The organism is Nocardia sp. BSTN01, assembly GCF_015354405.1.
Taxonomy (GTDB): Bacteria; Actinomycetota; Actinomycetes; order Mycobacteriales; family Mycobacteriaceae; genus Nocardia.
In genome coordinates this window covers 57,672-151,616 of sequence record NZ_JADKYP010000011.1, presented here as the reverse complement: position 1 = coordinate 151,616, position 93,945 = coordinate 57,672, and the positions used below count along the sequence as shown (strand labels likewise).

Here is a 93,945-nt window from a genome sequence, read left to right as displayed (position 1 = left end):
CCGGCGCGGAACTTGTCGAACGATCCGAACTGGTCGTCGATCGCGGCGGCCAGGTCCCCGACCGGCTTGTCGCCACCGTTGGGGGACAGGTTCTTCCACCAGATGGAGTGGTTCACGTGACCACCGAGGTGGAAGGCCAGGTTCTTCTCGTGCAGGAAGATCGCACCGTGGTCGTCGGCCTCGCGCGCGGCTTCCAGCTTCTCGAGCGCGGTGTTGACGCCGGCGACGTATGCGGCGTGATGCTTCGAGTGGTGAATCTCGTTGATCTGCCCGGAGATGTGAGGCTCCAAGGCGCCGTAGTCGTAATCCAGATCTGGCAGCGTGTACTCAGCCACGATGTCCCTTCCTCATGATGTCGGCGCGTGTACCCGGTCATGTCGAGCACACCAACCTTCATTCGTACACCCGCTCGATGCAACCGGGTCCGGTCCACCCTAGATTCCCACGGCCCGAAATCGACGGCTCGGCCAGGATCGAGGGCGCACGCCCGTGGTATGCCCCGGGTCGGAGATTTATTCACGCTGAACGCATGTCGGCGCGGATTCCGCCCGGATCGCGGTACGGAGTTCCGCCACTTCGGTGGTGGGCTGCGCCTACATCGGCGGTGCGACGTCGGGCAGCATCGTGCGCGGATCGCACGAGTCGTGTGCCTTCCACCAGCGTCGCGCGCCGGCCACGAATTCGTCCAGGCCGACCAGACTTCCGTCGGCGGTCTCGACGGTCACGTCCTCGAACCAGACCCGCACATCCAGCTCGCGCGGATCGGTGCCCTCCTGCTGGGAGAACTCGAGGACGTGGGCCGGGCTCCGATCGCTGATCGTGGTGTCGAAACTCAGCAGCTCGCGCCACAGCGCCCAGCCACTGTCGTCGACGTCGATGAAATCCCAGCCGTGCAGGGCGCCGCCGCCGAATCCGGCGATGGCATCCCCGAGGGTGTCGAGGGTGAGCGGGAAGATGCGCGGTTCCAGATCGTCCCAGCGCTGCTGACGCAGGGATGCCGCGACCCGGCTGACCCCGGACAGTGTGAGCGTCACCCGGCCGTCGGCGGGCTGCCCGTCGCCGGGGAGGGTGAGTACCTCCAGTTCGATTCGAAGTCGTCCGTCCGCGGCGTCGACCACGAGTCCGAGACAGGTCGCCTCGGCGAGTGCGGTGTTGAGCCCGGTCGTATCCAATCCGTCGAGTAACGCCCTGCTCGCGTCCATAGCGTCAGGCTACCGATTCCCCGCCGTAGACCTCGGTATTTCGGTTTCTCGCTAGTGTTGTCGTTTTTTTGCCGAAGAGAGGGAACCGATCGGTCAGCCGCCCCGTCCAAGTATGTGTCGGGCTCTCGTGGCGGCCGGTGATACACCGTTGACCAGTACAGGAGACCCGCAGGCGGCGGCGGGGGCCGCTCCGGGACCGAGGAGGGGAGTCCCGGAGCGGCCCCCGTTCCGTTTTCCGGAATCGGTTGATACGAACCGACCGGTCTCGCAAGTCGCAACCTGTGGATGAGGTTGTGGATTATGTGGATAACTGGGGGTGAGATATACACAGGTCGGTGTGCCCGGGGTGTGCGGCACGGTATGGACGGCCGGAACAAACCTGGAGTTCACCCGGGCGATCGACTGCCGGGTCTCCCCGCCGATCCGGGGGACGTGGCAGGATCGTCCATTGTGACGAGCTCCGAAATCCCCTCGGTGCCGGTCCAGGATCTGCCTGCCGAATTCGACGCCGCACCGTCGGCGGGAGCCGGATCCGGAGACGGCGCCCCGCCCGCGATCCTGCTCGATGTCCGCGAGGACGACGAATGGCAGCTCGGCCACGCGCCGGGCGCGCTGCACATCCCGATGATCGACGTGCCCGCACGCCTGGACGAACTGGACTACGACGCCGACATCTACGTCGTCTGCCGCCAGGGCGGACGCTCGATCGAGGTCGCGAAATACCTCGCGTACGTGGGATTCGAGGTCTACCAGGTCGTCGGCGGCATGGTCGCCTGGCAGCAGGCCGGACGCCCACTGAGCGGCGCGGGCGACACCGAGGCGAAAATCTACTGACGAGCTGTCGAAGCACGAGCGCAACCGCACACCCGATGATGAAGGTCGACTGGATGGAAGGGGGAGCAGCCCGGTGAGTACGGTCGTGCAACCCTGCGCCCGGTGCGGCGCCCGCTGGGCGGTGCACGGCACCCCCATGCACTGGTGCCCGCGCTGCCGCGGTGTGCTGCTGTCACCGGCGCCTGTCGACGCCCCGCCGGAGCGGCGCAACTACCGCTGGGTGGCCCGCCCGCCGGGGCGCGGCCCGCGGGTCGAACGCCCGCGTCCGGCGCCCGCGATCGATCCGGCCACGCCGCGCTACGCCGAGATTCCGCGCTGGGGTCTCCAGGACCGGCCGCCCCGCGTCGCCGCCGCGCCGCAGAACCGGATCCAGGCCGTGCTGCACTGGCTGACCGAGCGGGTCGCCGGTCTGCTGCTGGCCACCGTCATCCTCTTCGGACTCTCGGCGGTCGCCGAATTCGGCCGCTATCTGATTCTGCTGCGCAACCGCACCCGGTTGATTCAGCCGCTGCTGCTGTTCTTCTCCGACCTCACCGTCTACGCGACCTCGGTCGCCGCGCTGATCTGCGCGTTGATCACCGCGGTCGGCCTGCTCGGCTGGCTGGTGCGCGCGCGCCGCGGCGCCTATGCCGGAAACGGCCGCCGCGATCCCCGCTCCCTGCGGGCGCTGCTGTGCGGCGGGCTCATCCCGGTGGTCAATCTGGTCTGGCCGGGTGTTTTCCTCACCGAACTGGTTCGCCAGCTCGGCGGTGACCCGCGCACGCTGCGCGCGGTGCGGATCTGGTGGGTTATCTGGGTTCTCAACGGTGTGATGGTCATTGCGTCGCTGTTCTGGCGCACGGCCGATACGCTGCAGGGCCAAGCCGACGGTGTGATCTTCACGGTCTACACCGATCTGGTCGCGGTCGCGGCGACGGTGCTGTCGCTGTGGGTGCTGCGGATGTGCGAGGGTCGTGATCTGCGCGGCCGGGTCCGGACGGCCAAGCGCTGGTTGCCCGCGGCCGGTCCGGCGGTCCCGGTGATCGAGCCCGTCCATCCGGTCGCCGCGGTGGAAACCGCGGACCGGGCGGCCGGAAACGCCGAAGCGCAGCACACCGAAGCCGAGAACACCGGCGCCGAGAACACCGAGGCGGAGCGCGTCGAACAGGAGGAGGTCATGGCCAAGTGAGCCAGGGCAATCGCGCACCGTTCGTGGTCGCGCACCGGGGTGCGTCGGGTACCCGTCCCGAACACACCCTCGCCGCCTACGAGCTGGCATTGGAGGAGGGCGCGGACGGTGTCGAATGCGATGTCCGGCTGACTCGTGACGGCCATCTGGTCTGTGTGCACGACCGCACGGTGGACCGCACCTCCTCCGGCACCGGCCTGGTCAGCGAGATGACCCTCGACGAACTGCGCGATCTCGACTTCGGCGGCAACGGCAGCCCCGCTCCGGTGCTGACGCTGAGCGAACTGATCACGCTGGTACTGGACTGGCGCAGCCGGCCGACCAAACTGTTCATCGAGACCAAGCATCCGGTCCGCTACGGCGCGCTGGTGGAGAACAAGGTGCTGGCCGAACTGCAGCGCTTCGGCATCGCCACACCGGCCTCCGCCGACCATTCCCGCGCGGTCGTGATGTCGTTCGCCGCCACCGCGGTGTGGCGCATCCGCCGGGCCGCGCCGCTGTTGCCGACCGTGCTGCTCGGCGAATCCTCGCGGTACCTGGGCGGAAGCGCCGCGACGACGGTCGGTGCCACCGCAGTCGGTCCGTCGGTGAAAACGCTGCGCGAACATCCCGAACTGGTCGACAAGGCCGCCGCCGCCGGACGCGCCACCTACTGCTGGACCGTCGACGATCCCCAGGACGTCGAACTGTGCGCGGAGCTGGGCGTCAGCTGGGTCGCGACCAACCATCCCGGCCGAACCAAGAACGTGCTGGACGGTATCTGATCCGATCGGAAAACCCCGGCGGCGGAATCGGTTCGCCCTGCGCGCCAGATTCTGTCCGCCCTGCGCGGCAATTCGGTGCGCCCCTGCGCGGCGGTGGCCGCGGGAACCTGTAGGTTCTGCGTTCGTGGGTAAGAGCAAGCGCAACAGTCCCAAGCCCGACAGTAATCGGGCTCAGCGCCTCGCCGAACGTCGTGCGGCGCAAGAGCAGGCCGCTTCGGCCGTGCCGCGCCCCTTCGCCGGGCTGGCCGCCGAATGCGACCTGGTCGCACTCCGCGAGTTCGTCCCGTCGGCGACCGCGACCCTCGAACTGGCCGCGGGCGTGTCCGCCGAGCGCCCGGTGACGCTGGCCACCGTGCTGCCCGGCGCCGTCGCCGCCCTGGTGCGCGCCGGTGACGAGCCGACCGGATTCGTCGGTGCGCAGGTGCAGGTCCAGTCGGGGAACCCGGCCGCCGATCTGGCCGCCGCCATTCTGTGGACGCAGGCCGCCGAACCCGGCGAATCGCTCACCGCGGCAAGCGAAGCCGCCCAGGACGCGGTGCCCCCGCTGTCCGAGGTCATCGATCCCAAGGCGAATCTGGATCTGACCGTCCACCAGAACTTCCAGTGGTGGGTCCCGGAGGGTGTCACGCCGGATCCGCAGGTCGCCGCGACCATCGACCAGGCCGATCAGGCGATCATGCCGTCGGACCGGCTGGCCCTCGGCGCCGAATCCGTGGGCGCGGCCTGGTGGGTCGACGCCGGCGAGAAGGCGCATCTGCGCTGGGTCCGGCCCGAGGACGAGGATGCCCTGATGCTGGCCCTCGCACGCGTGCACGCCGCGGGTGGGCTGCACCTGGGCGACGGCTCCCGATTCGCGGGTTCGTTCCGCACACACGGCCTGCTGGTGCCGGTCTTCGATCTGGATCGCGAACGGCACCCGAGCGAATGGGTCACCCCCGCAGAAGAATTCGGCGCCCGGTTGGCCGAGGCGCTGGCCTCCGACGCCCCGATGAGTTCGGAGGAGCGGCGCTCCCGCGACGGACTGCGCTCGCGCCAGGTGACGCTGCGCTGACGAAACGTACTGCGGGACAAGCGTTCCGCACCGGCTGAATGCGACGAACACGGCCCGCCGGACGGCAGGCCGAGTTCGTCGATTCGCGAGAACTCTCGCGTCAGATATTTCCGCCGGCCGCCGCCGGAGCTCCGGAAGTATCGCTCGGACCGCTCATCTCGCGGGAGACGAAATACTCGAGATCGAACAGATTCGATCCGGCCCGATCGGCGACGGTGAGCAGCGTGGTCATCCGCGCCACCTCTTCGACCTGTTCCTTCAGGAACCACTGCATGAACTGCTCGCCCAGATAATCGCCCTCCTCGCGGGCGGTGCTGGCCAATTGGATGATCTGCTCGGTGACGGTCTTTTCCTGCTGCAGCGCTAATTGGATCGGCTCGCGGGCATTATCGAATTGCGACCGCGCGGCGTCGACGCCGGAGAGTTCGACGCTCATGTCCCGATCGAGGAAATACCGCACGATCATCATCGCGTGATTGCGTTCCTCGATGGCCTGGGCATAGAAGTGCCTCGCCAGAACCGGCAGATCGGCATTGTCGAACCACACCGCGATCGCGATGTACTGATGCTCGGCATTGAATTCATGCCGGATCTGATCGTGGAGCAGGGCGTGGAATTTGCTGTACGAGGAATCGGCGTGGCTGGACATGGGCCCGACATTAGTGCTGGTCAAGTTGGGTTGTCATCCAAGTACACCCTTAATGAGGCAAGTATTGCCTTAGTTACCGGCGCCTTACCCGAGCGGCCCGGCCGCATTACGGAATTCGCCGGCTGCCTGCGTTTTCGGACCCTCTCGCATTTTCACCGCCGCGCGGTTCCCGCCGGTTTCGGAGCGGACGTGTCGGGCGCACGTGTGGCCGGGATCTCGCGCGCCACGAACTCCTCGATGTCGAACAGATTGCCCGCCGCTCGCTCGCACACCGCCGCCAGGGTGGTGAGCCGCGCGACCTCCGCGAGCTGATCCTCGAGGAACCAGCGAATGAACTGTTCGCCGAGATAATCCCCCGCGTCGCGGGCGGTGCGGGTCAGCGTGGTGATGTGATCGGTCAGTTCCCGTTCCCGAGTCAGCAGGAATTCCACGGTGGCCGAGGGCGATCCGAATTCCGAGCGCACTTCGTCGGTACCGGTGACCGCGACGGCGACATCCCGGTCGAGCAGATACTGCACCATCCGCAGGGCGTGGGCGCGTTTGTCCTCCGCGCCCAGATAGCAGATACGTGCCAGCTGCGGCAGCCGCTGCGCGTCGAAATGGACGGCCGCGGCGAGATATTGCTGCGAGGCGGTGAATTCGCGTCGAATCTGCGCGCGCAGCAGTTCGGGGAAGGGGCCGATACCGGACATACCCCCGACGCTACCGGGTGAGCAGATCGTCCGGGACCGCCTGGTCGTGTGCCAGCGCATCGAAGAAGCGGCTCGCCCGATCCTTGTCCCACAGCAGCACGTTGCCGGAACCCGATTCGTCGGTGAAGCCGCCGATCGGCACGGTGGTGGCGATCGTCTTACCGTGCAGCGCCCAGCCCAACCGGCCGAGGTCCCAGATGTGGTCGCCGTTGTCGACCTGCAGTGAAGCGGCCACATCGCGGGCCAGCGGCCACACCTTCAACGGGTTGGCGAGCGTGCCCGCGCTGGTCGCCTTCTCCAGCAGCGCGGACAGGAACAGCCGCTGATTGTTCATGCGGTCCAGATCCGCTCGCGGAGTGGCTCGGGTCCGCACGAACCCGAGCGCCTGAGAGCCGGACAGATGCTGACATCCGGCCGGAAGGTCGATACCGGCCTTCGGATCGTCGATCGCATCGGGCAGGCACATATCGATACCGCCGAGTGAATCGACCATGCCGGCGAAACCACCGAAGCCGATTTCGGCGAAATGGTCGATGCGCAGGCCGGTCGCGTTCTCGACCGTCTGCACCAGCAATTTCGGGCCACCGGCGGAAAACGCGGAATTGAGTTTGTCCTTGCCGACGCCCGGAATGCTCACATACGAATCGCGCGGCAGGCTCACCACGGTGGGCGCACCCGATTTCGGGATGTGCACGAGCATGATGGTGTCGCTGCGCTCACCACCCGCGTCGGCGCTGTCGCCGGTCGACAGTTCCTTCTCCTGTTCCGGCGTCAGACCGACGCGGGTATCGGATCCGGTGAGCAGCCAATTGGTACCGGCCGTCTGCGCGACGCGGTCCGGATAGGCGGCCAGCGCGTCGATGCGGTGGAGCGAGCGATCCAGATAGATCACCCCGGCGACCGGCAGCAGAATGACGATGAGCAGCAGAATCAGCAACCATCGGCCCCAATGCCGTTTCCGGCGGGCCCGCGGCGCACGGGGTTCGCGCGGCGGGCGTTCGGTGCGGCGGGGACGGGCCGGGGGCGGTGGCGGTGGTGCTTCCCGGTACGGCACCGGGCGCTGGGTCGGGGCGTGGGTGGGCGGTTCGCCGCCGTGCTCGACGCCGTGTTCGTAGGGCGGCGGATTGCCGCGCGGCCGCGCCGGGCTGCTCGGCACCTGCGACCAGGCCAGCGGCGGATTGTTGCCGTCGCGGCGAATGACCTGCGTCGGTTCGATGGGTGGACGTCCGGGCGGATGGCCCGATCCCGGCGGTAGCGGCCGTCCCGAACCGGGAGGGCGACCGGAATGCGGCGGGCGGCCGGAGCCCGGTGGCATCGGACGCCCGGAACCGGGCGGTACGCGCGGATCGTGCCGGTCCGGCGGCGGCATGCGTCGACCGTCCGGGCCCGCCGGCGGCGGCACCCGGCGGGTCCGCGGATACTGCTGGGGGTCGTCGCCGTTCACCACCGAGATGGTACTGACCGGGGCGTTGTGCCGGTCGGCACAATCCGTCCGGAGGGCTGAACGTGGCCGATTCCCGCAGGTCGGCGAGATCTCACGGCAGCCAGGAGACGTGGCCGTGCAGAGCGGTGTAACCGATGTAGGCCACCGAATCGATCGTCGCGTGTGCCAGGATCAGCGGCCACAGCCGTCCGGTCCGCTGCCAGTACCGCCCGAAGATCACCCCCATCACCAGGTTGCCGAGGCCTCCGCCCAGCCCCTGATACAGGTGATAACTGCCCCGCAGGAGCGCCGACGCGGCCAGTGATCGGTTCTCCGACCAGCCGAGCGTGCGCAGCCGGCTGATCAGATAGCCGACGACGATGATCTCCTCGGCCACGGCATTCGCCACGGCCGAGAGCACCAGCACCGGCAACCGCCACCAGTGGTCGTGCAGTGAACTGGGCACGATCGTCACGCTCACGCCCAGCGCGTGGGCGGCCAGGTACAGACCCAGTCCGGGCAGACCGATCACCGCGGCGAGGACGACGCCGGGGACCACATCGCCACGCCGGCGGATCCGCGCCAGCCCGACCAGTCGCGGCCCGATTCCGCTGCGCCACAACAGATACAGTCCCAGCGCACCCCAGCCGATCAGGCGGGCGACGCTCAACAGCTGAAACAGCAGATCAATCGTCGACTGTGCGGCCCGGGACGGATTCAGCGCGACCTGCTGACCTGCGATTCCGCCCGGTGCCAGCGCGCTCTCCAGCAGCGACAGTGCCGCACCGGCCCCGCTCGTTCCGAAGGTGACGACCAGGACGATCGCGATCTCCACCCGGATCGCGAACGGGTCGCGCTCCGCAGCGGGATCGGGCCAGGCAGCTGCGAAACGATCGGCCGGAACCATAGGAACAATCTAGGGGTGGTCCGCCGGCTGCCGCGTATCCGGCCGTGCTCTCAGGCGGAGCGATCGGAGCCGTGCATGCGATCGAAGAACGGGCAGCCGGCGAGGATGCGCACCGCGCGGCTCAACTGCTGCACATCGTCCACCGGCGCGTGGAAGGGCAGTCGGACGTCGTGATCGGTGTCGGGCCCCTCGACCCGCAGCGTGACGCCGTAGCGGTCGATGGCCAGCGGCCGCACCGAGCCGCCGCGCAGCCGGACCGGCAGATGGCGGGCCAGCCGGGCGATCACATCCGCGTGATCGGAGTCCATATGTTGCAACCAGGCCGCTTCCAGCTCCCAGAACGGATCGGCGTCGGCGCTGCGCAGATCGTGCGGGCAGACCGATTCGGCGCCGGCGGAGTCGGCGACGACGGCCGATTCCAGCACCACTCGCAACAGGGTGCTGGTGTGGCCGACATCGAGCAGGCCGGGATGCGGGTATTCGCCCGCGACCTGAGCGGCCAAGGCGCGCTGGGCATGTCCGGGTACCGCCCGCACCCGCCCGCGCAACCAGACCAGCGCACGCACGGGTTCGCGCAACGCCAAGGGGGCGTGGTCGGTCAGCTCCAGCACACCCGGCGAACCGACCTCGGCCGCGGCGGCGGCGACCGCCGCCGAATTGCGCGCGACGGCGACGACCACATCACCGCACGCCCGCAGGTGGTGCACGGTCGTGGGAATCGGATCGGTGCCGGGCAGGGCCAGGACGGCACTCTCGGCATGGGCGCAGGCACTGCGGATCCGCTCCGCGGCGGATGGAGCGGCGGACGTGATCGTGCGGCGCATACAGACCTCCAGTGACGAACCCGGGACGGATACCGATAATTAGGTAAACCTAAGCTAAGTCACGGCCCGTGGTTACGCAAGCATTGCGCTCGCTACGGTGGAAATGTGCCGCACGATTCGACGCCCGCCTCCGAACCCGTCCTGCTGTCGTTGAGCGTGCCCAGCACGGGCCCGTCCGATCTGGTGGACGGCCTGGTCCGGCCGCCGTCGGCGAATCCGCAGGCGCCGGTGCTCGACCTGAGCCTGCCCGATGAACGCATCGCCGAATTCCTGGTCGGCGTGGCACATTCCGATACCGGATTCGTCGCCGCGACCGGCTCGGGCGCGCGGGCGGTGGCGATCGTCGCGGCCACGGTGGCCGCGCTGTGTGGTGAGAATATCCGGACCGCGCTGACCAGCCCCGATATCGACTTCCTGCGTGGACTGTCCGCTCCGGCCGTCCAGGCGCTGCGCGAGGTGCTGCTGGCCGTCGAGACCGAACAGGTGGAGTCGGTGACGGCGGCGCTGCGGGTGCTGACCTCCTGATCGCGCCCGGCCGCGACCTGGGCTGTTACCGCTGGGTACGCACAAACGGCGAGCGCGCAGCCAACTGCCAGTAATGTCGTATCCGTGCCGCGTATCGCCTATTTCGGACCGTCGGGAACTTTTACCGAGATGGCCCTGGCCCGACTCGAATCGGACGGGGCCTTCGACGAGCCGGTGGAGCGGATCGCCGCACCCAGTCAGGGCGCGACACTCGAGATGGTCCGGTCCGGTGCGGCCGACGGCGCGGTGGTGCCGATCGAGAGCTCCGTCGAGGGTTCCATTTCGGCGACCCTGGACGCGCTCGCGGTGGGCCCGCGGCTGCAGATCATCGCCGAAACCGAGCTCGACGTGGCGTTCACGATCGTGGCGAAACCCGGAACGGTGCTGTCGCGAGTGCGCACCGTCGCGGCCTATCCCGTGGCGGCCGCGCAGGTGCGGTTGTGGCTGGCGGATCGGATGCCGCAGGCGACGCTGTACACCTCGGCCTCCAACGCGGCGGCAGCCGAGGATGTGGTGGCCGGCCATGCCGACGCGGCGGTTTCGACCGCCCTGGCCGGTCAGCGGCTGAACCTCATCGAACTGGCCACCGGCGTCGCCGACCACGACCAGGCCATCACCCGTTTCGTGCTGGTCACCCCGCCACGTGAGGCGCCGGCCCGCACGGGCGCCGACCGCACCTCGCTGGTGGTGCTCGAACTGGCGAACGAACCCGGTTCGCTGATGCGGGTGTTCGCCGAATTCGCCACGCGCGGTGTGGATCTGACCCGCATCGAATCCCGGCCGACGCGCACCGGGATGGGTACCTATCGCTTCTATCTGGACTGTGTCGGCCATATCGACGACACCGCCGTCGCCGAGGCCCTCAAGGCGCTGCACCGGACCGCCGGGCGGATCCGCTATCTGGGCTCCTGGCCGGCCAGTTCACCGAGTGGTTCGCCGCCGCCCGCCGACGAGCCGGCGGCGGTCTGGTTGGACGATGTGAAAAAGGGGGTGGACGCCTCATGAGTGAAACCGGTGCGAACCGCGATCCCGTCCGCGGTTCCGGCAGGTTGGTGCTGGTCCGTCACGGCGAGACCGAGGGCAACGTCGCGAAACTTCTGGATACCCGGGTTCCGGGTCTACCGCTGACCGAACGCGGTGTGGCGCAGGCGAAGTCGTTCGCGGCGCGGCTGGCCGTACCGCCGGTGCGGTTGTACTCCTCGGTGGCGCTGCGTGCCCAGCAGACCGCGGGCCATATCGAATCGGTGACCGGTGTGGCGGCCGAGGTGACCGACGGTGTGTACGAGGTACAGGTCGGCGAACTGGAGGGGCAGAATTCCGAAGCGGCGCATCGAGAATTCCAGCGGGTCTACCGTTCCTGGCATCTGGGTGAGCTACATACGCGGCTGCCCGGCGGCGAATCCGGCGAGGAGGTCCTCGAGCGGTATCTGCCCGTGCTGGAACAACTTCGGGACGACTACCTGCTCCCCGGCTCGGCATCGCGCGATGTGCTGCTGGTCAGCCACGGTGCCGCGATGCGACTGGCGGCCCGCGAACTCACCGGCGTCGCACCGCCGTTCACGACCAACAACCATCTGGACAACACCGAGACCATCGAGTTGGCGCCGACCGCCGACGGCGGTTGGACCTGTGTCCGCTGGGGCCGCTACACCCCGCCGTTCGGATACAAGGTCGAACCGAAGGCCGACGACCCGATGGGTTAGCCGATTCCGCGTGCCGCCGGCTTGAAATCCTCACGGAGCGGGAGCTTGTCGATGAGGTCCTTGATCGCGGTGCGCAGTCGGCCCGGTGTCCCGCTGGCCAGCGAGGTCCACATGACCTCGTCGTCGGAGCGGGTGGTGACCCCGATGAATCGCCCGTTGCGGGTGTTGTACACCGCGATCATCCCGTCGGAGATGTCGCGGCTGGCATCGTTGTACACCACGCCGACGATCGAGGCGTGCGAATGGATTTCGACCAGTGCCGACGCCAGCGCCTGCGCGTCGCGGGGCGGCCGCCCCACTCGCTCCAGGCGCCGCGCGGTGGTCGCGGCATCCCCGGCATCACCGAGAATCGGCTTGAGTTCCTCGGTGAGAACATTCATTCCGCTGAGCTCGAGTGCCTCCGCCGGACCCAGCGCCGCCATGATCGTGCCCGGCAGGTCGTGTCCCGCCTCGTCGATGCTGTAGGAATTCGGCCCGCGCAGGGCGACGACATCGAGATTGTCGCCCTTGGCGAGGCAGAATCGGTTCACTCGCTCGCCGACGTACCAGCGCATCGAGATCACCCAGTGCGGGCGGTACAGCCCGCGCAGCCGGTCTTCGAGGTCGTGATGTACGACTCCGTCGACGAGCAGCTCACGCGCGGTGAGTGATTCGGCGGCCGCGGTCATCGCCCGGTCGTGGTCCACGACGTTGTCGTAGCGGCCCCTCGCATCCAGTACGACAGGCACCTCGTCGATCTCCAGTTTCTCGAGCAGAAACTGCATCTCGTCGAGCGACAACACGACGGACTCGAGCATCGACGGCCCGCGGCCGGCGCCGAGCACGGTCACTTAGCGCGCTCCCGCGGCCGGGTCTGCTCCGATGACGCCGGGCGCGATGACCCGTCCGTCGGCGAAGTGCTCGCCACGCAGGTACTCGTTGCCCTGGTGCTCGCCCTCGTCGTCGTCGCTGTTCACCTGGCGGCCCAGCAGCGGGTTACCGGCGGCGTTGTTCGCGCGGGCCGGAGCCGGTGCGCCCATCTGCGCGACGGGTGCCGTCTCCGCCACCGGAGCGGTCGCGGCCGGAGCGCCGATCACATTGCCGGCACCCCAGCCCTCGGGGAGTTGCAGCATGCCTGCGCCGTTGCCGATCCCGACGGAGCTTCCACCGAAGGACACGGCACGCGTGGCGGCCGCGGCGCCACCGGCGGCGGCGACACCACCGATGCCGCCCATCATCATCGGCGACATGCTCGCGGCGGGCGCGGCATGGCTGGTCGCCGCGGCGATCGCGGTACCGGCCACATTGCCCACCGTGGATACGCCCGTCGTCGCCACCGATCCGGCGACATTGGCCGCCTGGGTGGCGGCGCTGATCACGCCCGGATCGGTCGCGAGCGCCTGCGCCACACCGATGGCCGTCTGCACCGGGTCGCTGCTGGTGTTCTGTGAAGCCGCCTCGGCGCCGCTGTCGGCCACCCCGGCGCCCGCCGCGATCGGCGGCGGCGTCAGGAACTCGGCCGGAGTCGCCGTCATGGCCTCGACGGTGGATTCGTAGGTGTCCATGACCAGTGCGGCCTGCACATCCAGGGCGGCCTTGGCGGCCTCCGCCACCTCGGCACTGCCGTCCAGATCGCCGCCGTGCGCATGTGCCGCGACGCGCGCGGCGTCCACAGCGGCGATCTCCGGCAGGCTCGGCATGGCAAGGGTGGCAACGGTATTGGCGGTGGCATGGGCGGACGCCTTGGCCGCCATCGCCGCCGCCTGCATGCCCTGCTGTTCGGCCCAGCCGGTGAAGCCGGCGAGTTTGGTCAGTGCGACGGCGCCGTTGAGACCGACCATGCCGACACCGAGTTCGGCCATCACCCGGGTGACGGTGGCGGTCGCGTCGACCCACGCCGCCGTGAGACCACCCCATGCCGTGGCCGCGGCAGCGGCCGGAACGGCGTGCGGACCCGCGGTCAGCAGACTCGAGTTGCCCTCGGCCAGCCGGGGCAGCCAATAGATTCCGGTGATCCCTGCAGTCATTGTCTCTCCCCTGAACGAATGGTGTGGTGAAGGATCGTGCCGGTCAGAACTGAATCGCGGCGGTGCCGGCCGCGTTGATCGCGTCCTCGGCGATGTACGACGCCAGCTGCTGACGCAGGATCGCGGCCGCGTGGTGCAATTCGAGGATGGCCTGCGCGGCCGCGCGGTCGTGGCTGAGCGCGCCCTCGTTCAGATGGGTCGCCGCGGCGACGGACACCTCTTCGGCGCCGGCGGGGACGACGTGGGTGGCCGGGCCGCTCAAAGCGGCGGCAGCCGTGAGACGTTCGGCGAGCAGATCGAGTTCCGCCGAGGCCGCGAGAACGACTTCGGGCTGTACACCGAGCAAACCAACCATGACTCGAACTCCTTCTTGTGGCGGCTGTGCAAGTGTCGAGACTGCCCGAGCCCAGTGCTGTTCCGGCACAGAGGATCCGGCAGACCCGTCGGTGGAACCACGAGAATTCCCCCTACGAGATGATTGGACGCGACGGCCCCCTGTTCGGTTCCCTCGAGTCACGAATCGATTCGACTTTACCCGCTACGCGCGGAAAGACTAGCCCCAACCGAGCTGATGCAGCCGTTCTTCGTCGATCCCGAAATAGTGAGCTATCTCATGGATCACCGTGATGGCCACTTCCTCGACGACCTGCCGTTCGTCGTCGCACATGTCCAGAATCGTGTCGCGATAGATGGTGACGGTGTCCGGGAGCGCGCCGCCGTACTGACTGTCCACCCGGTCGGTCAGGGCGATGCCGTGATACAGCCCGAGCAGATGCGGATCCTCGGGATTGCGGGCCTCGATCAGCACCACCACGTTCTCGATCGCCCCGGCGAGTGCGGGCGGAATCGTATCCAGCGCATCGCCGACCAGTTCCTCGAACCGGCTCTCCGACATCGACACCGGCATGGCGTCAGCGCTGCGGTGGAATCGGCGCGGGCGCCGCGCCCGGCAGCGGGGCCGGGGTGGAACGCCCGGAACTCGGCGGTGGCACCGGTGCCTGGCCGTCGATCAGCACATCGCCCTTGGCCGATCCGGTGATCGTCGCGAATCCGTCCTGAGAGCCCTTGCCCACCAGGCAATTCAGCTTGTGACTGCCGACCAGCCAGCTGCGGGCGTCGAGGTTGTCCCAGAAGATGGTCAGGGTCTTGTTGATCAGCGCGTCCTGACCGCCGAGGTAATCGCCTGCGGCGCGGGCGCATTCGTCCTGCATGAACTTGTCCTGATCGGCGTTCGCCGGCGGGCCACCGTTGAAGTGGGTGCCGAGATCCACCGTCGACATCACCTCGTAGGCGTGCGGCTGACCGCAGGGGACCGGTTCGTTGGTCGGCAGATTCTGATTGATGCCGATGCAGGTGCCCGGATCGAAGACACGGGACTGGTCGCTGTCGCGGACCCGGCCCACGGTCTGCTGCGTCGCGCTACCCGTGGCGCTCACCAACTGCAATCCGCACCGGATGGTCCGGTCGCCGTTGCGCCAGCCCGGTTCACCCGGGTTGACCATGCCGACCACGAACCGACCCCGCGGGTCGAGCCGGCCACCGAGGTAGGCGGCCGCGGCCGAGGCGCAGTGTTCGTCGCGCAGCTCGCCGAAGCGCAGCGAATCGGGGAAGGCCGAGCCCGGCCCGAATTCGCGGCCCGGATATTTGCTCAGGTCGATGTCGGCGGTCACCTCGAACAGATGTTTGTCGGCGCAGTTGACCTTGGTCAGATCCAGGGTTTTGGCGCTGGTCCAGGTGAGGCAGTCACCCGACTTGGCGGAGCCGAAGGCGGCGTCGGCGCGCCCGGCGGGCGCCTTGCCCGACCCGGGATCGTGCGCCTCCAACCCGTGCGAACTGCGAAATCCCGAGATGGACAGCGTCACCAGGGCCGCCACCACGGCGCCGACGGCGACCGCGAGCAATCCCCACCGCAGCCGATGCGGGTGCAGCGCCTTGCCGTCCCCGGAGCGTTTTCCGGCGCCCGGCAACGGGCGGCGACGGTTCGCCCCGGCACGCCTGCGGCGAGGCATGTCGGATTCTTCGTTTCCCGGTTCCGGCGCCGCTGGCGCCCCATCGTCGGAGGACATCGCCGTCCATCATGGCAGGCGCCGCGCGGGGCCTGCCACGATCGGTTCGGATTTCACCGGATCCACAGAAAATGCGGTGGACACCTCCCACTAGGCTGATTGCCCATGATCGACCTCCGATTCCTGCGCGAGAATCCCGAAGCGGTCCGTGCCTCGCAGCGCGCCCGCGGTGAGGACCCGGCGCTGGTGGATGCCCTGCTCGAGGCGGATGCCGCCCGCCGCGCCGCGGTCGCGACGGCGGACAACCTGCGCGCCGAGCAGAAGGCGCTGGGCAAGAAGGTCGGCAAGGCTTCCCCGGACGAGCGCGCGACGTTGCTCGCGCACGCGCAGGAGTTGTCGGCGAAGGTGAAGGAGGCCGAGGCCGCCGAGAACGCCGCCGACGCCGAACTCGACAGCGCCCACCGCGCGATCTCGAACGTCGTGCAGGAGGGCGCACCCGCGGGCGGCGAGGACGATTTCGTTCTGCTCGAAACCGTGGGCGCTCCCACCGAATTCGACTTTTCCCCGCGCGATCATCTCGACCTGGGCGAGGCGCTCGGACTGATCGACATGGAGCGTGGCGCCAAGGTCTCGGGCGCCCGGTTCTACTTCCTGACCGGCTACGGCGCCCTGCTGCAGCTCGGTCTGCTCCAGCTGGCCGCCCAGCGCGCGGTCGCCAACGGTTTCACCATGATGATCCCGCCGGTTCTCGTGCGCCCGGAGATCATGGCCGGAACGGGCTTCCTGGGGCAGCATTCGGCCGAGGTCTACCACCTCGACGACGACGATCTGTACCTGGTCGGCACATCGGAGGTCCCGCTGGCCGGCTACCACTCGGGCGAGATCCTCGATCTGAGCGGCGGCCCGAAGCGCTATGCCGGCTGGTCGTCGTGCTTCCGCCGCGAGGCCGGCAGCTACGGCAAGGACACCCGCGGCATCATCCGCGTACATCAGTTCGACAAGGTCGAGATGTTCGTCTACTGCCGTCCCGAGGACGCCGACGCCGAACACCGCCGCCTGCTGAACTGGGAGAAGGAGATGCTCGCCGCGATCGAGGTCCCGTACCGGGTCATCGACGTGGCCGGTGGCGATCTCGGCAGCTCGGCCGCCCGCAAATTCGACTGCGAGGCCTGGGTGCCGACCCAGCAGACCTATCGCGAACTCACCTCGACCTCGAATTGCACCACCTTCCAGGCCCGCCGCCTGTCGGTGCGCTATCGGGACGAGAGTGGCAAGCCGCAGATCGCCGCGACCCTCAACGGCACCCTCGCGACCACGCGGTGGATCGTCGCGTTGCTGGAAAATCACCAGCAGGCCGACGGCTCGGTCCGGGTGCCCGCCGCGCTGGTTCCGTTCGTGGGCCGCGAGGTGCTCGAGCCGCCGCGCTGACGGTGCGGCCTGTCGCGGTGATGTCCGCGGCTCGGCAGCGGTGACTTCGGCCTCGAATCCGGCGGTTGTCACTACTGCTATGCACCGCGTTGTCTAGGCTGGACAGCGTGCGAGGACTCGGGTCTCGCGGCGATACCCGCACGCAGGTTCGGGCGGCATCGGCGCTGGCGACGGCAATGGTCATGGCTCGGACCACCGGGGCGTTCTACGTCATGGGTGGGGTCCTGGGCCTGCTGATCACTGCCATCGCACCGGGAGACGAGGGCAACCGCCCGCTGGTCGGCTCCGCCGCCGCGGTCGCGCTGTTGCTCGGCGTGAGCCTGCTGATCTGGGGCCCGCGCCAGCCGCACTGGGTGCACCACGGGTATGTCGCGGTGGCGACCGTGCTGGTCACCATCGCCGTGCACTGGTTCCCGAACACCGTCGGCGCGATCACGCTCGCCGCCTTCTACGTCTTCGTCGCCGCCGATGCCGCGATCTTCTTCGCCTGGCGCCTGGCCGGGGCACACGTGGGCTTCGCGGTCGTGCTCTGTCTGTGGGTGGTGCCGTCCCGGGGTCTGCCCTGGTGGTCGGGCATCATTCCGGCCGGTATCACGGTCGGCGTCGGCATCGTGGTCGGCATCCTCACCCGGATGGCCTCGGACGCCGATATCGATACGCTCACCGGGTTGTTGAACCGCCGCGGTTTCGATCGCGCCCTCAACAGCGCCATCGGACATGCCGGGCGGACCGGGCAGGGCCTGGCGCTGGTCCTGGTCGACCTGGACCGGTTCCAGAAGATCAACGATCATCTCGGCCATCGCGCCGGCGATGCCGTGCTGCAGCGCGTCGGCGACACCTGGTCGAAACTGCTGGGCCCGGATCAGCTGCTGGCCCGATACGGCGGCGACGCGTTCGCGCTGTTGTTGCCCAATACCACGGAACAGGCCGCGATCCTGCTGACCGAACAGCTGCGGGCCGCGGTCACCACGGGATGTTCGGCGGGTGTCACCTCCTGGCAGCCCGGCGAATCCGGATCGCTGCTGGTCAGTCGCGCCGATGTGGGTCTGTACCGAGCCAAGCAGGCCGGGCGCAACCGCACGGTGCTGGAGTCGTCGCGGCAGCTGCCGCTGGCGGTAGAACTGCGCGAGGCCATCGATACCGGTGCGCTGGACGTGCACTATCAGCCCATCGTGAGCCTCGGTGAGGACGGCGCCCAGGCGGTCGGCGTGGAGGCGCTGCTGCGCTGGTCGTCCAGCGCCCAGCCCGATGTGACCACCGAGGGGCTGATCCGGGTCGCCGAGGAATACGACCTGATCTCCGACCTCGACGAGCTGGTCCTGCGGCGCGCGTGTGCCGATGCGGCCCGGCTGCAGCAGACCTTCACCCAGCTCGATCTGACCCTGAACGTCAACGTCAGCGGTCTCGAATTGGCCGAGAGCAACTATGCCGACCGGGTCTCGGGCATCCTCGCCGATACCGGCTGGCCGGCCGATCAACTCGTCCTGGAGGTCACCGAGAGTGAACTGGCCGCCGAATCCCAGACCGCCATCGCGAACCTGCACCAATTGCGCGACAGCGGCGTTCGGATCGCCATCGACGATTTCGGCACCGGCTACTCCTCGCTGAGCCGATTGGCCACCATCCCCAGCGATATTCTCAAGGTCGACCAGTCGTTCGTCGCCGCGATCCGGTCCGATTCGCCCGCTCCACCGCTGCTGGGAGTGATTGCGGCGCTGAGCAAGTCGCTGGATCTCCAGGTCATCGCCGAGGGTGTGGAAACCGAATACCAGGCGGCCGTGCTGACCGAACTCGGCTTCGCGCTCGCCCAGGGCTATCACTACAGCGATTCGCATCCGGTCTCCGAGCTGATCAGCGATATGAACTCCAACCGCGGGCTCGTCGGCGCCGGTGCGACCGATCGGGAGCTCGCCGCCAAGGGCTGGATCCCCTTGGACAACAATGGTTTCGATCCGGAGGGCTCCATCCGCCGGAGCTGACCCGATCAGGGGTGCGGCATCGGCCAGTTCGTACCACTACCGTGGCGGATATGACCGCAGCCCGTGAACGAACCGACGTGCGGCGCTGGATCGGTGTGCTGCTGGGCCTGTGCTGTGGCGCCGGTGTGGCGGTCCAGGCGCGAATCAACGGTGATCTCGGCGATCGGCTGAACGACGGAATCGCCGCGGCGGTCATCAGTTTCGGCTCCGGGCTGATCCTGCTGCTGATCGTCAGCGGTTTCAGCGGGCGGATGCGCACCGGTCTGGCCGCGATACGCCGCTCGGTGCGCGCCGGCCCACTGCGGTGGTGGCATCTGCTGGGTGGGTTGTGCGGCGCGTTCTTCGTTGCCTGTCAAGGGTTGTCGGTGGCCACGATCGGCGTCACCGCCTTCACGATCGCGGTGGTCGCCGGTCAGTTGACCAGCGGTCTCGTCGTGGACCGTCTGGGTGTGGGCCCGGCCGGAATCACGCCCGTGACGCCGGTGCGGCTCGGTGCGGCGGCACTCGCGGTCGCTGCGGTCGGTGTCGCGGCCCTGGGGCGCTCGGGCGGCGAATCCGGTTCCGGCGGGGGCGCGGCCTATCTGCTGATCGCGCTGCCCGCCCTGGCGGGACTCGGTTTGGCGTGGCAGCAGGCGGTCAACGGACGGCTGGCGACCGTCGGCGGGCCGGTGCCGGCCACCACGATCAATTTCGCGACCGGGACCGCGGGCCTGCTGCTGGTGGAGGCGGCGCAGCTCGCGCGGATCGGTTGGCCCACCGGCTTTCCCACCGAACCGTGGCTCTACCTCGGCGGCGCGATCGGGGTCTTCTTCATCGCGGTGGCGGCGCTGATCGTGCGCTGGATCGGGGTGTTGCTGTTCGGCCTGACCTCGGTGTCCGGCCAGCTCATCGGTTCGGTGGTACTGGATGTCGTCGCGCCGACGGGCACCCGCCTGTCGGTGCTGACCGTCGTCGGCTGCGTACTGACGCTGCTCGCCGCCGCCATCGGCGTCCTGGCTCAGGGCCGCACGACCGAACGGGCCTGAACGGCTTTCGTGGTTCAGGGCCGGAAGGCGCGCAGCGTGTGCTCCACCAGCGCATCGGCATACGCGTCGTCGAGCGGCCCGTACCGCAGCAGCCACCGCTGATATACCGGGGCGTACAGCATCTCGAGCATCAGGTCGAGGTCGGCATCCGCGCGCACCTGCCCGGCCGTCTGCGCGCTGCGTAACCGTGCCTTCTTGGCGTCGTCGACGGGACGCCGCAACTGCCGGTCGTACTGCGCGGCCAGTTCCGGATCGTTGATGATCTCGGTGTTGAGTGCCCGCACCGGCTTCTCGAATTCCGCATCGGCGAATTCCGCGACCGTCGCCCGCATCACGAGCTTCAGATCCGCCTCGATATCCCCGGTGTCCGGCAGCGAGATGCCCTCCCCGTCGGTGTCGCTCAGGTGCAGGAACGATTCGAAGATCACCGCCCCTTTGGACGGCCACCAGCGATAGATCGTCTGCTTACCGACACCAGCGCGCGAGGCGATCGCCTCGATCGAGACCTTCCGATATCCGACCTCGGAGAGCAGGTCGCGGGTGGCGCTCAGAATCGCCTGCCGCGACTTCTCGCTGCGCCGGGAGGCGGCCGGTTCGGATTTCGCGGTATCGGACATGCGGTCGATCTTAACCGCTGCAGCGAGACGATACGGATCGTCTTGACAACCTGAAGGAGGATCACCAGACTGTGTCGAGACGAGACGGACCGTCTCATGAAGAGAGGATGTGGGATATGACCACCGGTAAGACCTGGTTCATCACCGGCGCTTCCCGTGGGCTGGGGTGTGCGTTCACCGAAGCCGCCCTGCAAGCCGGTGATCGAGTCGTCGCGACCGCCCGCGACGTCGAACCGCTACGGGATCTGGCCGCCGCACATCCGGATCGACTGATCCCGCTCGGCCTGGACGTGTCGGATCGCCGGGCCGTATTCGAGGTCGTCGAGCGGGCCGTCGCGCTGGTCGGTGAGCTCGACGTCGTGGTGAACAACGCGGGCGGCATGCTCTACGGCATGGTCGAGGAGGCGAGCGAGGACGAGATTCGCGCGCATCTGGATGTGAACTTCTTCGGGGCGGTGTGGGTCGTCCAGGCCGTACTGCCGCGGCTGCGCGCGCAGGGACACGGCCGCATCCTGCAGGTCACCTCGATGGGAACCGCCGGCGGTATGGCCGCCGTCGGCTACTACGGAGCCGGGAAGGCGGCACTGGCCTCGCTCACCGAAGCTCTGGCGATGGAGGCCGGACCCTTCGGCATCAAGGTCACCAATCTGGAGATGGGCGGCTACGACACCGGTCTGTTCACCGCGGGAACGACTGCGACCGAGGCCCTGCCGCAGTACGAGCCACTGCGCGAAGAACTGGCACGCATGTGGGGCGACGAATCCGGGCCGGCGCCGAGTTCGGCCGCGCCGGTGATCATGAAACTGGTCGAACTCGACGATCCGCCGCGACGTCTGATCGTGGGCGGCAATTCCTTCGATCAGGTCGCCGAACTCTATGCGGCGCGCTCCGAAGGGTATCGAGCCTGGGAATCGCTCAGCCGGTTGGCGCCCGGCTGAGGGCGGTGAACTATTCGTGCAAACCTGAGCCTTCTGCGCGGAAATCTGCTCATCCGGGCCGAGTTTGCACGAATAGTTCACCCTGTTCACAACTTGCGCGAACGGAGTCCATGCCCCTTCGACGTCTTGCAGCGCCCGGTCTCCAGATCCCATTGCCAGCCGTGCAGATTGCAGGTGAGCGTAGAACCTTCCACCACACCGAATTTCGACAGATCGGCCTTCAGGTGCGGGCAGCGGCGCTGCACCTCCCAGCCGGCGAGCTCGGTCGAGGCGGAATCGTCGTGTGCCTCGGCGAACCAGCCGTCGGCATAGGCGATGCGCTCGTCGGTGAGGCATTTGAAGAAGGTGTAGAGGAATTCGTTGTAGCCGCCGATCCGCCACGCCTGGAAGCGGGTGGACAGGAAGATGGTGTTCACCCAGTCGGGTTCGTTGTCGCGCAGCACGGTGCGTACCAGTTGCGGGGCGATGCGGAACCCGTAGCGGTACTTGCCTTCTCCCTCGATCGGTCCGCGCACCAGCCGCTTCGGGAAGTCGAGCACCACGGTTTCGTCGCCCATGACCAGCCCGACCGGATAGCCGATCCCGTCGCAGATCACATCGCTCTGCGCCATGATCGGTTCGAACAGCTCCTTGAGCTGGGGCAGCAGCGGTGTGCCGTCTTCGATTGCCCAGGAAGCCTTCTCGCGTTCCAGCACCGGCGCCATGCGCTGCGCCATCCGCTCGATGTAGCCGGCCTTGTCGTCGTAGATCTCGGCCGGATCGAACGGATGGGTCAGATCCAGTTCCGCACCCCGCACGTCCGCTACCGAGCCCGGAATCATCAGCACCCCACCGGGATTCCCGTGGATGCGCATCTGCTCGAGGAACACCATCTGGTCCGGGAAGATATTGCCGTTGTCGGCGGAGTAGCGGTTCTCGCCGTCGTCGTTGAGGTAGCGCAGTTCGTCGTCGAGGAACACCGGCGGCCCGGCCGAGGGCACCACCCAGGTCGCGCCGACCTGCTCGATATAGCTGCGCGCGCGGTCCATTCCGCGCTGACGCTTCTGCTTGCCGAAATTCGCCTTGGTCTTGCTCGGGATGTCGTAGACCATCGGGTACCAGATGGCGCCCGAATACTGCAGCAGGTGGATGTCGATATGTCCGAACTGCTCGTGCAGGACGTCCATATCCACCGGCCGGGCGTCGTTCATGTTGAAACAGACGGTCTCGCGGTCGGAGACGACCAGGCCCGAATCCCCGATCGGCCCGTCGGCCGGCGCGCGCAGCGCGATGATCATGATGTCCAGTTCGTGCCCGTCCCGGCCGGTGATCGTGTGCTTGACCGAGTCCTGGGTTTCGAAGAATGTGTGGAAGCCCAGCTTCTCCAGTTCGCGCTGCAGATCCGGCACCGGATAGTCCGGCAGCAGGACGGTGGCGTCCTTGTTCACATGGTCGAGCAGATTCTTCGCGTCGAAGTGGTCGCGGTGCAGGTGCGAGACGTAGAGAAAATCGCAGTTGCCCAGCTCGTCCCAGTCCAGCCCGGTGTTGTCCGGGAACGGGATCCACGACGCGAAATAGGCCGGATTCACCCACGGATCACAGAGGATCGTCCCGGCCGCGGTGCGGATGTGGAATCCGGCATGTCCGACGCTGGTGATCTGCACGAAGAAGTCCCTCCTGAACCCGGCTACCAGCCACCCAGGGTAGCGGTTGAACGGGCTTGCGCAGCCTGAGGGGCGTTTTCGACGGCCTCGATACCGGTTATTTCCGAGCTATTGCCTTGGCCGCCGGACCGGCGCAGTGTAGAGGTGCACGGTGGCGCCGCCGGGGCGCTGCCCCGAGTACAGAGGATGGACCCGTGTACGCACGTTCTACGACTATCCAAGCGAAGACCTCTGCGATCGACACCGGAATCGCGCATATGCGCGACGAGGTGATGCCGGCCCTGGAGAACATGCCCGGCTGTGTCGGGATGTCGTTGCTGGTCGACCGGAAGTCCGGTCGATGCATCGCGACGACGTCCTGGGAATCCGAGGAGATGATGCGCGAGAGCGCCGAGCGGGTGCGTTCGCTGCGTGATCGCGCCGTCCGGCTGCTCGGTGCCGATTCGGCGCGGGTCGAGCAGTGGGAGGTCGCGGCCATGCACCGCGACCATCGCCTGCCCGAAGGTGCATGTGCCCAGCTCACGTGGGCCAAGTCCGACGATACGAGCCGGTTCGAAGGGGCGATCGACACCTACAAGTCCATGGTGGCCTCACAGCTGGAACAGATGCCGGGGTTCTGTAGCACGAGTCTGCTGGTCGATCGGTCGAGCGGGCGCGGTGTCGCGTGCGAGACCTTCGAGAGCGCCGACGCGGTCGAACGCAATCGCGAACAACTCGCCACCCTGCGCCGCGAAGGAACCCGCCGAGCCGGTGTCCACGTGCTCGAAGTCGGCGATTTCGAGGTCGCCCTCGCGCATCTGCGCGTCCCCGAACTGGTCTGAGCGACAGGCGGATCGTCGTCGCGCCCGCCGTCGTCTCGCGACGTTGCGGTTATCCCCGGGCTATCGCAACGAGGCCGGCCCGCCCCGCACGTCACGCCGAAACGTCGCCGATGCAGTATCCGCTGTCCGTCGCTTTCACGGTGTATGTCCGTTCCTGCTGGCTGCCGCCGGCCGTGACCGTTGCGGATATGGACAGGTAGGTGCTGTTCAGAGCCGTGGAACTGAGCGATTGATCGGCGAAAGCGGTCGGCGTGGTGAGCTTGGCCGCATTCGTGGCCAGCGGTGGGCGCGATGTGCGTCCGGTGCCGTTCGGATCCCACGCGGTGGCCGCGGTGCACACCAGGGGATGGGTGCTTTCCTGGTCCGCCGCGTCGATCGGATGTCCGGTCCGGCGTGACAGATAGCGCCGGACGATGTGGCGGGCGTCGGCGGTCTGGGCCTCGCTGCTCGTGCCGAAACCGATCTCGGTGCCGGCGGGGTAGACCCGTGGGCAGGCATATCCGGTGGCGACGTCGGTGCGTTCGGCGACGACGGTCACCGCGTCGGAGGCTCCGCTCGCCGACTTCCACACGAGGGCGGTTCCGTTGTCACTGCCGGGCTCGGCCAGCGCCGACTCGATGGCCGGCTTGTCGGAGTACATCGTCTCGACGTTGCGCGGAGCCATCGTCCAGCACTTGGCTGCCATCTCCGCCGGGGTGAGCTGCCGCAGATCGGTCACCCAGCGGGTCATGGCGTCGATGGCCTGCGGATCGGCCGTGACGAGGGCCACCGCTACCGCGGGTTCGGGTGCTGCCGGAGTGGCAGCGGCGATTCGCGAGGACGACGGAGCGGTGGATTGCGTTGCCGCGGGGGTGTTCTCGGATTTGTGATAGTCGGTGCCCTCGATGCCGACCTGCGAATCACATCCGGCGAGGATGCCCGCGACCACGATCGCCAGACCACCCGCCCACACCGCCGGGAGCCGCCTGCCGTGTCGCGCCGCCCGTCCGGTACGCAGCGCCACGCCCATACCCCCTCGTGGTTTCCGGCCGCCTGCACGCGATGCTGGATTGGGGCTTTCCACTGCGCTGAACCTCGTTTTCTGTGCGGCGGTCGGTAGCGAAAATGTGACAGCGACTACGCTAGCGGAATTGTGGAACCCGTATACCGGACGATCATCGGCCTGGCCCGGACCGTCTTCTTCGTACAGGGACTGAAATTCGACGTCACGGGGGCTGAGAACATCCCCGCGCAGGGCGGCGCGGTCATCACGATCAACCACACCGGCTATATGGACTTCACCTACGCGGGCCTGCCCGCGCGGACGCCGAAGCGCTACATCCGGTTCATGGCGAAGAAGGAAGTCTTCGACAACGCGATCTCCGGGCCGATCATGCGCGTGCTGCGGCACATCCCGGTCGACCGTGGGGCCGGCGCGGACTCCTACAAGGCGGCCGTCGACTATCTGCGCCGAGGCGAACTGGTCGGGGTGTATCCCGAGGCGACGATCAGCCGCAGCTTCGAGATCAAGGAATTCAAGTCGGGTGCCGCCCGGATGGCCGTCGAGGCCGGGGTGCCGATCGTCCCGATGACGATCTGGGGTGCGCAGCGAGTCTGGACCAAGGGGCATCCGAAACGCCTGGGCCGCACCAACACCCCCGTTTCGATCGCCGTCGGCAAACCCATCTTCCCGCCCGCGGAGGCGGACGAGAAGGCGGTCGCCGAACTCACCGAGACCGTGCGCGCGACCATGCAGGACATGCTGCTCGGCCTGCAGAAGGACTATCCGCACGAGCCCGGCGCATACTGGGTTCCGGCCCGCTTGGGCGGCGGCGCACCGACACTGGAGGAAGCCGACGCGATGGACGCGGCCGAGGCCAAGGCGAAAGCGGAGGCGCGCGCGGCACGTCGCGCCGCCGAAACGGGAGATGCCGACTCCTGACGGCAGGGTCGGCCCGGTAGTACCAGGAGTGTCACCGATGACGCGAGAACCCGTTTTCGACGTCCTCACCGGATTGGTCCGCACCATCTTCTGGGCACAGGGCCTGAAGATCGACATCGTCGGCGGCGAGCACATCCCGCGTACCGGCGGTGCGGTCTTGGCCGTGAATCACACGGCCTACCTGGACTTCATGGAGGTCGGACTGGTCGGCCGTGAATCGGGCCGCAATGTCCGCTACATGATGAAGGCGGAACTCGAACACGGCATCGTCGGCTGGCTCATGAAGCAGTGCAAGGCGATCGGCGTCGACCGCACCGCCGGCGCCGAGTCCTATGCCCGCGCCGTCACCGCCCTGCGCGACGGCGAAATCGTCGTCGTCTACCCCGAAGCCACCATCAGCCGCAGTTTCGAACTGAAGGAATTCAAATCCGGCGCCGCCCGCATGGCGATCGACGCCGCCGTCCCCATCGTCCCCATGACGATCTGGGGCGCCCAACGCCTCTGGACCAAAGACATCCCGAAACAACTGGGCCGCCACAACTTCCCGATCCACATCCAGGTAGGCGACCCCATAGCCCCCGTCGACCGCGCCGACGACCTCACCGCCGCCCTGCGCTCCAGCATGGAGAAGCTGCTCGACGCAGCGCAACGGGACTACGACATGCCCCCGGGCGCCCGCTGGGCCCCGGCCCGTTTGGGCGGCACCGCACCGACATTGGAGCAGGCGAAGGTCCTGGAACGCGAGGAGATGGAACGCCGCGCAGCCGCGAAAGCCAAACGCGCACAAGGGTGATTCGCCGCCGCAGCCTGTAGGGCCACTGGGGGGTCAATCGTCGGAGGCCACCAGGAGGACGGCCTTCTTTTCATTGCGAGAAACCAGTAGAAACTCGTGGTACTCATTGTGAATATCTGCGTAGTCGTTTATGGCGGAGTCGCTCAGCCGTGGTAGCTCATAACAACTGGTGCCCGGGTCATGAAGCAGGCGTAAGGCCTCGTCGATAGCCGAACGAAGTTCAGATGGGATGGCCCCTCCTGCGCCGAGCCACTCGTCCAGGACCTTGTTGACCGCGGACCTGTCTCGCGGAAGGTAGCAGTCCGGCGTAATCGAAGTCAGCCAGTACGGCCCGTGGACGTTGCCATGCGGATCTACGCCACCACCTACGTAGTCGTCGCGGTATTCGACAGAGTCGATCACATCGGCGATGACGGCCTTCTCATCCGGGATGGAGCCTGCCAGCTCGTACGTCTTGATGGCGATCCATCTATAGAGATGATGAGCGCCGCTGCCGAACTCGTAGTCCCGAAAGTTCATGAGTTGTGACTCGCGAAACGTCACAAGTTCATTCATCACCCAAACCTCGTCTCGCTCGGACCGATGCGCCGATCTACTTGATATGCCACCGCTTGATGGTAACGCCAGGTACGTCGTTGAAATCCAATGTCTCCCCTCCGGATTGGCTGAAAGGCCTGTATGTCACGTTGGATTTAGGATCCTTGGAAATCTCCCAAACCTCGATATCGCCCTTCGGGGTGTGTTTCACCTGCGGCGGTCCAAGCTTCTCGAGTAGATCTTTATGTGCTTGTTCCAGCTGCTGTTGAGAGACCAGTTGGACTCCTTGTGCGTCTTCTTCGCCGATCAGAACTCCAGACTCATCAGTGACTATATCGTGTACAGCCTGTGCTCTCGCCTGCTCGCTCTGTGCCGGCCCGCCGTTTCCCGATTGGCCGGTTTCATCGTCGAGGACGGCCTGCATGTAAGTGAATTCCGAAAGCCTGAGAGCTGTGGTGTCCGGATCGAGGTCACGAACCTTCTTGAAGGCTCGGTCGGTACCGGAAGCTTTGGCATCGAGTTGTCGCATGTCGAGTACTTCGGGCATTTTGCTCGCCCGGTACGCGCTCTGAATCGTGTCCGTTACGCCGCCGACAGTCTTGGCCGGGTTATGTGGGTCGGTCGAGGAGAGCGCGAGGTCGAACAAGCAGCCTGATACGCCGAAACGGGCGACAGCTGTAACGCCGACTCGGGACTCATGGAGATTTATTCCGTCAGCGCAGGACATTCCCAGCGCGTTGGTGGCATCGAAATAGTTGTGGATCGCCTCACTGAGATACTGGGCAGCGAAGGCGACGGTTTTTGCGCTTGTCTGCAGCTGATTCAGGCGGTTTTGGATTTCCTGCCGGTGTGCGGCGTCATCCATATCGATGAAGTGATCCAAGATGACCGTGATGCGATCGTGGGCGTCGGTGATCGTGGGATTCATAGCGAAATCAAACCAGCTGCGATACGCCTTCTCTATTTTGATCACGTCGCCATTGGGAAGCTTGCCGAAATCGTCCTCGACCTTGCGGACAACCTTTTCGAAAAATGCATCGGCATCGCTTTGGTGGGTAAAACCGATTCCGTTGTCGCGCACCGAAGACGGGATGACTACCTTGTATTCGCCTACCTGACTGATAGTCGGCCGCGGTGGGGGAGGGTCAGACTTGTTGGCGACACCCCAGTTGTAGCCCTGCGCATAGAGAACAGCGCCGTAGTTCGTGAGCGCATTGGCCAAGCTGGAACACGCCTGCATAGTTGCCCGGGCGTATTCATCGTAGGCCCCACCCCAATCTTTGCAGCCGGGCGCGTCTCCCGCCATGCCCGCACATTCGCCCTTGACCGCGTCATGGACCGGTTTGTCGGCTCGGCGGATGTCATCAGCGATTTGCTGGCATTTCAACGCGGCATCGTAATAGATCTGCCAGTCGACGATCATCTGTTGCCGCTCTGCAGCATTCGCCAGTTGAGCTCGAGCGCGCGCGTGTAGGCGGAATGCGCCTCTCTGGCGGCGTCGCTCATATCCTTGACGCCTTCCACGAGTTCCTTCGCTCCGCTGATCCATTCGCGGTGTGCATCGTCGTAGGCGCGGGCGGCCACGCCCTCCCAGCCGGTGCCCTGCAAACTCGCCACTCGCTGTTCGATATCCGACAAGTGGTCCTCGATGAAACCGGCCAGTCCGGACAGGCGGGAGACGATGTGGTCCAGCTGTTCGAGGTCTACCGAGAATCGCGACGCCACAGTCAGGTCCAATCCAGTCTCGGGATGTTCAGAACAGCAGCACTGTTCGCGTCGACCGACTGGAACGTCTCCGCCGTAACGCCGAGTTTCTCGGCCAACGTGGCGAGAGCTTGGAAGATGTGGCGACCACCGTCGTGGACCTCGGTCCAGCCTTCGGAGAACTCGTCGGCGTAGTCGCCCGTCCAGCCGTCGGTCAGCATGTCTTCGACGTCTTTGGCTGCGGAATCCAAAGCGTTGTGCAGTGTTTCGGCCAAGCCGTAGATGTAGACGCCCACATCGCGCACCTGTTCGGGCACGACCGAGAAGTTGTGCCCAGGACTCGGCGAATTTCCCCCGCTATCGCTCACTTCCCGATGGTAAGCCAGGGCCTATCGGTGGTCCAGACGATGCGGCTGAGGTAACACCTCAACTCGGATCCGACCCTCGGATGGCGGCGAACCAGGTGGCGGCGGCGGCCGCTACCACCGTGGCACCGGCGAAGGCGGGGAGGCCGCCGCCGGCGACGTAGATCCAGAACAGGCCGGCGAAGGGGGCGACGACGGCGAATTGGGCGTCGAGGAGGAGGCGGCGGCCGAGGCGGGTGGCTGCGGTGGCGTGGGCGGGGCCGTCGGGGTCGGGGCGGGTCGGGTTGTCGATCAGGCGGCCCTGCGGTTCGGAGTCGCGAACCGCTCCGGAGGCGAACAGGCGGTGGCCGTGCACGACCACGGCGGCGTCACAGTCGGCGTCGGATTCCGTCAGGACGACGAGTGACGGATCGAAATAGACCGGCAGCCACCGGGTTCGGCCGCCGGAACTCAGTTCCAGCCAGGATCGGCTGACCAACCGGTTCTGCTGACGTACCCGCTTCACCCGGAACGTCCCCGCCGGAATCGTGCGCCACGGCACCACCCCGAACGCCACCGCGAGACGAAACCCGCTGTACAGCAGCACAACCAGCCCCACCGCCGCCACCATGGCCAACTGCTCCGAATCGGCGAACGGCGCCCAGGCGATGCAGATCACCAGGGCGCCGATCGTGGTGAGAACCGGATAGGCCAGGGGATGGCCGGTACCGGAAATCACTTCAGGTAGCCGACTTTCGTCCAGTCGAGGGTGGCCAGGCCGCGCGCGCCGTAGTTGGCGAGGTTGGACCGGGCGGCGACGATGCCGGGCGACTGCAGCAGCGGGAGGGAATGACCCTCGGCGAAGATCTGGCGGTCGACCTGATTTGCCAGATCGATGGCCTTGGCCGGATCAAGTTCGGAGACGGTTTTCTCGATCAGATCATTGAGTTCCGGGGAACCGATATGGCCGTAGTTGCCCTGCCAGTTGTTCGGGTCGTATCCCCAGATCTGGTTGATGCTGCCCAGGGGGAAGGGGTCACCCACCCAGGAGAACTGCGCCAGATCGAAATCGCCCTTCTGGAACACATTGGTGAACAAGCCCTGTCCCGGCCGAGTGTCGATCGTGAGCTTCACCCCGATCTTGGCGAGGTTCTGCTGCATGATCTGCGCCATCTGTACCCAGGACGGATCGTTGTACATCACATCGCGGATCTCGAGTCTGCGACCGTCCTTCACGCGCACGTCGCCCTGCAATTTCCAGCCCAGGGCGTCGAGTTCGCGGGCAGCGGCATCGGGGTCGTAGGGCAGGGCGTTGTCCTGGTAACCCTTCTGCCCCTCCAGGTAGATGTGATTGTTCAGCGGTTTCGGTTCGGCGACCAGACCGTTCTGAATCGCATTCGCGATGCCCTGCCGATCGATGGCCTTCGACACGGCGACGCGAACCTTGGGATCCTCCAGAATCGAACCGGGCGCACCGTTGAAGGTCAGATGCGACCACTGCAGCGCCGGCGCGCGGCGGATGGAGACGTTCGGAACCCCTTGAGCCGTCACCAAATCGCCACGGCTGCCGATTCCGATCGCGTCGAGCTCGTCGTTCTGCAAGGCGGGCACCAGTGCGGCCGAATCGAGCACGCTGAAATTGACGGTGTCGAGTTTCGGTGCCGCACCCCACCATTTCGGGTTGCGTCCCAGCGTGATCCGACCCTGAGTCCGGTCGGTGGATTGGACGGCGAACGGTCCGGCCGTCACCTTGATGCCGTCGACGAGGCTCTTGTTGAACGCGTCCGGATTCGAGGTCACCGACTTCGGGTACAGCATGCTGTTTCCGGAGAATTGCCCCTGCCATTCACCGAAGTGCTTGCTGAAGGTCAGCACCGCCTGGCGATCGTCGGCGCCGCGCTCGACCTTCGCGACGCGATCGAAACCCATGTTGTTGGCGATCAGGTACTCCGGATTGCGACCACTCAGCGCCTCGGCCTGAGAGGCGATGTCCTCCCACGTGATCGGCGTGCCGTCGGTCCACACCGCCTTCGGGTTGATGGTGTAGGTGACGGTCTGCGGATCGGTGCCGGTCAACTCGACATTGGTGAAGTAGTCGGTGTTGAGATGGGTTCCGCCGGCGGCATCGATGCTGAATGCCTGTGGCAGCATCGGCCGTTCGACCGCGGTGATGTCGTAGTTGTTGCCGTCGATCTGGAGAGTGTTCCAGTTCGGCGGGAATTCCGAGATCGCCAACCGCAGGCTGCCGCCGTCGCGGAGGTCGGCGACGTCGTGCGGATTGATGTCGTTGGTCGTGCCGAGCGCGGAGCTTCCGGTCCCGGTCGTGGAGCCCGAACACCCCGACAGCAGCAGTCCGCACGCGACCGCGGGGATCGCGAGCCGGGTTATTGTCGAACGAATCCGCATGGCTTCGTTCTCCTTTCGTCGGGACGGGCGGCTAACTTACGAAGCCGATCTTGGTGTAGTCGTAGGAGGCCAGGCCCGGAGCGCCGTAGTTGGCGACGGTGGTGCGCACGCCGTAGTTGCCGGGATCCTGGGTGAGCGGCAGCGAGAAACCCTCTTCGAAAACCTTGCGGTCCACCTGGTTCGCGAGTTCGATGGCCTTTTTCGGATCCAGTTCACTGAGGGTCTGCTCGATCAGTGCGTTCAACTCCGGGGAGCCGATGCGACCGAAATTGCTCTGCTCGTCATCGGGACGGTAGGCGTAGATCTGCGGGATGCTCCCGAACGGGAATGCGTCACCCGAGAACTGGAACTGGGCGATATCGAAATCACCAGGGATCATCGCATCGGTGAAAAAGCCCTGGCGTTGCCGGGTGGCGATGGTCAGCTTCACCCCGACCTTCGCGAGGTCCCCCTGGACGATCTGCGCGACCCTGACCCAGGTGGGATCGTTGTACATCACATCGCGAATCTCGAGGCGGCGGCCGTCTTTGACCCGCACATCGCCCTGCTGTTTCCAGCCCAGTGCATCGAGTTCGCGCGCCGCGGCCGCGGGGTCGTAGGGCAGGCTGTTGTCCTGATAACCCTCTTGTCCCTGGACGAAGATGTGATTGTTCAACGGCTTCGGATTCGACACCAGGCCGTTTTCGATCGCATTCGCGATGCCCTGCCGATCGATGGCCTTCGATATCGCCACGCGCAGTGCGGGATCCGCCAGAATCGAACCGGGCGCGCCGTTGAAGGTGATGTGCCGCCACAGATTTCCCGGGGCGTGGCGTACGACCAGTTCGGATCCGCTGCGCACGGTCGCCAGATCCTCGATGGAATTCAGGCGTGCGGCATCGAGTTCGTTGTTCTGCAGGGCCGCCGCATATGCGGACTGATCCATCACACTGAAGGTAATGGTGTCCAATTTCGGCGTATCGCCCCACCATTTCGGATTGCGGCCCAGCACGATTCGGCCCTGGGTGCGATCGGTGGAGCGGACCACGAACGGCCCGGAGGTGATCGCGATGCCGCCGGCGAGCGCGCGGTTGAAGGTGTCCGGGTCGGCGGTAACCGATCTGGGGTACAGCATCGCGTTTCCGGCGAACTGACCCCGCCAATCCGCGTAATGCTGTTTGAAGGTGATCACGGCCTGCCGGTCGTCGACCCCGCGTTCGACCTTGTCGACCCGATCGAATCCGTTGTTGATCGCGATCAGATAGCGGGTGTCCACACTCGACAGCGCATGGGCCTGAGAGGCGATGTCCTCCCAGGTGATCGGTGATCCGTCACTCCACACTGCCGCGGGGTTGATGGTGTAGGTAACCTGCTGCGGATCGGTCCCGGTGAGCTGGATATCGGTGAAATAGTCCTTGTTGATCGTCATTTGGCCGGCCCCGTCGATCAGATACGACCGCGGCATTAACGGCCACAGCACCTCCCCGGTCTCCAACTCGTTGCCGTCGATGGACAGGGAATTCCAATTGGCTGGATATCCGCTGATCGCCAACCGCAGGTTACCGCCGTCGCGCACCGCATCGCGCGGCTGCGGATTGATGTCGTTGGCGGTTCCGAGGGCGGCGGGTCCGTTGGTGGTGTTCACGGAGGCGCAGCCGGCCAGCGCGACAGCCACCCCAGCCGCTACTACGACAGCGACCGAACGCAATGCCCGCGAACGTATCCTCACGACGAACTCCTAGCGTGCGACGACCGGAAGGGGCACCGCGTCGATCAGCGCGCGGGTGTACTCGTGCTGCGGCGCCGCGAAAATCTGCTCGGCCGGCCCGGATTCGACGATCTTGCCGCGATACATGACCGCGATATCGTGCGCGAGATTGCGGACCACCGAAAGGTCGTGGGACACGAACAGATACGACAGTCCGCGTTCGGCCTGCAGATCCCGCAGCAGGTTCAGGACCCCGGCCTGGATGGAGACGTCGAGCGAGGACACCGGCTCGTCGAGCACCAGCATGTCCGGATCCAGCGCCATCGCCCGCGCGATATTGATGCGCTGCTTCTGTCCACCGGAGAAATCGGCCGGATAGCGGTCGGCGTGTTCGGCGCGCAGTCCGACCTGTTTCAGCAATTCCGGTACCCGCTTGCGGATCTCGTCGCGGGACCGGCCGTCGACCCGCAACGGTTCGGCCAGGGCGTCGAAGATCGGCAGGCGCGGATCCAGCGAGGAGGACGGATCCTGGAACACGATCTGCAACCTGCGGCGGATATCGCGTGTGCGCTGCTTGCTCAGCGTCGCGACATTCTCGCCGAAGACCTCGATCGTGCCCGCCTCGGGCTGGGCGAGGTCCATGATCTGGCTCAGCGTCGTCGACTTCCCGGACCCGGATTCGCCGACGAGTGCGAGCGTGCGTCCCTTGCGCACCGCGAAATCGATGCCGTCGACCGCGCGCACCTCACCGGTGCGCCGTTTGAAGACGACACCGGAGGTGACCGGGAAGGTCTTGGTTAGACCCGAAACCCGCAGCACCACATCCGAATCGGCGGGTTCCGCCGCGGCCACGCCGTCGGTGTCGTGGCGGTAGGCGGCGAACAGTTCCGCGGTCCCCACTTCGGCCGTGCGGATGCAGGCGGCCCGGTGCGCGGGCGCTGTTTCCTGCAGCGGCGGCTCTGCGGCCAGGCAGTCGTCGATCGAAACCGGACAGCGCGGCGCGAAGGGACAGCCCGGCGGCAGGGCGTGCATGGGTGGAGGAGCGCCGACGATCGGGATGAGCGGCGCGCGGGCCGGGCCGTCCATCCGCGGGATGGAACCGAGCAGGCCGACGGTGTAGGGCATCCGTGGCGAGTTGAACAGCTCTGCGGCCGGGGCGTTCTCGACGATTCGCCCCGCGTACATCACGGCCACGCGGTCGGCCAGAGTGGCGGCGATCCCCATGTCGTGGGTGATCATGATGACGCCGGCGCCGGTGATGTCGCGGGCCTTGCGCAGCAGGTCGAGAATCTGCGCCTGCACCGTCACATCCAAGGCGGTGGTCGGTTCGTCGCAGATGATCAGTTCCGGATCGTTGGCGATCGCCATCGCGATCACCACGCGTTGCCGCATACCGCCGGAGAATTCGTGCGGAAAAGCCTTGGCACGCACCGCCGGTTCGGGAATACCGACCAGATCCAGCAGCTCCACCGCTCGATCCGCGGCCTGCGACTTGCTCATCTTCTTGTGGGCGACCAGCGCTTCGGCGATCTGATCGCCGACCCGGTAGACCGGGGTGAGCGCCGAGAGCGGGTCCTGGAAGACCATGCTGACCCGAGTGCCACGCAGCGCCGATAGCTGTTTGTCGCCCATGCCGAGCAACTCCCTGCCGCGCAGGCGAATCGAGCCGCGGATGCGGGCCTGATCGGGCAGCAACCCCATCACGGCCAGTGAGGACACCGATTTACCGGAACCCGACTCGCCGACGATGGCCAGCACCTCACCGTCGGCGACGGTGTAGTTCACGCCGCGCACCGCGTCGATGCGGCCCTCCTCGCCGGGGAAGGACACATGCAGGTCCGAGACCTCCAGCAGGGGGGCGGTCGTAACGCGGCGCGAGTCCGCGCGGTCGGCGGATTCGGTGGTGTGATCGGTCATGCCGCTTCAATCCCTCTGTCCGACTGCTCATCCGGACCGGCACCGGAGGTCTGCGCCGACTTCCCGCGCAGTGCCTTGTCCCGCTTTCCGGCCTTGCGGCCCGCCCGCGCCCCTTTGGAACTCGGGTCGAAGGCGTCCCGCAGGCCGTCGCCGACGAGGTTGGCGCACAGCACGATCGCGATCAGAAAACCACCCGGGAACAGGAACAACCAGGGGAAGGTCAGTGCCGATTTGGTGCCGAAGGCGATCAGCGAGCCCAGTGACACGTCCGGCGGTTGCACGCCGAATCCGAGGAAGCTCAAACCGGTTTCGGACATGATCGCCGCGCCGACCGCGAGGGTGGTGTCGATGATCAGGATCGACGCGATATTCGGCACGATGTGCGTGACGATCACCGAACGCGTCGACGCGCCCATATACCTAGCCGCGCGGACAAATTCGCGTTCCCGCAGGCTCATCGTCAATCCGCGCACGATGCGGGCGCTGATCATCCAGCTGAATCCGGCCAGCAACACGATCAGCAACAGAATCGAACTGCTGCCCTTGGTGCGCGGGGCGAAGATCGCGATGATGATGAAACTGGGCACCACCAGCAGCAGATCGACCAGCCACATGATCGCCCGATCGGTCCAGCCACCGAGCAGACCCGCGATCGACCCCGCGGTGACCGCGATCAGCGAGGTCAGCACCGCCACGCAGATGCCGATGATCAGCGATTTCTGCAAACCGTGCAGAGTCTGGGCCAGCATGTCCTGGCCGATCTCGTTGGTGCCGAACAAATGCTGCGGCGAGGGCGGTTGCAACAGCGCGTACGGGTCGCGCTCCTGATAGTCGTAGGACAGGAACGGCGGTATCGCGAAGGCGCCGATCAGCATGATGATCAGCACGGACGCACCGACCAGGGCGGGCTTGTTGCGGAGGAACCTGCGCCACACCAGCTTCCGGCGACCGGCGGCCGCGGGCTCCGGCGCACCCTGCGCGATGATCTCGGTTTCGGTCACTGTGTCGCCCCGATCATCCGACCCGCACCCGCGGATCCAGAATCGCATACACGATGTCGGACAGCAGGCCCGATACCAGCACCACGAATCCCGCGAACACCGTGACGGTCACCACGATGTAGATGTCCTGCGCGTTGATCGCGTCGACCAGCCATTCACCGACGCCGTGCCATCCGAAGATCTTCTCGGTGAAGGTGGCGCCCGTGATCAGCGCGCCGAGACTGTAGGCGAACAGGGTCGCCATCGGAATCAGCGCGGTGCGCAGACCGTGTTTGTAGAGTGCGCGGCGGCGGGTGAGTCCCTTCGCCCGCGCGGTGCGGATGAAATCGCTCTGCAGCACATCCAGCATGGCGTTGCGCTGGTAGCGGCTGTAACTGGCCATCGCGCCCAGGGCGAGGCCGAGGGAGGGAACGATCATGTGCTGTAACCGGTCGACGAACTGATTCCACACCCCGTGCACGGCATTGGCCGACGTTTCGCCGGTATACAGGAATATCTGCTGCCCGGTGGCCGAATTGATTTCCAGTGCACCGTATTTGAGTAGCGTCGCCAAGAGGAACACGGGCGTGCTGAGCACCAGCAGGGAAATAATCGTCGTGAAGTAATCGGTGAACCGATATTGCCGGATCGCACCGGCCGCGCCGATCAGCACACCGAGGACCGTTCCGACCACCGAGCCCACGATCAGCAACCGCAGACTGACCCCGATCCGGCGCGGCAGTTCCTGACTGACCGGCTGCCCCGTCAGGGTCGTGCCGAAGTCACCGTGCACCACGCCGCCGACCCAGGTGAGGTAGCGCTGCGGGATGGGTTGATCGAGATGCAGTTCGTGGGCCTTGGCATCGATCACCGACTGCGGCGGTCGCGGATTGCGCTGTTCGAGGCTGTCCAGCGGGCGAAATGTCAGCGACGCCAGACTGAAGGCCAGGAACGACGCCAGCGCCAGCAGCACGACATAGTTGAGCGCACGTCGTAGCAGAAAGCCGGTCATCGGTCCCCTCGGGTCGGTTACTAGCCCCTGATCATAGGGAATGGTCTCGAGTCCACCGGTGACATCGTGCACCACTTCCGGCCCGCTCGCAGGCGGGGCGCGGGCAAACGATTACAGCCGCGCCGCAATTTCGGGCAGGATGGAATAGGTGACGCGTCTGCCGAAGCCGAAGATGGTGGCCACCGATGTCGATGGCACGCTGCTCGACGAATGGGAACGGGTGACGCCGCGCACCCGTATCGCGGTGGCCGCGCTGATCGCCGACGGCGTGCCGTTCGTGCTGGCCACGGGCCGTCCGCCGCGCTGGATCGATCCGGTGATCGAGGGGCTGGGCTTTCCTCCGCTGTGCGTCTGCGGCAACGGCGCCGTGATCTACGACAGTGCCGCCGACCGCATCCTGCACACCAGCACGCTGGATGTGGAGAGTCTGGCGTGGATCGCCGACCTCGCCGAGCGCGTACTGCCGGGCTGTGGGCTGGCCGCCGAGCGCGTCGGCCGCAGCGCACACGATGCGGCGACGCCGCAATTCGTCAGCTCGCCCGAGTACGAGCACGCCTGGCTGAATCCGGACGACACGCAGGTCTCGCGGCAGGAGGTCATCTCGGCCCCGGCGATCAAGATGCTCATCCGGCTGCGCGGAACGCCGAGCGCGCAGATGCAGTCGGCCCTGGAACCCCACCTGGCCGGGCGCGCCGACATCACCTACTCCACCAACAACGGACTCATCGAACTGTCCGCGCCCGGTATCACCAAGGCCGCCGGCCTGAGCGTGGTCGCCGAGCGACTAGGGGTGGACCCGGCGGCGATCCTGGCCTTCGGCGATATGCCCAACGATGTGCCGATGCTCCGCATGGCCGGCCACGGCGTCGCGATGGGCAACGCCCACCCCGAAGCCCTCGCCGCCGCCGACGAGATCACCGCCTCCAATTCGGAGGACGGTGTGGCGCGGGTGCTCGAGCGCTGGTGGGAGAGTTAGGGCTGTCCGCCAGCTTGGCTTTGCCCTGAATTGATCGTGCAAACCTCGCCGCTTCGAGCAGGTTTCGCGCATTCGGGTGGATCTCCCAGCCTCGGCCCTCAGCCCGCGGGGGCCGCAGGAATGGCCTGAGGCGGCGCCGCCACAGCGGACTCGGGTGCGGGCGGTGCTTCTCGAACCGCCCCTTCTTGTGTGGGTGCGTCCGGGGCCGGGGCGTCCGCGGCGGGCAGTGCCTGCGGAATCGGCTCGCCCGCCGGGCCCGGTTGTGCCCCACCGTGTTTCAGCAAGGTGGTGACCACACCGGTGGCGGTGTTGAGGATCAGTGAGCCGAGCCGGAAATCGGCCCGCTGGCCGCCGGGAACCGGATACGGAGTGCGCAGCGGCGTTCCGAGCAGTCCGGATTCGGCGCCGAGCTGAACGAAGCGGTCGAGAAGCCGGCCGGCCAGTTCCACGATCGAACCGTCGGGCGCCGCGTAGACGTAGCCGTTGGCGAATTCGGCGTACTGGCCGCCGTCCCCGGTCGGGGTCGGTTCGGAGGACGCGGCACCGAGGCGTCCGTCCGGACCACCCTGCCCCGCATAGTAGGTGGCGATGGCGTTCTTGCCCACCATGCTCAGCAGCTGCGTGGTCAGATTCGCCAGCGCCGCCAGATCCGCGTGCGCCCGTTGGTCTTTCGGGGCCTCGGGCGCGGTGCCGGCGGCGACGCCCGCGGCGATCTCGCGGATGCGGTCCATGCGCGCATAGGCGGCGTCGCCGGGACAGGCGGTGTTGCCGACGTCGCGATGTGCGAACACGATCGGCAGGTCCACCGCCTCACCCTCGGCGTACGGGGTGTAGTCGGTGCCCTCGGAATACATGGTGGTGTGGCCCTCGGGATCCAGCCCCGCGATCTTGGCCCGCCAGCCGACGAACTGCCCGGTGGCCTGGAGCTGGGCGTCGCTGGGCGGGTCGGTCTCGAAATCGCCCATCATCGCCACGCCCGCGGTGTTCTCGTTGAAACCACCGGCGTGCGCGCCCTCGACCGGGCGGTCCAGACCGCCGTAGCGGCCCTCGAAGATCTGGCCGTACTTGTCGACCAGCGCGTTGTAGCCGATATCGCACCAGCCCAGCGTCTTGGCGTGATACGCGTAGATCGCCCGCACGATGCCGGCGGATTCGGCCCTGCTGTAGTCGTTGCGACCGGCGGTGTGATGCACGGTGATTCCGCCCAGCCCGTCGTCGTAGGTGGGCTCCTCGCAGCGCAGTGATTCGTCGGCGCCCCACTGGGCGCGGCTGATCACCTTCGGCCCGCCGCCCGGTAGCGGCGCGGCGACCGAAGTCAGGTTGTCGTCGATCGCGCCGCGCCCGGGATCGATCAGCACTGCCGACAGTTGCGACGCGGCCCGCTGCGCCGGATCGCCGGAGCGACCGGCGGCCGCAGCGATCGCCTTACGAGTGGTGAGAATCTGAACGGCCTTGGTCTCGCCGACGTAGATCGGTTCGGTACCGGCGCGGGCGGGGGCGGCCGCGTGATCGCTGCGTCCGGTGTCGACCTGGTCGGCCGGGAACCACGGTCCCCAGGTGCCGTCGGCCTGCTGGGCGCGAATCAGGGAGGTGGTGTCGGCCAGTTCCGTCGCGGTCAGCGCGACCATGCTGAAGGGCGTATCCCGGGTCAATTCCTTGACTTCCGCACCGACCTGATCGGCCATATCCGGTGGTACGGCACCGGGGGACAGGGCGGGCGCGGCCGGGTCGGAGCCCGGAATCCGTGCGGGGTCGAGCGGGGCGGCGATGAAGCCGGGGCCGGCGTGCGCGGGGGACGCGGCGGGGGCGGGAGCCTGCGGGGTGACTGGTCCGGCGTACGGCGTCGGGGCCGGTGTGGTGGTCGTTCGATCACCGAATTGGGGTAGTGGAATCTCGCTGGGTAGCTGCACGCCCGGCGGGGCGGGTAGGCCGGGCGGCACGGGAATCGACGTCGGCAGCGGGAGCTTCCGCAAGTCGGACAGCCGCAGATCGGGCAGGTTCAATCCGGTGAGTTCGCGCAGTGGCAACACGATGTCGGGGGCGGACGCCAAGGTCACCTCGGCGAGTTGCGCGGGTATCGCGGCGAGGTCGCTGTCGCCCGCTGGGCGATAGCCGGGAGAGTCGCGCAGTGTCAGCGTCGCGAGCGGGGCGGCAACCGCGAGGGTCGCGACCACGGGCAGAACGACGGAACGTTTCGGGCGGCGGTACGGCACGAGCATCTCCCATTCAGGTAGAACCGGTGACCGTCAGCGTGGAACAGGGTGGCGCTCGGGGTTGATTCCTGACGGATCGAACGTCACACTAGTCCCAAATGCCACAGATCTAAACCTTTGGTTGAGGATTAGGATCTAGGATAGCTCGAATGTAACTTCCCGGTAGCCAAGCAAGGTCGGCGTTGTCCGCACCACCACAGGAGGGTTCGATGACCCGGACCGAAGCCCCTCGGACCGGTGCCGCACCGCCGGATCGCCCGAACACCACACCCACGGATGGGGTGGCGGGCGTATTCGCGAGCCGAATCCGGCGCCGGCACGGTGGACTGCTGCGTCGCCGGCGAATGCGGCGCGGTGCGCTGATCGGCTTGGTCGTGGTGCCGGTGACCGGCGGGATCGTCGTCGCCTTCGCGGTGCCGATGTTCGGTTCCGGTACTCGCAACGCCGCCTATCAAGCGGCCGCGGGCCCCGGACATGGGCGCGGGATGAGCCAGGTCGGCGCGTTCGACCAGGCCACCGCGGGCGCGACCGCCGACGGCATCCTGGCGCACTACTACCCGGGCGCCCAGCTCGGAACGATCGGGCCGACCACGGTGCGGGTGCGGCTCACCGTCTACGACAACGAAACCCTGGACGTGTACTCGGATTCCGGGCTGACCGTCGCCGGTCGGCGAGTGGTGGCCGGACAGGCCGCGCACCTGACTCCGACGCCCGACGGCGGCGCGAACGTCGTGGTGACCATCGGTTGTGACGGTGATGTGCTGTGGCAGGGTGCCACCGACGACCCCTGGGCCTACCCCGCCGACCCGGGTCCGGACCGGCCCGAGGCCGAACATCTGAAGGTGTGCGACGGCTCCGGTTTCCGTGGGGCACTGGGGGTTACGCAGGACGACGGGCATCCGGCGACGGTGAACCAGCTCGACGTCGAGGACTATCTGCTCGGTGTGGTCCCGGCCGAGATGGAGGCCGACTGGGCCGACAAGGGTGGTGCGGAAGCGCTGCGGGCACAGGCGATCGCGGCCCGCTCGTACGCTCTGGCCGAACACCGCTACCCGTATGCCCAGACCTGCGACACCACCGACTGCCAGATGTATCCCGGCACCGACAAGGAGGATTCGCGCGCGGCCGACGCGGTGCACGCCACCGCGGGCCAGGTCCTCCTGCGCGACGGCCACATCCTGCGCACGGAGTATTCGGCGGCGCCCGGCGGCGGGCAGCCGATCGACATCACGACCCTCGAGGTCGGGCCGACGCCCGCCGAGTTGGAGGCCGCGCCGGCCGTGCCCGAAGCTCCGGCCGCACCCGCGCCGGCGGTCCCCGAGCAAGCGGTTCGCGGTAATTCCGCCATCGATGTGAAATATGCCGAAAGCGGCGGCGCCGCAGGGCCTTTGGGCGATCCGATGGGGCCGGAGTCGCTGCTGCCCGGCAAGGTCGGAACCTTCCGCCTGTACCGGGGTGGTGTCATCATCGCCACCCCGACCCTCGGCGCCCAGATCGTCGATTACGCCCGCCTGCTGCAGATCGCGCCGCAGGTGAGCCAGAGCGCGGAGGAGGATGCCGGAGCGCAGGCCGCGGCTCCCGGCGGCACCCGCCCGCCGGGGACGGCGGCGACTCCCACCCCGCCACCGGCTCCCACCGGGCAGGATGCGCAGAGCCGCCCGGGCCCGGCGGATGCGGCCGGTACTCCGGCTGCCGCGACCGGATCACCCGCCGGCCCGCCCGCCGCGGGGATCGCGGCGCCGGACCACACCGCAACCGCCCCGGCCGCTGCGGCTTCCCAACCGGAATAGCGGACCGCCGGCGCCTTGCTCGCTGGTGGTACAGCCGGGTGTCGCCGATGCCGTCGTCCCGCCGGAGCCGGTCGGTGTGCTTCCCCTCGCTCAACCCAGCGAGGTGTCGTCCAGTGATTCGGAGAGCCGGCGGAGCAGGTCGCCGAGCTGGTCCAACTCGGTTCGGCTCATACCGGACAGCAGGCGGATCTCGTTGTCGACGTGCAGCGGCATGACCTCGTCGATCACGTCGCGGCCGTGGTCGGTCAGCTGGACGCGAATGGTCCGCCGGTCCCGCGCATCGGGAACGCGGCGAACCAGATCCTTGGCGGCCATGCGGTCGATGCGATTGGTGATCGCGCCCGAGGTCACCATGGTGGCTTTGATCAAGTCACCGGCCGTGAGGCCGTCGGGCCCACCGGAGCGGCGCAGTGTGGACAGCATGTCGAATTCCCAGTATTCGAGTCCGTAGCGGGCGAAGAAGTCCTTCATCTCACGCTCGAGCCGACGGCCCATCCGCTTCAACCGGCCGATGACGTGGGTCGGCCAGACATCGAGGTCGGGGCGGACGCGACCCCAGTCCGCGACGATCCGGTCCACGGCGTCGCTCATAGCGCTCTCCTCCCATTTCGAATATCTCAATGTTCAGATACTTGACATCAAGACACTCGGTGGTGTCCGATTATCTCAACGTTGAGATTATCAATGAGGAGATACCGTCATGACAGGTACCGCCGCCCGCGGTTCGACTGCCGCGATCCTCGCGATCACCGGTCTGGCGCCACTGGTGTGGGGGACGACGTACGCGGTCACCTCCGAATTCCTACCGCCGGAGCGGCCGATGTTCACCGCGTTGATGCGAGCCCTCCCGGCCGGATTGGTACTGCTGGGCGCCACTCGGGTGCTGCCGCGCGGCCGCTGGATCGGCCGTGCCGCCCTGCTCGGCGTGCTCAACATCGGCGCCTTCTTCCCGCTGCTGTTCCTCGCCGCGTACCGGCTGCCCGGCGGCGTGGCGGCCGTATTGGGTTCGGCCGCACCGCTGTTCGCGCTCGGTTTCGCGGCGGTGCTGTTGCGGGTGCGGCCGAGCGGTCGCAAGCTGACGGCAGGGGCGATCGGCATGCTCGGGGTCGCGCTGGTCGTGTTGCGGGCGAATGCCGCCCTGGACACGATCGGTGTGCTGGCCGGGCTGGCGGGTGCGGTGTCGATGGCCGCGGGAACCGTGCTGACCGGGCATTGGGGACGGCCCGAAGGTGTCGGCCCGCTGGCGTTCACGAGCTGGCAACTCACCGCGGGCGGGGTGGTGCTGCTGCCGTTGGCGCTGCTCACCGAGGGTGCGCCGCCCGCGCTGGACCTCCCGGCTATCGGCGGATACCTCTATCTCGGCGTCCTCGGCACCGCGGCCGCCTATGCCCTCTGGTTCCGCGGTCTGGCTCGGGTACCGGCCACGTCCGTCGCCTTCCTCGGCCTGTTGAGTCCGCTCTCCGCGGCGGTGATCGGCTGGCTCGCGCTCGGGCAGTCGCTGACTCCGCTGCAGGTGCTGGGCATGGCGATCGCCCTGGGCGGCACGGTGCTGGGACAGGTGGGTGATCGGGCACAGCCGCCGTCCGAGCGGCCGGAGCCGCTCTCGCCGTCGGTCACCGACGCACCCGAACTCGCCGACCCACGGCAACTGTCATCGATCGAGGAGTGAAAAACCATGCGTATCACCGTTTTCGGAGCGGCGGGCAGCGCGGGCAGTCGCATCGTGCGCGAGGCGCTGTCGCGCGGCCACGAGGTCACCGCCGTCGGCCGCGGCGAGCGGTCCGACGACCTGCGCGCCGCGGCGAGCTTCCGCACCGCCGACGCCACCGATCCGGCTCAGGTGAAGGACGTCGCCGCCGGTAGCGATGTGGTCATCAGCGCGACTCGGCCGCGACCCGGGCGCGAGCACGAATTGGCGGACGTGGCCGCGGCACTGCTGGACGGATTGCGCGGCACCGGAATTCGCCTGCTGGTCGTCGGCGGCGCGGGGGATCTGGTCGTGCCCGGCACCGGCACGACCGTCATGCAACGGCCCGACTTCCCGCCGGACTGGCGTCCGATCGCCCTGGCCTGCCACGCGCAACGAGAGGTGTTCCGCAGCGCGACAACCGATGTCGACTGGACCTATCTCAGCCCACCCGCCCTGCTCGAGCCCGGCGAACGCCGCGGAACCTACCGGGTCGGCGCCGACGAACTGGTCACCGACAGCACGGGCACCTCCTACATCTCGATGGAAGACCTCGCCGTCGCCCTCCTCGACGAGGCCGAGGAGCAGCGCCACACCCGCACTCGCTTCACCGTCGCCTACTGAATCACCGGACCGAAGCGCGTTCTCGGACAGGGCCTTATCCCGTCCATAAGGATCAGCCAACCGCCCCGGCGACGATAGATGACATCCGGTGAGCCGGCTTTCCCCGTGATGCGGGTTCACCTCGTACCGACGTCGTCGGCAGGCGGTAGAGTGCCTGCCCGAGAGAAGGGGGAGGCCGATGAGCTATCCGTACGGGCCCGGCTACGGGGGTAACGGCTATCCGCCGGCGGGCTATCCGCCGCCCGGGTATCCGCCCGCGGGATATCCGGCGCCGGGCTATGCGCCCTACGGTTATCAGGAGCCGCGCCCGAGCGGGGGCGCGGCGATCACCGCGGGAGTCTTCGCGCTCCTGCTGGCGCTGCTGGCCGCGTTCGGAATCATCGGATTGCTCAGTGCGGCCGACAGTGTGAGCCACTCCTACGGCTCCTACCGTTCGCACAGCAGCGGTTCGGCCGACATCTTCTACATCATGGCCGCGGTCGACGGCCTGATCGCGCTGCTGTGGGCCGTCGGCGGGATCATGCTGATGAACCACAAGAATGCCGGGCGGGTGATGCTGGTCGTGCTGTCCTCGCTCGGACTGCTCGGTGGTCTCGCGGGGATCGTGATGGCACTGGCCAACGGCGTACCCGCCGCATCGATCGGCGGAATCGTCGGACTGCTGTTCGCGGTGCTGATGTTGAGCCTGACGCTGTCCGGTTCGGCGAAGCGGTGGTGCGGCGTGGGCACGCCCGCCTATCCGCCCGCCGCGTACTACGGCCAGCCTCCGTATCCGTACTGAGAAGGCGGACGTGGCGTATCCGTATATGCAGCCCGCCTACGCCCCGCCACCACCGAAGCCGGGCGGCGGAACGGCGATCACCGCGGGGGTATCGGCGCTGTTGCAGGGCATCGCGTTGACCGTGTTCTCCATCCTCGGGGCGATCGCGACCCGCCAGGATCGCCGGAGCGGAGACGGCTCGACGGAGGATCTCGTCGCCTTGATCATCTTCGGCTCGCTGTCCTCGCTGTTTCTCGTCGGCGCGATACTTCTGCTGTGCCGGCGAAAGTCCGGACGATTCGTCGTCGTCGCTGTGACATCACTGGTGATGCTGGTAGTCCCCGTTTTCCCGGTCGTCGCCGCGATCGGGGGCGGCGTCGAGAAGTCCGATGTGCTGGGGTTCGCTGTGATGCTCGCGCTCCTCTTCGCGGTCGAGCTCCCCACGCTCGTGTGCGCCGCGATGAGCTCGACCGGACGGTGGATCGCCGCCCGAACTGTGAAAACTCACGTTCCACCGGCCCCTGTATACCCCTATTACTGAGTGACCGGACGACCGCGCCGGTGTCGCCTCCGCAGACATCCGGTCGCGTTCGCCGCATGCCTCCCGGCCGGGTCCACCGGGGGGCTCGGACGGCGGTCATCGACCGGCCGGTGACCGTGCGGTGAACACTGTCCGGGCCCCCGCGGCGATATTCCGCTACCCGTCCCGGTCCGCGCACGGCCGTGACCACCATCCCCGCCGGCGAGACCTACGGCGTGCAGACGCGGTGACCCGCTACGGCTACGCTGGGCACCCGTGACCGTCGCAGCTCCCTTCGATCTGATCGTCGTCGGCTCCGGATTCTTCGGGCTGACCGTTGCCGAACGCACCGCCAACCTGCTGGGTAAGCGGGTGCTCGTGATCGAGCGCCGCTACCACCTGGGCGGTAACGCGTATTCGGAGGCGGACCCCGAAACCGGAATCGAAATCCACAAGTACGGTGCCCACCTGTTCCACACCTCCAACAAGCGAGTGTGGGATTACGTCAATCAGTTCACCGAGTTCACCGGTTACCAGCATCGGGTCTTCGCGATGCACAAGGGACAGGCCTACCAGTTCCCGATGGGTCTGGGGCTGATCTCGCAGTTCTTCGGACGCTATTTCGGTCCTGAGGAGGCGCGCGCGCTCATCGCGGAGCAGTCCGCCGAGATCGAGACCAAAAATGCCACGAATCTCGAGGAAAAGGCGATTTCGCTGATCGGCCGCCCGCTGTACGAGGCGTTCGTCCGCGATTACACCGCCAAGCAGTGGCAGACCGACCCCAAGGAGCTGCCCGCCGGCAATATCACGCGGCTGCCCGTGCGATACACCTTCGACAATCGCTATTTCAACGACACCTACGAGGGTCTGCCGGCCAACGGTTACACCGCCTGGCTGGAGAAGATGGCCGAGTCGGATCTGATCGAGGTGCGCCTGAATACCGATTGGTTCGAGGTGCGCGACGAGATCCGCGCGCAGAATCCGGACGCGCCCGTCGTCTACACCGGTCCGCTGGACCGCTACTTCGACTACAGCGAGGGCGAACTGGGCTGGCGCACCATCGATTTCGAGACCGAAGTGCTCGAGACCGGCGACTTCCAGGGCACCTCGGTGATGAACTACAACGATGCCGATGTGCCGTTCACCCGCATCATCGAGCCGCGCCATTTCCACCCGGAGCGTGACAGCTATCCGGAGGACAAAACCGTGATCATGCGCGAATTCTCCCGCTTCGCGCAGACCGGCGACGAGCCGTACTACCCGATCAACACCCCGGAGGACCGCGCCAAACTGCTCGCCTACCGCGAGCGGGCGAAGAGCGAAACCGCCACGGCCAAGGTGGTTTTCGGCGGACGTCTGGGCACGTATCAGTATCTCGACATGCATATGGCCATCGGCAGCGCGCTGAGCACCTTCGACAACGTGCTGCGCCCGCATCTGGAATCCGGCGCACCGCTCACGGCCGGCGATTCCGAGTAATGTGCCACCGGCCCGTACCGCGGATGCAGGAAGTGAAATGACCGCACAAGTGACCCTCGAGGATATGAGCACCGAGACCCGCGCGAAATCCCTGCTGCAGCGCATCATTCTGCCTCGCCCCGGCGAGCCGCTGGATGTGCGGACGCTGTATCTGGAGGAATCGGCGACGAATGCTCGCCGCGCTCATGCTCCCACGCGCACCTCGCTCTCCATCGGCGCCGAATCCGAAGTGTCGTTCTGCACCTATTTCAACGCGGTCCCGGCCAGTTACTGGCGGCGCTGGACCATTCTGGAATCGGTGGTGCTGCGCCTGGACCTGTCCGGGCACGGCCGGGTGGACGTCTACCGCTCCAAGGCCGACGGTTCCCGAATCCATGTGCGCGGTAACGAATTCGCGACGACCGCACCGGCCGATGTCACCACCGTCGAATTCGAGGTCGAGCTGGCGCCGTTCGAGGACGGCGGCTGGATCTGGTTCGACATCACCACCGATTCCGCGGTCGAATTGCGCAGCGGCGGTTGGTACGCGCCGATCGAGGCGCCCGGTGAGGGCAGCATCGCGGTGGGCATGCCGACCTTCAACCGGCCCACCGACTGTGTGAACACCCTCGCGGCCCTCGGCTCCGATCCGCTGGTACTGGAGAAGATCACGGCCGTGATCATTCCCGATCAGGGCAATCGCAAGGCCGTCGACGAACCCGGATTCGCCGAGGCTGCCGCGGTTCTCGGCGATCGCCTCGCGATTCACGATCAGCCGAATCTCGGCGGTTCCGGCGGTTACAGCCGCGTCATGTACGAGGCGCTGAAAACCACGGACGCGCAATACATCGTCTACATGGACGACGATATCGAGATCGAGCCGGACTGCATTCTGCGCGCACTGGCGTTCGCCCGTTTCTCCCGCACCCCCACGCTGGTGGGCGGGCAGATGCTGAATCTGCAGGAGCGCTCGCATCTGCACACCATGGGCGAGGTGGTCGACCGCGGAATCTGGATGTGGACCGCGGCGCCGAATGTCGAATACGACCACGACTTCTCGAAGTATCCGCTGCGCGACCGCGACAATTCCAAACTGCTGCACCGGCGCATCGATGTCGATTTCAACGGCTGGTGGACCTGCGTGATCCCGCGCGTGGTGGCCGAGCAGATCGGGCAGCCGCTGCCGCTGTTCCTGAAGTGGGACGACGTGGAATACGGGCTGCGCGCCCGGGCGTCCGGTTATCCGACGGTCACGCTGCCGGGTGCGGCGGTCTGGCACATGGCGTGGAGCGACAAGGACGACGCCATCGACTGGCAGGCCTACTTCCACCTGCGCAATCGTCTGGTGGTCGCGGCTCTGCACCTCGGCAACGACGGCCGCCCGATGATCGTGAACACGGTCAAGGCGACGTTGAAACATCTGCTGTGCCTGGAATATTCGACGGTCGCCATTCAGAATCAGGCGATTCGCGATTTCCTCGCCGGGCCGGACAAGCTGTTCGAACTGCTGCCCACCGCACTGGGGCAGGTCGCCACGATGCGGAAGGAATTCCCCGACGCGGTGATCGTCGGCTCCTCGACGGACCTGCCGCTGCCCAGCGGCGCCGATGTGGGTGCGGTCGGTGAACCGTCGAATCCGCTGGCGAAGGTCGTCCGGCTCGGCAAGGGCGTGGTGCACAACCTGCGCAAGGCCAAGACCGAACATCACGACCGCCCGCAGTTGAACGTCCCGACCCTGGACGCGCGTTGGTTCCTGCTCTCGCAGGTCGACGGGGTTACCGTGACCACAGCCGACGGGCGTGGTGTGGTGTACCGCAAGCGTGATCCGCGTCAGGCCCGGGAGCTGTTCGCCGAGGCGATGCGGTTGCGCCGGGAACTGGCCGCCCGATTCCCGGAGCTGCGGGAGCGCTACCGTGCCGCACACGCCCGCTTGACCAGCACGGCGGCCTGGGAGAACGCGTTCGGAATCAACCCTAGTGAGGACAAATGACCGCCCCAGCCTCCTCCGATCCGGCAGGCGCCCCGCATCTGCAGGTGGTGGCGGACCCCGAGGTGTCCAAGCCCGCGGAGGTCAAGATCCTCAACGCCGTGCAGGGCGCCATCGGCACGCCGCCGGTGATCAAGGCCGCGCGCGGAATGTCGCACTTCGGTGAGCACGCGCTCGGCTGGATGGCCATCGGCGCCGCCGGGGCACTGGTCGACAAGTCGCGCCGGCGCCAGTGGGCCGGAGTCGCGGTCGGCGCCTTCGGGGCGCACGCCGCCTCGGTCGTCATCAAGCGCATCGTCCGGCGCCCGCGCCCGCACGATCCATCGGTGCAGGTCAACGTGTCCACGCCGAGCAAACTGAGCTTTCCGTCCTCGCACGCCACCTCCACGACGGCGGCGGCCGTGTTGCTCGGGAAGTTGACCGGGCTACCCTTGCCTGCGGTGCTCGTGCCGCCGATGCTGCTCTCCCGGGTCGTTCTGGGAGTGCACTATCCCTCCGACGTGCTCGCCGGATCCGCTCTGGGTGCGGCATCCGCCGCAGCCGTGCTAGCCGCCGAAAAGAGATTCGCCAGTGACCGCACAGGAAAGAACCCTCGCTGATATGAGTGAAGAGCCGACCGGCACCGACCTCGACGAAGCCGTCCTCAAGGGTCCGCCGAAGACGCTGGCCGGCGGAATCGTCAAGGCCGTGCGGCCACGGCAGTGGGTGAAGAACGTCCTCGTGCTGGCGGCGCCGCTGGCCGCCGGTAAGGACGCGGCCTCCGGTGCGTACGTGCTGGCGGATGCGACCGTGGTCGCCCATATCGCGATCGCGTTCGTCGTGTTCTGCATGGCGGCCTCGGGGATCTACCTGGTCAACGACGCGCTCGACGTCGAGGCCGACCGCGCCCACCCCACCAAGCGGTTCCGGCCCATCGCGGCCGGCATCGTGCCGGTGAACCTGGCGTACTCGCTCTCTTCGGTGCTGCTGGTCGGCTCGATCGCGGTGTCGTTCCTGGCGTCCTGGCATCTGGCCGTCGTGATGGCGGTCTACATCGGCATTCAGCTGGCCTACTGCTTCGGCCTGAAACACCAAGCGGTGCTCGACATCTGCATCGTGTCCTCGGGCTTCCTGCTGCGCGCGGTCGCCGGTGGCGCGGCCGCCGATATCCGGCTCTCGCAGTGGTTCCTGCTGATCATGGCCTTCGGCTCGCTGTTCATGGCGGCGGGTAAGCGCTACGCGGAGTTGAAGATCGCGCTCGACACCGGCGCCAAGATCCGCAAGTCGCTGCAGTACTACACACCTACCTACCTGCGCTTCATCTGGACCCTGTCGGCCACCGCGGTGGTGGTCTTCTACGGGCTGTGGGCCTTCGAAACCGATCACAAGCACACCCAGTGGTTCGCGATCTCGATGATTCCGTTTACCATCGCAGTCCTGCGCTACGCGGTCGACGTCGATGGCGGCGAGGCCGGGGAACCCGAAGAGATCGCGCTGGGGGATCGCATATTGCAGCTCCTGGCCATCGCCTGGATCGGAGCGGTAGGTGTCGCTGTCTATCTCACCTGACGAGATGCTGGTAGCGGGAGACGAACACGGGGAGGGGGCAGACGCGGAGTCGTCCGATCGCGCACTACAGCGCGACGGCGATGCCGCGCGCCGCTTTTCGGTGCTCTCCCGCACGGTATTCGTCGGTGGGGTGCTCGTCACCGTCGTGTTGTTCGGTATCGGTGCCTGGCAACGGCGCTGGATCGCCGACGACGGCCTGATCGTCCTGCGCACCGTGCGCAATCTGCTGGCCGGAAACGGCCCGGTCTTCAACGCCGGCGAGCGGGTGGAGACCAACACCAGCGCGGCCTGGACCTATGTGATCTGGTTCTTCAGCTGGGTCAGCGACGCCCGGCTCGAGTACGTCAGTTTGTTTGTCGCGCTGACCCTTTCCCTGCTGGCGGTCGTCTTCGCCATGGTGGGTTCGGCGCGGCTGTGGCGCCCGTTCACCGGCACCGCGCCGACACTGCTGCTGCCCGCCGGTGCACTGGTCTACATCGCCGTTCCGCCGGCCCGCGACTACGCCACCTCGGGCCTGGAGAACTGCCTGGTCATCTTCTGGCTCGGCGTGCTGTGGTGGTTGCTGCTGCGCTGGAGTCAGGACGAGAAGCCCCGTCTGGCACCCCTTCTCGTGGCCGGCTTCTGGGCCGGTTTGTGCTGGGTGGTCCGGCCGGAGATGACCGTCATCGGTGGTCTGGCCCTGCTCATGCTGTTCTTCGCGCCGGTGCCGCGTATCCGGTTGCGCCCGGTGCTGATTCGCGCGCTGCTGGTGGCGGTCGGCGGCGCGGTGCCGGTCGGCTATCAGATCTGGCGCATGGGCTATTACGGCCTGCCCTATCCGAACACCGCGGTGGCCAAGGAGGCCGGCGGCGCCAAATGGGGTCAGGGCCTGAAATATCTGTGGGATCTGATCGGCCCGTACTACCTGTGGATTCCGCTGCTGATCCTCGTCGTGGTGGTCGCGGTGCTGCTGCGCGGCCGGCGCCGGCGCACGAGCGGCGCCACCGCGGCCGCCGATGCCGGGCGATGGGTCCGGCTGCGGCGATGGCTGCGCTCCCCGGCAGCGGTGGTGACCCTGATGGTCGGCGGCGGCCTGCTGCTCGTGCTGTTCAACATGCGGGTCGGTGGCGACTTCATGCATGGCCGCATGCTGCTGCCGCAGCTGTTCTGCCTGCTGCTGCCGGTGTCGGTGCTGCCGGTCCGGTTGCCGGTCGGCGAACGGTCCGGATGGCTGCGGTGGTCGTTCGCGCTGCCGCTGATCGCCTGGGTGGGAACGGTCGGCTGGGCGCTGTTCGCGGCCAATACGACCGCCGACACCTCGGGCGGGCAGATCAGCGCCTCGGGCATCGTGGACGAGCGGATCTACTACGTGCTCAACAGCGGGCACGACCATCCGGTACTGGCCGAGGACTACCTGGACTACCCGCGCATGCGGGCGATGCTGCAGGACATCGCCGCCACGCCGGACGGCGGACTGTTGATCAACTCGCCGTCGTTCATGATGTGGTACGTCGCGCCGCCGCCGCTGCCGATTCCGCCCGGCGGGTACGGGCACACCGTCTACTTCCTCAACCTGGGCATGACCAGCATGAACGTCCCGTTGAGCGTGCGCGTCATCGACCAGGAGGGCTTGGCCTATCCGCTGGCCGCCCATACCGACCGCCTGGCCGACGGACGTATCGGACACGACAAGAACCTGTATCCGGACTGGGTGATCGTCGATACCGGTATGGTCGACCAGCATCCGTGGATGCCGTGGTTCCTCGACGAGAAGTGGGTACGCCAGGCGCGGACCGCGCTGTCGTGCCCGGCCACCCAGGACCTGCTGGCCTCCTATCGAGCGCCGCTGACCAGGGATCGGTTCAAGCACAACATCATCCAGTCGCTGCATTTCGCGAAGTACCGCATCGACCGGGTGCCCAAATACGAGATCCAGCGTTGCCACCTGGTGGACCCGACGACACCGCCTCCGGTGCCGAACTAGACCGCCGACGGCAACGAAGAAGTCGTGTATTAGTCTCGGTTTGATAACGCCGACGTATCGATTTCACGATACGCTCGGTGACGGACGTCCGTCGGGGGCGCATTTCCGCATGCGCACGGGTGATCATTCGCAGAGAAGAACAGCGGTCGGACGGGCCGCGCTACGGGAAAGGCCGGACAGGGTATGCGAGGCGTGACTGTGCGATGGGTGCAGCAGAGACGTCGGAGACGGTCGCAGCAGCCGTCGGCGCCTCATCGAACCGGATGGCTCAAGCGGTCCGCGGTAGGTGTGGCTTTGGCGACGTTGCTGCCGTTCGGGGTGTCGGTGGCAGAGGCCGGGCATGCGGCCGCGGCCTTCAATCCGACGGGTATCGACTTCTGGGTCGATTCGTCGATGGGCCCGATCAAGTCGCGCATCTTCCGTGCGGCCGACGGCAATACCGGACGGGTGGTGTACGCCCTCGACGGTATGCGCGCCCAGGGCGACATCAGCGGCTGGGAGAAGGAAACCAACATCATCCCGGCGTTGGTCAACGCCAACATCAACGTGGTGATGCCGGTCGGCGGTCCGTCGAGCTTCTACGCCGACTGGAACGCGCCGAGCAACTTCTTCGGAATCGATACCGGTTCGGTCGGTTCGTCCGGCTCGGCCTCGACCGGCTCCGCGATGACCGGTTCCTCGAACTACAACGAGACGCTGGGCAAGGTCAACACCTACAAGTGGGAAAGCTTCCTCACCCAGGATCTGCCCAACGCCCTGAGCGCGCGGATGGGCTTCAGCTCGCACCGCAACGGCGTTTTCGGCCTGTCGATGGGTGGTAGCGCCGCCCTGACGCTGGCCGCGTACCACCCGGACCAGTTCAGCTACGCCGGCTCGTTCTCGGGCTACCTGAACATCTCGGCGCCCGGTATGCGTGAGGCCATGCGCGTGGCGATGCTGAGCGCCGGTGGGTACAACATCGACGCGATGGCACCGCCGTGGGGCCCGCAGTGGTTGCGGATGGATCCGTTCGTGTTCGCGCCGCGATTGAAGGCCAACAACACTCGACTGTGGGTCGCGGCCGGTAGCGGCATTCCGTCGGCGCAGGACGCGGTCGCCCCGCTCGACATCATCCAGGGGTCGCCGCTGGAGGCGTTGGCGCTGGCCAACACCCGTGCCTTCCAGGTACGCATGATGACCCTGGGTGCCGGCAACGTCACCTACGACTTCCCGAACGTGGGTGTGCACAACTGGCACAACTGGGAGGACGAGGTCTACCGGATGCTCCCGGATATGTCGGCCAATATCGGCTGATTTCAGCACGACTCACGGCCCCGCGGCGGACTTCCGCTGCGGGGCTGCGTCGTATCCGGGGTCGGCGATGCGTTGTGTCGCAGATCACCTTTCGGACTATTTCCGCGTCGAATCATTTGGTCGCGCTACCGGATCACCGATACTCGATTGGTATCGAAGAACCCTCAGTGCAGCGGCGAGTGCCTTCGCCGGAACGCTTGTGTCTGTGTTGTCCGGAATGAGCGGTGGCTCGTGCGGAGTGGGATCGGGTGCGACCGCCGCTTCAGGTGAAAGGTCGTGTCGATGCGATTTGCGCACAGGAAGCCGTCACTCGGAGGTAGGTCCGGTTCGTGGCTCAGGCGTTCGGCGCTGGGCATGGCATTGGCACTGTTGCTGCCGCTGGGAGTTTCGGTACTCGGCAACGGCGCGAGCGCGTCGGCGGCATTCGACCCGTCGGGGTTCGACTTCTGGGTGGATTCGCCGGTCATGGGTGCGGTGAAGTCCCGGGTTTTCCGGGCGAAGGACGGCAACACCGATCGCGTGGTCTACGCGCTCGACGGTTTGCGGGCCCCGCAGAACCTCAACGGCTGGGAGATCGAGACGAATGTCGCGCAGGTCCTGACCGATTGGAATATCAACGTCGTGATGCCGGTCGGCGGCCAATCCAGTTTCTACGCGGACTGGAATGCGCCCAGCTCGTTCTTCGGCATCCCGCCGAGCAATTTCGGTTCGGTCAACACCGGATCCGGTGCGACCGAGGCATTCCTGGGCGGGCCGGGGAAGGACTATCGCTACGACTGGGAGACGTTCCTGACCGGCCAGTTGCGCAATGCCCTGCGCGATCGGCTCGGATTCCGGGCGAGCCGCAACGGCGCGTTCGGATTGTCGATGGGCGGTAGCGCGGCGCTGACGCTGGCGGCGTATCACCCGGACCAGTTCAGCTTCGCCGGATCGTTCTCGGGATATCTGAACATTTCCGCCCCCGGTATGCGCGAGGCGATTCGGATGGCGATGGTCGACGCCGGTGGGTACAACGTCGATTCGATGGCTCCGCCGTGGGGCCCGCAGTGGCTGCGGATGGACCCGTTCGTTTTCGCGCCGCGCTTGATCGCGAACAACACCCGGCTCTGGATCGCCGCCGGCAGCGGTGTGCCGTCGCAGGAGGATCTGGGCCTGCCGCTGCCGGCGGCTGCCGACCACATCATGCGGGGTGCGCCGCTGGAGGTGCTGGCATTGGCGAATACCCGGGCCTTCCAGGTGCGGATGATGACGCTGGGCGCGACCAACGCGGTGTATTCGTTCCCGAATGCCGGTGTGCACGACTGGTTCAACTGGCAAGCCGAGGCATACCGGATGATTCCGGACCTTTCGGCGAATATCGGCTGAACATCCGCTACCCACGGGCCCCGGCCGAAACCGCCGGGGCCCGTGGCATGTTGGGCGTTTCCTGGTGAATTTCACCGGCGCAGTAGTTGATTCGTCATTTCACGCTGTCATTTCCGGGCGGACGCGATAGGGTCACTGCACGATTACGAATGGCGCACGGGCGGATTTCAGCCACCCGGCCGGGTCCGTGTTGCTAACGATTGGGCGGTCGAATATCGTCCAGCGAGCGCAAGTGTGACCGTTCGTAGCCGCGGCGTCGCTCATGTCGAAAGGTCGGGTTCGACGTGAGTGCAGATCATGCCGTCGTCGACGGAAGTGGTCGTGGCGCGGCGACAACAGCAGACAGCAGCAGAAAGAGAGCAGTATCCATGCGTTTCGGCAGGTCGGCCGCGCCGGTTTCGCATTCGGCGCTCGCGCCGGAGTCAGCCCCCAGAGGGCGGCGAGGCGCTCAGCGTGGTTGGCGCACACGTCTTCTCGCTGCGGGTGCCGCGATGGCACTCCCGATCGCGGCGGGCATCATGGCTCCGGCCGCCATCGCCGCTCCCGTTCACGCACCCGTGCACCAGACTCCCGCGGGCGGCTACGACGAACTGATGGTTCCGTCGAGCATGGGCCCCATCAAGGTGCAGGTGCAGTGGGCGCGCAACGGCGGTAACGCCGCACTGCTGCTGCTGGACGGCCTGCGTGCCCGCGACGACCGCAACGCGTGGTCGTTCGAGACCAACGCCCAGCAGATGTTCGGCAACGACAACGTCACCCTGGTGATGCCGGTGGGTGGCCAGTCCAGCTGGTACGCCGACTGGCAGGGCCCGAGCAACACCAACGGCCAGAAGTTCACCTACAAGTGGGAAACCTTCCTCACCAAGGAACTTCCGGACTTCCTCAGCAATTACGGCGTTTCGCGGACCAACTACGCGGTCGCCGGTCTGTCGATGAGTGGTCCGGCGGCGTTGCGCCTGGCGGCATTCCACCGCGACCAGTTCAAGTACGCGGCCTCGTTCTCGGGCCCGCTGAACTGGAACGCCCCCGGTATGCGCGAGGCGATTCGCGTGATGATGCTCGACGCCGGCCGCTTCAACGTCGACTCGATGGCCGCGCCGTGGAGCCCGCAGTGGCTGCGTTCGGACCCGATGGTGTTCGCGCCGCAGTTGCGCGGTCTGCCGATGTACATCTCGGCCGCCAGTGGTCTGCCGGGTCAGTACGACCACCCGAACGGTCTCGTCGGTGCGTTCAACACCGGTAACGCCATGGGCATCGAGTTGATCTCGATGGTCAGCACCCACTCGTTCAAGGCTCGACTGGACTCGCTGGGCATTCCGGCCGCCTACGACTTCCCGCCGACCGGCACCCACGCCTGGCTCTACTGGCAGGACGAGCTGGCCAAGGCTCGCACGGGCATCCTGGCCGCACTGAACGCCTGATCAAGGCCCGCAACAGCACCTGAACTCGGCGCCGCGCAGATCCGATCTGCGCGGCGCCGACATGTTGCGGGCTATCCCAGGTTGCCTTGTGCGCTGCCATTTCTCAGGTTTGCTGTCCGCGCGTCCTACCGCCTCGAGCGGTCCCGGCGCGGTACAACATCTCCTGTGGCAGGTGTGGTTTCCGGTAGCCGGGGGACGCTGCGTCGTGGCCGTTGGGGCAGGCGACGGCTGGCGATGCTGGCCGCCGCCGTGGTCGTGCCGATCGCATCCGGGATCACCATCGCACCGCTGCCGGCATTCGCCGAACCCGCCGCGGTGCCGGCCCCGGCCGCGGCGACCGTCGAAAAGGTTGTCTGGCTGACCGAGCGTCGCGTCGCGCTGTGGGTGAATTCGCCGTCCATGGGTTCGCCGGTCCAGGTGCAACTGCTGCTGGCCCGGGACTGGAATTCCCGTCCGGACGCGCGATTCCCGCTGCTGTTCATGCTCGACGGCCTGCGCGCCCAGGACGACGAGAGCGGCTGGACCAAGGATGCCGGCGCCGTCGACTTCTACGCCGACAAGAACGTCACCGTGGTCCTGCCGATCGGCGGCCAGTCGAGCTTCTATTCCGACTGGGCGCAGCAGGACAACGGCAAGAACTACAAGTGGGAAACCTTCCTGACCAAGGAGCTGCCGCCGCTGCTGGAAAACCAGTGGCGTGCCACCGATGCGCATGGCGTGGAAGGTCTTTCGATGGGCGGTACGGCCGCGATGTTCCTCGCCGGGCGCAATCCCGGCTGGGTGAAGTACGCGGCCTCCTATTCGGGTTTCCTGACCACCACGAGTGTGGGTATGCCACAGGCGATCATGTTCGCGATGCGCGACGCCGGCGGATTCGACGCCAACGCCATGTGGGGGCCGCCGACGAATGCCGAATGGTCCGAACACGATCCGTATCAGCTGGCGCCCAAGCTCAAGGGCGTCAGCATGTACGTCTCCGCCGGCAGCGGCACCACGGGCGCCTACGACAAGCCGTCCGATATTCCGGGTATCAGCACCAATTACGCCGGGATGGGCCTGGAGATGCTGTCCCGGTTGACCAGTCAGAACTTCGTCGACAAGCTGAACAAGCTGTCGATTCCGGTGCAGGCCAATTACCGCCCCTCCGGCACACATTCGTGGCCGTACTGGGATTTCGAGATGCGTCAGTCGTGGCCCCAGGCCGCGGCCGCGCTCGGCGTGGAGGCCGACAAACCGGCGTGCGCGGTGAACGGCGCGGTCGCCGCGGCCGTGCAGATCGACACGTGGCTGGGTGACTGCGTCACCGGCGAGTACCAGGTGACCAACGGCAACGCGCAGGACTTCAAGGGCGGCCGGATGTTCTGGTCGCAGGCCACCGGCGCCCATGCCGTGGCGGGGGCGATCGGCGGGACCTATCAGGCCACGGGCGGACCGGGCGGCCCGCTGGGCCTGCCCACCTACGCCGAACAGCCGCTGCCGGACGGGCAGGGCCGCTTCCAGACTTTCCAGGGTGGTTCGGTGTACTGGTCGCCGCAGACGGGCGCGCAGGTGATCCGCGGGGCGATTCTGGCCGAATGGCAGCGGCAGGGCTTCGAACGCGGCCCCGCCGGCTATCCGACCGGCCCGGAGGCCAGGACGCCGAACAAGGACGGCGTGGTGCAGGGCTTCCAGGGCGGGCCGATGTACTTCAGCGACAAGACCGGGGCGCACCGGGTGCAAGGCCTGATCCTCGGCAAGTACGCGCAGATGGGCTTCGAGAACAGCTGGCTCGGTTTTCCGGCGGCCGAAGAGCAGCCGACCAAGGATCTGGGCCGCTACAGCAAATTCGAGAGCGGCAACATCTACTGGAGTCCGCTCTCCGGGGCGTGGGCCGTGCGCAACGGCCCGATCATGGACGCATGGGGCCAGCAGGGCTTCGAGAGCGGCAAACTCGGTTATCCGATCAGCGACGAGTTCCCGGTCCCCGGCGGCGTCCAGCAGAATTTCCAGACCGGATTCGTCGTCGTTCGCGACGGCAAGCCCCCCGAGGTGCATGGGGCCTAGGGCGATAAATCACCTTTAAGTGGTTGATGAGGGTTCCGGCCATGGGATCCCTGTCCGCGCCGGTTGCCGTTAACCTGGAGCGCGACCTGCTAGGCCTTGGAAGAAGCTCTAGCCTTTAGCGAACTAGATCGAGGACACGATTCATGCTTCGGACCCGTCCGGTCGGAGAACGGTACATCGCTGGTGGCAAGGTCGCCGGCATCGCGGTCGCGCTGGCGGCCACCGGATTACTGGCCGCCTGCGGCGGTAACGATTCCACGGCGTCGAGCACGCCCACGTTGAAGCCGTCCACCACGACGGCCACGGTCCCGGCGGCCCAGAGTGCGCCGAACAGCGCACCGGCGGCGCCCGAGCCCAGCCAGGAGCAGGCCCCGGCCACCAGCACCGCGAACGAACGTCCGGAGCCGGCGCAGCCGACCTCGGCCGAGAGCGCCCCGCTGTCGGCGAAGGACCAGGCCTATCTGGACGAGTTGAAGAAGCGCGGGGTGAATCCGTCCAGCCCGGACATCGCGATCACCGCGGCCAACTACGTCTGCCAGAGCAAGGCGAGCGGCGCCTCCGATCAAGAGGTCAAGACGTTCGTGAACGCGATGGCGGGCACCGACCCGTCCTTCGATCCGCAGAAGATGTCGGTTGAACAGGCGGGCCAGATCTACATCGACGTCGCGACCCAGTCCTACTGCAACAAGTGACCGCGCGACGTCGTTCCGGATATGCCGGGGGCGGTCGCGGCCGCAACCGGCGCCCGGGTTGTCTGCTGTTCGTGCTGATCGCGGTCCTGGTGGCGATCGTGGCGCTGGTGCTGTGGTTCGTGCTCGCGGGCCGGTTGCACGTCCCGAAGCCGGGACCGTCGAAGCCGGGTAAGCCCACCAGCCAGCCGGCGTCCTGCCCGGATGTGCAGTTACTGGCGATTCCCGGCACCTGGGAGTCGAACAGCAACGACGATCCGCACGATCCGACGGCCAATCCGGCGTCGCTGATGCTGCATGTGACCAACCCCGTGCGGCAGCAGTTCCCGGAGTCCCGGCTCGACGTCTACACCGTTCCCTACGTCGCGCAATTCTCGAATCCGATCGCGATTCCGCCGGACGGTCAGACGTCCTACAACACCAGCCGGTCCGAGGGCACCCAGCGTGCGCTGGCGGAACTGACCGATATGTCGAAGAACTGCCCGCTCACCAGCTATGTGATCGCCGGATTCTCCCAGGGCGCCGTGATCGCCGGTGATATCGCGGCTCAGATCGGCGCCGGGCAGGGTCCGGTCGCCGCCGACCAGGTTCTCGGCGTCACGCTGATCGCTGACGGCCGCCGCGTGAACGGCCCCGGACAGGCCGGTGAGATCGGGGTCTCCCCGCCCGGCGTGGGCGCGGAGGTCGCGCTGAAGGGCCTGTCGGTTCCGGGTATCACGATGACCGGGCCGCGCGGCGGGTTCGGTGCGCTGGCCGGGCGCACGAACACCATCTGCGCTCCCGGGGATCTGATCTGCGACGCCCCGCCGCAGGCGCTGAATCCGCTGAATATCGTGCCCAGCCTGATGACCCTGGTGCATGCCGTCGGCAATCCGGTGCACAGTCTCTACAACACGTTCCAGGTGGACGATCAGGGCACCACCGCCACCCAGTGGACGACCGCCTGGGCCGAGGGTCTGATCAAGGACGCCCCCCACCCGCCGCACGGCTGACAACCAGCGGTGACCGCGGTCGCCGGAGGTCCCGGAGAAAAAGTAAACCCGAGGGTCACTCAGATTTTGGTGAAGGCTGTAAAGTGCAGCGATGATCGCGCCACAGCGCACATCCGCACAGCCAGGAGCAGAGAGTTCATGACAGAAGCCGCCGCCGCCGGCGCGACCAGCGGTGTCGAGATGACCGCGCTGGGTGTTCCGGCGCGCGCGTTCCGATTCGCTGCTGCAGGTGAGGGAAATCAGCAGGAGGGCGGTGCGCGGAAATTCGTCAAGCTCGCCCAGCAGGCCGAGGAATACGGATACGACTCCTTCGCGATTCCGGATCACCTCGGCCCCCAGGTCGGGCCGATCGCCGCGCTCGGCGCGCTCGCCGTGGCCACCGACCGCATCCGGATCGGAACTTCGGTGCTGGCCAATGGTTTCCGGCATCCGGTGGTGCTGGCCAAGGACGCCGCGACGATCGATGTGCTCTCGCGCGGGCGGCTCGAACTCGGTGTCGGCGCGGGCTGGATCAAGAGCGAATTCGACGCCGCCGGGCTGCCCTACGAATCGCCGGGCGTGCGATTGGAGAAGCTGGACGAGGCGCTGACCATTCTCGACGTGCTCCTGCGCGGGCAGGAATGCCATTTCGAGGGCAAGCACTATCAGGTGCGTGGCATCAAGGGCACGCCGCGGCCGCGGCAGGGCCCGCGTCCGCCGCTGGTGACCGGTGGTGGCGGCCCCAAGATGTTGCGGCTGGCCGCCAAGCACGCCGACATCATCTCGGTGGTGCCGCGCACGACCAAGACCGGTAAGGGCCTGCTGTCGGGAATCACCCTCGAGAAGACCATCGAGAAGGTGAATCTCATCAAGGAGGCCGCCGGAGACCGGTTCCCCGAGATCGAACTCAACTGGACCGTCACCGCCGTCGTGATCACCGACGATCGTGAGCGCACGGCGGAGATGGCGTTGGCCGCCCTCGACAAGGGTTTGCACCCGGATCTCGAGGTCGATGTCCAGCTGTCGGTGGAAGACATCCTGAATTCGCCCTATGTGGCCATCGGCACATTCGAGGAGATCGCCGAGCAGATCCGTAACGTGCGGCGATTGACATCGATGTCCTATGTCGGAGTGTTTCCGACCCAGATGGATGCTTTCGCACCGGTGATCCCCTTGCTGCGAGAGGAGCCGTAGCGAGTCGCCACCGTGCAAGCCGGGGAATCGTTCGGCTCGCTCCGGAGACCGCTTCGGGGCCTGCTCTGTAACATGTCCCTGGCTCGAGTACATCTAGCCGATAGGTGGTCACCGCGCAGACCACCGGAAAAAGCTGCAGGCAAGCTCTCGCACCACAGAGCGCCCGCGGGTGAAAGAGAGTCGGGGCCTCACAGGTAACAGCGGCCATGTCGCCGTGCTGCGTGTGCCTCGGAGGAGAAGGAATGACGGACGAGACTTTCGACGATTACCTGGACGAAACCGGGAACATCAGAATTCCCGAGGGCCGCACCCTGGTCGATTACGTCGAGAAGCACACCCGCAACGATGCGAACGATCTTGCGTATCGCTATATCGACTACTCCCGCGAGCGCGACGGGGAGTATCAGGACCTGACCTGGAAGGAATTCGGCGTCCGGCTGCGCGCGGTGGCCGCTCGCCTGCAACAGGTGACCAAACCGGGCGACCGGGTGGCGATTCTGGCGCCGCAGGGCCTGGACTATGTGATCTCCTTCTTCGCCGCCATCTACGCCGGCACCATCGCCGTGCCGCTGTTCGATCCGGACGAGCCGGGCCACACCGACCGGCTGCACGCCGTACTGGGCGACTGCAAGCCGGCGGCGATTCTGACGGCCAGCTCCTCGGCCGCCGGCGTGCGCCAGTTCTTCCGGCCGCTGCCGGCCGCGCAGCGTCCGCGCATCATCGCCGTCGACGCGGTGCCCGACACGCTCGGCGAGTCCTGGGTGCGGCCGGATCTGGCCGTCGACGACATCGCCTACCTGCAGTACACATCGGGTTCGACCCGGACCCCGGCCGGTGTGGAGATCACCCACCGCGCGGTCGGCACCAACCTGCTGCAGATGGTCAACGCCATCAACCTGGACTGGAATTCGCGCGGTGTCACCTGGCTGCCGCTGTACCACGACATGGGCCTGCTGTGCGTGATCCTGCCGGCCATCGGCGGCAAGTACATCACCATCATGTCGCCGAGCGCCTTCGTCCGTCGCCCGGGCCGCTGGATCTCCGAGCTCGCCGCGGTATCCGACGGCGCCGGCACGTTCGCCGCCGCGCCGAACTTCGCCTTCGAGCACGCCGCGGCGCGCGGTCTGCCGAAGAACGGCGAAACGCTGGATTTGTCGAACGTGATCGGTCTGATCAACGGCAGCGAGCCGGTGACCACCTCGTCGATGAAGAAGTTCAACGAGGCGTTCGCCCCGTACGGCCTGCCGAAGACCGCGATCAAGCCCTGCTACGGCATGGCCGAGGCGACGCTGTTCGTCTCCGCGACGCGGGCCGAGGACGAGGCCAAGGTCATCTACGTCGACCGCAACGAGCTCAACGCCGGACGTGTGGTGAAGGTCGACCAGGGCGCGCCGAACGCCATCGCGCAGGTGAGCTGTGGCTACATCGCGCTGTCGCAGTGGGCCGCGATCGTCGACCCGGAATCGATCGACGATCCGGAGGGCGCGCAGGAGCTGCCCGAGGGCCGCGTCGGCGAAATCTGGTTGCACGGCAACAACATCGGCATCGGCTACTGGGGTCGCGAGGAGGAAACTCGCAAGACCTTCAAGAACCTGCTGACCAACCGCCAGATCGAGGGCTCGCACGCCGCGGGCACGCCCGACGACGCGATCTGGCTGCGCACCGGCGACTACGGCGTCTACGTCGACGGCGAGCTGTACATCACCGGCCGCGTCAAGGACCTGGTGATCGTCGACGGCCGCAACCACTACCCGCAGGACCTGGAGTTCTCCGCGCAGGAGGCCAGCAAGATGCTGCGCCCGGGCTTCATCGCGGCGTTCTCGGTGCCGGCCAATCAGCTGCCGGCCGAGGTCTTCGCCGCCGACAGCCACGCCGGTCTGAAGTACGACGCCGACGATGCCTCCGAGCAGCTGGTGATCGTGGCCGAGCGGGGGCCGGGCGCGCACAAGGCCGACCCGCAGCCGATCGCCGACGCGGTGCGCGGTGCGCTGTCGCAGCGGCACGGCGTGACCGTGCGCGATGTGCTGCTGGTGCCCGCGGGTTCGATTCCGCGTACCTCGAGCGGCAAGCTGGCGCGCCGGGCGTGCCGGGCCGCGTATCTGGAGGGCACTCTGCGCGGTGGCTATCAGCAGCAGGCCTTCCCCGACGCACCGGACGAAGAGTAAGTCGTGCTCCCGGTGATTTCCCACCGTGCCGAGATCGGGGTTTCTCGTCGCCCCGGCCGGTCCGTTGGTCGCTGTGACGTGCCCGTTCGACGGGCCCGGCCGGCATCCGGCGGCGGTGTGGAATCACCGGGAAGCGTGCGCTGTGTGGCGAGTTGTCCACAATCCGCCACTTATCCACATGACGGCGAATCGGCTGTCAATCCCCGCCCGCGCAACATTCGCACACAGGTAGCTTGAGGAATTGATGGCTGACAACGAGGGCACCCAGACGACGGAAACCAGTGGCGTCACCGCCGCCGAGACCACCGGCGACGCGAACGCCGAGGTGGAGCAGACCACTGCGACCGAACAGAGTGTGACCGAGCCGGGCGGTGCGGCGAAATCCGGCGGCACCGATATGTCGGTGGCCGAGCTGCGCGAGTGGCTGCAGCGCTGGGTCGCCGACGCCACCGGCCAGCCGGTGGAGCAGATCACGGTGGACCGGCCGATGGAGGAATTCGGCCTGGCCTCCCGTGACGCCATCGCCCTGGGCGGTGATATCGAAGAGCTCACCGGCGTCCTGCTGAATGCGACGATCGTCTATCAGCATCCGACGATCGCGGCGCTCGCCGAGCGGATCATCAACGGTGAGCCGGAGACGCCGGAGGAGGCCGCGGACGACGCCTTCTACACCGCCGGATATCAGCCCGGCGCGGCGCACGATATCGCCATCGTCGGTCTCTCCACCCGTTTGCCCGGAGCCGGCGATACGCCCGAGTCGACGTGGGACTTTCTGATCAACCGGGGTGACGGCATCCGGGATCTGCCCGAGGGCCGGTGGTCCGAATTCCTGGCCGATCCGGATATCGCGGCGGCCGTCGAGAACGGCAATACCCTCGGCGGCTACCTGGATCAGGACGTGATCAAGGGCTTCGACGCGGAATTCTTCGCGATGTCGCCCGTCGAGGTCGAGCGTGTCGATCCGCAGCAGCGGCTCATGATGGAGCTGACCTGGGAAGCGTTGGAGCACGCGCGAATTCCGGCGAATACCCTCAAGGGCGAATCGGTCGGCGTGTTCATCGGTACCTCGACCAACGATTTCCAACTCGTTGCGTCGCTGGGACTGGGGCAATCCGACCCTGACGCTCCGGCCTCCGCCGATGCGTACGCACTGACCGGCGCCGCCACTTCGATTGTCGCGAACCGTGTCTCCTACTTCTACGACTTCCGCGGGCCTTCGGTCGCCGTCGACACCGCGTGTTCCTCCACCATGGTCGCCGTCCACGATGCGGTACGAGCGCTGCGCAACGGAGACGCCGACGTCGCGCTCGCCGGTGGCGTGAATATGCTTCTGGCCCCGGCGATCACACTCGGATTCGACTCGATCGGTGCGGTATCGAAGGACGGTCATATCAAGGCGTTCTCCTCCGATGCCGATGGCATGGTCCGCAGTGAGGGTGCGGGCATGATCGTGCTCAAGCGGCTAGCCGATGCCGAACGTGACGGCGACCGCATTCTCGCCGTGGTCAAGGGGACAGCGGTCAACTCCGACGGCCGCTCCAACGGAATTTTCGCGCCCAATCCGGACGCGCAGGCCGATGTGCTGCGGCGCGCCTACCGGGATGCCGGGATCGCGCCCTCGTCCGTTGACTACATCGAGGCGCACGGCACCGGCACTCCGATCGGCGATCCGATCGAGGCCGACGCGCTCGGCCGGGTGATCGGGCGCGGTCGCGAGGACGACCGACCCGTACTGCTGGGTTCCGCGAAGACCAACTTCGGCCACCTCGAGTCCGCGGCCGGCGCCGCGAGCCTGGCCAAGGTGATCATGGCGTTGCAGCACAACGTCATTCCGCCGAATATCGGTTATGCGGGCCCCAGCCCGTACATCCCGTTCGACCAGTCGCACCTGAAGGTCGTCGACGAGCCGACCGAGTTCCCGCGCTACAGCGGTGTCGCGACCGTCGGTGTGAGCGGCTTCGGATTCGGCGGCACCAACGCGCACCTGGTGATCCAGGAGTATGTGCGGGCCGCCGAGGCTCCGGTGAACGACGGTGCCGCGCAGGATGTTTCGGCCGAACCGGCAACTCTTGACGCGCAACTCGACAACGAGGCGACCGATGTGCTTGCCGGCGCCGAGGCGATTGTCGAAGGCACCGACCCGCTGGCCGAGGTGGATTCCGTTGCGGAGGCGCCGGAGTGGACCCAGGCGCGCACCGAACCGCTGCCGGTGATTGTGCCGGTCTCGGCGTACCTGCCCTCGCGCCGCCGCCGGGCCGCGAGCGATCTGGCCGACTGGCTGGAATCCGAAGCGGGGCAGGCGACTCCACTGGAAGATGTGGCGCGGTCGCTGGCCAAGCGCAATCACGGTCGTTCGCGCGGTGTCGTCGTCGCGAAGACGCACGAGGAGGCCGTGGCCGGCCTGCGCGCGATCGCCGCGGGTAAGCCCGGACCAGGTGTGTTCACCGCCGACTCGCCAGCGGCCGTCGGCCCGATGTGGGTGCTGGCCGGATTCGGCTCGCACCATCGGAAGATGGGTAAGCAGCTCTACCTGGAGAATTCGATCTTCGCCCGGACCGTGGACGAGGTCGACGAACTGGTTGTCGACGAGGCCGGATATTCGGTCAAGGAGATGATCCTCGACGACGCCCAGGACTGGGATGTGGGCACCTCGCAGGTCGGCGTGTTCACGATCCAGCTCGGTCTCGCCGCGCTGCTGCGTGCGCACGGCGCCGAACCCTTCGGCGTGGTGGGGCATTCGCAGGGTGAGGCGGCCGGCGCGTACATCTCCGGCGGTCTCCCGCTCGAGGACGCGGTGCGTGTGATTTGCGCGCGGTCGCGGCTGATGGGCGAGGGCGAACAGATGATCACCGACGACCAGGTGCGCAATATGGCCCTGGTCGAATACAGCGCCGAAGATATCGAGAAGGTGCTGCCGGAGTACCCGGATCTCGAGGTCGCGGTATACGCCGCGCCGACCAATACCGTGATCGGCGGGCCGCCGGATCAGGTGCACGCGATCGTGGCGCGCGCCGAAGCCGAGGGCAAATTCGCGCGGGTGCTGCAGACCCGCGGCGCCGGGCACACCTCGCAGATGGATCCGCTGCTGGGTGAGCTGGCCGCGGAACTGGCCGGCATCGAGCCGACCAAGGTGACCACGGATCTCTACTCGACCGTGCACAAGGCGACCGTGTACAAGGCCGGTTCGGACCCGGTGCACGATGTCGACTACTGGGTGACCAATATGCGCGGCTCGGTGTATTTCACCAACGCGATCCGCCGCGCGGTCGACGCCGGTATCACCACTTATCTGGAACTGGCGCCGAATTCCGTTGCGCTCATGCAGGTCATGGGTACGACCTTCGCCGCCGGTGTGCACAACGCGGCTCTGATCCCCACGCTCAAGCGTAAGGAGGACGAGGCCGCGGGCGTTATCTCCGCGCTGGCCCAGCTGTATGTGCAGGGTCACCCGGTCGACCTGGTCTCGCTGCTGCCCGCCGGTGACTACGCCGACGTGCCGCGAACCGCCTTCTTGCGCAAGGAATACTGGCCCAAGGTCAGCATCGCGACGGGTTCGGGCGGTGGCCGCGCGCCCGGTGCGCACGTGGCACTGCCCGACGGCCGCCATGCCTGGGAGGTGTCGGCCGCGGCCGTCACCGATCTGGCCGGTCTGGTGAATGCCGCTGCGGCGCAGGTGTTGTCGGAGGTGGCATTGGGTGCGACCGTCGCGCACTCACCGCTGCCGGCCTCCGGCACCCTGACCACCACGCTCACCCCGCATCCGGGGGGAGCCTCGGTTCAGGTTCACGTCCGCGAGGGCGCCGCGTTCCGGCTGCTGTTCGACGCGGTGGTGACCGCGAGCGCGCCGTCCACCAACGGCACCCCGGCACTCGCGGTCCAGCCCGCTCCCGCTCCGGCCGAAACCACCAACGGCACAGCCGATCTCGTCGTCGCGGAGAGTTTCGGTGACCGCTGGGATCCGAACGGTACGCAGACCGTCGAGGAACGCCTGGCGACCATCGCCGCGGAATCCATGGGTTATGCCGTGGAGGATCTGCCGATGGAGATCCCGCTGATGGAGCTGGGGCTCGACTCGCTGATGGCGATGCGGATCAAGAACCGGGTCGAATACGAATTCGACATCCCCTCGCTGCAGGTCTCCGCAGTGCGCGATGCCAGCCTCAACGAGGTGGGCAAGGTGCTGCACTACGCCATCGAGCATCGCGACGAGGTCGCCGCGATGGCGGAAAAGCAAGCCGCCGAGGGTGGTTCGCTCACCGTGGACGACAACTTCGTCGCCGCCGCGCGGGCCGCGATGGAGGCCGGGGAGGATCCAGCGGCGGCGGTGAAGCAGCAGGTGGAAGCTGCCGAGCCGAAGGCGACCGAAGCTGCCGAGCCGAGGGCGACCGATGTGGCCGAGCCGGTGGCGACTGCTGTTGGAACTGCCGGTGCAGTCACGGAATCGCGCGAGGTCGGCGAGAAGGCAAGCGCGGTAACGGGATCGGCTGATCCGGTAGCCGAGACGAGGGACGGGGCAGTCGCCGCGAAGGCGGCAGCTGCCGACGGAACCGGCGCGGCACAGGCGGCCGCCGTATTCGGTGGTGGCCAGGTCGCCGCAACCACGGAGCACGAAGCCGATGTGCCGCCGCGCGATGCGGCCGAGCGGTTGACCTTCGCCGCCTGGGCGATGGTGACCGGTAAGTCGGCCGGTGGCATCTTCAACACGTTGCCGATCCTGGACGAGGACACTGCGGAGAAGCTCGCCGCGCGCCTGTCGGATCGGGTGGGCAGCACCATCGACGTCGACGACGTGCTCGACTGCGAGACGATCGAACAACTGTCGGATATCGTTCGCCGGCACCAGGATTCGGCCACCGAGGTCGAGGGCTTCATCCGCCCGCTGCGTCCGCGGCCCGAGGGCTCGACCGCGATCCCGATCTTCGTCTTCCACCCCTCGGGCGGTAACACGCTGGTGTACGAGCCGCTGCTCAAGCGGCTGCCCGAGAACACTCCGATGTACGGCTTCGAGCGGATCGAAGGGTCGATTCCCGAGCGGGCCCGCGAATACGCCGCCGAAATCCGCAAGATCTTCCCCTCCGGTCCGTACGTCCTCTACGGCTGGTCGCTGGGTGCGGTGTTCGCACTGCAGGTCGCCCAGATCATGCGTGCCGAGGGCGACGACGTCCGGCTCGTCGGTCTGATCGACCTGGCGCTGCCGGTCGAGGACGAGGACCCGTCGCCGGAAGGCCGTCGTGCGCGGATCGAGCGATTCCAGGCGTTCGCGCAGAAGACCTACGGCATCGAGGGAGAGCTGGACGACGAGATGTTGCAGGAACTCGCGGACGCCTCCGACGAGCAGCAACTCGAAATCATCATGGGCCTGCTGAAATTCGCCGACGTGAAGATCCCCGGCGGTGTGATGGAACATCAGCGCACCTCCTGGCTCGACAGTCGCGATCTGCAGAAGGCGCAGCCGTCGCACTACGAGGGCGATGTGACGCTCTATCTCGCCGACCGCTATCACGACGGCATCATCGAGCTCGAGCCTCGTTTCGCCGATCGGCAGCCGAACGGCGGATGGGATGGTTACATCCCCAACCTGGAAGTCATCCACATCCCGGGTGACCACCTCCAGATCATCGATGAACCGCGCGTCGCGCAGATCGGTGCCGACCTCACCCGGAAATTGGCGGCGATCGGCAATACAGGCGACGATGCGCCCGGGAAGGGAGAGCAGTGAGTACGACCGCCGAGAGGCTTGCCGACCTGCGGAAGAAGCTGGAACTCGCGCAGGAACCGGCCGGCGAAGCGGGGATTGCCAAGCGGGCCAAGAAGGGGATCCCCTCCCCGCGCGAGCGGATCAACATGCTGCTGGACCCGGGTACCTTCGTGGAAATCGGTGCGCTGGTACGCAATCCGGCGGACAAGAACTCCCTTTACAGCGACGGCGTGGTCACCGGCCACGGATTGGTGGAGGGCCGCCCGGTGGCGGTGTTCTCCCACGATCAGACCGTGTACGGCGGAACGGTCGGCGAGATGTTCGGCCAGAAGGTCGCCTCGCTCATGCGTTTCGCCGCCAAGATGGGCTGCCCGCTGGTCGGCATCAACGATTCCGGTGGCGCGCGCGTGCAGGAGGCGGTGACCTCGCTGCGCTGGTACGGCGAGATGGCGATCGCCATGGAAGCACTCTCGGGTGCGGTGCCGATGGTGTCGCTGATCCTCGGCAACTGTGCCGCGGGTGCGGTGTATCAGCCGATCTGCACCGATGTCGTCATCGCGACCGAATCCGCGCACATGTTCGTCACCGGCCCGCAGATCACGCGCGAGGCCACCGGTGAGGACGTGACCGCCGATGAACTGGGCGGCGCCTACCGGCAGGCCGACTGGGGCAATATCCACCACGTCGCCAAGGACGAGAAGGCGGCGTTCGAGTGGGCGCGCGAATATCTGAGCTTCCTGCCGTCGAGCTGCCAGGAGGAACCGCCGATCGTCAATCCGGGCCTCGAGCCCGAGATCACTGACACCGATCTGGAACTGAACAGCTTCGTTCCGGACTCCGACAACGCCAGCTACGACATGCACGAGGTGTTGCTGCGGATCTTCGACGACGGTGGATTCCACGAGGTCGGGTCGGATATGGCCCGCAACATCATCACCGGATTCGCCCGGGTGGACGGCCGGTCGGTCGGCGTCGTCGCCAACCAGCCGATGTATCTGGCGGGTGCGCTCGACGCCAAGGCGTCCGACAAGGCCTCACATTTCGTCCGGATGTGCGACGCGTTCGAGATTCCGCTGGTACTGGTCGTGGATACACCCGGCTTCATGCCCGGTTTGGAACAGGAGCGGGCCGGTGTCATCAAACGTGGCGGTCGCTTCCTGTTCTCCTTCGTGGAGGCATCGGTGCCGAAGGTCACCGTCGTCGTGCGCAAGGCCTACGGCGGCGGCTGGGCGGTCATGGGGTCCAAGGCCCTCGGCGCGGATGTGTACTTCGCCTGGCCGACGGCCCGGATCGCCGTGATGGGTGCGGAGCAGGCGGTCGGCCTGGTCGGCCGTCGCCAGCTGGAGGCGGCGCCGGAGGATCAGCGCGAGGCCATCCGCAAACAGATGATCGACTTCTACAACGCGACCGCCGCCACCCCGTGGCCCGCGGCCGAGCGCGGCTACATCGATGCGGTCATCGAACCCTCGGCGACCCGCTTGGAGATCCGCAAGGCCCTGACGCTGCTGCGCGACAAGCGCCTGCAGCGCAACCCGCGCAAACATCACCTGCTGCCGCTGTAGACCGGCACCCGAGCACACGGCGCCACCCGTACCGGAGATCCCGGACGGGTGGCGTTGTCGGATACGGCGGTGGCAGTGAGCGGCACCTGCGGTTACGCCCGGTTGAACGCCGGGTAGCGCGTGTCTTTCGTGGAATCGCCCGGTCGGCGGGCCGCCATATGAGAGCCTTCAGCTATGGGTAGCTCACCGAAGGCTGTACTCGAAGGCGGGCCGGCCGACCTGCCGCACCGCATCGTTCCCATCACCCCACCCGGCATCGAATTACGCGTGCAGAACGCCGGTGGCTACGAACGCTTCAAATCCACACCACGCCGCCAGGACACCCCTGAAGGCAATCTCCCCGTCTACGAATGGATCGAACACGTCGACGTGTAGGGCGGGCAACCCCACATCGCCGCATACGACGACGGCGGGCGGCGCACGATATGTGCGCCGCCCGCCGTCGTTCGTCGGGACTACCGATCAGAACACGCGCAGCTGCCCCGGACTCCAGAATCCGGAGCGCGTCGCGGTACCGGTGTCGATCTTCGCCGGGGTGGCGTCGGTGTAGTACCGGTTGTAGCGCTCCAGGGTGCCCCAGTCCCGAGCCCAGTTGTCCTTCAGGTAGGTCGGGATCGTGGTGGACCCCGCCAGCATCTGGGTGAAGCCGAGCGGGCCGCCGAATTCCTCGGCCTGCCAGGTATCGGTCGAGCTCACCGCGAGCGGTCGGTCGGGCAGGATGCGATAGTTCGGCATGGTCGCCACGCCGTAGCGGTGCGGGAAGGGGTTCTGGCACGGGAACTGCAGGCCCACCGCCCAGTCCTCGAGCACCGGCTGTTCGGATCCGAGGAAGCTGTTCAGCGTGACCATCTTCGGCACCCGCGGCGGTGTGAACGCCAGCCACTGGTCACCGATCAGCACATTGCGATTGGCCGAGATCCGCACCGCGTCGGCGTCCGCGGCGATCTCCGACAGCGGAACGCGCAGGTTGCGCCACGACGGCGCCGGGCCGATATCGCGCGGGACGTAGCTGCCCTCGAACTTCACCGAACCGTCGGGCTGGCGCTTGCCGTACTCCAGCTTCAGGTCCTGGCCGTACTGCAACGCACCGGTTTGATCGAAGGACAGGATGCGACCGGCCGCAGAGATGACCACCAGCGGGGAATCCGCCGACCGAGCGGGCAGTTCGTACCAGCTCGAGGTCAGATGCGCGGGTTGCTGCAGGCCCTGCTGATAGCTGCCCATCACCGGCGTCGTCTTCGGGTCGAGGCCGAAGGGCAGTGCGACGGTCGAGCCGTTGACACCGGCTTCCTTGGTGGTGCCGCCGCCGGTGCCCGCGTTCTGGCCCTCGGCGAAGTTCGCGCCCACCGACTGGTTGGAGGTGTTGCCGGTGCCCGGCTTCACCTCCACCGCATCGGCTTTCAGATCGGTCGGCACGCCGTTGGGATCGAAGCCGGTCGGGTCGGCACCGGCCAGCGGATCGTTGTCCTTGGGCGGATGCGCGGGATCGATGATCGGATTCAACCGGCCCTGGTTCGAATTCGACTCGACCAGAACGTCGTCGGCGATTCCGCAGCGGTTGCCGTCGACCGCGTCGACGTTGCCGCGGGCCAGCGAGTAGGCCGGGTACTGGGTCACCGCGCCCTTGGCCAGCGACAGCACCTCGAACAACACCATCGCCGCGGCGACCAACGTCAGCGGAATGGCCGCGAACCGGCGAATACGCTTGCCGCGCGAGGATTTCGAACTCTCCGGCGGTTTGGCGTAGCCCTCGCGCAGTGCCTGCCAGGCGACCACCGCGAGCGCGAGCCCGAACAGCACCAGCATCATGGTGTTGGACTGGAATCCGTGCAGCGACACCGTCTTGTCGAACCACGGCACGCCGTAGCTCGAGACGTACCAGTAGCCGTTGGTGCCGGAGAACGACAGCGCCAGCGCGAAGAGCAAGGCGGCCAGGAAGATCGAGCGGTTCTTGCGCGACCGCAGCGCCGTCGCCGACACCGCGACGGCGGTCACCGCCGCGAGCGCGCCCGCGATGCCCGCGTACGCACCGAAGTGGTGGGTCCACTTGGTCGGGTTGAACATCATGAAGAAGATGGTTCCGCAGACCACCCCGATCAATCGCCAGGTCGGACCGCTCGAGATGCCCGGAATCTGCTTGCGCCGCAACAACACCAGGGCGGTGGTGATCAGGCACAGAATCATCACGATGAACGCGAACCGGCGCGAGACCGAACCGTCGACGGTCTGGACGAACAGGTAGTAGTAGCGCAGGTAGTCCTCGTACCAGGCCAGGTTCGGGCCGGTGAGGCGCCGTACCCGGTTGGCCTCCTGGATACCGGCGAAGGTCTGGTCGCTGTAGACGACGGTGAGCACCAGGAACCCGGCCGCCGCGATCGGCGCCAGCAACGGTAGTGAGGAGACGAACCCCGAAGCGCGCCAGCCACTTCCGGCACGTGCCTGCAGATCACGCTTGCGACGCACCACGATTCGCACCAGCGGGCGGATACCGGCGAGCAGCGCGGCCACACACATCAGGCCGGTCGGCGCCGCGGCGAGGGTGAACGCCGCGACCAATACCGCGCCGGCGGCGGGCAACAGGCGTCCGGTGGCGATCGCCCGTTCGATGGACACCCAGGTCAGCAGCGCGCCCAGCGCCACGATCGGCTCGGAACGCAGGCCGTTGTCGTAGGGCAGCCAGAAGGCGAGGAACACCAGCCCGCCGGTCCACAGCGCGACCTTCGAGGTGCGCACGCTGCGGCCCAGGCGCGGCACCACCTCGCGGCTGATCACCATCCAGCACAGAATTCCGCACAACAGCGCGGGGATACGCACCCACGGGCTGGCCGTGGAGATCTGCGCGAAGATCTGGATGACGTCGTAGTACCAGCCGAACGGCGCCTCCGGCACGCCGTACCAGCGGAAGTAGTTGGCCAGATAACCGGCGTGCGGCGCGACGCGCACCATGGTGAGGATGTAGCCGTCGTCGGAGGTGTTGGCGCCGATGAAGTGCCACACCAGCAGGATGCCGAGGACCGCGCCGTCGGCCCAGGTCGGCTTCAGCCAGTGCGCCGGGAAGAAGCGGCGGTGACCGCGGCCGTCGCTGGTGTCCAGGCGACCGAGCGCGACCAGCGCGATGAGTGTGCACAGCACCGCGGCGAGCATCGCGACCAGTTTGATCACGGTCGGCGACGACGAGAAGCGGGAATCGACGGTCATGTGGAACGACAGCCCGGCCGGCGCCGCACCCTTCAGATCCGAGAACACGCCGACCACCTGCGGCCGCAGATCACCCTGCAGGGCGCCGTCCACCGGCACGGTCACCGTTTCGGTGCCACCGCCGGCGGCGGGTCGCTCGACCTGTGTGGTCAGACCCTCGAAGTGGGCATAGGTGCGGTCGATATCGGAGGTGATGGTGATCGCGGTGCAGCCGTCGAGTTCGGTGCGCTTCGCCGAGGCGACGATCGCATTGCGGTCCACCACATCGACCGAATCGCTGGTGACACGCACGAACATGCCCTCGAGCGCGGCCCGGTCGCCCTGCGGCGGCGCGGTGTTGAGCAGCATCCCGCCCTGCGGCAGCTGTGCCACCGTCGAACACGGGATGGAGGCCCGCAGATCCACCGGGACCTGCGACATCAGCGGCGCCTCGACATTGCCGATGGTCCCGCCCTGCGGCCAGTTCACCTCGGCGGTGGTCTGCTGGACCGGCAGAAACGGGGTGGCGAGCGCGAAGATCGCGCCGAGCAGACCGGCGATCACGGCGATCAGCCGGGCGGTGCGGAAATCGCGTGACGTCACCGGTGGTTCGGCGACCGTCGGTTTGGTCAAGACAGCTGTTGCGGCGTCGGGCACGGATGGTGATGTTATCTGCCCACACTGAGAGTGACGTTGTTCACGCCCCGCTATTTCACCTTGATGGGCGCATCCTTGGCCCAGCCCCAGCGCGTCTGCACCGTTACTCCGACGTCGGCCTGTCGCGCCTCCGGCACGTAGGGGGTGAATCGTTCCAGCGAACCCCAGTCCCGGCCCCAGTCGTCGTTCAGATAGGCGGGGATGGTCTGGGCCGACAGCAACAAACCTGTCCAGCCCAGTGGACCGCCGCCGATATCGTCCTGCCAGGCGTTGGAGGCGTCGGAGCCGACCCGGTCCGGCAGGATCCGCCACTTCGGCACCTCGGCCACGCCGTCCTTGTGGTCGAACGGACGCTGGCAGGGGAAGGCCAGGCCGACGTGCCAATCCTCGAGGACCGGATCGGTGTGTCCGACCACCGAATCGAGGGTGGCGAGCTTCGGCAGCCGGGGCGGTGTGACCGCCAGCCACTGCCGCGGCGTCAGGTCGTTGGCGACCGCCACGATCCGGACCGCGTTGGTGCCGTCCGGAATGCGGTCCAGCGGCACCCGCATATTCCGCCACGACGGCGCGCCGCCGATGTCCAGCGGTACGAACGAGCCCAGCGGCCGCACGGTGCCGTCGGCGGCGCGGTCGCCGAATTCGACGCGCAGATCCTGGCCGTAGGTGACCACGCCGTCGGCATTCACCGATTTGATCCGCCCGGCCGCGGTGACCACCAGAACCTTGCGAGCCGGATCCTGACGGGCGCCGGACAGATCCATCCGGTACCAGCCCGAGGTCAGATGCGCCTGCTGTTTGGTGCCGGTGGTGTAACTGCCCATCACCGGGGTGCGGGCCGGGTCCAGCCCGAACGGCAGGGCGACGGTGCTGCCGTTGACGCCCACTTGCTGGGTGGTACCGCCGCCGGTGCCCGCGGTGGTGGTGTGGGTGGTCTTGTTCGCGGAATCGGTGGTGACCGAATTCGCGCCGCCGGTGGTCGTCTCCTCGGCGTCGGCGGTCAGATCCTTGGCCACGCCGTTCGGGTCGAAACCCGTACTGTCGGCGCCGAGCGCGTCCGCCGCGGAACCGGAGTAGGGCTGCAGCAGGGAATCGGCGGTATCGGTTTCGGTCAGGACCGCATCGGCCAGGGAGCACGGATGTCCGCCCAGCGCACGGATATTCGACTTCGCGATGGAATAGGCGGGATATTGCGTGATGGCGCCCTTGCCGAGGGAGGCGACCTCGAACAGCACCATGGCCGCGGCCGCGATCGTCAGCGGTTGTACCGCCCACGTGTCGAACCGCCTGCGGCCGTCCGCCTTTCGATACGGCTCCCGGTAGTACTGATAGGCCGCCAGCAGCAGGCACAGCACCGCGAGTCCGAGGAACAGCGTCGAGAGTCCCTTACCCGCGATCAGCGGCGCCTTGTCGTACCACGGCACACCGTAACTGGAGACGTACCACCAGCCGTTGGATCCGGTGAACGTGATCGCCAGCAGGAAGAACACCGCCGCCGTGAACAGCGAGCGGTTGTAGCGGGCCCGAATTCCGTTGATACCCACCGCGACCGCGGTCAGCGCCGCGAGCGAACCGGCCAATCCGGCATAGACGCCGAAGTGGTGGGTCCACTTGGTCGGAGTGAACATCATCAGCAGCAGCGACATGAACACGATGCCGAGGATGCGGGCCGAGGGCCCCTTCGAGGTGCCGGGAATCCGGCCGTTCTTGCGCAACATGACCAGGACGCACACCAGCAGGCACAGCAGCATGCCGAGAATGCCGAACCGGCGGGCCAGTGAGCCGTCCGGCGCCAGCATCAGCAGCGAATCCCAGCGAGTCCGTTCGTCGAACCAGGCCACATTCGGTCCGATGATCTTGCGGACGCGGGTCGCCTCCATCACCGAGGCCAGGGTCTGATCGGCGAAAACCACCACCAGGACCAGCGCTCCGGCGGCCGCACCCGGCGCGAGCAAGGCGCCGTACCGCAGTATCGACGCGCCGGCCGAATCGCCGCCGCGGGCGCGGGAAATGATGTGCTGCAGCACCGGTCGCGAGCCGGCGACCAGAGCGGCGATGCAGATCAGACCGGTCGGCCCCGCGGCGAGCGAGAACGCGGCGATCAATACCGCGACCGCGGCGGGCAGCAGTCGCCGGGTCGCGATCGAGCGTTCGATCGAGCACCAGGTGAGCAGCGCGCCCAGGGCGATCAGCGGTTCCGGGCGCAGGCCGTTGTCGTAGGGCAGCCAGGCGACCAGGAACACCAGCCCCGCCGTCCACAGCGCGACGGTGTCACGGCGGACACGAGAACCCAAGCGCGGCAGCACTTCCCGGCTGATCACGAGCCAGCACAGCACACCGGCCAGCAGCGCCGGCAGCCGCATCCACCAGCCGGCGTCGCTGACCCGGGTCATCCAGGCCAGCACCTCGTACGGCCAGCCGAAGGGCGCCTCGGCGACTCCGAACCAGCGGTAGTAGTTGGCCATATAGCCCGAATGTTTCGACGCCCGGGCCATATTCAGGATGTAGCCGTCGTCGGAGGTATTGGCGCCGATCACATGCCAGACCACCAGCGTGCCCAGCACCACCACATCCGCGACGGTGACCCGCCACCAGTGCGCAGGCAGGAAGCGTCGCGGCCGTCGCCCGTCGGCGGTATCGATCAGATGCAGGCAGATCAGCGCGAGGACGGTGAAGACGACCGCGCCGATGATGGCGGCCAGTTTCAGCGCGCTCGGCGTCGACGAGAAGCGCGAGTCGATGGCGGCGTGCAGATGGGCGTCACCGAGTTGCTCACGAGTCAGATCGGTGAAGACGCCGACGATCTGGGGCCGCACATCGCCGCCGACGGTATTGGTGAACGGTGTGCCGTCCTGCCGGGTGACACCGGTGAATTCGGCCGTCGTGGCCTGCGCGGTGGAGGTGACGACGAACCGTGCGCAGCCACCCACCTCGGCCAGCGGCGCCGACAGCAGCGGAATATCGCGCAGCCGCACCGAGAGTGTGCGCCCACCCGGCTCGTCGGCGACCTTGGCGACCAGGCCCTTCGCGGAGGCATTGGGCGCGTCGGCGGGCACCGTGGACAAGACCGTGCCACTGGGGAGTTCGCGCAGCGCGCTGCACGGCAGCGACGCGTCGACGGTGAGCGGCACATACGACACCAGCGGCGCGTTCACCGGGACCGATTGCGGCTGCGGCCAATCCAGGCTCGCCCGATCCTCCCGCACCGGCAGCAGCGGTGTGAGCACCGCGAGGGCGACGGCGATCAATCCCGACAGGAGGGCGACCACGCGGATGCGGGGAAACGCCGGAGAGTCTGCGCGCACCCAGCGATGCTAAGCGACCGCAGCGACGGGCCCGGAGGCGGCAGCGAGCGTAACCGCGGAGGTCGCCATCGACCGCCGCGCGAATCAGCGCAGTCCGCGCACATCCCAGACGACGACACCGTCGACCACCTGCCCCGGTATACCGAGCAGCTGGTCGAGGGTCGCGCGGATCGCCCCGCCGTGTTCGGTCGGCGGCAGCACCACCACATCGGCGCGCCAGTAGGCGAGATCGGCCAGAGCTCGGGCCCGTGCCCGTGCATCGACCGGCTGGATTCGGTCCGTCTGCTGCGCCCGCATCAACAGCGTCGCGGTCGGCCGATCGTCGGGTCCGTAGCGGCCCTTCTTGTCGGCCGTCGGCCCGACGAAATAGCCGCCCGCCAGCGGGAAGTCGAAATGGGAATCGACCTGCCAGTTCAGTGGCTGGGCGTCGAGCCGGGTCGGGGGCGGCGCGATCACGACCGACCCGTCGCCGACGTAGCGGTCGACCGTGCCGTCGGTGAAGAAGCGCGGCGTCGGATCGCGATGGGTCACCGGCAGCACGGTCGGTATCAGCGGGACCAGCGCCAGCGCGACGGCGGTGAACCAGATCACCGGCCGCAGATCGTTCGTGCTGCTGCGCGCGTAGTCGAGGATGCGCTGCGTACCCAGCGCCAGGATCGCCGCGAGCGCCGGAATCGCCGCCATGGTGAAGCGGGTCTCCAGCACGGTGTTCAGCAGTGGCACCTGGTCGAGCCAGTGCCACGGCAGCGTGATCCCGGTATCGGACCTGCCGATCCGCAGCGAGACCCCCAGCGACAGGACGCTGTAGACCACGATCACCGTCGTGGCCGCGCGAATCACCCGATATTCGCGGTTGCGCGAGCGCCACAGCCAGACCGCGGTCACCGTGGTCAACACCAGCAGCGGCCAGCCGAAGAAGGCGTTCTCCTCGGTCGGATTGATCGCGGGGGTCTTACCCGGGGCGAAAACGCCGCCGAGCGATCGCGAGGGAAATTCGATCAGCGCTTCCAGGTCGTTGCCCATCGGCCCGTGATCGATGGAACGGTAGCTCTGCGGTCCGAAGAACTGCCACCACAGCGGAATCGCCGTAGCGGCCACCGTGATCACCGCGGCCAGCGCCAGGGTCGGCGCCACGGCACGCACCACCCGCAGCCCGGTGCGCGGCCGATGCAGGTAGTAGACGAGGACGAACAGGCCGAACCCGAGAGCGAAGATCAGCAGCGGTTCCTCGCCGAGCGCGATCTGGAGCGCGACCAGGACCGCGAGCACCACGGCCTCCCGCGCGCGCCGCGCCCGCGTCACCGGTTCGTCGCGCCCGGCCCGGCGCGCCATCCGGATCACCAGGACCGCGAGCACCGGCAGAATCGCCAGACCGACGAAATTGGGATGGGCGTTGGCGTGCGAGATCATCGCGGGTGCGAAGCCGCAGAACGCGCCGCCCAGCGCGGCGGCGAAACGGAATCGCACCAACTCCCGGGAGAACAGCCAGTACCAGGCGAAACCGGTTCCGGCCAGGCCCAGCGTCAGCACCAGGGCGAAGGTGACGGTCGGGCCGAACAGCACCGTCACCGGAGTCAACGGGATACCGACGCCGAACATGGCGGTATTGGCCATCATGTTCACGCCGTCGGGATAGTTCTGCAGATTCGTGCCCAGCGGATTGTGCAGATGGATCACCGCATGCGCGGTTTCGGCGAAGAACCACTCCCACATCGACTGGTCCTGGCCGCTCGCGACCAGATATCCGTGCGCGGTATCGCGCCACTGCCCGGACAGGACGTAGACGGCGGCGGCCAGGTAGACGGCCGCGACCACCAGATCCGGCCGGGAGGCGAGGACACGGTCGCGCAGGCGCGCGCCCCAGGAGGGTCTGCCCGCGAGTCCCGGCTCCGGGATGCGCAGCTCGGGCCCCTCGGACAGGACGGCCGCGCTCACCCCCGGACGCTGCTCGTTCGGAACCGCTGGCCCGCCCTGCACCACTGGTAAAACACTCCTTCGGCCGACAATCAGCCACCCACCGTACCCATCCGGAGCGGAGCAGCGCCGGATGAGCGATGGTTATCCACAGGAATGGGGAAATTCCACAGCGTTATCCACAGCGGGAGTCAGTGGCGTACGACCAGGGTGAACGGTCCGATATCGGTGATCCGGAAGTGTGGATCGGCGAAGAGGGTCCCCGGAAACTCGACCGTGTAGCGGCGCACGTTCGGATCGTTCGGATAGACGTCCTCGGCCAGGCGCAGGGTGTAGTTCTCGCCGCTGCGGCGGAACAGGAAGGCGTCCGGCGCGCGCCAGGGGGAGTGGTTCAGCGCCTCGATCAACTCGGCCGGTGATTTCAGTTCGCTCCAGCGCTTGATCTCGGCGGCCCGGGCCGGGAAATCGGCGAGCGGATTGGCGTAGTGCGATGTCAGCGCCTGAAAACCGAAATACGGATAGTAGGACAGGAAGCTGGTGTCGGCGGTGAGGACCACCGTCTCGTCACGCGGTCGCCCGGTCTGCTCGATGAGGGTCTGATCGATGCGCCCGTAGTACGACACCGCCGAGGGACTGCGCTTGTCCGCGCGCACCCCGTTGCCGTCGGTGTCGGTGTAGGCGGTGGTGATCTCGGCGTTCAGGATGCCGGGGATGCTCTGAGTGAACGCGAGCGCACCCAGGACAGCGACCACCCCGGTCGCCGCCCGGAACCGCCGCGGTTCGTCGACGGCCTGGTAGATCGCCCGTGCCCCCTCGACGAATCCGAACGCGCCCGCCGCGGCGAGCAGCACCTGCAGGATGGGTTCCAGCCGGAAGGCCAGACCGGTCGTACCGGCCGCCGTGACCAGCATGGAAGCCAGCGACCACAGGTAGATCGCGACCACCGAGATGCCCAGCGCCTGGGCTCGTCGCGAACTCGCCGCCCGCACCACCAGCCAGACGGTGCCGAGCAGGCAGAGCGCACCGAGCAGCGGTTCGGAGAAGTCGAACATCGGGAAGGCCAGCCGTGAACCGGACTCCGGCAGGTAGTGCAGGGCGGTATTGGATTCCGGCAGGTGCCCGGTCAGCACCTTCGCCAGATACGGGCCCCAGACGATCAGGGCCAGGATCGCGGCGATCACGCCCATGACGAGCAGGCGCAGCAGAATCGGCCACAGCAGGCGGAAGACGCCCAGCCGCGGAGCACGCGGCTGATGCACCGCGATCTCGCGCTGCTGCCACCACAGGGTCGCCCACGCGACCAGGCCCATCAGGACCACGGTGAAGACGGCGACCACGAAGAACAGCGTGTAGAACATCGCCGAGAGTCCGAGGAACGCGCCCGCGCCGATCGCCGCGCCCCAGCCGCCCGCGGTGCGCGGTGCGCCGGCCGACCTCGTCGCCGCCCCGAACTCGGCGGGCCGGTACAGCGCACCCCACGCCAGCACCATCGCTGGTGCGAACAGGATCACCAGCACGGCGCTGTAGGCCTCGGGGGAGGCGAACGCCACCATCACCGCGGTGGTCGTCGCCGCGACCGCGACCGCCCAATCCCAGCGAATCAGCTTGGACCACAACACGAGTGCCAGCACCGAGGCCACCGCCAGCGACACGATCGCATACGGTTTGAACGTCTCCCACCCGGCCAGGCCGAGCAGGTTCGCGACACGTCCACCGATCCAGAACCACCCGGCCGGGTAGTACGCCGGAATGTCGGCGTAGGTCATATCGTGCAGCGCGGCGGTATCGGTGAGTCGCGTCAGATATTCGGTGCGGAATTCCTGATCCACCGAAATGCCGAACAGATACAGCTTGGTCGCCGCGAGCGGCATTCCCAGCGTCACCGTGACGAAGGCGGAAATACCCGCCCAGGACAGCACTTTCGCCACCCACGGCCACCGGTGCAACCGGATCAGCACGATGGCGAGCACCAGTAGCACCGCCGCCCCCGCCTGCCCGACGGTGGTCAGCGCCCGAGTCACATTGGAGGAGTTGAACGCCGGCCACTGCACCGCCGACATCGCCGTCAGCCCGATCGCCGCCACCAGCGCGGCGACCACCGCCCCGACGACAGCCTCCCCGAGCCCGCCCCCGACCTGCCGGACTAGTACGCGCACAGTGCCTCCGGATCCTCTCTCGCCGCCGATCTGCTCGCGAGCCTACAAGCCGGGTGGAACCGGTTCGCGTCGGCGCGAAGCTCGGCGGCAGCCCTCGGAAAACGACGAAGGAGAGCCGGCGCTCGGTAGCGGCGACTCTCCTTCGCGGCTCGAAACCGAGCCGAACTAGATGGGAAGTCTGCGGAAGATCGGGCGCGGAACGTGGCGCAGGATCATCATGACCCAGCGGAACGTGCCGGGCGCCCAGACCAGTTCCTTACCCTTCTCGGACGCCGAAACCGCAAGCACCGCAACGTCTTCCTTGTTCACCGTGAGCGGTGCCTCGGCGACGTGCGCGGAGAACTGCGTGCGCACCTGGCCCGGCCGCACGACGGTGACGCGCGGGCCGTGCGGCCGCAGCGCCTCACCCAGTCCGAGGTAGAAACCGTCCAGACCGGCCTTGGTGGAGCCGTAGACGAAGTTGGCGCGCTTGACGCGCTCACCGGCCACCGAGGACATCACGATGATCCGCCCGAAACCCTGGGCCTTCATCTTCTCGCCGACCAGCACGCCGACCGACACGCCCGCGGTGTAGTTGACCTCGGCGACGCGCACGGCCTTGAGCTGGTTCTGCCACAGCTCTTCGGCGTCACCGTCGAGGGCGAAGGCGACGATCGCGACATCGATATCGCCGTCGGCCCAGGCCTGTTCGATCACCTTGGGGTGGCTGCCGGTGTCCAGCGCGTCGAAGTCGACGATCTCGACCTTCGACGCGCCCGCGGCCTCCAGCTGAGCCACCGACTGCGCTCGCAGCGGATCGTTCGGCAGCGCCGCGAGCACCACCCGCGCCGGGCCCTTCTTCAGGTACTCCTCGACGATCGCGAGGCCGATCTCCGAGGTACCGCCCAAAAGCAGAATGTTCTGCGGGTTACCTACCGCGTTGATCACTGCAGCTCCAGCCTTCTCGCCATATCGGACATGAAAACGCCTGTGGGATCGACACTTCGGCGGACCTTGATCCACTCGTCGATCTTGGGATACATCTTGTGGAAGGTCTCCGCGGTGGTCCGGGAGTCCTTCGCGGTGTAGAGACGACCGCCGAATTCCAGTACGCGACGGTCCAATTCGGTGACCAGCTCGTTGAGGCCCGGCCGCACGGGGAAGTCGACGCAGATGTTCCAGCCCTCCATGGGGAAGCTCAGCGGCGCCTGGTTGCCCGGACCGAAGAACTTCAGCACATTGAGCGCCGAATAGTGACCGGACCGCTGGATGTCGACGATGATCTTGGTGAATTCGTCCAGCGCCTCGGGCGGCAACACGAACTGGTACTGGATGAATCCGGCCGATCCGTAGGCTCGATTCCACTCCGAGACGACGTCCAGCATGTGATAGAACTGCGTCAAGTTCATGATCTTGCCGGTGTAGTTGCCGCCGAGCGCGTAGTACGCCTCGCCGACCATGCCGAGCGTGAGCTTGTTCGCCGCGAAACTCGGGAAGACGTTCGGCACCGTCAGCAGATTCGGCGCGTCGAACTTCAGCGGGTTGCCGCGCAGTTTCTTCGGCAGTTCGTCCAGTTTGGCCAGACGACCGCGAGATACGTTGGCGCGCCCCAGTTTCGGCGGTGCGCTGATCACGTCGAACCAGGTCGAGGAGTACGTGTAGTTCTCCTCGGAACCGTCCTTGTGTACGGCGATGGTCTCGTCCAGCGTGGTGGTCTTGATACCGTCGGCGATGAAGTAGGCCGTCTCGGTCGGCGTCATCTCGATCGTGGCACGCAAGATGATGCCGGTCAGGCCGTTGCCGCCGACGGTCGCCCAGAACAGCTTGGCGTTCTTCTTGGGGCCGATGTGCTGAATCTTGCCGTCGGCGGTCAGCAGATCGATCGAACGCACGTGGTTGCCGAAGCTGCCCGCGCTGTGGTGGTTCTTGCCGTGGATATCGGAGGCGATGGCGCCACCGACGGTCACCTGACGGGTGCCCGGCAGGACCGGAACCCACAGGCCGAAGGGGAGCGCGGCCTTCATCAGCTGATCGAGGCTGACGCCGGCATCCACATCGACGAGGTGGCTGTCGCGGTCGATCCGGTGGATGTTGTTCAGCGCGGACATGTCGATGACGAGGCCGCCACCGTTCTGCGCATGGTCACCGTAGGACCGGCCGAGCCCGCGCGCGATCACCCCGCGCCGCAGGTACGCCGGCTTGGACTCGTTGTCCTCCGCGACCATGGCCACGGCCTTGGCGATCAGTTCCGGATCGCCGGTCGAGAGAACTTCGGAGGTGGAGGGCGCGGTACGGCCCCAACCGGTCAGTCGACGGGTGCGCGTCGGCAGCGAAAAGCTGTCGGCGGAGCCGTTGCTGCTTGCCTGTGACGCCTCGCCGTCGCCCGCGGAGTTCGCAGGACCCGCGGCGGTGGAGGTCTGAGCTTTCGTGGACATCGGCATAGAGGCTACAGGTATGACCGGGATAGGGGTCGGGTGTCGCGGGTCCGCGGCCCGCTCGAGGCGGATTTCACAGCGGCGACCGGGGCGGGAGTGCCACTGTCGCGGCCGCGTGGGAGTGCCGCTGTCGCCGCGGGGCCGGAACGACCCGCTACTCTCGTGCCGTGAGTGCGGAACCCCATCTCCCTCTTCCGGCCGAGTTACCCCTGGTAGACGAGCCAGGCGGTACGGATGTCGATCTGAAGACGCAGATCGTCCGGTTCGTCCTCACCGGTGGATTGTCGGCGGTGGTCGACTTCGGGCTGTACGTACTGCTCATGGCCCTGTTCGGCGTCCCGCGCGATTTCGCCAAGGCCTGCAGTTTCATCGTCGGCACCACCACGGCGTATCTGATCAACCGGCGCTGGACGTTCAAGGCGCCGCCGAGCCGCAGCCGCTTCGTGGCGGTGGTGGTCCTCTACGCGGTGACCTTCGCGGCGCAGGTGGGGATCAACGCCCTGCTCAACGACACCCTCCCGCCGATGTCGGTGGATATCGCCGGCCATTCGGTGAAGGGCGCGGTGCTCATCGCCTTCGTCATCGCGCAGGGCGTGGCCACCGTGATCAACTTCGTCGTGCAGCGTGCGGTGATCTTCAAGATCCGCTGAGGGCTCGCGCCTGGGCCTTGGCGCCGAAGTAGTCCCCACCCTTGGCCCGCGGACTGTCGGTCCCCCATTCCCGCTCCTCGCGGGCGGCCGGCACCAGATGCGGGATGTGCTTACGGCAGTGGATATAGGCCTCCTCGACATCCACGACCACCCACCGCTCGGCGATCCGCCCGCGTTCGGCCGCGGGCAGGCCGGGCACGCGGACCCGCAATGCCTGATCGTCGACGATGCGTGCCGAGCCGTTGATGTGCAGTCCGACCAGGTCGTGCACGAAGTCGATCATCAGGATGCCGACGTGCGGGTTCTCCAGGATGTTGCCGAGTGAGGCCATCACCCCGTTGCCCCGGTATTCCGGATAGGCGACCGTGCGGTCGTCGATGACGTGCACGAATCCGGGTTTGCCGGCTCGGAAGCTGGTATCGCATTCACCGTGCCGGTCGGCGGTGGCGATGAAGGCCATATCCATCCGGCCCACGAAGTCGCGCATGCGGGTGTTGAGTCCGTTCAGCACCTGTTCGTCGTAGAAACGCCCCGCACGCTCCTCGGTACCGAAACGCTGTTGCAGTTCCCGCTCCCCGTCACTGCCGCCTGTGAAACCGGACATGCCACACCCCTCCGGGTAGCTGAGATCCGCACGTGGATGGTTCGGCGCTGAACCTGGAATACGCCGAAATCCTATAGGAACGAACGTGTTTCGGATGGCGAATCGGCAATGCCGAAAGTGGTTTGCCCCAGGGATGCCGACCGATTCGGACGTATCGGAGAATCACACCGGCGTAATGGTCACCGGAACTCCGTTGAACACCGCATTTCCGGATACGGCGTCGATGCGCGAATCATCGGTCAGGGCATTGGCATTCACGCCGGCGTGCTCGCGCGCGACGGTCTGGGTACTGCCCGAATGTCCCCAGCCGTGCGGCAGGCTCACCACACCGGGCATGATCCGGTCGTTCGGTTCCACCGGCACGGTCAGCTTTCCGGCCGCCGACTCGATCGCGGCCAGCTCGCCCAGCCCGAGGCGCGCCACGTCGTCGGGATGAATATGCAGTGTGCAGGTATTCGAGCCACCGACCAGGGCCGGCACATTGTGCATCCAACTGTTGTTCGACCGCAGTTGCCGCCGGCCGATCAACACCACATCCGGTCGGGCAGCCGACATGTCGGCCAGCAGCCGCGTCGTGTCGTCGAGCAGCTGCTGCGGCGCCAGCTCCACCTTGTGTGAGGCCGTGCGCAGCACGCCGGGCAGCCGCGGTTGCAGCGCGCCCAGGTCGACGCCGTGCGGATTGTCCAGCAGGACCTGCAGGTTCAATCCCTCCGGCGCGACGTCGACGGACCGGCGATCGGGATTCCATTCGCCGTACGGACCCAGGCGCAGCATCATGTCGATGCGCTGTTCGGTGCTGTTCGCGCCGATCAGCTCGCCGCGCCGCGCGCCGAGTCCGGCCTTGTGCAGGGTGCCGGCGATGATCAGCTCGTCCACCGCGGCGACGGAATCGGTTCCCGGCTCCGGCTGCTGCCCCGCCAGGGAAAGTGCCAGGCGGGCAAGTATTTCCGGTTCCGAGGGCCGGTCGCCGGGCAGGGCGACCACCGGCGGGGAATAGCGGGCGTAGTTGTGCACCGCGAACTGCAGCAGCGCGAAATCGTAGTGGGGCGCCTGCAGTGTGCGCGGCGGCGGCAGGATCACATCGGCATGACGGGTGGTCTCGTTGAGGTAGCGATCCACACTGACCATGAAGTCCAGTCCGGCCAGCGCTTCGCCGAGCCGGGCGCCCGCGGGAGCCGAGAGCACCGGATTGCCGGCCACCGTCACCAGCATCCGGACCTGTCCCTCGCCGGGGGTGAGAATTTCGTCGGCCAGCGTCGCGACGGGGAATTCGCCCATGGCTTCGGGCAATTCGCGCACCCGGCTGGCCCAGCGCCCGAGCCGGAACGGCCGCGTCCGCACGATGCCCAGGGCGGCGGCGGTGGCGAACATCGCGCCGCCCGGCCGGTCCAGATTGCCGGTGAGCACGTTGATCACGTCCACCAGCCACTGCGTGAGGGTGCCGAATTCGGCGGTGCAGGTGCCGATGCGCGCATAGACCGCGGCCGTCGGCGCCGCCGCCAGCTCCCGCGCCAGCCGCCCGACGGTCTCGGCCGCGATGCCGGTGCGTGCCTGCACCGCCTCGGGAGTGAACGGGACTGCGGCCGAACGGATCTGCTCGAGGCCCGCCACCTCGACGCGGATATCGACCAGGTCCTCGGCGAACAGTGTGTGCACGATGCCGAACAGCAGATACGCATCGCTGCCGGGGCGGATGAACAGATGCTCGTCGGCGAGGTCCGCGGTGCGGGTGCGCCGCGGATCGACCACGACCAGGCGCCCGCCGCGCTTGCGCAGTGCCTTCAACCGGCCCGGATAGTCCGGTGCGGTGCACAGCGAGCCGTTGGATTCGAGCGGGTTGGCGCCGAGCATCAGCAGATAGTCGGTGCGGTCCAGATCGGGCACGGCGACCGTGAGCGGATCGCCGAACATGAGCCCGCTCGACACCTGCTTCGGCATCTGATCGGCAGTACTGGCCGAGTACAGATTGCGCGTGCTCAACCCCCGGATCAGCGCCGGCACGTACAGCGCGCCGGCGACGGTGTGCGCATTCGGATTGCCCAGATACAGCGCGGCGGCCTGGCGGCCGTATTCGTCGAGGACGGCCGGGGCCCGCTCGGCGATCAGATCGAAGGCCTCGGCCCAGGTGGCCTGCCGCCAGGTGTCGGTGGCGCGATCCCGGATGATCGGTTCGGCCAGCCGATCGGGGTCGGCGTCCAGTGCCCCGAGGCTCGCGCCCTTCGGGCAGATGAAGCCCCGGCTGAACGGGTCCTCGCGGTCGCCGCGCACACGCGTCACCCGGTCCTGAGCGTCCAGGGTGATCTCGAGTCCGCAGACGGCCTCGCACAGCGGGCAGGTGCGGTAGGTGGTCCGGGCTTCAGCGGTGACGCGCGACATGGATCCATCATCGTCGGCGGTCGGTCGTCGCGCCGCGATTCATCCGAAATGCACGAAAACAGCGAAACCGCGAGAACGCTGTCGTTCTCGCGGTTTCGCGGATGGTCGATTCAGCTGGCGATCCGAGCGACCTGCGGCTTGCGGCCGGAGTTCGCCGAACGCACGGCCGCGGCGATCGCGACGACCGGCGGCAGCCAGCGGGCCTCGGTCGGCGCTACACCCCAGCAGGCCTCGCCGGCCGAGAGCTGGGTGGGCGGCAACGGGATGCCCGCACCGTCGGTGTAGACGATCGCGCCGGCCGCGCGCAGCGCCTCGAGCGCCATCGCGGCCTTGGCGAGTCCGGTCACCAGGTGGATCTCGCGGCGCTCGGCGCCCGGGATCTCGATCACCGGTCCGGACAGGTTGTTGGCCCGCAGGAATCGGCGCACGTTCGCGGCCAGTTCGCCGGCGACCTCGATACCCGACACATTCGCATCGGTGATCAGGCAGATGCCGTTGGCCGTTTCAGCGACCGTCCACCCGCGCTGGATGTAGTCCTGCGCGGTAGCGGCCAACGTCGCCGCGTGGACGGAAGTCGGAAACGCTGTACGCACTGTGTTCTCCATTCCCCGGGTAGATCTGGGTCCTGCGTCGGTGTTCATGGGACGTATCGGGCCGCGCTACCGGCGGTGTTACAACTTGGTGGAAATTTCTTTCGTGATGGTCGGATACGACACACGGGCGGGCGGTCATCGCCGGTGGCTATGAACCTTTCGGACCGCCGTCCCCCGCTGTTGTGAACTGCTACGACTACCACCTTTGTGCGCGTCGCTGTGAATCGAATGCGTTGCCGCTGTTGATTCCCTGGCAGCTCACTGGGAAGAAATGGGGAGAAAGTGTGATGTGAGTCGCATGTGACCGATGGGATTCGACCCCACCCGGAGATTGCTCGCTTCCGCTGTCCCGGGAGAGGATTCGAATCATGAGCGACGACCCGCAGCGGCCCAGGAATCGGGACTCCGAGACCGCGGCCGCGCGCGATTCCGCTGCGGGCCCACGGGATAGGGACGAGACACCCGAATCGACCGGACGCGACGGAGTCGACGACCGCTCCGGCGAAGACGAAACGGGCGACGCGGACTACGCCGTGGAGTCCCGCTGGCTCGCGTGGAAGGACTCCGCCCGACGCCGCTGGTCGCCGGATGAGACCGCGGAGGACGAGCGGCCCGAACCGTTCCGGAGTCCCGGCGCCTTCCGGGCCTGGTGTGGTGCGGCCGCCCGCGCGCTGCTGGATGTGCAGTTCCGCACATCGGCCACCCGCACGCTGCTTCCCCTGGCCTATCTCCTGGGACTGGCCTTCGCGATCGGCATCCCGCTGGTGCTGGTCGTGGTGCTGTGGCAGGTGTCCGCACTGCTGGGGGTGATCTTCGCGATCGTGGTGGCGATACCCCTCGGCCTGACCATCGCGGCGTCGGTGCGATTGGTGCTGGAATTCCTGGTCAACGCCTCGCGGCTGGCGATCCGGGTGGAGCACATCAACACCCTCGCCGACGATCTCTTCCGTGCGCTGTCCGATGTCGCCGAGCCGGTGAACCAACTCTCGGAAGATGTTCGCGCCGTGCAATTCTGGCGCTTCCGCAAGCGTCCGCCGCGCAGGTAGAAGCGTCTGCGCCGCACGGTCGATCGGCGTGGCTGTCGGGGGCTGTTCTGTTGTGCGACAATCCGTTCGGGGGTGTCCGGAGCGAGTTCCGATGCCCGCGAAGGTTTCTGCCGAGGGGGGAAAATGGCTTCACCGCAGGGGATCACCGGTTCGACCATGCCGCGGCGGCAATTGGGCCGCCGGCTGCGTGACCTGCGTAATCGCGCGCGGATGACGACCCGGGTGGCCGCCCGCCGGCTGGAATGGTCGGAGGCCAAGATCTGGCGGATCGAGACCGGCCAGACCTCCCTGCGCAGCCTCGACGTGGAAGCCATGTGCAAGATCTACGGCGCTCCCGAGGCGGAGCTGGAACCCCTCACCGCGCTCGCCCGCGAAACCAAGGCCCGGGGGTGGTGGGCTCCGTACGGTGATGTGATCGCCGAGGGTTTCGACGTGTACATCGGCCTGGAAGAGGCCGCGACCCACATCTCCACCTTCGAGACCGAATTCGTGCCGGGCCTGCTGCAGACCGAGGACTACACCCGCGCACTGCTGACCGCGGCCCGGCCGGATCTGAGCCCGGCCGAGGTCGAGCGCCGGATCGAGGTGCGCAGGCAGCGGCAGCGTCTGCTCACCCGCACCCCGGATCCGGTGCGGTTGGTGGCGATCATCGCCGAATCGCTGCTGTGGCGGCGGATCGGTGATCCGGCCGTGATCGCGGGACAACTGGATCATCTGCGCCGGATGTGCGAGTGCCCGAATATCGACATTCGCCTGGTGCCCAACGATTCCGGCTACCACGAGGGTCTCGATTCCGGACGATTCGTCCTGCTGGAATTCGGCGAAGCCGGCGCGGAAACCACCGAGCCGCCGGTGGTGTACGTCGAAAATTTCGCCGGTTCCACCTATTTCGACAAAAATTCCGATATCGACCGGTATCGGGGCGCATTCGCGAATATTCGCGCCGCCTCGGTGGACGGGCGAGCGGTCCTGGACGAGGCCATCGCCGCTGCGTGACGCCCTGATCAACAGCAGGCCGGATTCAGTGCAGGGTGCGTTCCAGGACGTCGCGGTGCGTCGGGACGGCGGCGGTGTGGACCGCGCGGCCCTTGTCGGTGAGGCAGACGTAGATCGCGCGGCGATCCTCGGTGCACAGGGTGCGGTCGACCAGTCCGTCGCGTTCCAGTCGTGCCACCGTACGGGACAGTGCGCTCTGGCTCAGGTGGATGTCGTGCGCCAGATCGCTCATCCGGTAGCTGTCGCACGAGGCGTCGACCAGACGGTCCAGTGTCTCGAACTCACTGAGGCCGATGTGGTGTTCACGCTGTAGATCCTTCTCCAGCGCACAGGACACCGCGGCATGGCGAGCGAGTAGATCGCGCCATTCGCCGACCAAGCCGCCCGGCCCGTCGTTCCGGACGGTCGGCACAGGGCAACCGGTGTCGGTATCACTCGGCGCTACGGACGGCAGACCTGCGGATAACGCCGTGTCCGGTGTTACCGCGTCCGTCGAATGCGCCGGAAACGCTGTCGACGCCTTTGTCATGTCGTCATCCTAGTGCGTGGGCCGGTTTCATGCAACCACATTAAATGCTTGTGCATTAGATGCGCACGCATGTAATGTTCCGCGACATGACTTCCACAGCAACACTTCCGGCCGCCTCGGTGGCCGACACTCGGTGGCCGATCCGGCTCTGGGGCATGCTCATCACGCTGTGCATCGTGCTGTTCCTGGACGGCCTCGACGTCTCGATGGTCGGCGTCGCGCTGCCGTCCATCGGCACCGAACTCCATCTCGAAACCTCGACCCTGCAGTGGCTGGTCAGCGGATACGTCCTCGGCTACGGCGGTCTGCTGCTGCTCGGCGGCCGCACCGCCGATCTGCTGGGGCGGCGCAAGGTCTTCCTCATCGCACTGGCCGTCTTCGCGGTCGCCTCACTGGCGGGCGGGCTGGTCAGCTCCGGGCCGCTGCTGATCGCGACCCGCTTCGTCAAGGGTCTGGCGGCCGCCTTCACCGCGCCGACCGGGCTGTCGATCATCACCACGAACTTCGCCGAGGGGCCCGCGCGCAACAAGGCGCTGTCCATCTACACCGTCTTCGGTGCCGGCGGCTACTCCATGGGCCTGGTCTTCGGCGGCCTGATGACCGGTTTCGGCTGGCGCTGGACCTTCCTGCTGCCGGTGCCGATCGCGCTGGCCGCCCTGGTCTCCGCGGCCATCCTGGTGCCGAAGGACAAGGGCGACACCGCCGAGGGCGGACACGATCTGCTGGGTGCGCTGTTCTCCACCGCCGCCATGTTGCTGCTCGTCTACACCGTGGTGTCCGCACCGCAGGCCGGCTGGGCCTCGGCCCGCACCGCGGGCTCGTTCGCGGCCGTGCTCGTCCTGTTCGCCGCGTTCGTCGCGGTGGAGAAGCGGGTGCGGCATCCGCTGATCCGGCTGGGCATTCTCCGCAAGGCCACGCTGGTGCGGGCCAGTCTGGTGATCGTCGCGGTGGCGGGTTCCTACTTCAGCTGGCAGTTCATCGTCACCCTGTACCTGCAGGACAGCCTGGGCTGGTCGCCGCTGACCCTGGCGATGGCGCTGCTGCCGGTGGGTGTGCTGGTGGCGCTGTCGTCGGTGTTCTCCGACAAGCTGGTGGACCGCTTCGGCACCGGCCCGATCATCGCGGTCACCACCACCGTCATGGCGATCGGCTACCTGCTGTTCCTGCGAATCGACACCGCACCGTCCTACGTCGCGGTGATCCTGCCCGCGGTGCTGCTGATCGGTATCGGATGGATCGGCTTCCCGGCCATCAACATTCAGGCCACCAACGGCATCGAGGACGAGGAACAGGGCCTGGCGGCCGGTGTGCTGCAGACCTCGATGCAGGTCGGCGCGGCGATCGTCCTCGCCATCACCACCGCGCTGATTTCCTCGGGCCCGCACGGCGATTCACCGCAGGCGGTACTCGACAGCTACCGTCCCGGCCTGATCTTCGCGGGTATCGCGGCGATCATCGGCGCCCTCATCGCCTTCACCCACTTCCTGCCCACTCGAAGGAAGCAGCAGGAGGTCGAGGACACCGAACAGACACCGGAACTCGCGGCGGCCTGAGCTCCTCCCGAAACGCCACGCCCGGCTGCTCCCTTCGAGCCGGGCGTGGCGTTCGGGCAATCCGGGGCGGTGGAACCCGGCCGCGACTCTCAGCGAAGTTCGCGCAGGCGCGGAGCGGCCGCATCCTTCGGCGAGCGGATGAAGGTCAGCGGACTGCCGTCGGAACCGGCCGTGGGCCAGTCGATTCCGAGATCCGGATCGAAAGCGTCGAGGTCCCGGTCGAATTCGGGGGAGTATTCGAGCGAGCAGAGATAGGTGACGGTGGAATCGTCGGCCAGCGACAGCAGGGCGTGACCGAGCCCTTCGGAGACGAAGACCGAGCGGCGCGTGACGTCGTCGATCACCACGCTGTCCCAGCGGCCGAAGGTGGGGGAGTCGCGGCGCAGATCCACCACGACATCCAGGAAGGCGCCGCGCATACAGGTGACGTATTTCGCCTGGCCGGGCGGATTCTCGGTGTAGTGGATGCCACGCAGGACACCGGCCGCCGAGGTGGAGGTGTTCATCTGCAGCAGGTCCAGGGGCCGTCCGGTCGCCTTCTCGAA

Annotated in this window: 78 protein-coding genes (1 of these 78 cut by a window edge); 40 read left to right on the top strand and 38 right to left on the bottom strand. The window is 67.1% G+C overall.

The window, feature by feature from the left end; all coding sequences use genetic code 11:
• Positions 1-335, bottom strand: a 335-nt coding sequence (locus IRT45_RS12770) for a superoxide dismutase (protein WP_194806044.1), incomplete at its 3' end; no start/stop codon positions are given.
• 258 nt (positions 336-593) lie between these two features.
• The gene (locus IRT45_RS12765) at positions 594-1,202 is read right to left on the bottom strand and encodes a hypothetical protein (RefSeq protein WP_194806043.1); all 609 of its coding nucleotides are present in this window, start codon (positions 1,200-1,202) and stop codon (positions 594-596) included.
• Between the two features lie 450 nt (positions 1,203-1,652).
• Here IRT45_RS12765 and IRT45_RS12760 point away from each other — a divergent pair, with 450 nt between their 5' ends.
• The 4 genes from IRT45_RS12760 (at position 1,653) to IRT45_RS12745 (ending at position 5,019) form a co-directional block, all read left to right on the top strand.
• Entirely contained in the window at positions 1,653-2,036 is a 384-nt protein-coding gene (locus tag IRT45_RS12760) for a rhodanese-like domain-containing protein (RefSeq protein WP_309240920.1), read from the top strand.
• 73 nt (positions 2,037-2,109) lie between these two features.
• Positions 2,110-3,204: a DUF4328 domain-containing protein gene (locus tag IRT45_RS12755; protein ID WP_309240919.1), complete on the top strand. Its 1,095-nt coding sequence runs from the start codon at positions 2,110-2,112 to the stop codon at positions 3,202-3,204.
• Positions 3,201-3,968, top strand: a complete 768-nt coding sequence (locus IRT45_RS12750) for a glycerophosphodiester phosphodiesterase (protein WP_036496965.1) — start codon at positions 3,201-3,203, stop codon at positions 3,966-3,968. The genes IRT45_RS12755 and IRT45_RS12750 overlap by 4 nt, the downstream gene beginning before the upstream one ends.
• A 124-nt stretch (positions 3,969-4,092) precedes the next feature.
• Positions 4,093-5,019, top strand: coding sequence for a DUF5926 family protein (locus IRT45_RS12745; protein ID WP_194806041.1), 927 nt, complete (start codon positions 4,093-4,095; stop codon positions 5,017-5,019).
• Between the two features lie 100 nt (positions 5,020-5,119).
• Here the strand turns inward: IRT45_RS12745 and IRT45_RS12740 are convergent, their stop codons facing one another.
• The 5 genes from IRT45_RS12740 to IRT45_RS12720 form a co-directional block, all read right to left on the bottom strand.
• A complete protein-coding gene (locus IRT45_RS12740) occupies positions 5,120-5,668 on the bottom strand; it encodes a ferritin (protein WP_194806040.1) in 549 nt (182 codons plus the stop codon).
• Positions 5,669-5,820: 152 nt separating this feature from the next.
• On the bottom strand, positions 5,821-6,360 hold the full coding sequence (locus IRT45_RS12735) for a ferritin (protein ID WP_194806039.1): 540 nt from the start codon (positions 6,358-6,360) through the stop codon (positions 5,821-5,823).
• Positions 6,361-6,370: 10 nt separating this feature from the next.
• The gene (locus tag IRT45_RS12730; protein ID WP_375540095.1) at positions 6,371-7,804 is read right to left on the bottom strand and encodes an LCP family protein; all 1,434 of its coding nucleotides are present in this window, start codon (positions 7,802-7,804) and stop codon (positions 6,371-6,373) included.
• Positions 7,805-7,895: 91 nt separating this feature from the next.
• Complete coding sequence (locus tag IRT45_RS12725) at positions 7,896-8,690, bottom strand: CPBP family intramembrane glutamic endopeptidase (RefSeq protein WP_194806038.1); 795 nt, start codon at positions 8,688-8,690, stop codon at positions 7,896-7,898.
• A gap of 50 nt (positions 8,691-8,740) precedes the next feature.
• Entirely contained in the window at positions 8,741-9,514 is a 774-nt protein-coding gene (locus IRT45_RS12720; RefSeq protein ID WP_194806037.1) for a DUF2470 domain-containing protein, read from the bottom strand.
• 105 nt (positions 9,515-9,619) lie between these two features.
• Between IRT45_RS12720 and IRT45_RS12715 the strand changes: the two genes are divergently transcribed.
• From IRT45_RS12715 to IRT45_RS12705, 3 genes are all read left to right on the top strand, one after another.
• On the top strand, positions 9,620-10,039 hold the full coding sequence (locus IRT45_RS12715) for a hypothetical protein (RefSeq protein WP_194806036.1): 420 nt from the start codon (positions 9,620-9,622) through the stop codon (positions 10,037-10,039).
• An 84-nt stretch (positions 10,040-10,123) separates the two neighbouring features.
• Positions 10,124-11,044, top strand: a complete 921-nt coding sequence (gene pheA / locus IRT45_RS12710) for a prephenate dehydratase (protein WP_194806035.1) — start codon at positions 10,124-10,126, stop codon at positions 11,042-11,044.
• Complete coding sequence (locus IRT45_RS12705) at positions 11,041-11,742, top strand: histidine phosphatase family protein (protein ID WP_194806034.1); 702 nt, start codon at positions 11,041-11,043, stop codon at positions 11,740-11,742. The genes pheA and IRT45_RS12705 overlap by 4 nt, the downstream gene beginning before the upstream one ends.
• On the opposite strand, the gene IRT45_RS12700 is transcribed toward IRT45_RS12705, so the two are convergent.
• The 5 genes from IRT45_RS12700 to IRT45_RS12680 form a co-directional block, all read right to left on the bottom strand.
• On the bottom strand, positions 11,739-12,572 hold the full coding sequence (locus tag IRT45_RS12700) for an ESX secretion-associated protein EspG (RefSeq protein ID WP_194806033.1): 834 nt from the start codon (positions 12,570-12,572) through the stop codon (positions 11,739-11,741). The genes IRT45_RS12705 and IRT45_RS12700 overlap by 4 nt on opposite strands.
• Complete coding sequence (locus IRT45_RS12695; protein ID WP_194806032.1) at positions 12,573-13,748, bottom strand: PPE domain-containing protein; 1,176 nt, start codon at positions 13,746-13,748, stop codon at positions 12,573-12,575.
• Positions 13,749-13,791: 43 nt separating this feature from the next.
• Positions 13,792-14,103 carry a PE family protein gene (locus tag IRT45_RS12690; RefSeq protein ID WP_036496990.1) on the bottom strand — a complete coding sequence of 104 codons (312 nt, stop codon included), beginning with the start codon at positions 14,101-14,103 and terminating at the stop codon, positions 13,792-13,794.
• A gap of 198 nt (positions 14,104-14,301) precedes the next feature.
• On the bottom strand, positions 14,302-14,655 hold the full coding sequence (locus IRT45_RS12685) for a metallopeptidase family protein (protein ID WP_194806031.1): 354 nt from the start codon (positions 14,653-14,655) through the stop codon (positions 14,302-14,304).
• 4 nt (positions 14,656-14,659) lie between these two features.
• On the bottom strand, positions 14,660-15,814 hold the full coding sequence (locus IRT45_RS12680; protein WP_375540094.1) for a septum formation family protein: 1,155 nt from the start codon (positions 15,812-15,814) through the stop codon (positions 14,660-14,662).
• A 105-nt stretch (positions 15,815-15,919) separates the two neighbouring features.
• Between IRT45_RS12680 and serS the strand changes: the two genes are divergently transcribed.
• The 3 genes from serS to IRT45_RS12665 all read left to right on the top strand — a co-directional run bounded on the left by serS (position 15,920) and on the right by IRT45_RS12665 (position 20,186).
• The gene (gene serS, locus IRT45_RS12675; RefSeq protein WP_194806029.1) at positions 15,920-17,182 is read left to right on the top strand and encodes a serine--tRNA ligase; all 1,263 of its coding nucleotides are present in this window, start codon (positions 15,920-15,922) and stop codon (positions 17,180-17,182) included.
• A 107-nt stretch (positions 17,183-17,289) separates the two neighbouring features.
• The gene (locus IRT45_RS12670; RefSeq protein ID WP_309240917.1) at positions 17,290-19,161 is read left to right on the top strand and encodes a bifunctional diguanylate cyclase/phosphodiesterase; all 1,872 of its coding nucleotides are present in this window, start codon (positions 17,290-17,292) and stop codon (positions 19,159-19,161) included.
• 50 nt (positions 19,162-19,211) lie between these two features.
• On the top strand, positions 19,212-20,186 hold the full coding sequence (locus tag IRT45_RS12665; RefSeq protein ID WP_194806028.1) for a DMT family transporter: 975 nt from the start codon (positions 19,212-19,214) through the stop codon (positions 20,184-20,186).
• Positions 20,187-20,200: 14 nt separating this feature from the next.
• Here IRT45_RS12665 and IRT45_RS12660 read toward each other — a convergent pair whose 3' ends face one another.
• The gene (locus IRT45_RS12660) at positions 20,201-20,803 is read right to left on the bottom strand and encodes a TetR/AcrR family transcriptional regulator (protein WP_194806027.1); all 603 of its coding nucleotides are present in this window, start codon (positions 20,801-20,803) and stop codon (positions 20,201-20,203) included.
• 116 nt (positions 20,804-20,919) lie between these two features.
• On the opposite strand from IRT45_RS12660, the gene IRT45_RS12655 reads away from it, so the two are divergent.
• The gene (locus tag IRT45_RS12655) at positions 20,920-21,741 is read left to right on the top strand and encodes an SDR family NAD(P)-dependent oxidoreductase (RefSeq protein WP_194806026.1); all 822 of its coding nucleotides are present in this window, start codon (positions 20,920-20,922) and stop codon (positions 21,739-21,741) included.
• A gap of 86 nt (positions 21,742-21,827) precedes the next feature.
• Here the strand turns inward: IRT45_RS12655 and IRT45_RS12650 are convergent, their stop codons facing one another.
• The gene (locus IRT45_RS12650) at positions 21,828-23,384 is read right to left on the bottom strand and encodes a Rieske 2Fe-2S domain-containing protein (RefSeq protein WP_194806025.1); all 1,557 of its coding nucleotides are present in this window, start codon (positions 23,382-23,384) and stop codon (positions 21,828-21,830) included.
• A 194-nt stretch (positions 23,385-23,578) separates the two neighbouring features.
• Here IRT45_RS12650 and IRT45_RS12645 point away from each other — a divergent pair, with 194 nt between their 5' ends.
• Positions 23,579-24,205, top strand: coding sequence for a hypothetical protein (locus IRT45_RS12645; protein ID WP_194806024.1), 627 nt, complete (start codon positions 23,579-23,581; stop codon positions 24,203-24,205).
• Positions 24,206-24,296: 91 nt separating this feature from the next.
• On the opposite strand, the gene IRT45_RS12640 is transcribed toward IRT45_RS12645, so the two are convergent.
• Positions 24,297-25,214, bottom strand: coding sequence for a hypothetical protein (locus tag IRT45_RS12640; RefSeq protein WP_194806023.1), 918 nt, complete (start codon positions 25,212-25,214; stop codon positions 24,297-24,299).
• Positions 25,215-25,337: 123 nt separating this feature from the next.
• On the opposite strand from IRT45_RS12640, the gene IRT45_RS12635 reads away from it, so the two are divergent.
• Positions 25,338-26,126, top strand: coding sequence for a 1-acyl-sn-glycerol-3-phosphate acyltransferase (locus tag IRT45_RS12635; RefSeq protein ID WP_194806022.1), 789 nt, complete (start codon positions 25,338-25,340; stop codon positions 26,124-26,126).
• Between the two features lie 37 nt (positions 26,127-26,163).
• Positions 26,164-26,919: a 1-acyl-sn-glycerol-3-phosphate acyltransferase gene (locus IRT45_RS12630; RefSeq protein WP_194806021.1), complete on the top strand. Its 756-nt coding sequence runs from the start codon at positions 26,164-26,166 to the stop codon at positions 26,917-26,919.
• A 33-nt stretch (positions 26,920-26,952) separates the two neighbouring features.
• Here IRT45_RS12630 and IRT45_RS12625 read toward each other — a convergent pair whose 3' ends face one another.
• The 10 genes from IRT45_RS12625 to IRT45_RS12580 are packed head-to-tail and all read right to left on the bottom strand — an operon-like array spanning position 26,953 to position 37,506.
• Entirely contained in the window at positions 26,953-27,474 is a 522-nt protein-coding gene (locus tag IRT45_RS12625) for a hypothetical protein (RefSeq protein ID WP_194806020.1), read from the bottom strand.
• Positions 27,475-27,511: 37 nt separating this feature from the next.
• A complete protein-coding gene (locus IRT45_RS12620; protein ID WP_194806019.1) occupies positions 27,512-28,879 on the bottom strand; it encodes a hypothetical protein in 1,368 nt (455 codons plus the stop codon).
• Entirely contained in the window at positions 28,876-29,181 is a 306-nt protein-coding gene (locus IRT45_RS12615) for a WXG100 family type VII secretion target (RefSeq protein WP_194806018.1), read from the bottom strand. The genes IRT45_RS12620 and IRT45_RS12615 overlap by 4 nt, the downstream gene beginning before the upstream one ends.
• Before the next feature lie 2 nt (positions 29,182-29,183).
• Complete coding sequence (locus IRT45_RS12610) at positions 29,184-29,528, bottom strand: WXG100 family type VII secretion target (RefSeq protein ID WP_309240916.1); 345 nt, start codon at positions 29,526-29,528, stop codon at positions 29,184-29,186.
• Positions 29,529-29,586: 58 nt separating this feature from the next.
• Entirely contained in the window at positions 29,587-30,243 is a 657-nt protein-coding gene (locus IRT45_RS12605) for a hypothetical protein (protein ID WP_375540093.1), read from the bottom strand.
• Positions 30,240-31,910, bottom strand: coding sequence for an ABC transporter family substrate-binding protein (locus IRT45_RS12600; RefSeq protein ID WP_194806017.1), 1,671 nt, complete (start codon positions 31,908-31,910; stop codon positions 30,240-30,242). Before IRT45_RS12600 ends, IRT45_RS12605 begins: the two co-directional genes overlap by 4 nt.
• A gap of 31 nt (positions 31,911-31,941) precedes the next feature.
• Entirely contained in the window at positions 31,942-33,618 is a 1,677-nt protein-coding gene (locus IRT45_RS12595; protein WP_375540092.1) for an ABC transporter family substrate-binding protein, read from the bottom strand.
• Positions 33,619-33,627: 9 nt separating this feature from the next.
• Complete coding sequence (locus IRT45_RS12590) at positions 33,628-35,514, bottom strand: ABC transporter ATP-binding protein (RefSeq protein ID WP_194806016.1); 1,887 nt, start codon at positions 35,512-35,514, stop codon at positions 33,628-33,630.
• Complete coding sequence (locus IRT45_RS12585; protein ID WP_194806015.1) at positions 35,511-36,515, bottom strand: ABC transporter permease; 1,005 nt, start codon at positions 36,513-36,515, stop codon at positions 35,511-35,513. Before IRT45_RS12585 ends, IRT45_RS12590 begins: the two co-directional genes overlap by 4 nt.
• A gap of 13 nt (positions 36,516-36,528) precedes the next feature.
• Positions 36,529-37,506: an ABC transporter permease gene (locus IRT45_RS12580; protein ID WP_194806057.1), complete on the bottom strand. Its 978-nt coding sequence runs from the start codon at positions 37,504-37,506 to the stop codon at positions 36,529-36,531.
• A gap of 172 nt (positions 37,507-37,678) precedes the next feature.
• On the opposite strand from IRT45_RS12580, the gene IRT45_RS12575 reads away from it, so the two are divergent.
• The gene (locus IRT45_RS12575) at positions 37,679-38,482 is read left to right on the top strand and encodes an HAD family hydrolase (RefSeq protein WP_194806056.1); all 804 of its coding nucleotides are present in this window, start codon (positions 37,679-37,681) and stop codon (positions 38,480-38,482) included.
• A gap of 98 nt (positions 38,483-38,580) precedes the next feature.
• Here the strand turns inward: IRT45_RS12575 and IRT45_RS12570 are convergent, their stop codons facing one another.
• Positions 38,581-40,701, bottom strand: a complete 2,121-nt coding sequence (locus IRT45_RS12570) for an N-acetylmuramoyl-L-alanine amidase (protein WP_194806014.1) — start codon at positions 40,699-40,701, stop codon at positions 38,581-38,583.
• Between the two features lie 203 nt (positions 40,702-40,904).
• On the opposite strand from IRT45_RS12570, the gene IRT45_RS12565 reads away from it, so the two are divergent.
• Positions 40,905-42,485, top strand: a complete 1,581-nt coding sequence (locus IRT45_RS12565) for a SpoIID/LytB domain-containing protein (protein WP_228534230.1) — start codon at positions 40,905-40,907, stop codon at positions 42,483-42,485.
• Between the two features lie 90 nt (positions 42,486-42,575).
• On the opposite strand, the gene IRT45_RS12560 is transcribed toward IRT45_RS12565, so the two are convergent.
• The gene (locus IRT45_RS12560) at positions 42,576-43,076 is read right to left on the bottom strand and encodes a MarR family winged helix-turn-helix transcriptional regulator (protein ID WP_194806013.1); all 501 of its coding nucleotides are present in this window, start codon (positions 43,074-43,076) and stop codon (positions 42,576-42,578) included.
• A gap of 109 nt (positions 43,077-43,185) precedes the next feature.
• Here IRT45_RS12560 and IRT45_RS12555 point away from each other — a divergent pair, with 109 nt between their 5' ends.
• From IRT45_RS12555 to IRT45_RS12460, 20 genes are all read left to right on the top strand, one after another.
• Positions 43,186-44,154 carry an EamA family transporter gene (locus tag IRT45_RS12555; RefSeq protein WP_194806012.1) on the top strand — a complete coding sequence of 323 codons (969 nt, stop codon included), beginning with the start codon at positions 43,186-43,188 and terminating at the stop codon, positions 44,152-44,154.
• Positions 44,155-44,160: 6 nt separating this feature from the next.
• Positions 44,161-44,796, top strand: coding sequence for an NAD(P)-dependent oxidoreductase (locus IRT45_RS12550; RefSeq protein ID WP_194806011.1), 636 nt, complete (start codon positions 44,161-44,163; stop codon positions 44,794-44,796).
• A gap of 178 nt (positions 44,797-44,974) precedes the next feature.
• A complete protein-coding gene (locus tag IRT45_RS12545) occupies positions 44,975-45,577 on the top strand; it encodes a hypothetical protein (protein WP_194806010.1) in 603 nt (200 codons plus the stop codon).
• 10 nt (positions 45,578-45,587) lie between these two features.
• Entirely contained in the window at positions 45,588-46,097 is a 510-nt protein-coding gene (locus IRT45_RS12540) for a hypothetical protein (protein WP_194806009.1), read from the top strand.
• Between the two features lie 255 nt (positions 46,098-46,352).
• Positions 46,353-47,555, top strand: a complete 1,203-nt coding sequence (glf, locus tag IRT45_RS12535) for a UDP-galactopyranose mutase (RefSeq protein ID WP_194806008.1) — start codon at positions 46,353-46,355, stop codon at positions 47,553-47,555.
• A 37-nt stretch (positions 47,556-47,592) separates the two neighbouring features.
• Entirely contained in the window at positions 47,593-49,524 is a 1,932-nt protein-coding gene (locus IRT45_RS12530; RefSeq protein WP_194806007.1) for a glycosyltransferase, read from the top strand.
• A 62-nt stretch (positions 49,525-49,586) separates the two neighbouring features.
• The gene (locus IRT45_RS12525; protein WP_036497096.1) at positions 49,587-50,120 is read left to right on the top strand and encodes a phosphatase PAP2 family protein; all 534 of its coding nucleotides are present in this window, start codon (positions 49,587-49,589) and stop codon (positions 50,118-50,120) included.
• 1 nt (position 50,121) lies between these two features.
• On the top strand, positions 50,122-51,069 hold the full coding sequence (locus tag IRT45_RS12520) for a decaprenyl-phosphate phosphoribosyltransferase (RefSeq protein ID WP_194806006.1): 948 nt from the start codon (positions 50,122-50,124) through the stop codon (positions 51,067-51,069).
• 4 nt (positions 51,070-51,073) lie between these two features.
• Positions 51,074-53,032, top strand: a complete 1,959-nt coding sequence (zomB, locus tag IRT45_RS12515; RefSeq protein ID WP_228534229.1) for a flagellar motor control protein ZomB — start codon at positions 51,074-51,076, stop codon at positions 53,030-53,032.
• Between the two features lie 294 nt (positions 53,033-53,326).
• Entirely contained in the window at positions 53,327-54,325 is a 999-nt protein-coding gene (locus tag IRT45_RS12510; protein WP_375540091.1) for an alpha/beta hydrolase, read from the top strand.
• A 354-nt stretch (positions 54,326-54,679) separates the two neighbouring features.
• On the top strand, positions 54,680-55,690 hold the full coding sequence (locus tag IRT45_RS12505) for an alpha/beta hydrolase family protein (protein ID WP_228534228.1): 1,011 nt from the start codon (positions 54,680-54,682) through the stop codon (positions 55,688-55,690).
• 491 nt (positions 55,691-56,181) lie between these two features.
• A complete protein-coding gene (locus IRT45_RS12500) occupies positions 56,182-57,111 on the top strand; it encodes an alpha/beta hydrolase family protein (protein WP_036525379.1) in 930 nt (309 codons plus the stop codon).
• Between the two features lie 234 nt (positions 57,112-57,345).
• A complete protein-coding gene (locus IRT45_RS12495) occupies positions 57,346-59,154 on the top strand; it encodes an alpha/beta hydrolase-fold protein (RefSeq protein ID WP_194806053.1) in 1,809 nt (602 codons plus the stop codon).
• Between the two features lie 143 nt (positions 59,155-59,297).
• A complete protein-coding gene (locus tag IRT45_RS12490) occupies positions 59,298-59,846 on the top strand; it encodes a DUF732 domain-containing protein (protein ID WP_194806004.1) in 549 nt (182 codons plus the stop codon).
• Positions 59,843-60,835 carry a cutinase family protein gene (locus IRT45_RS12485; protein WP_194806003.1) on the top strand — a complete coding sequence of 331 codons (993 nt, stop codon included), beginning with the start codon at positions 59,843-59,845 and terminating at the stop codon, positions 60,833-60,835. The genes IRT45_RS12490 and IRT45_RS12485 overlap by 4 nt, the downstream gene beginning before the upstream one ends.
• 138 nt (positions 60,836-60,973) lie before the next feature.
• Complete coding sequence (locus tag IRT45_RS12480; RefSeq protein WP_036497022.1) at positions 60,974-62,008, top strand: LLM class F420-dependent oxidoreductase; 1,035 nt, start codon at positions 60,974-60,976, stop codon at positions 62,006-62,008.
• 242 nt (positions 62,009-62,250) lie between these two features.
• Positions 62,251-64,173: a long-chain-fatty-acid--AMP ligase FadD32 gene (gene fadD32, locus IRT45_RS12475; RefSeq protein WP_194806002.1), complete on the top strand. Its 1,923-nt coding sequence runs from the start codon at positions 62,251-62,253 to the stop codon at positions 64,171-64,173.
• Between the two features lie 244 nt (positions 64,174-64,417).
• Positions 64,418-69,892 (top strand): polyketide synthase Pks13, encoded by a 5,475-nt coding sequence (pks13, locus tag IRT45_RS12470; protein WP_194806001.1) that lies wholly within the window; start codon positions 64,418-64,420, stop codon positions 69,890-69,892.
• Complete coding sequence (locus IRT45_RS12465) at positions 69,889-71,433, top strand: acyl-CoA carboxylase subunit beta (protein ID WP_194806000.1); 1,545 nt, start codon at positions 69,889-69,891, stop codon at positions 71,431-71,433. Before pks13 ends, IRT45_RS12465 begins: the two co-directional genes overlap by 4 nt.
• A 174-nt stretch (positions 71,434-71,607) precedes the next feature.
• The gene (locus tag IRT45_RS12460) at positions 71,608-71,808 is read left to right on the top strand and encodes a DUF5988 family protein (protein ID WP_036497026.1); all 201 of its coding nucleotides are present in this window, start codon (positions 71,608-71,610) and stop codon (positions 71,806-71,808) included.
• An 87-nt stretch (positions 71,809-71,895) separates the two neighbouring features.
• Here the strand turns inward: IRT45_RS12460 and IRT45_RS12455 are convergent, their stop codons facing one another.
• The 6 genes from IRT45_RS12455 to IRT45_RS12430 form a co-directional block, all read right to left on the bottom strand.
• Positions 71,896-75,267 carry an arabinosyltransferase domain-containing protein gene (locus IRT45_RS12455; protein WP_194805999.1) on the bottom strand — a complete coding sequence of 1,124 codons (3,372 nt, stop codon included), beginning with the start codon at positions 75,265-75,267 and terminating at the stop codon, positions 71,896-71,898.
• A 50-nt stretch (positions 75,268-75,317) separates the two neighbouring features.
• On the bottom strand, positions 75,318-78,569 hold the full coding sequence (locus IRT45_RS12450; protein WP_194805998.1) for an arabinosyltransferase domain-containing protein: 3,252 nt from the start codon (positions 78,567-78,569) through the stop codon (positions 75,318-75,320).
• An 84-nt stretch (positions 78,570-78,653) separates the two neighbouring features.
• Positions 78,654-80,504: a DUF6541 family protein gene (locus tag IRT45_RS12445; protein WP_194805997.1), complete on the bottom strand. Its 1,851-nt coding sequence runs from the start codon at positions 80,502-80,504 to the stop codon at positions 78,654-78,656.
• 170 nt (positions 80,505-80,674) lie between these two features.
• Positions 80,675-82,639 (bottom strand): galactan 5-O-arabinofuranosyltransferase, encoded by a 1,965-nt coding sequence (locus IRT45_RS12440; protein ID WP_309240915.1) that lies wholly within the window; start codon positions 82,637-82,639, stop codon positions 80,675-80,677.
• A gap of 165 nt (positions 82,640-82,804) precedes the next feature.
• The gene (locus tag IRT45_RS12435) at positions 82,805-83,566 is read right to left on the bottom strand and encodes a decaprenylphospho-beta-D-erythro-pentofuranosid-2-ulose 2-reductase (protein WP_030516814.1); all 762 of its coding nucleotides are present in this window, start codon (positions 83,564-83,566) and stop codon (positions 82,805-82,807) included.
• Positions 83,563-85,053: an FAD-binding protein gene (locus IRT45_RS12430; protein WP_375540090.1), complete on the bottom strand. Its 1,491-nt coding sequence runs from the start codon at positions 85,051-85,053 to the stop codon at positions 83,563-83,565. The genes IRT45_RS12435 and IRT45_RS12430 overlap by 4 nt, the downstream gene beginning before the upstream one ends.
• A gap of 167 nt (positions 85,054-85,220) precedes the next feature.
• Between IRT45_RS12430 and IRT45_RS12425 the strand changes: the two genes are divergently transcribed.
• A complete protein-coding gene (locus IRT45_RS12425) occupies positions 85,221-85,703 on the top strand; it encodes a GtrA family protein (RefSeq protein WP_194805995.1) in 483 nt (160 codons plus the stop codon).
• Here the strand turns inward: IRT45_RS12425 and IRT45_RS12420 are convergent.
• From IRT45_RS12420 to IRT45_RS12410, 3 genes are all read right to left on the bottom strand, one after another.
• Positions 85,690-86,307 (bottom strand): pyridoxamine 5'-phosphate oxidase family protein, encoded by a 618-nt coding sequence (locus IRT45_RS12420; protein ID WP_194805994.1) that lies wholly within the window; start codon positions 86,305-86,307, stop codon positions 85,690-85,692. The two genes, IRT45_RS12425 and IRT45_RS12420, sit on opposite strands and share 14 nt — an antisense overlap.
• Positions 86,308-86,469: 162 nt before the next feature.
• Positions 86,470-88,683, bottom strand: a complete 2,214-nt coding sequence (locus IRT45_RS12415; protein WP_194805993.1) for a molybdopterin-dependent oxidoreductase — start codon at positions 88,681-88,683, stop codon at positions 86,470-86,472.
• Positions 88,684-88,793: 110 nt separating this feature from the next.
• A complete protein-coding gene (locus tag IRT45_RS12410) occupies positions 88,794-89,276 on the bottom strand; it encodes a hypothetical protein (protein ID WP_036497109.1) in 483 nt (160 codons plus the stop codon).
• 368 nt (positions 89,277-89,644) lie between these two features.
• Here IRT45_RS12410 and IRT45_RS12405 point away from each other — a divergent pair, with 368 nt between their 5' ends.
• Both IRT45_RS12405 and IRT45_RS12400 read left to right on the top strand, forming a co-directional pair.
• Positions 89,645-90,322 carry a DUF4282 domain-containing protein gene (locus IRT45_RS12405; RefSeq protein ID WP_194805992.1) on the top strand — a complete coding sequence of 226 codons (678 nt, stop codon included), beginning with the start codon at positions 89,645-89,647 and terminating at the stop codon, positions 90,320-90,322.
• 123 nt (positions 90,323-90,445) lie between these two features.
• Positions 90,446-91,318, top strand: coding sequence for a helix-turn-helix transcriptional regulator (locus tag IRT45_RS12400; RefSeq protein WP_194805991.1), 873 nt, complete (start codon positions 90,446-90,448; stop codon positions 91,316-91,318).
• A gap of 25 nt (positions 91,319-91,343) precedes the next feature.
• On the opposite strand, the gene IRT45_RS12395 is transcribed toward IRT45_RS12400, so the two are convergent.
• Positions 91,344-91,730 (bottom strand): MarR family transcriptional regulator, encoded by a 387-nt coding sequence (locus IRT45_RS12395; RefSeq protein ID WP_309240914.1) that lies wholly within the window; start codon positions 91,728-91,730, stop codon positions 91,344-91,346.
• 203 nt (positions 91,731-91,933) lie between these two features.
• Between IRT45_RS12395 and IRT45_RS12390 the strand changes: the two genes are divergently transcribed.
• The gene (locus IRT45_RS12390) at positions 91,934-93,400 is read left to right on the top strand and encodes an MFS transporter (RefSeq protein ID WP_194805989.1); all 1,467 of its coding nucleotides are present in this window, start codon (positions 91,934-91,936) and stop codon (positions 93,398-93,400) included.
• Between the two features lie 89 nt (positions 93,401-93,489).
• On the opposite strand, the gene IRT45_RS12385 is transcribed toward IRT45_RS12390, so the two are convergent.
• Positions 93,490-93,945, bottom strand: the 3' portion of a protein-coding gene (locus IRT45_RS12385) for a dTDP-4-dehydrorhamnose 3,5-epimerase family protein (protein WP_036497043.1). The gene runs 102 nt beyond the window's last position; the window shows 456 of its 558 coding nt (coding positions 103-558); its start codon lies off the right edge, out of view; its stop codon occupies positions 93,490-93,492.

What these genes read in the sequence shown, in the direction of transcription:
- IRT45_RS12765 (WP_194806043.1), bottom strand. Translation starts at nt 1,202, where the DNA reads ATGGACGCGAGCAGGGCGTTACTCGACGGATTGGATACGACCGGGCTC.
- IRT45_RS12740 (WP_194806040.1), bottom strand. Translation starts at nt 5,668, where the DNA reads ATGTCCAGCCACGCCGATTCCTCGTACAGCAAATTCCACGCCCTGCTC.
- IRT45_RS12735 (WP_194806039.1), bottom strand. Translation starts at nt 6,360, where the DNA reads ATGTCCGGTATCGGCCCCTTCCCCGAACTGCTGCGCGCGCAGATTCGA.
- IRT45_RS12725 (WP_194806038.1), bottom strand. Translation starts at nt 8,690, where the DNA reads ATGGTTCCGGCCGATCGTTTCGCAGCTGCCTGGCCCGATCCCGCTGCG.
- IRT45_RS12720 (WP_194806037.1), bottom strand. Translation starts at nt 9,514, where the DNA reads ATGCGCCGCACGATCACGTCCGCCGCTCCATCCGCCGCGGAGCGGATC.
- IRT45_RS12705 (WP_194806034.1), top strand. Translation starts at nt 11,041, where the DNA reads ATGAGTGAAACCGGTGCGAACCGCGATCCCGTCCGCGGTTCCGGCAGG.
- IRT45_RS12695 (WP_194806032.1), bottom strand. Translation starts at nt 13,748, where the DNA reads ATGACTGCAGGGATCACCGGAATCTATTGGCTGCCCCGGCTGGCCGAG.
- IRT45_RS12690 (WP_036496990.1), bottom strand. Translation starts at nt 14,103, where the DNA reads ATGGTTGGTTTGCTCGGTGTACAGCCCGAAGTCGTTCTCGCGGCCTCG.
- IRT45_RS12685 (WP_194806031.1), bottom strand. Translation starts at nt 14,655, where the DNA reads ATGCCGGTGTCGATGTCGGAGAGCCGGTTCGAGGAACTGGTCGGCGAT.
- IRT45_RS12680 (WP_375540094.1), bottom strand. Translation starts at nt 15,814, where the DNA reads ATGTCCTCCGACGATGGGGCGCCAGCGGCGCCGGAACCGGGAAACGAA.
- serS (WP_194806029.1), top strand. Translation starts at nt 15,920, where the DNA reads ATGATCGACCTCCGATTCCTGCGCGAGAATCCCGAAGCGGTCCGTGCC.
- IRT45_RS12665 (WP_194806028.1), top strand. Translation starts at nt 19,212, where the DNA reads ATGACCGCAGCCCGTGAACGAACCGACGTGCGGCGCTGGATCGGTGTG.
- IRT45_RS12660 (WP_194806027.1), bottom strand. Translation starts at nt 20,803, where the DNA reads ATGTCCGATACCGCGAAATCCGAACCGGCCGCCTCCCGGCGCAGCGAG.
- IRT45_RS12655 (WP_194806026.1), top strand. Translation starts at nt 20,920, where the DNA reads ATGACCACCGGTAAGACCTGGTTCATCACCGGCGCTTCCCGTGGGCTG.
- IRT45_RS12640 (WP_194806023.1), bottom strand. Translation starts at nt 25,214, where the DNA reads ATGGGCGTGGCGCTGCGTACCGGACGGGCGGCGCGACACGGCAGGCGG.
- IRT45_RS12630 (WP_194806021.1), top strand. Translation starts at nt 26,164, where the DNA reads ATGACGCGAGAACCCGTTTTCGACGTCCTCACCGGATTGGTCCGCACC.
- IRT45_RS12625 (WP_194806020.1), bottom strand. Translation starts at nt 27,474, where the DNA reads ATGAATGAACTTGTGACGTTTCGCGAGTCACAACTCATGAACTTTCGG.
- IRT45_RS12620 (WP_194806019.1), bottom strand. Translation starts at nt 28,879, where the DNA reads ATGATCGTCGACTGGCAGATCTATTACGATGCCGCGTTGAAATGCCAG.
- IRT45_RS12600 (WP_194806017.1), bottom strand. Translation starts at nt 31,910, where the DNA reads ATGCGGATTCGTTCGACAATAACCCGGCTCGCGATCCCCGCGGTCGCG.
- IRT45_RS12590 (WP_194806016.1), bottom strand. Translation starts at nt 35,514, where the DNA reads ATGACCGATCACACCACCGAATCCGCCGACCGCGCGGACTCGCGCCGC.
- IRT45_RS12580 (WP_194806057.1), bottom strand. Translation starts at nt 37,506, where the DNA reads ATGACCGGCTTTCTGCTACGACGTGCGCTCAACTATGTCGTGCTGCTG.
- IRT45_RS12575 (WP_194806056.1), top strand. Translation starts at nt 37,679, where the DNA reads ATGGTGGCCACCGATGTCGATGGCACGCTGCTCGACGAATGGGAACGG.
- IRT45_RS12570 (WP_194806014.1), bottom strand. Translation starts at nt 40,701, where the DNA reads ATGCTCGTGCCGTACCGCCGCCCGAAACGTTCCGTCGTTCTGCCCGTG.
- IRT45_RS12565 (WP_228534230.1), top strand. Translation starts at nt 40,905, where the DNA reads ATGACCCGGACCGAAGCCCCTCGGACCGGTGCCGCACCGCCGGATCGC.
- IRT45_RS12560 (WP_194806013.1), bottom strand. Translation starts at nt 43,076, where the DNA reads ATGAGCGACGCCGTGGACCGGATCGTCGCGGACTGGGGTCGCGTCCGC.
- IRT45_RS12555 (WP_194806012.1), top strand. Translation starts at nt 43,186, where the DNA reads ATGACAGGTACCGCCGCCCGCGGTTCGACTGCCGCGATCCTCGCGATC.
- IRT45_RS12550 (WP_194806011.1), top strand. Translation starts at nt 44,161, where the DNA reads ATGCGTATCACCGTTTTCGGAGCGGCGGGCAGCGCGGGCAGTCGCATC.
- IRT45_RS12545 (WP_194806010.1), top strand. Translation starts at nt 44,975, where the DNA reads ATGAGCTATCCGTACGGGCCCGGCTACGGGGGTAACGGCTATCCGCCG.
- IRT45_RS12530 (WP_194806007.1), top strand. Translation starts at nt 47,593, where the DNA reads ATGACCGCACAAGTGACCCTCGAGGATATGAGCACCGAGACCCGCGCG.
- IRT45_RS12520 (WP_194806006.1), top strand. Translation starts at nt 50,122, where the DNA reads ATGAGTGAAGAGCCGACCGGCACCGACCTCGACGAAGCCGTCCTCAAG.
- zomB (WP_228534229.1), top strand. Translation starts at nt 51,074, where the DNA reads ATGCTGGTAGCGGGAGACGAACACGGGGAGGGGGCAGACGCGGAGTCG.
- IRT45_RS12505 (WP_228534228.1), top strand. Translation starts at nt 54,680, where the DNA reads ATGGCATTGGCACTGTTGCTGCCGCTGGGAGTTTCGGTACTCGGCAAC.
- IRT45_RS12500 (WP_036525379.1), top strand. Translation starts at nt 56,182, where the DNA reads ATGGCACTCCCGATCGCGGCGGGCATCATGGCTCCGGCCGCCATCGCC.
- IRT45_RS12495 (WP_194806053.1), top strand. Translation starts at nt 57,346, where the DNA reads ATGCTGGCCGCCGCCGTGGTCGTGCCGATCGCATCCGGGATCACCATC.
- IRT45_RS12490 (WP_194806004.1), top strand. Translation starts at nt 59,298, where the DNA reads ATGCTTCGGACCCGTCCGGTCGGAGAACGGTACATCGCTGGTGGCAAG.
- IRT45_RS12480 (WP_036497022.1), top strand. Translation starts at nt 60,974, where the DNA reads ATGACAGAAGCCGCCGCCGCCGGCGCGACCAGCGGTGTCGAGATGACC.
- fadD32 (WP_194806002.1), top strand. Translation starts at nt 62,251, where the DNA reads ATGACGGACGAGACTTTCGACGATTACCTGGACGAAACCGGGAACATC.
- pks13 (WP_194806001.1), top strand. Translation starts at nt 64,418, where the DNA reads ATGGCTGACAACGAGGGCACCCAGACGACGGAAACCAGTGGCGTCACC.
- IRT45_RS12460 (WP_036497026.1), top strand. Translation starts at nt 71,608, where the DNA reads ATGGGTAGCTCACCGAAGGCTGTACTCGAAGGCGGGCCGGCCGACCTG.
- IRT45_RS12430 (WP_375540090.1), bottom strand. Translation starts at nt 85,053, where the DNA reads ATGTCCACGAAAGCTCAGACCTCCACCGCCGCGGGTCCTGCGAACTCC.
- IRT45_RS12420 (WP_194805994.1), bottom strand. Translation starts at nt 86,307, where the DNA reads ATGTCCGGTTTCACAGGCGGCAGTGACGGGGAGCGGGAACTGCAACAG.
- IRT45_RS12415 (WP_194805993.1), bottom strand. Translation starts at nt 88,683, where the DNA reads ATGTCGCGCGTCACCGCTGAAGCCCGGACCACCTACCGCACCTGCCCG.
- IRT45_RS12405 (WP_194805992.1), top strand. Translation starts at nt 89,645, where the DNA reads ATGAGCGACGACCCGCAGCGGCCCAGGAATCGGGACTCCGAGACCGCG.
- IRT45_RS12400 (WP_194805991.1), top strand. Translation starts at nt 90,446, where the DNA reads ATGGCTTCACCGCAGGGGATCACCGGTTCGACCATGCCGCGGCGGCAA.
- IRT45_RS12390 (WP_194805989.1), top strand. Translation starts at nt 91,934, where the DNA reads ATGACTTCCACAGCAACACTTCCGGCCGCCTCGGTGGCCGACACTCGG.